Genomic DNA, 95,988 nt, shown 5'->3' with positions numbered 1-95,988 from the left:
GTGCAATCAATCTATACAACCAAATTAGATTACATGTATCTTTAGACTATAAAACACCAAATATGGTATATTTAAAAACAGCGTAAATCAATTTTTAACCTGTAGCCATATTTCAGGACTAGACAGCTATGAAACCAGCCGCACAAACAGCACATTTGGTTTTTACCGACACAAAAGCCAACGCTTAAAAAACCAAAAGGGCTGTTTTTTGCCAACGCTCGAAAAAACAGAAATGAAAGAATGCTAAATAAGATTATAATTATAAATTCTGAACTATACGCAAAAGCAAGTATTTATATTGGAGAAAGTGCAAGTATTCAAATTACGGCTGAAAACAATGTCGGAAAAAGCTCTTTCATCAATGCTTTAAATTTTCTTTACATAACAGACAAAGACCAAATGAGATTTGAGGACGATAGAAAACTTTCTGACTCAATGAAACATTACTTTGACGGGACAAGTTTACACAGCTTTATAATTTTTGAAATTATTAAAAATGGCTACTATTCTATTCTTGTAAAGGCAACGCCAGAAAATACAATTGAATATTATAAAATCACAGGAGAATATGACGAATTGTGTTTTGTAGAAACACAAAACAATAAATTTAAAGCAAGAAAATGGAGTGATGTTCTTCAAAATCTAACATTAAAAAATCCTACTGATGTTCCTATAAAACTAACAAATGAGGAATTATACAATTTAGTTTATAATTCAGACAAAAATAAAAACCCAGTAGTTTGGCTTAAAAAATCCGTGAAAAGAAACGGAAGAAAATCCTTCTCAAACAGTTTTACTGACATATATAGACATTTGATTAGGACAAGTGACATTAACGAAAAATCTTTTAAAAATGCTCTTTTGGTTGCGGATGGACAACAACACTTTCCATTGAATGTGCTTTCAAGTACAAGTTTCGAGAAAATTGACGAGTTTGAAAAAAAGAAAACACATCTTCAACGTCTTATTTCAATAAAACCAGATTTTGAAAAGCTAAAACTACTTAATGACGAATTTATCAGTCACGAATCAATTTTAGGGAAATTAAAAAATACTTTCCTCAAGAAATTTGACAAAGTTGAACAGGAATTATCTAATAAAATAGATGAAAATAGTGAGCTTTCTGTTTTGGTTAAAAATCTACAAACTAAAATCAATACAACTCTAAAGGATGAAAGGGATGAATTAATTGCTCTAAAAACAACTAATGAAAATAAGTCAACAGCAATTCAAACAGAAAACAAAAATCTATCTAAAGAATTAGATGAATTAAAGGAATATGAGCCCAGTGCCGAGAACTTACTCTATCAAGGATTAAAAAATAATCTTATAGAAGAACAGGGAAATCTAACGGAATTAATATCGCAATTAAGCCAATTAGAACGTAGTCGGTTTACAGAAAAAGAGATTTTAAGTACAATCAAAAACCTTAAAAACGATATTGAAAAAAAGAAAAATGCAATAACTCGTTTTGACAATTTACTATATCAAAATATTTCAAAAGATGAAAACACAATAAAAAAGGTTTATTCCTTTCTAAATTGCGATGTAGCGGAACTTGATAAATCAAAGATTAAAAAACCGATAACAAAATCTGATTCCCCATTACAGTTTTTTGATGGACTAATTGATATTTCAGATATTACAATTGAAACAGAATTACCGACTATCAATCAACTTAAAGACGAGCTTATTTCTAAAGAGAAAGAATTAAACGAAAAAAACTCTCAATTAAAGATTGTTCAAAACAGAAAAGGAGTTGAGAAAGAAATCGAAAATTTAAAAACGTCCATCAAAACCAAAACTGAATTCATTGAACGAATTGATAAAAAACCCGAATTACTTTCTAAAATCGAGAGTAACCTAACAGAAATAGGTTTAATCGAAAAGAGTCTAAAGGATGTAATCGATAAAATTACAAATAAGGATTTGGAAATTGACAAAACCAAAACCGTTTTATCCTTAAAAATTGAAGAACGTAAAAAATATCAAAATGACCTTAAAGTATTCAAAAATCAATATCAAATAATATCAGAAACAACTGATATTTATGAAATTGAAGAAATTTTGGAAATAGATTTTGAAAATATTTATGATGACTTTCAATCAAAATACAGAAAATTTATACGCATAAAAGAAAATCGGAATTCTCTAAAAAATGAATTGAATGACATTCTAAAAATGGATGTCAAAGACATTAAAAAATTTATTCGTGATGTTGATGAAGAAATCATTAACATACCTCAATCTCAAAAAATTATTGATGGGCTTTTAGATACACTTTCACACGAAATTGGCAGTCCGACAGATTCTTTTCTAACACAATTTAGAGATTTTAAAACTTTTGTGTCAAGAAGCTATAACCAAAAGTTAGCAGAATATCCAATTTCTAATATTCAGGGTGTTAAAGTTAAAATTGAAGAGAATGAAGATTTAATCAATGATTTAGACAAAATTTCTAAACTTAAATTATCAGAAAGATTAGACTTTGGAAAGACATACTCATATGAGGAATCTAAAGATGCTTTGGAAAGACAACTTTCTAACAATAATGGAAAAGCCATCAATATTGTTGATTTGTTTAAAATAAACGTAGAAATAACAAAGGTTACAGGAAAAACAGAAACTATTGACCTTTCAAAGCAAGTTCAATCGAGAGGAACTAATATTGTACTTAAACTATATCTATTTCTAAATATTCTTAAAGAATTGGTTCACAACAATTCTGAAAATCGAGTTATCATATACGTGGACGAACTTGACGCAATAGGTCAAAAAAATGTAAAGCACTTAATTCAATTCTGTAAAGCAAATCACTTCGTACCAATTTTCGCAGCACCAAGAAAAGTTGAGGGAATCGAAAAATATTATTTAATCAAAGAGCCTCAAAAAGATTCCAAAAACCAAAGAAGAAAAATTTCATTTGGAGAACTACAATCATTCCCAGTAATTTATAGAGATGCAGAATAAAACTTTTTTTAACTTTCTAATTAAAATGCTTGAAGAGGAAAAAATAAATTCCTCTTCAATAAGTGCATCAGTTAAAAAAAGTGGAGACTTTAAAACATTACTTAATGGTAAGTTCATTAAGTATTCACAAGCTATATCAGGTGGTGGAAGTTACCTCTTGAACGATAGAGAAAATTTAGAACGTTATTTCAAAAGCAAGTTTCCTAAAGAACTTCGAGATAGTTACTCTGCAATTGGCAATATTGGAACTTTCAGAAATACTAAAGCAAGTAAAAGGACTAGCCAAAATGTAATATTAGCAAGAGGATTTAAAAATATACTCATAAATTCAAAAGTTGTAGAATTAGAGAAATTTACAAATCAGTTCGGAACTTTTTCAGCACAAGTTAATGAGTTAGAAACTGAAAGAATTTGCATTGTTGAGAATCTCGATTCATTTTTATTGGCAGAAAAAGTAATCGGAAAAGATTTTGTTTTTATTCATACTTATGGAGGTTTAGGAAAATCAGTTTTAAATAAATTCAAAACAAAAAACGTATTAATTTTTCCTGATTATGATTTTAAAGGTTTACAAAATTACTTAATGGTTAAAAAAGTGTTTCCTGATGCAAAACTGTTCGTTCCATCAAACTATAAAGAGCTATTTAAAATGTACTCTAGAACTATTAGAACCAAACAAGGAAGAGAACAAAACCCAACTAAAGAAGTAAAAGAATCCGTTGATGAAAATGTTATAAAAATTAGAACAGATATTTATAAAACTAAACGCTTTTTAGAGCAACAAGCACTATTCGTAAAATTTCAGAATGATTAAATTATCAGGAAAATACATACTTAAGTTTTTGCAAAATCATTACGAATTTGTACAAGATGCATTTAATTATAGTAAACCTGACTTTATTATCGATATTGATATTTTAGAAAAGTTAATTGAAGAATACAACATTAGTAATGAGCCCAAAATATCTTTATCTAAACTAATAGATGTCAAATTTTGCAGACAGTTACCAACTAAAGATTTTAAAATAAACAGAAGTTATGCAGATTTCTTACAGTTTCTCTTTGATGACTTTACGCTTGATTTACCACAAACCTTAAAAGAAAGGTATAAAACCATTTTTGAATTATTTTCGGCTTTAAAAACAGAGACTAAAACAAGCAAGACAATTATTTTAATTCAAAACATTATAAAAGTAATAGATGTTTTCTTAAACGATATTCATAGACAAACTCAAAGACTTTTAAGTGATACAGAATCTTTAAAAGTCAATGCAGATGAATATTCAGATTTATCAAAAAGGTTAGAAAAAGCAGTTTTTTGGATTGATGAATATATTGAGCCATTAAATAAAATTCTAGAAAAAGGGCATCCAGAGTCCTTCTATTCTGCTTTAGTTGAAATTCAAAAATACACGAATGAAAAACAGTATATAGCAAACAGTTTTAAACTTAAAAGAGAATATAAAAAACTATATGGTGCAGTTGTTTATGCTCGTGCTGAATTAGACCAAAACTTACAAAAACTAACAAGAGAGTTAAGACCATTGTTAGATAGAATCAAAAGTGATTCAATTATTTTAAGTGGATTTTATCATTTTGTAGAAAATGTAGATTACCCTGAAAACTATGTTGTTGCTATTCCTAGTCCAATTAAAAAGACTAAAGGAAGCGCCCTTTTCAAAGAATTTCATAGCGAAGCTGAATTTTTTGTTGACCAATTTAATTACAAAACTTCTGATGTATATTATGAAGAACAAATTGAAGAGTTAGAATGGCTTCCTGATTCTACATATTTTAAAGAACAGCTGCTAAATGAAGATAAAGTTGATGATTTTTATTTATGGTGCTTTAATGCTTTAAAAAAGCATACTGATGAAATCACATTATCAAAATTTTTCTCTCTAACTAATCTTTTGTTAGAAGATGATTTAATAGCAGAATACAAAACTGACGAGAGAAAAATAATTGATTTAAAAGATGCTTCAATTAAAATACCTAAAGTGAAAGTATATGAGAGAATACCCAAATGAGCATAATAAAATAGTAAGTGAATTATTAGATGGTAAGTTCATTATTTCACCAAGTCCTTTGTTTTACAAAATTCAAGAACTAGAAGACGACTATTCTGATTTTTTTATGAAATCGTTTAACTATATCCTAAACATCGAAGCGGAATTTGCCTACTTATCTTCCGATGAAGTGAACGAAAAAAGAACTAGAGATTTTACATTGTTTTTAGCAATTCTGTCAAGAGAGCTAGATTATTCAGGGAAAAACTTTAGAGATAAAATTGAATTAGGTTCCTTTGACATAAACGAAACAGAAGAACTATTAAGACAATCAAGTAAATGGGAAATATTAGAAAAAACTACTGTTTCCGAATTTGAAAAGTTTTTAAAAACTTGGCGTGGCAAAAATTTAATTGTTTTGGATGGCAACAAATTTAAGTTTACTAAAGCCGTAAAACTATTTTTCACTTTTGCTATGGAAATCGCAGAAGAGAAATTAAAAGAAAAAACAAATGAAGAAAATGCCAACGCTTAAATGTCGACTTCCCCTAAATAGAACTGTTAGTTTTTCCAAAATTATTCATTTTTTCGTTTTAAAAGTAGTTTGATTTTTGGGGAAGCTTACATGGGATAGGCTACATTTTTAGGGAAGGCTACAGTTTCAATTTGAATTTAAGAACAGATTTGAAACGCCTGAGTAGAAAAACCATTTGGTTTAGCAAATCAATAAGACTGTTAGAGGCCTGTTTAAAATTATATTTTTGGGGAGATAAAATGAGTTTTCAATATTGAAAAATAATCTCTAAATTGGCTAAAATTTAATGATAACCCGAAGGCTAAAATCTGCATACGATTTTGCATACGATTTGATAAAAAAATAGCTTGTGAGCCCTGTAAAAGCGTTGTAAAAAAACGCTCCTTTGAATTCATAACCCGGAGGTCTCGAGTTCAAATCTCGATCTCGCTACGAAACACAAATCACTCATAATCAACGGTTTAGTCTTCACTAAACCGTTTTTTTATGCTTAGTTCAAAACAAATACATAGATTTGCCTGAAACACCCAAATTTTCCATTTTTTGTTGCAAGTCCATCTTTGGAGAGATAGAAGTCTGGTACAATAATAAAAGAAGGCATTCCTTTTTAGGGAATAGAACCATAACAGAATTTGAATTAGATATGTATAACCAGAAACTAGCTGCATAGTAATTCAATTTATAGTACATTTTTTTGTTGTAAGTCCACATATTAACATCAATCTATACCGCTCCAATAAGTTCGTTAATTATTTTTTGTGCTTTTTTTAATTCGCCTAGTATGACATCTAAATTTATAGAGTCCTCTAAGTTTGAAGAAAAAAGAGAAACAGCCAAAACAGCTTTTAAATCGGTTCCCCTTAAACCAATAGGCACCGCAATATCAGTCACACCTCCTGTAAGCTTACTTTTTGCAGAACGATAACCTAACTTTCCTATTTCGTTTATGGTTTCTATTAGCGTATTTTGCCTTTCTTGATCCCAATTTTTATAATACTCGTCTTTTGATAAAATAGATATAGCCTCTTCTTCTGGAAACATAGACAAAATAACCCTACCAGATGTAGTCATTGATAACGGAAAATGAGTTCCTTCTTCTATGGAAAGCGATACCGCACTAGGACTTCTTGTTTGATAAATAACAAGCAATTTATTATCATTCATAATACTCAAATGACAGGATTGTCGTGTAATTTCTGAAAGTGCCTGCATAGGGTATTGAGCTACACGTTTCAATTCATCAAAAGGCGTATGCCTATGTGATAAGCTGTACATTTTTAAGGACAGTCTATATTTTCCCGCGTTTGACTCCCTAATTACATAACCACGCTCTTCTAAACACACCAACATTCTATATATTTCACTTGGTGTCCTATTAATACCTTGAGCTATTTCTGCTTGAGACAAAGGTACACCTTCTTCTGATAGGTATTCTAAAATATCTAAACCTTTATCTAAGGCCGGTGCATTGTATTTTGGACTTTCTGAATTCATGTGTATAAGTTGAGAATCAAAAGTAATAAAAACTAAATTCCTTTTGAAATTTCATATATAAAATTTATTTTTGTATATAAAATACATTAAACTTATAAACTAAATATAGCATGGCTAATCCAATTTTAGGAACTTTGATTCACGCCGTAGGCGGTATTGCTGCATCAACTTGTTACGTCCCCTACCAAAAAGTAAAAAAATGGTCATGGGATTCCTATTGGATTGTTCAAGCTTCTTTTGCTTGGTTTATATTTCCTTTCCTTATTGGTTTTTTAACCGTACCCAATCTCTTAGATGTTTTCTCAAAAGCATCAAGTGAGGTATTGATTAATGCCACACTACTTGGTGCTATTTATGGGTTTGGAGGTATGTGTTTTGGCTTTGCTATAAAACACATTGGGTATTCACTAACATATACAATCTCTATTGGTATTTCAGCTATCCTAGGTACCATAGTGCCATTAATTATGCACGGTGAATTTTCAAATAAGCTATATGGCCCAGGAGGATATACCATATTCTTTGGTATGTTCATGGCATTAATAGGTATTATTATTTGTGGGGTTGCTGGATACCGAAAAGAAAAAGACCTAAAAAACAACAGTGCCAATAATGAGAAACCTTTAACTTTCAATATGAAAAAAGGACTTACACTAACGGTTATAGCTGGTATACTTTCTGCAGTGTTTGGTATTTCATTAGAAGTAGGAGCTCCTGTTGCCAAAATAGCTGGAGAATATGGTGCAGGTAATTTTGAAGGTAATGCCAATTTAATACTCTCAACTGGCGGTGCCTTTATTACTAACTTCATTTGGTTTACAGTAGCTGGTTTAAAAAATGGTACATTAAAAGAACTTGTTGATGTTAAAGGTGTAGGGCAAAAAAACTTCATACTAAACCTGACCATGTCTATTTTAAGTGGGGCTTTATGGTATGGCCAATTCTTCTTCTACGGTATAGGTCATGTACAAATGGGTGCCTATAAATTTGCCAGTTGGGTACTTCATATGTCAATGCTTATATTTTTTAGTTACGTTGTAGGCATTGTGATGAAAGAATGGAAAGCAGTAACAAAACGCACTTACTTAACCTTAGTATTTGCACTTATAGTATTAGTGACCTCCTTTGTTATTATGGCATATGGTAGTCAATTAGGTTCAGAAATAGTTACAAATCATTAAAAAAGAAATAGATTTAAATAATATGAGTACAAAACGCATACACTTAAAAGGTATCACATGGAATCACAGTAGAGGATTTACATCTGTTGTTGCCACTGCACAACGCTTTTCAGAATTAAACCCCAATGTAGATATTACGTGGGAAAAACGTTCGTTACAAGCCTTTGCCGATGAACCAATTAACGAATTAGCCAAGCGCTATGATTTATTAATTATTGACCATCCTTGGGCTGGTTTTGCTGGAAAAAACAATGTTATTCTTGCTTTAGATGAATATCTTCCAAAATCATTTATGAAAGATTTAGATGAAAATAGTGTAGGGAGATCACATGAAAGTTACTCATCAAATGGTCATCAGTGGGCTCTAGCAGTTGATGCTGCTACTCCTGTGGCTTCAAGCCGACCTGATTTATTTGAAGCTAAAGGCTTAACTCTTCCTGAAACCTATGACGATTTACTAAATTTAGCGAAACAAGGTTTAGTCATTATGCCAGGAATTCCCCAAGATACATTGATGAATTTCTATATGATGTGTTGTACCATGGGTGAAGATGTGTGTACGTCAAAAGAGCATGTTGTAAGTGAGGACATGGGTATTCAAGCCTTAAAAATGTTGAGAGAGCTAGCCGTAGAAATGGATGATCAAATTTTTAATTGGAATCCCATTCAAGTCTATGAAGCCATGACCTTAACGGATAAGTATGCGTATTGTCCTTGGGCTTATGGGTATACAAACTACAGCCGAAATGGGTATGCTAGAAAAGCATTGCACTTCCACGATATGGTTGATATTAAGGGGTACGGAAGAGCCATTTCAACCTTAGGTGGCACAGGTTTAGCTGTTTCTGTAAATACCAAAGAAATTGAAACTGTAATGAAGTATGTAGAATATACGGCTTCTGAGGCTTGCCAAAAAACCATATTCTTTGATAATGGTGGGCAGCCTGGTCATAGAAAATCCTGGACCGATGAGCATACCAATAGTTTAACGGCCAACTTCTTCAAAAATACACTACCTAGTTTAGATAGAGCATTTTTACGCCCACGTTATAACGGACACATGTATTTTCAAGATAGAGCCGGTGCGCCTATTAGAGAATATATGATGAACGGTGGAAATGAAAAGGCATTGCTTGAAAAGCTAAATACCTTATATAGAAAATCACTAGACATTTAAAATTATGAAACCATTAGAAGGTGTTTTAGTTCTTGAATTTGCACAATTTATGGCTGGTCCATCGGCTGGTTTAAAATTAGCTGATTTAGGAGCTAGAGTTATCAAAATAGAACGCCCAAATAGCGGGGAAGCAGGAAGACAAATTGCACTTAAAAACTTGTTTTTAGATGGAAGCAGTTTGGTATTTCATACCGTAAACAGAAATAAAGATTCGTATGCAGCAAACTTAAAAGATCCTGAAGATTTAGAGCGCGTAAAAAAACTCATTGCACAGGCCGACGTTATGACTCATAATTTCAGACCAGGTGTTATGGATAAAATTGGTTTAGATTACAATACGGTTCAAGAAATAAATCCAAGACTTGTTTATGCTACGGTTACGGGCTATGGAACGATTGGCCCTTGGGCAAAAAAGCCTGGACAAGATCTACTTATTCAAGCTATGTCTGGTTTTGCAAACCTAACTGGAAACGCTGATGATGACCCCGTGCCTGTTGGTGCTGCGGTTTCCGATTTAATTACAGGTACGCACCTAGCTCATGGTATTTTGGCTAGTCTTGTAAAACGTTCAAAAACCAATAAAGGAGCTTTAGTGGAAGTTAGTCTACTTGAATCTACATTAGATTTACAATTTGAAGTCATTACTACTTATTTAAATGACGGAAACAAACCCGTAAAACGAGCTAAAAAAGGTGCTGCCAACCCGTATTTAGGAGCCCCCTATGGCATCTATAAAACTAAAGACAACTACATAGCTTTGGCTATGGGATCACTACTTAAGTTAGGACAAGTGATTCAGTGCAATGAAATTGAAGCCTATTCAGACACAGAGTCGTGGTTTAGAAAACGAGATGAAATCATGGATATTCTAAGAGCTAAATTCATTACTGAAAATTCTAACCATTGGTTAAACCTTCTTGAAACTGAAGGTATCTGGTGTTCAGACGTTCTTGATTACAAAACACTTGTAAATCACGAAGCTTACAAGGTCCTTAAAATGGATCAAAAACTACCTTTACTGTCTGGAGAAGAAGTACATACTTTAAGATCTCCTATACGCGTCAATGACCAACGTATTTTTGCCAGTAAACCTGCACCTAGAGTAGGTCAGCACACGCAAGATATCATTAAAGAATTTAATCTATAAATAAAAACATGAAACCATTACAAGATATATTAGTTATAGATTTAAGTCAGTTTTTATCTGCCCCTTCGGCAACTTTACGGTTAGCCGATTTAGGCGCCAGAGTCATTAAAGTAGAACGTCCAGAAACTGGTGATATTTGTCGGCAACTATATGTTTCAAATGTAAACTTAAACGGAGAATCTTCTATTTTCCGTGCCATTAATAGAAACAAAGAAAGTTTTCAGGCCGATTTAAAAATTGACATTGATAAAAATCGGGTTTTAAAACTTATTGAGAAAGCCGATGTTTTTGTTCATAATTTCAGACCAGGAGTTATTGAGCGCTTAGGGTTTGAATATGAAACTATAAAGAAATTAAATCCTAATATCGTATATGCCAGTATTTCAGGATATGGCAATGAAGGGCCTTGGAAAACAAAGCCTGGTCAAGATTTACTAGCCCAGTCTCTATCAGGTGTTACGTGGCTAAATGGTATTGAAGGCAATGGCCCCACTCCTATTGGTTTGGCGCTTGTGGACATCCTTTCTGGAGCTCACCTGGTTCAAGGTATTTTAGCGGCTTTAGTAAAACGTTCTAAGACTAATGAAGGCAGTAAAATATCCGTTAATATGTTAGAATCTATTTTAGATTTTCAATTTGAATCTATTACCACATTTTATCATGATGGAGGAGCACCAACCATACGCCCAAAAAACAATAGTGCTCATGCGTATTTAGGAGCGCCTTATGGTATCTACAAAACCCAAAACGGCTATATGGTTTTAGCTATGGGGTCTATCCCTGTGTTAGGAGAATTATTGGGATGCGAACCTTTAAAATCTTACACCGAGGTAGCCTCCTGGTTTACAGAAAGAGATGCTATTAAAAAGGAACTTGCAAACCATTTAAGTACAGGCACCACTGAGAAATGGCTTTCTATATTAGAGCCAGCAGATATTTGGTGTGCAAAAGTTATGGATTGGGAGACTTTATTTTCAGAAGAAGGATTTAAAGTACTCAACATGATTCAAACTGTAACCATGAGTGACGGCTTTGAATATAAAACCACCCGCTGCCCAATAAAAATTGATGGCAAAAATTTAACCTCAACGTTAGGCTCTCCTCATCTAGGAGAACATACAGAAGCCATAGTTAAGGAATTAATTTCTTAATGATGGGTAAGAATACATTTAAAATAGCGGTTAGAAAATTTGATGCTTTTGAAAGTGCCATAGACAAAATCTGGGAGGCATTCTGTAAAAAAACAGGATGCCCTCTACAGCTTGAAGCTATTCCATTTGACCTTCACCCCTTATATGACACCATATTAAAAAACAACGGTTTAAAAAATGGTGATTGGGATGTTTCTTTAATCAACACTGATTGGATTACGGAGGCCTACACCTCAAACGCTATTGAAGATTTAACACCTTACATTAAATATGACCCTCCAGAAGATTTCCCTCATGGCTGGTCGCGTTCCTTACTATACAAACAAGAATTTGATAATAAAACCGTAGGGCTTCCTTTTCATGATGGACCTGAATGCTTAATTTATAGAAAAGACTTATTTGAATCTATGGAAGAAGGCATTAGGTTTTATAGAGATTATGGTAAGCAGCTGGTAGTTCCAAAAACTTGGGATGACCTCATTGAAGTTGCTGAATTTTTCAACAGACCTGAAGATAATTTGTATGGCACTACATTTGCCGCTTACCCTGATGGTCATAATACCGTATTTGATTTTTGTTTACAATTATGGACTAGAAACGGTGACCTTTTTGACGAACATAACAGGGTTAAGTTAAATTCACAAGCAGCTATTGAAGGTATGACGTTTTATAGAAACGCATTAAAGAACATCAATGCCATGCACCCAAATTCACGTGATTTTGATTCTGTAAAATCTGGAATGGCCTTTGCTAATGGTGAATTAGCTATGATGGTTAATTGGTTTGGTTTTGCCTCTATGTGTGAGTTTTTAGAAGATTCAAAAGTAAAAGGAAAAGTTGATATTACCGATGTACCTGCTGGACCAAATGGTCGAGACACCTCACTAAACGCCTATTGGATGTATGTTATTGGTAGTGGCAGCCAGCATAAAGATTTAGCCTATCAATTCATAAAATTTGCTGTAAACAAAGCGAACGATAAATTAGTTACCCTTGAAGGCGCCATTGGTTGTAGAAAATCTACTTGGATAGATAAAGAAGTAAATAAAACGGTTCCCTACTATCATAAATTAGACGCTTTACACGAAAACACACGTTCCTTACCTAGAAAAAGTAATTGGTCTGATATAGCAGATGTTATAGATGACTTAGTTTTAAAAGTTATTAATACAACTCAGGAGATAAAAGATATTCTTGATGAGGCACAAATAAAAATTAATCACATAGAAAATTCATAACGATGGAATTAATCTATAAACCAGAATTACCCAAAGAAAATAGACCTATATACATTATTGGTGCTGGAGGCATAGTTAGAGACGCACATTTACCAGCTTATAAAAATGCTGGATTTAATGTAGCTGGCATCACCAACAGAACAAAGCAACGTGCCATTGATTTAGCCAATACATTTAATATTCCCAATGTATTTGATGATGTTGAAGCTATGGTTGAAGCAGCACCTGAAAACGCGGTCTATGATTTAACCTTGATGCCAAATCAATTTGTACCAACCCTTGACCTGTTGCCAGATAACGCCGCGGTACTCATACAAAAACCTATGGGCGATAACTATGAGCAAACTTTAGATATTTTAGAAGTTTGTAGAAGAAAAAAACTCAAGGCGGCCATTAATTGTCAAATGCGTTATGCGCCCTATGTGATGGCCGCAAAATATATGATAGACCAAGGACATATTGGTGAGTTATATGATTTTGAGGTTAGATTAACCACCTATACGCCATGGGAATATTTCCCAAATGTAGTCAATCATCCCAGACTAGAAATACAGCAACATAGTATCCATTATATTGATTTAATCAGATCGTTTTTAGGCAACCCAAAGAAGGTGTATGCCAAAACTTTGAAAAATCCAGGTAAACCCATGTCATCCACAAGAACAACTACTATTATGGATTACAATGATTCTATGCGAGCTATCATAAACACAAATCATGATCATAATTTTGGAGAAAAAAATCAAGAAAGCTTTGTAAAGTGGGAAGGCACAAAAGGAGCCATAAAAGCTAGAATTGGCTTGCTACTGGATTACCCTAATGGTAAACCCGATTTATTTCAATATTGTATTGTTAAAGAAGGAGAAACTCCAAAATGGATTGAAGTAGATTTAGAAGGCTCCTGGTTTCCTGATGCATTTGTGGGTACCATGGCTTCCTTAATGCGCTATATTGAAGGCTCAACAGACGTATTACCAACAAGTGTTGAAGATGTAGTACATTCTATGGCTATTGTTGAAGCTGCGTACGATTCTAATGATGATGGCGGTGTTACGCCACTATACAATGCTTAAACATATAACTAATATGGTCACCTTTAGATTGACAAACTATATAAAATTTAGATTTATCATAAAATGAAATCATCCTGCTTCGCTTTACTTTGCTTCTTAACATTATGCTGCAATGCTCAGAAAAAAGAGGAGTTCCCTTCTCAAAAAAATGTAAATACTTTTGAACCATCTTGGGAATCTTTAAAACAACATCAAACCCCAGAATGGTTTTTAGATGCTAAGTTTGGCATTTATTTCCATTGGGGCGTTTACTCATATATGGGAAAAGGTGAATGGTATTCACATCATATGTATGAAGACAAAGATAAAGGCTGGAATCATGATTTAAGGGAACATCATTTAGAAACTTATGGCGACAGTGTTCAGTATTATGACTTCTTTCCGAAGTTTACAGCACAGCATTTTGATGCCGCTGAATGGGCAGAACTGTTTAAAAAATCAGGCGCTAAATTTGTAGGTCCAGTTGCTGAGCACTGTGATTATTTCTCAAACTGGAATAGCAAGGTTAACCCATACAACTCTGTAAATTATGGGCCTAAACTTGATATTGTTGGTGAGCTTGAAAAAGCCATAAAAGCTAAAGATTTAAAATTTGTCGCTACATTTCATCACAGTTGGGAATGGGGTTGGTACAATTTATGGAATGGTCTTGCCGATACTACAAATATTGAATTTAGATCGCTTTTTGGTGAAGTGACGCCTAAAGAAACTTTTTACCGTTTAGGGAAAAATGCCAGTGGTCAATATGACGGCATTGTATTAGATGAAGATAAACCTAGTCAAAAATTTATCGATTTGTGGAAAGCAAAAATTCATGAAGTTATTGACCAATATAAACCTGATTTATTGTGGTTTGACAGCCGGGTATTCTTACTACCAGAAAAAGACAGAAAAGAAATGGTAGCTTATTACTACAATAAGGCTTTAAAGTGGGACAAAGAGGTGGTTCTTACTTATAAGAATGAAGATCTAGAAAAGGGTGTTGGAGTTATTGATTTAGAGAAAGGTCGTTTTGATGAAAAAACAGATTTTCCGTGGTTAACAGATGACTCTTATGCTTGGAATGGTTGGAGCTGGCGATCTAATCTTAAACTCAAAACTCCACAAATTATCATTCAAGAACTAGTAGATATTTCAAGCAAAAACGGTTGTTTATTGCTTAATATAACCCCTACTCATGACGGTAAGATTCCTGAAAAACAAAGAGAAGGTTTGTTACAAATAGGCAAATGGTTAACTAATAATGGTGAGGCTATTTATAAAACTCGTCCTTATAAAACCTATGGAGAAGGTGATACCAAATTAAAAAAGAATCATTTTGGAGGTGTACAAGGAAATGGTGTTACCTACAAACCAACAGATTTTAGATTTACCCAAAACAAATCAAAAGATGTTCTATATGTTATTCAGTTAGATATTCCTGAACCGAATCAAGAATTCACGTTAACCACCTTTTCAAAAGAAAATGTTGGAGCCAATGAAAAAATAAAATCAATAGAGTTACTTGGAAGTAATGAAACCATTTCGTGGCGTAAAACCCAAGAAGGTTTAAAGTTAAAAGCACCTAAAAAAATAACGGGGCAACATGCCTTGGTATATAAGGTAAACCTATAAACTTTTACTCAAAATTAAAAAATTGAAATGCTTAAATTAAAACTATATATCATATTATTAACAATAATACCATGCATGGGGTGTGCTCAAAAAAAAGAGACATTCCCTGAGAAACCAAATATTATTTATATTATGACAGACGACCATGCTACTAATGCTATTGGCACTTATGGTAGCAGATTAGCGTCTTTAAACCCTACCCCTAATCTTGATAAATTAGCTTCAGAAGGCATGGTGTTTGAAAACTGTTTTGTTTCCAATTCCATTTGTACACCAAGTCGAGCTACTATAATAACAGGACAATATAGTCAAACTAATGGGGTTTTAGATTTTAGCAATGGTATTGACGGTGATAGACAGTATTTACCCATTGAAATGAAAAAACGCGGTTATGAAACAGCCATAATAGGTAAATGGCACTTGCATGAAGAGCCTTCCGCATTTGACTTTTATAGTGTTTTAGAAGGTCAGGGGAAATATTTCAATCCGTCTTTTAGAGAAAAAAACAAAGGCGAATGGCCTAAAAATGTGGTACAAACAACAGGACATTCAACCGATGTGATTACCAATAAAGCTATTGAATGGTTGTCAAACAGAAAAGATTCTCAAAAACCTTTTATGCTAATGTATCAAATGAAAGCACCGCATGATTGGTTTGAATACGCCCCTAGATATGAAGACTATCTGGCTGACTCAAAAATTCCTGAGCCAGAAAGTTTATACCATCAACCAAATTGGGGCTCGGAAGGAACTAGAGGCAAAAATGATAGTCTCATAGATGTTATAGGTAGTTCGGTTTCAAACAGACATAAATTTTTCAATTATGTAGACAAATTGAAAATAGATCCTAATTTATCAGGTGACGAAGCTACCTCTGCTTCTTATCAAAAGTATTTAAAAAAATATTTGAGATGTGTTAAAGGTATTGATGATAATATTGGTAAATTCATTCAATATTTAAAGGATAATAATCTCTATGACAATACTATTATCATCTACTCTTCCGATCAAGGTATGATGCTTGGAGAACATGATATGGTTGACAAACGTTGGATGTATGAAGAGTCTATGAAAATGCCTTTCATTATAAAATATAATAAACTGATTAAAGCGGGCTCGCGTAATGAAACAATAATTAACAATACAGATTACGCACCAACCATCATTGATCTTGCAGGAGGGCATGTGCCAGATTACATGCAAGGTAAAAGCATCAAACCCTTGTTGGAGAATGAGCAACCTGATAATTGGAGAACCGCCTCCTATTATAGATATTGGCTACATTTAGAACATCATGATATTCCTGCTCATTTTGGAATAAGAACTAAAAACTATAAGTTGATTTTCTTTTATGGCAGGCATTGGAACTTAGAAAAAGTTGGCCAAAGATCAAGATGGTGGTTACCCGATGATCAAAGTATAAAAATTGGTCCAACCCCGCCAGCATGGGAATTGTATGATTTACAAAATGACCCGTATGAAGTCATTAACGTTTACAACAATCCTGAGTATAAAGATCTTGTAATATCCTTAAAAGAAGAAATGAAAAGTCAACGAGAACTATATCATGAAACTGATGCAAATTACCCACACATTCAAAAAATTATAGATGAATACTGGGAGAAATAAAACTAAAAACAAATCAAATAAGTTTTACACCAAACATGAATCTAATGATTCTTAAAACATGAAACTTATTTATAACTAAACCTTTAAACTAAAATCTATGTCGTCAAAAAACGTATTTATCATTCGTATTGCAGCCATTGTAGCCTTGGGTGGCTTCCTACTCGGTTTTGATGCATCAGTCATCTCTGGTGTTGTTAAGTTCATTGAACCTGAGTTCAATCTTACCAAAATTCAACTGGGCTGGGCAGTTAGTTCTATTACCCTAACAGCCGCCTTTGGGATGATTATTGCTGGGCCAATGAGTGATAAACACGGAAGACGATTAATTCTAAAATATGCCGCCATTCTATTCACTATTTCAGCCATAGGATCTGCCTTAGCAGGTTCCTTTTTTTGGCTCATTATTTTTAGAATGATTGGCGGACTTGCGGTAGGTGCTGCTTTAATTATTGCACCCATGTATATTGCCGAAGTTGCCCCTCCTGAAAAAAGAGGACTTCTGGTTTCTTTTAATCAATTAAATATTGTGATAGGGATTTCCATTGCATTCTTCACGAACTATTTCATCTTAAAATGGGGAAATTCTGAAGCCGAATGGGCAAAAGCATTGGGTCTAGGAAAATGGAATTGGCGGTGGATGCTTGGGCTTGAAGCTATTCCCGCTATATTTTACTACCTCGGTCTTTTTATTGTTCCTAGAAGCCCCAGATGGCTTATGACCAAAAACAAAAGAACTGAAGCCCTTGAAACCATGAAAAAAGTGCTTTCTGAAGAAAAAGCAAAATCTCAAATACAAGAAGTTGAGCGAAGCATCTCAGAAGACTTAAAAAAAGAAAAATCAAAACTTACCGATTTATTTAAAAAGTCCATGCGAAAAGTGCTTATTATTGGCTTAGTGGTTGGTATTTTTCAACAAATAGTAGGTATAAATGCAGTGTTGTTCTACGCTCCCATGATTTTTGAACAAACGGGTATTGGTACAGATGCTTCATTTATTCAAGCCGCCCTAGTTGGTTTAACTAACTTAGGATTTACAATTGTTGCCATGTTAGCCATTGATAAATTTGGAAGAAAACCGCTTTTAATTATTGGTATGGTGGGTATAGCCCTTTGTTTATTTTTACTAAGTTATGGTTTTAGTCAAGCCAAGTATGTACTCAGTGAAGACGCTATTTCAAACCTTCCGGAAGCCATTGACAAAGAACAAATATTACCACTAAAAGATCAAGTATTTGAAAACGATTTAGAATTTAAAACTGCTTTAAAAGCAGCTTTAGGAGAAGATGCAGCAAACACACATGAGTCTACACTAGTTACTGCTTCAGCAAAAATGAATACCATGCTTATCCTAATAGGTATCATTGGATTTGTAGGCGCATTTGCTATGTCAATAGGTCCAGTCATGTGGGTGTTATTTTCAGAATTATTTCCAACAGTTATAAGAGGCATAGCTATTTCATTTGTAGGATTGGTAAATCTTGGTATTGCATTTTTAGTACAACTACTATTCCCTTGGGAATTAGCAACATTAGGAAATACAATAACATTCTTAATTTTTGGAGTTTTTGCGGTAATAGGATTTATTTTTATATGGTTTAAAGTTCCTGAAACCAAAGGAAAATCATTAGAAGAATTAGAAAAAGAATTAATACAATAAGTAGTACATAGATGAAAAATATTAGTCAAGAAGAAAAAGATTTCTTAACCAGCAGAAGCCAAACCTCTAATGAAAAAGTTGTTTTTGATTTATGCGGAAACAATTGGCAATTTGAAGGTATTCATCCTGGAGAAGGGCAAAAAACAGGATTTCATGAACTAAACTTTGATATCACTGGTGATTCATTTAACTGGAGTTTTGCTAAAGTACCTGGCGATGTATACACCGATTTGTGGCGTGCTGGGCGTATTGAAGATCCGCATTTTGGTCGTAATAGCGTAAAAGCCAAATGGGTTCCAGAACATGAATGGTGGTACAAACGTCAGTTTGATGTGCCTAAAGAAATGTTTCAAAAACACATTCAACTTGTTTTTGATGGTGTTGATTTTGGATGTGATGTTTGGTTAAATGGTGAATTTTTAGGATCACATGAAGGTATGTTTTCTAAATTTAAGTTTGATGTGTCAAATATCATTCGTTTTGAAAAATTACGATTTGGTACTAACGTACTTATGATTCGTTTGCATCCAGCACCACGAAGATATAGCCAGGTAGCTGGTAGAAAACCTGCATGGCATGGTGACTATTGGGTGAGTTTACCACCTACTGGTATCTGGAAACCTGTTTATCTTGAAGCTACAGGTAAAATTACCATTGAAGACACCTATGTAAAACCTCAGTTAACATCTGAAAACTCAGCCTCTCTTGATATTGAAATAGAACTTAAAAACCATGATCATTCAGAAAAAACCGTTAACATACAAATAGATGTTGAAGGTGAAAATTTCAATTCTAAAACATATAGCGTAAATAAAACGGTTGCTGTTTCAAAAGGTATAAATTCATACGAATTAAACCTTGGCATCAAAGATGCTAAATTATGGTGGCCATGGGATTTAGGTGATCAAAACCTTTATACAGCCAAAGTAACTGTAACCGAAGGGGAAGACATTTTATTAGATACAACAAACACCTCATTCGGAATTCGTGAAGTCAAAATGGTGCACAATCCTGGTTTTACGCTAGATGAAGTTGAAAACCCTTGGACGGTCATGATTAATGGAAAAAGACATTTTATGCGCTCAGGGACTTGGGGCGGACCACCAGATATTTTCATGGGGCGTGCGCATCCAAGTAAATACAAAGAGCTTATTCGTTTAGCCAAAGAAGCCAACTTTAATAACCTAAGAATTTTTGGCTGGCACCCCGAAGAGATTCCGCTATTTTACCAATTATGTAATGAGGCAGGAATAACCGTTTGGCAAGATGTATTACCTCTTGCCAGTTTATCATTACCAAAAGATGAAGCATTTAAACAGGCCGTTTTTGCTGAAGCCATTGCATCGGTAAAAGAGCAACGTAATCATCCTTGTTTGGTATTACTTGAAGGTTCGGAAGAATTATTTATGACAGCTTCTGATCCTGAGCATAATTTAAAATTTGTTACCGAGTTAGGTGAAGCTATAAAACCTTTTACGCCATTGCATTTTATTCCATCGTCACCTTTAAGTGATGAAGTAGGGTTAAATCTAGGCTTTAAACCTAACGAGAGTTTTCATGCCAATGATTTGTTTTATGGAGAAGGTGAATTTGTTATGGAAGACTACTTCCCTAGCTTAGATTATGCTGTAATACCGGAATTAGCGATTTCCTCTTGCCCGAATACCGAAAACATTAAGAAGTTTATTCCTGAGGAAGAAATTTGGCCACCAGGCCCAAGTTGGGGACATCATTGGACCGATTTTGATGCCTTAAGAACTCTTAATTTTGAAGTTTTAGGGAATCAAAGTAAAGATGGTTTTGAAACATTTGTGGAGGCTACTCAAGTAGCCCAAGGCGTAATTTTTCAATATGCATTAGAGCATTTCAGAACAAGAAAACCAAAAACCAGTGCCATTTGTATTTGCCACTACATCACTTTTGCACCAGATATGAAATGGGGTATTGTAGATTATTACCAAGATAAAAAATTATCTTTTGACCACGTAAGAAAAGCATACCAGCCACTTTTAATTACCATGAAACACTATAATAGAAGATGGCTTCCTGGTCAAGAATTTAAAGGTGAATTATGGATAGTAAATGATTATTATCAAGATTACACAAATTGTAAAATAGCTATAAAGTTTTTAAATAATCAGAAAGAGTTAATACAAGAAGAAAGTTTTGATATTGCAGAAATCAAAGGAGACAGCGCTTCAAAATACGTGGATGTTTCCTGCAAGGTACCAGGAACTATAGGCGATAAATTCTATGCAGAAATGTCATTATTGGATGCAGATGGTAACGTTTTATCTGAAAATGATTATTTTTTACTCGTTGCTGATAAAGACAAAGACAAAAAAGAGCTAAGAGCTATTGGTCTCGAAGCCTTTGAAATAAAACAAAAATATGGTTGGGCCAATTATTTTAGATATTACCCTGGCTTAGGCGCCGAGGAAGGCCATAAAGAAGCTGATGAAAAAATGCCTATAGCAAGAGGATTTCAAAATTAAATACTATGTTTGAATACAGTAAAAATGAGCGATTAGGAATTATTTCCTTAAATAAAGCACCAGCAAACAGCTATGATATTCATTTCTTTAAAGAATTTAGTAAATTACTAAAAGGCATTGAAAAGGATAAAACGATAGCCGTTGTACTTATTAAAAGTGCTATTCCTAAGTTTTTCTGTGCTGGTGCAGATATTAAAGTATTTAGTAAAAACACACCTGCTCAGAACCAAGACATGGTGGTTATGGCCAATAAAGTAGCACGAAAAATTGCCTCCAGTTCTAAAATAATTATTGCTTTTTTAAACGGACACACTTTAGGTGGTGGCTTAGAGTTAGCCATGGCTTGTGATATTAGAATAGCATCAAATAAACCTTTTTTATTGGGGCTTCCTGAAGTAAATTTAGGATTAATGCCAGGTAATGGCGGGATTCCTAAGCTTGTTCAACTAGTTGGTAGTTCAAGAGCCCTAGAGCTATTGGTGTCTGGTGGTACATTCTCTTCAACAGATGCTTTTAATTATGGATTAGTTACCCATTTATTTGAGGAGGAAGATGCTGAAGAAAAAGCTTTAGCTTATGCCAAAAAGATTTCTTTAGGCCCTAAAAAAGCAATGGCAGCTATCAAAAAAACAATACGAAAAGGTTCAGGAATGCGGTTAAAACAATTCTTAAACCTTGAAAAAAGAAACGTGGACAAGTTATATGATACGTTTGATGCCAAAGAAGGTTTTCAAGCCTTTGTAGAAAAACGCGAACCTAATTTTGAATAATTTTTAATTAAAACATATGGGACACACACAGGTAAAGCACTATTCATGTTACATTAATGGTGAATGGTTAGACAGTAATACTCGAGACACTATTGAAGTTGAAAACCCAGTAAATAATGAAGTATTTGCTACGGTAACAGCATGTACCAAAGAAGATGTACAGTATGCCTTAGAGTCTTCTGAAAAAGCACAAAAACAATGGGCATTGATACCTGCCAATACAAGGGCAAAATACATCTATGAAATAACGAGTAAACTTAAGACCGAACGTGAACATTTTGCAAAACTTTTGGTTATGGAACAAGGCAAAACATATCCTGAAGCACTTGGTGAAGTTGATGATACTATTACATATATGAATTATGCAGCCGAAGGCGCCAGACGCATTCAAGGGGCTATCTTCCCTGCTGAAGACGCCAATAAAAGGTTATCTATTTATAAAGTTCCTTATGGGGTTACTGTAGGTTTGTGTGCCTTCAACTACCCGTTAGCCCTCATTGGAAGAAAAGTGGGACCTGCTCTAGCCACAGGGAATACCATGATTATAAAACCTCATGAATTAACACCAATTACAGCTTCTGAGTTTTGCCGGTTAGTCGATGAAACTAGCATACCTAAAGGCGTTATTAATATGGTTTCTACAAAAACAGCAGATGCTGCCTCGTTATTAGTAGAAAGTCCTATTACAAAATTAATATCCTTAACAGGAAGTACACGAGCTGGTAGAGCCATGTATCGTGCCGCTTCAGAAAATATAACAGGCCTCATTTTGGAATTAGGAGGTAAAGCGCCTTTTATAGTTTGTGATGATGCCGATATTGATAAAGCCGTTGATGCTGCCGTTATTTCAAGATATGCTAATTGCGGACAGGTTTGTATTTGTAATGAAATGGTTTTTGTTGATGAAAAGATTGCCGACGAGTTTACTGAAAAAGTTATAAAACGAGCACAGCAAATAAAAGTGGGTGATCCGTTTGATGCTTCCGTTAACATGGGACCTAATGTAAGTAAACTGGGATTAGATCGCGTAGACCAATTAGTAAAACAAAATTTAAATGAAGGCGCAGAACTTCTTTTAGGTGGCGGACGCCCCGATGGTGCTTATTTTGAAAAAGGCAACTGGTATACGCCTACTATTCTAGGGAATGTTAAAGGAGACCATGCTACAATTAGTCAAGAATTATTTGCTCCCGTAATGCCTATTGTTAAGGTAAATGGTTTTGAAGAAGCTGTATCATTGGCTAATGATAGAGAAGAAGGTTTATCTGCATACTTATATTCAAACGACTATAGAATTCATCAAAAAGCGATAGACACAATGGAGGTTGGAACCATTTTCATAAATCAACAGATTATTGGGAATATTCAAGGGTATCACTCCGGGCATAAAACATCGGGGGCAGCTGGTGAAGATGGTGTTTATGGTTTAGATCATTATTTGCAAAAAAGAACCATTTATTTAAACTACGAATAATTATTTATTATGGTTATAGGAGTTATTTGGGTGCTTTTAGCCGCAACACTACTCGGTTTTTATGCCTTACCGAGCAAATACACAGAGAACTATGCTATTGAAAACACTTGGGCTGGTTTTTGGTTTTTAGCCATGTTTCTGGTGCCAATACTTGCCACTTTAGGCTTAGTTGACGGACTGTTTGACACCTATAGGCAAGTACCTAATAACTTGTTTATTATTATATTTTTGTTTAGTCTGCTTTGGGGTGTTGGTAATCTATTATGGGGTATAAGCATTTCTAAAATAGGAATGGCACTAGGGTTTTCTCTATTAATTGGGGTTTCAACCTTAGTGGGGTCCATCCTTCCCTTTTTTATGGGAGGCATTGAAAAACTAAGCTCCAAAGGAGGGTTAGTTATTCTGTTAGGCATTTTTATTATTATGTTAGGTATTATGGCCAATGGTAAGGCAGGTTTACTACGAGAAAAGAATGAATCGAAAAATCAAGAATTTACCAATGAAACATCTAATAACAAAATGCGAAATGGTATTATCTTATGCATAGTTGGTGGATTCTCAGCAGCTGGATTCAATTTAGCGTATCATGTAGCAGATAATTTGGCTCATATTGGTTCTATATCGCAGGATCAGTTTAATAATGCATCATGGATTGCAAGATTGGCGGTTATGTTACCTGCATTTATTGGCAGTGGTATTTGTATTCTTATATATTTTAGTATACAACTTACCAAAAACAAAACGTGGACTCACTTTAGTAATAAAGGAAGTGTTAAAAATATATTCCTTCTTTTAATCATGTCTATTGTTTATTGTGCTTCATTAATTATTTATGGTTTAGGAGCTTATGAGTTAGGTCCTTTAGGTACAACAGTAGGGTTTGCTATTTTTCAAACAGGCTGTATCATGGTTGCAAATATTTTAGGATATTTTACTGGCGAATGGAAAAATGCTGGAAAACAAAGTAAAAACTGGTTAATTCGTGGTTTAGCCATAATGACTGTAGGTATAGTGGTAATAGCCTACGGCAATGCATTAATTTAAACGAACATAAATGACTACAACTTAAACCCCAAGACACGCTTTATCGTGTTTTAATATTTTTTCAATACTAATACAGATATATTAAACTTATTATAAACTATTCTTCATTTTTAAGTAATAATTATTAAATTTAAAAAGCATTCCTTATTAAATTCATAAAAAAAAAAAAAAAAAAATTAAACACTCACCACGCTATTTTATAATATGAAAAAATATGATGCTCAAATAGGATATTTTAAAATAATAATGAATATGCTATTAAAACATCAGTGTTATACATGCCTCTTCCCCATGTTTATTAAATTATTGACACTATTGGCATCTCATAAAATCCCATTTAAATATACTCTAAATATGCATTTGAATAAGCCTCTATTTAACCTTAGCTTTATTCATATGCCTTTCATAAATAATAATATGGGCACATCAATAGATATTATAATTTAATCAACTGAATAAACTAAACTACCATGGGAAAATTTCAAAACCTTAAAAATTCATGCATTTTAATTTGTTTCTGCATTTTTTGTAACTCCAATTTGATATCTCAAGTCAAAATTTACGAACAAGAAGAAGTCATTCCTACCTATAAAGTTGGAGCCAATGAGGTGAGTCCCATTTTTTATACGGGCAGAAGTGTTCAAGGTGCTCAAGGCAAAATTTACCCCTATCCGTTGCAAACAAGACTAAGTGATTCTCTGGTTGATGTAACTTACAACATGATTGTGCTAGAAAACGAATATCTCATTGTAAAGGTATTACCTACTTTTGGAGGTAGACTATTCTCTGCTATTGATAAAACAAACGGTCATGAACTTTTTCATACCAATAGTGTAATTAAACCAGACCTAATTGGTACACTTGGCGCATGGGTTTCTGGTGGTATTGAATGGTGCTTCCCTCATCATCACAGAACAACAACCATGTTGCCTGTTGATTACAGAATGATAAAAAATCAAGATGGTAGTGCGACCATTTGGATTGGCGAAACTGAAAAAACCATGCGTATGAGAGGTGTGGTTGGTATTACCCTAAAACCTGGACGATCCTATATTGAAACAGAATATAGAATTAACAACACAAATGAACTAACAAAAACCTTTTTATTCTGGGCAAATGTAGCCGTTACTGCTAATAACGATTTTAGAACGTTTTGGCCTCCAAGTCAAGAAATAGGAGTCTACCATAACAATACCAGTTTTATAAGCTGGCCTATTTCAAATGATACTGAGCACTATGCTAGAACAAGTTATAAAGCAGGAGTAGACTTAACCTGGTGGAAAAATCACCCCAATCCTGTTTCATTTTTTATGTGGGATATTAAGGAAGGTTTTATTGGAGGATATGATTATGGTCAAAATGCAGGCATGATACACGTTGGTGATCCCTATAAAAATAATGCTTCAAAACTATGGCAATTTGGTCCTGGTTTGGCAGGTCAAAATGCAAGAAGAAAGCTTACCGATGACGGAAAAGCTTATGTTGAACTTATGACTGGAACATTTTCAAATAACCAACCTGATTATAGCTGGATTATTCCCCATTCCGTAAAAGAAGCAAAAAATTATTGGTATCCTATTAGAGACATTGAAGTTGTAAAAAATGCAACTATTGACGCTTCGGTTACGCTTCAAATGCGAAACAAAAAGACCGTTTTTTATGGATTCAATACCACAAAACCGTTTAAAAATGCACAATATACATTGCAATATAACGGTGCTATCATTGCTCAAGGTCAAATCAATATTGACCCAACAAGTCCTTTTACAACAACCTATAAGAGTAAAACCGATTTAGATGAATATAAGCTTCATATTGAGTTAAAAGATGACAACAATAACAGTATTATATCCTACAAACCTTACCAACCCAAACGGCCTGAGTTACCTAGCCCTCAAGAAAAGATATTAGATGCTGATGAAATTGAATCTGTTGAAGATTTATATTTAACAGGGCGTTTTGTTGAGCAATTTAATCGTCCTGGGATGAACCCTGATGATTATTATCTAGCAGCTTTACAGAAAGCTCCAAACGACCATCGGGTAAACATAGCCTTAGGAAAACGTAGACTCAATCAAATGCGCTATGCTGAAGGTTTACAATATTTAGAAACTGCTGCTCATAAACTGCATATTAAATATTATCAACCCAAGGAAGGTGAAATTTTTTACTATTTGGGAATAGCTCACAAAGCCTTGGGAAATAACTATGAAGCTTATAAATATTTTGCTCGGGCAACCTGGTATTATGAATGGGCTTCCGCAGGGAATTTTCAATTAGCACAACTAGAATCTAAACAATCTAATATCCAAAAAGCATTGGAATATATTGAGAAAGCCTATTCAACAAATAATTTAGATGGTAAAATTATAGTACTGTATAGCATACTATTAAGAAAAACGGATCAGCCAAACAAAGCGCAATCCATTTTAAAAAACTTAATTGCTTTTGATCCCTTAAATTATACCGCACTAAATGAACTTTCTAAATTAAATAGTTCTAATGATTGGTCTGACTTAAAGAACGGTATGCAAAACGTTGATAATAACTTTTTAGAAATAGCTTTGCCCTATTTGAATGCTGGTTTTAACGAAGAAGCTATTCAGGTTTTAGAATCAATAACAGCTCCTAAAAATCCCCTCATCTATTATTATTTATCCTATTTATATGCGCAGTCAAATAACACAAAAATCGCAAAATCTCTTATTGCAGATGCCAAACAACTGTCTTTAGATTACTGCTTTCCCTATCGTGCAGAAACGGAAACCATTTTAAAACATGCTTTAAAATTAGATAACAACAATGCAGATGCTTATTATTTATTAGGTAATTTGTTATTTGACCACCGCCCTAGTGAAGCCATTTTGGCTTGGGAAAAGGCCTTGAATATACAACCTGATTTTCCTATGACTTTAAGGAATTTGGCTTTTGGTAGTTTTTATCACAAACAGAATTATGATGAAGCTGTTAATTATATTTTGAAAGCCATAAACTTAGATAATTCGCATGCTATTTGGTATACAGAGTTAGCGAAGTATTTTGACTATACAAACAAAGGTTACGAAGAATGCCTTAGTATTTTAGAATCAAACTTAAACGTTATTAAACAAGATATTACCGCTCCAAAAATGTATGTTGAATTGCTCAATTTAAATGGCAATTATGATCAAGCTATAAATTTTTTAAACACGCATCATTTTAGAACTTGGGAGGGTGGCCGAGAAATTTATTGGCATTACGTAGATACCTATGTTTTAAAAGCAAAACATTTAATTTCACAAAACAATGCACAAGGCGCTATAGAATATTTGAATAAAGCTTTTGAATATCCAGTAAACTTAGAAGTTGGTAAATCATCAACCGATGAAAAAAATGCATTGATTCACTATTATCTTGGGGAGGCTTATACTGCCCTTAACAAATCTAAAAAAGCTAAAACCCATTATACATTAAGCGCCAATGCCAACAACGGATATGGCATGTACGATTTAAAGTATTTTCAGGGACTATCACTTTTAAAACTAGGAAAGACTGAAGAAGCCCAAAATCTATTTAGAAATCTCATCAAAACAGGTGATAAAATTATTAATAAAGGCAGTAACATGACATTAATTGCTGTTGAGGAATCATCATCAAACTTAAATAAAACGAAATCCAATGGGCTTTGTCTTCAAGCATTAGGTCATAGAGGATTAGGTGATACCGAAAAGGCTAACGCTCTTTTTAAAGAAGCCCTAAAAACCTATAGAAATAACTTGTGGGCCAACATTTTAGTTAATGATTAAAAAATTCTGATAAGAAAATTAAGTTTAGTAAGAACGCTAATAAAATAAAAAAACATGCATATTAAATCACAATTTTACGAAGACTACACATTAGGTCATAAAAGAGAAACCTTGGGAAGAACCATTACAGAATCAGATTTTGTTACTCATGCTGGTCATACAGGAGATTTTTTTCCACATCATATGGACGCTGAGTGGTGTAAAACACAACCTTTTAAACAACGCATTGCACATGGCACCTTAACCTTTTCTGTGGGTATTGGTATGACTGCTACAGAAATAAACCCCGAAGCCTTCTCAAAAGGGTATGATAGGTTACGCTTTATAAAGCCCGTTTACATTGGAGATACTATTAGGGTTGCTGTAACCATTAGCGAAAAAAAAGAATCAAAACGTCCTGAATTAGGACAAATTAATGAACATGTTGAGATATTTAATCAAAATGATGAATTGGTCTTGGTTTGTGACCATATCCTTTTAGCTAAGAAAAAAGAATACGAACGTTAAACACATAAAAAAATAAGCATGAGTAAGTAAAGAATGGATATCCACTCTTTACTTACTTCTGATATTTAGGAACTCTAAAGAGTAAAATTATTCCAATAAGAAAAAAAACAAATAAAAATAGCACCGCATTTCTCATACTACTAAAATGGTCTACCAGAGCAAAAATGGTCATCCCTATAACAATACCAATTTTTTCAGCAACATCATAAAAACTGAAATAAGACGTAGAATCTTCTGTTTCTGGCAAAAATTTTGAATAAGTTGACCGGGCTAAAGATTGTATACCGCCCATGACCAAGCCTACCAAGGTTGCCGTAGCATAAAATTGTACTGGAGTATGTAAAAAATAGGCCATCACGCACAAAAACAACCAAATTACGTTTATAGCTATTAATGTTTTTATATTTCCAAATTTAGCAGATGATTTTGAGGTTAAAACAGCGCCTACTATGGCCACCAATTGAATAACTAAAATACTAACAATAAGTCCCATTGTTTTTTCTCCAGCACTGCCCCAAGCTATTTCCTTCTCTCCAAAATAAACAGCCATAAGCATAATAGTTTGAACCGCCATGCTGAAAACAAAAAAAGCATACAAATACCGTTTTAATCTTAAATTCTGTTTTAATTGTGCCCAAACTTGATTCAACTCTTGGAATCCTTTTAAAACCACATCTTTGGTTACCTTATGTCCAGCAGAAACCCCTTTAGGCAATACATAAAAGGTATATTGGCTAAACAGAATCCACCATACCCCAACGGTAACAAAAGAGATTTTCATGGCTTTAATAGAAGCGAGATCTTTTTCTGCTTCGGTTGTTCCTATATCAAATCCAAACCAATCGGGTTTCATAACCATGGCTAAGTTTAATATCAACAGCAGAACGCTTCCTATATACCCCAATGAAAACCCTTTGGCGCTTATAGCATCTTGTTGGTCTTCAAAAGCTATATCGGGCAAATACGAATTATAAAAAACCAAACTCCCCCAATACCCTATTAAGCCCATGAAGTAAAATAGCACACTTAGGTGAATAAAATCTAAATTAAACCAATATAAACCAATACAACCAAAACCTCCAACATAACAGAAAAACTTCATAAACCCTTTTTTGTTACCTATGTAATCTGCAATACCAGATAAAATTGGTGATAAAAAAGCAACCACCAAAAACGTAAAAGCTGTAATTATTTCAATTAAAACCGTTTGCTTCATGTTAAAGCCAAAGGCAGAAACCAACTCGTCTTTAGAATTAAATAACGTAGCATAAAAGATTGGGAATATTGAGGAGGCAATAGTAAGGGTATATACCGAATTAGCCCAATCATAAAATGCCCATGCATTTAGAAGCTTTTTACTTCCTTTTTCAAGTTTTTCCATAAAAAAACGACCCTTTTTTGAGTCGCTCTAAAATAGTCAAATATTTTTTCTATTTAAAATAAGTTTCTAATCTCTGAATTCAGTCACCCCAAATTTTTTCGCTTCTGCAATTGCTGTTGGTGCTAAAGCCGTTAAATTGGCTATGCGAGAATCGTTAGATGGGTGTGTACTTAATATCTCTGGTGGTGCTTGTCCGCTTCCTGCATTGGCTTTCATACGCTTCCATAACTCAGCCGCTTCATTCGGGTTATATCCAGCAATAGCCATAAGATACAATCCTATTTTATCTGCTTCAGTCTCATGGTTTCTACTAAAAGGCAACATAACACCTACTTGAGACCCTACACCATAATACTGATTGAATGCGTTCCTAGCACTTTCATCTTGTAGAGCAATATTTCCGGCAACGGCCCCTAATTGCTGTAACATACCAGCACTCATACGTTGCTGACCATGATTTGCTAAGGCGTGAGCCACTTCATGTCCCATAATGGCGGCAACCCCTGCCTCACTTTTTGCTATGGGTAAAATACCAGTATAGAATACAATTTTTCCGCCGGGCATGCACCAAGCATTTACGGTTTCATCGTCCACTAAATTGTACTCCCATTTGTAATCCTTTAAATAGCCGTGATATCCATTAGCACTGAGCCACTTTTCTGATGCCGATGCAATACGCTCACCTACTCGTTTAATCATTTTAGCATCAGACGTTCCTGTTATCACTTTATTTTCTGTTAGAAACTGATTATATTGAGTAAAAGAAGTAGGGAATAACTGTGAATTAGGCACAAGAGCCATTGTTTTTTTTCCCGTAAAGGGATTTGTTGAACATGAAAAAACAAAGGCCGCAATTCCTAAACCTATAAACAAATGTTTGATTTTCATCTTTTTTATTTTTCTTTTTTTAGTTATCAATCTAAAGTTACAAAAATTGTTCCTTTTCTTAAATAGGACTATTACATCCAATTTTTATCACTATACTCAAAATTAAAAAATATTTTAAGCCTAGTTGAAATAAAACCAAATTATTTAGAATTACTGATTGTTAAATACCCTTCAACTGAATACCAATACGCTGCCCTGCAAGTATTATATTCACTTTAATCATAGCATATAATATGCCGAACCATAACACTACTTTAATGAAAGGTATTTAAATTTATTTTTACTATAAAAAAAAAGGAAGCTGAAATCAGCTTCCTTATAATGTATTTTAGTGTATGTGGGCACTATTTTTTTATGATTCTTTTGGTAACGCTAGCATGATTAGTAAATATTTTTAAAAAATAAACACCATTTTCTAAAGTACTTAAATCAGTTGATGTACCAACTTGAGAGCCAAGAACGTTATAAACTTCTATATGATCAATATTGAATTGCGTTTTTTCAATATGCACCAAACCAGTTGTTGGATTGGGAAAAACGCGAGCTTGCTTTAAAGCCATTAACTCTGGCGTACTTAGCGTATTTGCTGTATAAGTAATTGTTTGACTAATGTCCGCCGCACCTGAAGCTTGGGTATACCAAATAACATCACCTCCATCAGGCTTAACTGGAGAAGGCGGCCAATACGCCCAATTAACATTTCCTGTACCATTACCATCTCCATCAGTCATAATAGTTACTACGGCACCTGCAACTTGATTCGAACTTTCATCTGGGTTACTTGCATCTCTAAGTTGATTATATACTTTTATTTCCGTATTAGGAGCTAGCCCAGTTAAGGTAACTGTTAAAGGTGAAGGATTGGATGTTTCCCCTGTTGGCTTATTGTTCTCGTCAAGCCCAGTAAACTCTAATGCTGTAACCATTGATTGTGTCACTGTCTGGCCGTAAAAAAAGGTTGTAAATAAAACGGCCAATAGGCCAAAAGTAATTTTTTTCATAATGTGCTAATTTAAATTGATTGCTTTCTGTGATCAAAATTCGTTTTTATTTGACATTTTTGAGATAACAAATGTCTTAAATAAGGATAAAATTGTGTTTTAGGATAATTCTAAGCGGCAATCTAATAAGCTTCATGCTTAATTATGTGTTTTTTAAATGTAAATAACATTAAACGAAAAAAAAGATTTACTACCATTTAAAGTTCTAAAGTTCTCAGTATTTACAAATTACTTTTTAGCCTATGTTATTTTAATGATATTTGTTCGACTTATAATTAGATGAATAATTATTATGTTGTACAAATCAATTCTTGTTTTTATCGTTGCACTTTTAACAAGTTATAATTCATGCGCTCAAAAAGTTTCTAAAACCGAACCTCAAACCTTGAAAGTTTTAAAAACAGAAGATGAATGGCGGAAACAATTATCAGACAAGGCGTTTTATGTTTTAAGACAAGGTGGCACGGAACGCGCTTTTAGTAGTTCTTTAAATAAAAATTACGCAGCTGGTATTTATGTATGTAAAGGTTGTAAAACACCATTATTTAAAAGTGAACACAAATTTAATTCTGGCACAGGTTGGCCCAGTTTTGACCGTGCTATTGAAGGTAACATTGCATACGCAAAAAATGGCAGTGCTCATTATGGTTATGAAGAACATTGTGCCGTTTGTGGTGGTCATTTAGGTCATATTTTTAATGACGGGCCACATGAAACCACGGGTAAAAGACATTGTATTAATGGTGTAGCCTTAGAATTTATTCCAAAAAATTAAGATTTTCGTTTAAATGGTCTAATAATGAGTCGTGCTTCCCTGTCAAAACGAATATAATTATATACCCAATTTACAAAAACCACCATGCGATTTCTAAAACCAATTAAGAAAAAAAGATGTACAAACATCCACACATACCAAGCAAATATCCCTTGAAACTTAAACCGCTTTAAATCTACTACAGCTTTATTTCTTCCTATGGTTGCCATAGCCCCCTTATCTTTATAGGTAAACGGTTTCATGGGCTTTCCTTCAATAATACGTAATAGATTATTCCCTAATTGTTCTCCCTGTTGAATAGCGGGCTGTGCCATCATAGGAAATCCATTAGGTCTATCGGCCGTAACCATAGCAGCCACATCTCCAATAGCAAACACATGATTAAAACCTTTTACTTGATTAAATTCATTAACCAACAACCTATTCCCTCTGGTAACAAGGGCTTCTCCATCCACCCCCTTTATGATGCTACCCTTTACACCTGCCGCCCAAATCAAGGTAGCCGTTTCAAAGGTTAAATCTGAATTTGTTGTTACCATGTTACCATCATAATTAGTAACTCTAATATTTTTCCAAATATTAACTCCCAATTTTTCTAAAAATTCTTCAGCCTTTTCTGACGCCTTACTACTCATTCCTTTAAGTATGCAATCTCCAGCTTGAATAATATGAATTTGCGCCATTCGGGTGTCTAAATCAGGATAATCTTTAGGTAAAATTCCTTTCTTAATTTCAGCCAAGGCACCTGCCAATTCCACTCCAGTTGGTCCTCCACCAACAATGACAAAATTCATTAAAGCATTTCGTTCATTTAAATCTGAAGTTAACAGGGCCTCCTCAAAGTTTTCTAATATCAAACTTCTTAAATTTAAAGATTGAGGTATGGTTTTCATAGCCATACTATACTTTTCAATTTCAGAATGCCCAAAGTAATTGGTTTGAGACCCCGAAGCTACCACTAGATAATCAAACTTTAAGTTTCCTATATCCGTTTTTAGTTTGTTCTTTTGTGTATTTATTTCTTGTACATGCGCCAGCCTGAAATAAAAATTAGGAAAATCCTTTAGTATCTTTCTAATGGGATAGGCAATAGAATCTGGCTCTAAACCACCAGTAGAAACCTGATATAAAAGGGGCTGAAATGTATGATAATTATGTTTATCTAAAAGGACAACCTGTACTTCCTGTTTTGATAATTTTTTTGCTAGTGCTATTCCAGCAAACCCCCCACCAATTATTACAACTCTGGGATAACTTGTACGTGGTATGTTCATAAAATATAACTTACCTTACAAAGGTAAGATTTAAGTTATAAATTTAAGGGCTTCTAAATTCTTTATTAAAAATCGATTTTGTAAATTCGTAGCCTAAAATTTAACAGATGAGTAAATACGATATTATAGTTCTTGGAAGTGGTCCTGGTGGTTATGTAACTGCCATTAGAGCATCACAATTAGGTTTTAAAACAGCGATTGTTGAAAAAGAAAACTTAGGAGGTGTATGTTTAAACTGGGGCTGTATTCCTACCAAAGCCTTATTAAAATCTGCTCAAGTTTTTGAATACCTTAAACATGCCGAAGATTATGGCCTAAGTGTAAAAGATGCTGAACATGATTTTGAGGCTGTTGTAAAAAGAAGTCGTGGTGTAGCTGATGGAATGAGTAAAGGCGTTCAATTTTTAATGAAAAAAAATAAAATTGATGTTATTAATGGTTATGGAAAATTAAAACCAGGAAAGAAAGTTGATGTTGATGGCACTGAATATAGTGCAGATAATATCATTATTGCCACTGGAGCCAGATCTCGTGAATTACCAAGCTTACCTCAAGATGGAAAAAAAGTTATTGGTTATAGAGAAGCTATGAGCTTGCCTAAACAACCTAAAAAAATGATTGTTGTAGGCTCTGGGGCTATTGGTGTTGAATTTGCCTATTTCTACAATTCAATGGGTACAGAAGTAACCGTTGTTGAATATTTACCAAATATTGTACCTGTTGAAGATGAAGATGTATCTAAACAGTTAGAGCGTTCATTTAAAAAAAATGGCGTAAAGATTATGACTTCAGCTGAAGTTACTTCGGTTGACACTTCAGGAGAAGGGGTTAAAGCAACAGTGAAAACTAAAAAAGGGGAAGAAATTTTGGAGGCTGACGTCATTTTAAGTGCTGTTGGTATAAAAACCAACATTGAAAATATTGGTCTTGAGGAAGTTGGTATTGTGGTTGACCGAGATAAAATACTAGTTAATGATTTTTATCAAACAAATATACCTGGATATTTTGCCATTGGTGATGTAACTCCAGGACAAGCTTTAGCGCACGTAGCTTCTGCAGAAGGTATTTTATGTGTGGAAAAATTAGCAGGACATCATGTTGAGGCATTAGATTATGGAAATATTCCTGGGTGTACCTACTGTTCTCCAGAAATTGCTTCGGTAGGTTTAACCGAAAAACAAGCCAAAGAAAAAGGTTTAGATATTAAAATTGGAAAATTCCCATTTTCGGCTTCAGGAAAAGCGAGTGCTGGCGGAAATAAGGAAGGGTTTGTAAAAGTGATTTTTGATGCCAAATATGGCGAATGGTTAGGATGTCATATGATTGGAGCTGGTGTAACTGATATGGTTGCTGAAGCTGTGGTGGCAAGAAAATTAGAAACTACAGGTCATGAAATTTTAAAGGCCGTTCATCCACACCCTACCATGAGTGAAGCAGTTATGGAAGCAGTTGCAGATGCTTATGATGAGTGTATTCATATTTAAAATTAGATAGAGTTATATTATTTATAAAAAAAGTTCCAGTTAGCGCTGGAACTTTTTTTATAATTATATATGATGTTTTTTAAAATAGTTGACACCCTCCTTTTACAAAAAGCTTTGAATAGCAAGCTCATAACTCTGTAAACCAAAACCTAAAATTACACCTTTAGCATTTGGCGAAATATAAGATTGATGTCTAAATTCTTCTCTACCAAATGTATTAGAAATATGTACTTCAACTACTGGAGTTTCAATACCTTTTATTGCATCACCAATCCCAATACTGGTGTGCGTATAAGCACCTGCATTTAAAATCACCCCGTCATAGCTAAAACCAACCGCATGTAACTTATTTATTATCTCACCTTCAATATTTGATTGATAATAGTCCATTTGAATGCTGGAATACTTCTCTTTAATTTCTTCAAAAAATTCGGTAAAAGTCAAACTACCATAAATATTAGGCTCACGTTTACCTAAAAGGTTTAAATTTGGTCCGTTTATTATCATTAACTTTTTCATCCTGTAAATATATTTAAATTTTAGGCATAAAGAAACCGAAGTTAAAACTTCGGTTGCTTTCTACATACGGTTTTCTTATTTTAAGGTTGAAAAATAACACCTACGTTAAAGGCTGATGTGGTATTAAAAACATTAAAATCAGTATCTAGCAACGAAATAAATCCGCTATAACCTTGATACTGTATATACATTTGCGTGCTATCTGCAACGTCAAATTTATAACCTATTCCTAATCCTAAACCAGCATCAAAGGAACTCTTTATTTGATCTTTAATATCAATTTCTCCTCCCGGTAAATCGGCTTTTGCACTTAACAGTACACCAAAAGTTGGTCCGAAGTTTAAAAACCAATTTCTATTCGATCCAAAATGCCAATTCATATGCAGAGGAATAGCCAAGTAATTCAGTTTATCTATATAATCCTCTCCAGAAAAAGTCACCTTAGTTCCCTTTGAATCATAGAGTAAACCAAAACGTAAGCTCCAACGATCATTAAAATAATATTCTCCTATAGCTCCAATATTAAATGCAGTTCTTATCTTATTATTAAGGTTCTCTGAACTTGTATAGTTTGATAAATTTAAACCAATTTGCGGAGCCAATGTAAAGTCTCCAGAATCTGATTGTGCATGCAAAGTACATCCGCCGAGTACTAAAATTGCAATAAAAATTACTTTTTTCATAAATTGTTTAGTTAGTTTGTTATATTACATAAACATAGTGTTAAATTAATACATAACCTACAAAATATTTTAAAAGTTTATACTACTAAAATATACGCTTATCTACAATCCAAAATAGAAATTATTATTCGCAAACTTAGAATGCAAAATAATTAATTCAATTCATCTTTGTTTTGAATTTGATATTCCTCAATATGGACTTAGTTATAATTAATTTTAATTATCATGCGTTTTTATGTGTATTTTTATCAGCATGAAATGGAATCAAGCACTGAACGATTATAAACTTTATTTAAAAATTGAACGTGGACTATCTCAAAATTCTATAGACAATTACGCGCTTGATGTGCAAAAGCTCATGTCGTTTCTTGAAGAAAATAATATTAGTGTATCACCAGTATCAATTTCATCAGAAACCGTTAAGCATTTTATTTATGAAAGTGCAAAAACTATAAACCCAAGATCACAATCTAGATTAATATCGGGCTTAAAAAGCTTTTTCAATTATCTCATTTTTGAAAATTATATGGAGTATAACCCTTTAGAGTTGGTAGAATCTCCAAAAATAGGCAGAAAGTTACCTGATACGCTTTCCGAAGACGAAATAGATCTTCTTATAAATGCTATAGATTTAGGCGCGCCAGAAGGTGAAAGAAATCGGGCCATGTTAGAAACACTTTATGGTTGTGGATTAAGAGTTAGTGAACTGATTAACTTAAGGATTTCAGATTTATTCTTTGAGGAAGGATTTATTAAAGTAACAGGAAAAGGAGACAAACAACGCTTTGTTCCCATAGTTGGAATTACCCAAAAATATATCAATATTTATAGAACCCAAGTTAGAAACCATATTATAATTAAACCTGGTTTTGAAGATACTTTATTTTTGAATCGTAGAGGTAAACAACTTACCCGAGCCATGATTTTTACTATTATAAAACGTTTAACAGAGCAAGTAGGACTCAAAAAGAAGGTGTCGCCCCACACGTTTAGGCATTCATTTGCAACACATTTACTTCAAAACAATGCAGATTTAAGATCTATTCAGCTCATGCTAGGTCATGAAAGTATCACTACAACGGAAATTTATGTGCATTTAGATAAAAGCCACCTCACTAAAGTGATGGAAAAGTTCCATCCTAGAAAATAATTCAGTAAATTGCACTACGTTATTTGTACGAAATAAACTATTAAATCCTACTTGTGTAAGTTATGATTTCATTGTCTGCATTATTTAGAGGCTATCATTCTAAGAAACCTACCCCAAATAATTTGAAATGGCGCTTTGCTGTAAAAAATTCTAAGATTGGTGTTTGGGATTTGGACACGAAAACAAACAAAGTTTTTTATTCAACTGAATCAAAAAAAATTTTAGGATTTAAAGATCATGAGATGAAAAACACCATTGAAGAATGGAATAAAAGAGTTCATCCTGACGATAGAGAAAAATATTTTGCTGATTTTAATGAACACCTATCTGGAAAGGTTCCTGTTTATAATAATGAGCATAGAATTTTATGCAAAAATGGAGAATACAAATGGATTCTAGATAGCGGTAAAATAATTAGTAAAGATAAAAATGGTAAACCTACCAGAATTATCGGTACTCATATTGATATTACACAACGTAAAAAAAATGAAGACTTATTAAAGGAAAATAATGAAACTATAATCAGTCAAAATAAAAGACTTTATAATTTTACACATATTGTTTCACACAACCTCAAAACCCATATAGGAAATTTAAAAAACGTTTTAGAATTCTACGAAGAAACTGAAAACAAAGAGGAGAAAGAGCAATTTTTTCAATATTTGAAGACAATATCTAACTCCCTAACCACAACCATTACAGATTTAAATGAAATTATTTCTGTAAAGTCTGAACCCGTAAATGTTAACGAAAAAATTCATCTTCACACAGTCGTATCTACCGTTTTACATAATCTAGAAATCGACATTACAAATAAGAATGCCTCTATTATTAACAGTGTAGATTTCAATATTTACATTAATGGTAGTGAATCTTATTTAGAAAGTATTTTTCATAACCTCATTTCAAATGCATTAAAATACAGTCACCCGAAACGAAGCCCAGAAATCAATATAAAAACGAATAAAACAGATAATGGCTATGAAATTCGCGTTTCTGATAATGGTATAGGTATTAATATTGAAAAATATAAAGGACGTATTTTTGAAATGTATCAAACCTTTCATGAAAGCAAACGTGACGATTCAAAAGGGATTGGTCTTTATTTAACAAAAATGCAGGTTGAAGATTTAGGTGGTAAAATATCTATAGATAGTATTCTAAACGAAGCAACCACTTTTAAAATACATTTTCCAAAAGAAAAAACGTTCCTTTCAAAGGACTAAAATCATCTTTCTTTTTAAGAGTTTAAATTAATTTTAAAACTAGTCAAAAAAAATATCGAGCGTATTACCCCTCGATATTTAAACTTTGCATACTTCTTTCTTAATTAGAAAGAATCTATTTAGCTATATTAACGGCTCTGGTTTCTCTAATTACCGTAACTTTTACCTGCCCAGGATAAGTCATATCTGTTTGTACTTTTTGAGAAATGTTAAATGATAAATCAGCTGCTTTTTGATCATCAACTTTTTCACTTTCAACAATAACCCTCAACTCTCTTCCTGCCTGAATAGCATAAGCTTTCTTTACACCAGTAAAACCAAATGCAATATCTTCTAAGTCTTTTAATCTTTGAATATAGCTATCTAGCACCTGTCTACGCGCTCCTGGTCTTGCTCCTGAAATAGCATCGCAAACCTGAATAATTGGAGCTAATAATGACTTCATCTCTATTTCATCATGATGCGCTCCAATAGCATTACACACTTCTTCTTTTTCGTTATACTTTTCTGCCCATTGCATCCCTAAAATAGCGTGCGGTGTTTCCATATCGGCCTCAGCATCTGGCACCTTTCCTATATCATGTAAAAGTCCTGCGCGTTTTGCTAGCTTCGGATTTAAACCTAATTCGGCAGCCATCACACCACATAGTTTTGCTACTTCTCGTGAATGCTGTAATAAATTTTGTCCGTATGACGAGCGATACTTCATTCGTCCTACCATTTTTATTAACTCTGGGTGCAAATTGTGTATACCTAGATCTATAACCGTACGCTTTCCTACCTCAATAATTTCTTGCTCAATTTGCTTCTTTGTTTTCTTCACCACTTCTTCAATACGAGCTGGATGAATTCTACCATCAGTTACCAATTTATGTAATGATAGTCGAGCAATCTCTCTTCTTACCGCATCAAAACAAGACAGTATAATAGCCTCAGGGGTATCATCAACTATAATCTCTACGCCAGTAGCCGACTCTATTGCCCTGATATTTCTACCTTCTCTACCAATAATTCTACCTTTTACGTCATCAGATTCAATATTAAACACAGAAACACAGTTATCAACAGCCTCTTCCGTACCAATGCGTTGAATGGTATTTATTATGATTTTCTTAGCATCTTGTTCAGCTGTTAATTTGGCTTCCTCAAGTGCATTTTGAATATAAGCCATCGCATCATTTTTAGCTTCACCCTTTAAAGATTCTACTAATTGCTCTTTGGCTTCTTCTGCAGATAAACTAGATATCACTTCAAGTTGCTGAACTTGACTCTTATGCAACTTATCTAATTCCTCCTGTTTCTTGTCTAAAACGTCAAGTCTATGATTATAATCTTTAATTTTAGACTCTAAATTATCATTAAGCTTTTTGCCTTTAGAAAGCTCATTTGAAACCTGTGATTCCTTGTCACGAGTTCGTTTTTCAGCTTCAGCCATTTTCTTGTCTCTTGACAAAATGACTTTTTCATGTTCAGCTTTCAGTTCAATAAACTTTTCCTTAGCTTGAAGAATCTTATCTTTCTTAATACTTTCACCTTCGCTTTTAGCTTCTTTAAGTATTAAAGCTGCATTCTTTTTTGCTTCTTTTATTAGTTTTGAAGCATTCTTTTTTTCTAGTGTTTTTGCTATTATAAAACCCATTACAAGTCCTAATATAACACCCCCTACTGCAAATATAATTGAGTTATCCATCTATCTTAGTTAAATTTCATATATAAAAAAAGCCTACACCAGTATAAAGTTTTGTATAAACTCCTTAAAAACAAGTTTAGGGCTAACAAGCTGATCAAGGATCTGCAAATAAAACAGCATGCTTTTACAACTTAAACTCACCCTTTTTAAAGAATTAACGTTGAGTTTATCAAAAAAAATAACCAATGTAGGCAGTAACTTTTATTTATTTTTAAGAACGTTGAGAAACTAAAAATGAATCTAACAGCTCATTTAAGTTTTTAAGCTTTTCTTCAATATGACTATTCACATTTGTTTTATCTATTGACTGTTGCTCAACTTGAGACGCAAATTGTAAAGCACACATAGCCAAAACATCTTGTTTATCTCTTACTGAGTAACTTTGCTCAAATTGCTTAATCATCAATTCAATATTCTTGGCAGCTTTTCGCAGTCCTTCTTCTTGATGTGCATCAATAGTTAACGGATATACGCGATTAGCTATTGAGAGCTTTATTTTTAGCTTCTCTGCCATGAATATTAGTCCTTAATCAGAAAGTTGAGCAATGCAATGATCAATATCTCTAATTAATGCGTTTATTTTAAGCCTCGTTTCTCTTTTATTATCGTCACTACCAAGCATTGAATTTGCCATTTTTAAAGCTTTGTATTTTTCTTCCCAATCAGAAATTTCTTGTTTTTGAGTTGAAATTTTTGCCTTTGAAATCTCTAATTCCTTATTCAATTTTAAATTAGCTTGTTTTAAAAGCTCTAACTTGTGTAATACTTTGCTAATCTTGTTTTCTAAAGAATCTACAATATCTTCAATATTACCCATTTACAAAATTCAATACTTATCACACAAAGTTAACATACCTAACCTTATTTTACAATTGTTTTTTCATAAATTTTAAAACCGTGCGTTACTATATGAAATTATGAAATAAGGCAAGACCTTAGTTTGATTTTTGCTTTATACTTTGCTTTTTCTTATCTAATTGATATTTTAGCCTAATATATTTTTATATGCGTTTTATACTGTCCCTATTTCTAGTTCTACCTTTTTTAGGTAAGGCTCAAAACCTATATCCTCAAGATTATTTTCGTAGTCCGCTTGACATCCCATTGATTCTTGCTGGAACCTTCGCCGAGTTACGATCTAATCATTTTCATTCAGGTATAGACATTAAAACACAACAACGTAGCGGACTTAACGTATTGGCTTCTGCAGATGGATACGTGAGTAGAATAAAAATTTCGCATTTTGGTTATGGCAAAGCGTTATACCTTACGCACCCTAATGGATACACCACAGTGTATGCGCACTTACAAAAATTTTCACCAGAGATAGAACAGTATATTAAACAGATTCAATACCAAAAAGAATCGTATGAAGTTGAAGTTTTTCCAAGTGCTGAAAAACTACCCGTTACAAAAGGGCAACTTATAGCCTATAGTGGAAATACTGGTGGATCTGGTGGTCCACATCTTCATTATGAAATTAGAGACAAACAGGAGCGCCCCATGAACCCAATGCTTTTTGGGATTAATATAAAAGATACCACCACCCCACTTGTAAAATCGGTTTACGCCTACCCTATTGGCGACCATTCCTTTGTTAATAAATCCAATAAAAAATATCGATTACAACTAAAACCTGTTGCTAGCGGTGACTACTACGCTGAAACCATTGACGCCATTGGCACTTTAGGTTTTGGTATTGAAACTATTGACAGACAAGACTTAGCAGCTAACTCAAACGGTGTTTACAATATTCAAACATTTATTAATGGTAGCAAAAATTTTGAATTAGATTTTAAGAAATTTGGATTTGATGAAACCAAACACATCAATCAGCTCATTGACTATGAGCACTATACAAAAGAAAAAAAGCGTATACAAAAATTATATAAACAAAATATCCCTCTTAGTATTATAAAAGAGCCACTAAATGATGGCTATATCCATATAGAAGATAGCACCAATGCCGTTTACAAAATAAAAGTGGCCGATTTTAACAATAATGCATCCTGGGTTACGGTACATATCAATGGAAAGTATGATAGCGCGGCTGTAGCGGGTTCTAAGAAAACAACGCCTTATTTTGTAAAAGCCAATCAACACACCCATTTAAAAACTGGTCGTATTTCGGTTGATTTTTATAAAGATACGTTTTATGAAGATTTCTATATTGATTTTCAAGTCAACCAAGATACAGTGATATTGCATGAAGATGTTATGGCGGCTAAGAAAAACTTTTCAATTCATTTTGACGTAAGCCATTATAACAATGATGATATTAACAAACTCTACATTGCCAGACTGGTAGGTTATAAAAAAACACCTTATTACACGTATACAAAACGTAAAAATAATACACTGACTGCCAGGACAAAAACACTAGGAACATATACCATTACTTCAGATTACAACAAACCTATCATTACACCTATAAACTTTAAAAATGGGCAATGGTTAAGTAAGTATCGCTATTTAAAAATAACTATTGATGACAAAGAATCGGGGATTTCAAATTACAGAGCCACGCTTAATGGTAAATGGATTTTAATGGAGTACGATTATAAAACCAAAACACTAACGCACGATTTCAACGATAATGTACTTACTGAAACTAAGAATAATTTAAAAGTAATTGTTACTGATAATGTTGGAAATAGTTCTACTTTTGAATCTGTATTTTACAGAAAATAAATAACCACAAGTTGAAAGCTAAGATTGCATTAACCATACTAACCGTTTTTACTTTTATTCACTTAGGTATTTCTCAAACAGCAACCTTAAGGGGTGTTATACTAAATGAGAACAATGAACCTGTTGAAAAGGTTAATGTAAAATCAAATTCAGGAGGCACTCAAAGTGATACTAATGGCTTTTACAGTTTATCAATCCCAGCCAATCAAGACATTAATATTACGTTTTCTCATATCAACTATGAAAAAATAACAGGTACTTTTAATCTCAAAAATGGAGAGATTTTAGAATTTAACCCTGTGATGAATTCTTCCGTTGAGCAAATTGCAACAGTCATTATAATGGGAGACCGAAAAAAAGAAGTTGAAGGCATTATTACCCTAAAACCTGAAACCATTAGAAAAATACCTGGAGCTAATGCGGGTGTAGAAAACTTACTACTCACATTACCAGGCGTAAGTAATAATAATGAATTAAGCACTCAATATTCTGTTAGAGGCGGAAACTATGATGAAAATTTAGTCTATGTTAATGATGTAGAAGTGTATCGTCCTTTTTTAATTCGCTCTGGTCAACAAGAAGGCTTAAGTTTTGTGAACACCAACTTGGTACAAAATGTTGATTTTTCGGCTGGTGGATTTCAGGCCAAATATGGCGATAAATTATCCTCTGTTTTAGATATTACCTATAAAGACCCGTATCAATTTGAAGTTAATGCCGATGTAAGCTTATTAGGCGCCAGCCTTTCTATTGAAAACATTAGTAAGGATTCCAAATTCACTTCTATTGTTGGAGGTCGTTATCGAGACAATAGTCTTTTAGTTAATGCTAAGGAAACAGAGACTAACTTTAAACCTGTGTTTGGTGATATTCAAGGGTATTTCACCTATCGTTTTACAAATAAATTCCATTTGAGTTTCCTTGGAAACGCCTCTATAAACAAATACAGTTACGCCCCTAAAACCCGTCAAACAAACTTTGGAACTTTATCAGATCCCGTGGCCTTACTGGTATTTTATGAGGGGCAAGAAAAGGATCAATATCAAACCCTATTTGGTGCATTAAAGGGCTCTTATTTTGTTCATGATAATTTAGCGCTTCATGTAATCACATCTACCTATAACACCCAAGAGGAGGAGTATTTTGATATCTTGGCACAATACCGACTTGGCGAAGTAAACGGCAATATTGGTGATGAAAATTTGGGGGAAGTAGAATTTAGCGAAGGCATTGGTAGTCAATTAACACATGGCAGAAACGATTTAGATGCGTTAATTACCAACATAGAACACAAAGGCGATTTAAAAATTGATAACAACAGAATCGAGTGGTCTGTAAAGTATACCCATGAAGATATTCGTGATCGGTTAGTAGAATGGGAAGTCATTGATTCTGCTGGGTTTTCCATAAGACCTCCGCATATACCAGCCAACGAACAACCTTACGAGCCCTACACGGCTCCTCTCGAACCTTTTCAAAATGTAAGAGCAACAAACCATACTCAAATTAATAGAATTCAAGCTTATGGGCAATGGAGCAAACGCAGTTATATAGGCTCTAGTAAAGTTTGGTATAATGCGGGACTTAGAATGCATAACTGGTCTGTTAAGGGTCAAAACATAAACACTAGTAATCAAACCGTGATTAGCCCAAGAGCGCAGTTTTCTATTAAACCCGAATGGAAAAAGGATATGCTTTTTAGAGCCGCTGTAGGACTCTATTATCAACCGCCATTTTACAGAGAACTTCGTGATGCTAATGGTGTAGTACAACCCAACGTTAAAGCTCAAAAATCTGTTCACTTTGTATTGGGCAATGATTATAGCTTTAAAATGTGGAACAGACCTTTTAAGTTAACTTCTGAGATTTACTACAAACACCTTAGTGATGTAAACACATATACGCTTGAAAATGTAAGAATTAGATATCGCGCTAATAATGATGCAAAAGCGTATGCCTATGGATTAGATATGAGACTGAATGGGGAGTTTGTACCTGGTACCGAGTCTTGGTTCAGTTTTGGTTATTTAAAAACCGAAGAGAACTTAAACGATAGAGGCTTTATAGCGAGGCCAACCGACCAACGTTTAAAATTTGCAGCACTATTTCAAGATTACGTGCCAAGTACCCCAAATTTAAAAATGTATATTAATCTAGTATATAACACAGGATTACCAGGTGGTTCTCCTAGCTATGCAGATCCCTATCAATATCAAGTTAGATTACCTGATTACAAAAGAGCCGATCTAGGCTTGCAATATGTTTTTGTTGATACTGAAAAGCAGTTTGAAAAAGGGTGGAAAAAACCTTTTAAAGCCCTTTCTATTGGGCTTGAGATATTCAATATTTTTGATGTTCAAAACTCCATCACCAATACTTGGGTAAGAGATGTTAATAGTAAAAGGCAAATTGCCATACCTAACTATCTAACTCCTCGTGTTTTTAATGTTAGGGCTACTATGAAACTATAAACTTAGGTAATTCAAAATTCAATAATTTAACCTTTAGCACGGTTGAAATCTGAACAAAATTTCACAATAATATTATCTTGCCTTATGTGTTCTTGTAATAACGTATCTTATGTCATAGATTTCTGCGGCATAATCTGAAACAATTTTAACCGTTCCTCCGTTTGCTTCCCAAGTATCTAACGTATAAGCATTAAAAGAACTCACATAATAATGCTCAACATTTAATCCTTTTGACGTTATAAAATCCCTTTTATACAATTCACCAATACTTCCTCCAATGTCTATGGCTACTGTTATTTTAGTGGTTTGATTAACAATTGGTTTTATTTTAAACTCAATCATTACGTTTATACCATCTCCATTTCTACCTGTAATTGTAGAAGTCATTATATCATAAAAAGAGGTTACATCAATTGGTTTTTGAGTATCTCTTATTGTCACAGCATTATTAGGCAAAGTTACCTTATTACCAGCGGTTAATGAAAAAGGACTTGCAGATGTATAAGTTCCATCAGTATAATCTGCCCATCCCGTATAATCATTTATAGAGTTTTCTGAAATGAGTTTTACCCAATTTGTTCCATCAAAAAAATAAAAGGCATCTTCATCTGTATCAAATACCAATAATCCTTGGGCAGGTGAAACAATTGCCACACGTTGAACCGAGGTCATTCTTGGCGTTAACAGACCTTGAGTTGTAGATTCTATTTCAAGAATTGATGAAACATCAGGTGATGTGGTTCCTATTCCTACTTGGGCGTGAATATCTACACAAATGCTGTACAATAGCACAGCTATTACATAATAGTAGTTTTTGAGAGTCATAGCAATTAATTAGTTTTTTGGGAAAACTTATGATGCGAAAATATAAAATATATGATACAATTTTAATTATAACGCAAAAAAATCGACCAATAACTATCAATTCGCCAATTTTAAGCTGAATATCACTCCTTTAATGCTTTAAGCATTGAAATCACGTAATCAATTTCTTCCTTAGTATTATAGATGCTAAACGAAAACCGAATGGAAGGTTTTAACAAGTCGGCTTCATTTAAAATCTCTGTAAGTACATGTGAGTTTTGGCTACTACCACTTTGGCAAGCACTGCCTTTTGAACAGGCTATACCTTTTAAATCAAGCTGAAACAATAGCATGCCAGACTTTTCAGCAGAAAAAGGCAAACAAACATTTACCAAAGTATAGGTGCTTTGCTCGATACTCTGAGATTGCCCGTTAAATTGTACACCAGGAATTTCTTTTGTAATGGTATTAATGAAATACGTTTTTAGCGACTTCACATAATTTGATTCGGCATCTAAATTGTCATACGCTAGCTTTATAGCTTCCTCTAAACCAACAATATTATGAATGCTTTCGGTTCCTGCTCGCATACCTCTTTCTTGCTCTCCGCCTATGATTAAAGGCGATAGGCCTGAGTCTTTCTTTATAAAAGCAAACCCGACACCTTTTGGGCCATGAAATTTATGCGCTGATGCTGCTAAAAAATCAACGTGTAATGCTTTTAAATCCATTTTATAATGCCCAACAGACTGTACGGCATCTGTGTGAAACAAGGCATTATTCGCATTACAAAGCACTCCAACACGTTTTAAATCTAAAATATTTCCTATTTCATTATTAACGTGCATTAAACTTACCAAAGCCTTCCCGTCTTTTTCTAATAAACGTTCTAGCTGATTAAAATCTATATCACCCTGTTCATTTAAGGTTACATAACTTACTTCAATTTTAAATTCCTTTTGAAGCGCTTCAACCGTATGTAAAACCGCATGGTGCTCAATTTTAGACGTGATAATATGAGATACTCCCAAATCTTTAACCGTACTTCTTAAAATCATATTGTCGGCCTCAGTACCTCCTGATGTAAAAATAATTTCACTTGCCGAAACATTAAAATAATGCGCTATGGTCTTTCTTGCTTTTTCTACCAAGACTTTTGCCTTTCTTCCAAACGCATGTGAAGATGACGGGTTTCCATAGCCTTCTTTCATCACATGTGCCATGGCATGAATAACTTCGTCACGCATTGGTGTGGTAGCCGAATTATCAAAATAGACTTGTTTCATTTAGGCTTTTATTCTAATATTTTAAGAAAATACACTATCAAATGGCAAAAATACTTGAAATAAAATTATTTTCATTATGCATCGTTATAATTTACAATTGCATTATTTTTGCCAAAAACCATGTACAATGCGTAAGCTATTTTTTGTTATAATTTGTTTTTGTTTTACCCCATTTCAATCCTGCGATGATGGCGATATTATCACCATTGAATTAGATTTTGGAAACACGTTTAAGCATTGCGGTGATAAAAACCTAGTCTTATACAAAACAAAAGATGATCCTTCTGAATCGTTATCTTTAAAACTAACAGGCGTAACCATTAATGATTTATTGCAGGTTGATGAAAATGGTACATTTGAAAAAACCTATAATATTAGTACAACCAATCCTTTTAACTATAGAACCTATAGTAATACCAAATTACCAAGCGGCTTGTTTTGTCAAGATGTTCCTGATTCTGATGTTGTCATAACCAATGATAGAATGAGTACTAGCGGAAAAGCAGATATTACGACCTTATTTGTTGAAGATGATGACGATGGTGTTCCTGCCGAATTAGAAGACCGTAATAATAATGGAAATTTAGAGGATGATGACACCGATGGTGATGGTTTACCAGACTATATTGATGCTGATGACGATGGTGATAATGTATTAACCAAGTTAGAATTAGGTCTTGAAGAAGGAGATCCTTTTAGCGAGGCACAAGATACAGACAGTGATGGTATACCAGACTACTTGGATGATGATGATGATGGTGATGGTGTAAAAACACGCGATGAAGAAAATCAAACACAAGACCGCAACCCTACCAATGATCGTACCCAGAATGACGTAGGACCAGATTATTTAAACCCTGAAGTATTAACCACGGTACCCGCTACGGCCTACAGAGGACATTTAATAAAGAAGTTTTATGATATTAGAATGGTTTTAAGAGATATTGATATTGAAATTCTCGCTGCTGATGAATATGATTTTGGGAAACTAGACACAAGCGGATTTCCTGATGATTTAAAAGGACGGGTTGTTACCCCTAATTTTCCATAATCAATCTCTCGCTGCGTTTTGAAAAATATAAACCTCTGTGGCTCCTAAACCATATTTTTTATAATCGGCATCGTAAAATTTAATGTTATTATATCTACCAAATAAATATTCAAGTTCTAGTTTTAATACGCCTTCGCCCACACCGTGTATAAACACTATTTTTTGAATGCGTTTTGAAATAGCAAAATCAAGTTTTCTTCTGGCTGTATCTAATTGCAACGTAAGTATATCATGATTGGCCATACCTCGATATGAGCTTACAAGTTGATGAATATGCAAATCCACTTCCATGGTTGGCTCATAGCGATCTTTAGTCCGCTTTTTTACATTTGATCGTCTTTTTTTTGACTGCTCTTTTTCAGAAATAACATCTTTCAAATTGGTTTTTTGAAACATATTAGCTTTTATGGTGTGGTCACTTTTCACCAATTCATTTTCATTAAAGTCAATACAAAAACCATCCTCTGTTTCAATACTTACTGTAGTGCCTTCAATTTCTTTTACTACTCCTGAAAAGTCCTCATCTAGCACCAAAACCCGATCACCAATTTTTAATTTCATCTTTAATTCTCATTATTAAATGTAGTATCGTCATCATCTTTTCTGCTTGGTATGGTTTTAGAAATCCTATATACACCAATCATTAACAGTACAATACCAATAATTAAAACCACTTGGTTTTGATTTCCATCTACCTTAGCATACATAGCCACAAAGGCTCCAATAATTATGAGTATATAGTTTACGTATTTCATATAAATCTTTTATTAGGTTTGCAAAATACATAAAATATCAAATCTAAATGATTAGTATATTCCTTTTAAACTATCAAAAAATAAAACCGATTAAAAGCTGATTTTAACGATATAACGCTGTTTCTTCATAAAAAAAAGTATATTTGTTTTTATAAATCTCTCTAGAGCCATGATTAATAGAATTATTTTATTCATGATTTTGACCTCCAGTTTGATAGGTCAGGCACAACTAGCCATTAGAAATGACGCCTTTGTTTTTGTTAATGATGAAATTGTTTTTGTTGAAGATGATATCAATTTAAATGAGGCTACTAGTTCTATATATTTAAGAAATGAGGCCCAAGTGATTCAAGGCACAGGAACCACTGGAAACTCAGGTGTTGGAAAATTAAGTATTCAACAAAATGGAACTACCAATGCGTATGCTTATAACTATTGGTGTTCTCCTGTAGGTAACACAGATGCTTCATCTAATGCAAACAGACCTTACAGGTTCAATACTAATATGTATGATGAAACAAGTGCTCCCATTGGTGCCAATTTGGCTGGGTATACTGGTGGCTTTAACGGCAGCTCAGCCCCACTGGTTATATCAACAAGGTGGCTGTACAGTTATAAAACAGGCTCTTCGTATGCGGACTGGAATTACATAGGGTCAAATTACGATTTGCCGTCAGGTTATGGTTTTACCATGAAAGGCACTAATGGTTCGAGGAGCAGTCAACTCTATGATTTTAGAGGAAAGCCCAATAACGGGGATATTTCTGTTGATGTTGAAGCGGGAAAATCAACCCTAGTTGGCAACCCTTACCCTTCAGCCTTAGACGCTTTAGGTTTTATTCATGCCCCAATAAACACTGGAAATATGACTGGTACCCTATACTTTTGGGAGCAGGATGCTACCGTAAATTCGCATTACCTATCAGCGTATCGGGGTGGTTATGCCTCATACACTATTAGTGCTGATGGGAGTTTAGAATCTTATGTTCCTGCCACCTTTAACTCTTACAATGGAGATGGCACAATTAACACCATAGGATCACCAAGTTCTGCAGGAAAAACAGTTAAGCGATATATTCCCGTGGGGCAAGGTTTTATGATTGAAGGGCATATAGGAATTTCTGGAACACAGCAAGTGTATTTTAGAAATTCACAACGTGTTTACGAAAAAGAATCGGATGGAAATAGCGAGTTTTTCAAAGTCAACAATTCAAAAGCGAAAACATCACAAAAAACAAAGTTAACAGAAGAAGGATTCCCTTTAATTCCAACAGACTATAAGCGGTTTCGATTAAATGTTGATTTTAACAATACCTACACCAGACAACTCTTACATAATTTTCATCATTCTGCAACTCCAGGTTTTGATTATGGTTTAGAAAGTAAGTTTTCTGATGTTTTAAATTCTGATGCCAGTTGGGTATTAAATGAGGAAAACTACATAACCCAAGCTCATGCTTTTACGAAAGATTTAACAATACCTTTAAGAATCAATTTAGACAAAAAACAACCTATTAAAATTAGAGTAGCTGACATTCAGCATTTTAACACTAATCAACCCATATTTTTATATGATGCCGAATTAAACAAGTATTTTGATTTAACCACACAAGACTACAGTACTATTTTAGAAGCTGGACACTACAATGACCGATTTGCCATTACATTTACACAAAATACTCTAAGTAAGGATAACTTTATTGCTAATAGTTTTAACGTCTTTCAAGACAACAACTTATCTGAACTAAAAATTATTAACACAAAAAGATTACCTATAAAATCCATTAGTTTATATGATATTACAGGAAAAGAAGTTCTTTACTTAGTATTAAATTCAGCAGAAACGGATTACACATACACTACTAAATCTTTAAGTGATGGTGTTTATGTTGTTACCATTCAAAGTGAATCACAAAAAAACTTCACTAAAAAAGTACTCATTTCAAACTCAAAATAAATCTAAAAAGTGTTACTTTAGTTGCTACTACTAGTAAGTATTCATTAACACCTAATGTTATTTATGGAAGAATATATGCTTCCCTGTTTAAACAAAAAATTATTTGGTTGGGACTGCTTTGGTTGTGGCATTCAGCGTTCTTTAGCACTTATTATAAAAGGAGAATTCGCTGAAGCCTTTGTGATGTACCCCGCCATTTACACCTTAATACTTTTATTGGGCCTTATTGTATTCAATGCTTTTATGAACCTAAAATTTGGTCATAAACTCATTAGTATTTTAGCCATTCTAAATGCCATAATCATTGTAACAAATTTTATTTATAAAACGTTTATTATTCATTAAAAAACCAAATATGGAACAACAAAAACTACCAAACGCCACTTTAATTCTTGTTTTCGGAATACTATCAATACCAACCTGCTGCTGTTATGGTATTGTAGGTTTAATTCTAGGTATTATAACCATTGTTATGGCTAATAAGGCTCTTAAATTATATGCGGAAAATCCAGAAATTTATACTACGGGACTTCAAAATGTAAAAACAGGAAAAATATTAGCCATAATAGGTATTGTACTTTCTATCCTTTATTTTGTTTTAACTATTGCCATGATTGCTATGTTTGGCTGGGAGGCATTACAGGACCAAGAGCTTATGCAAGAACGTATTCAAGACATGTTGGGGCAATAGAACAGTGTCTGACAAGTCCTAAATAACCGTTACAGTTTTTAACTAGTTCGTTAACTAGATAGCATAAAAAAAGCGACTTAAAAGTCGCTTTTTTTATGGCTCAAATTGCTTTAACGTTTTTGTTATAATAGATACACAATCTAAAAGTTGCTCCTCCGTCATAACTAAAGGCGGTGCAAACCTAATAATATTACCATGTGTAGGTTTGGCCAGTAAGCCATTATCTCTTAACGCTAAACAAATGTTCCAAGCTGTATCACTATCTTCATCGTCATCAATAACAATAGCGTTAAGAAGCCCCTTACCACGAATCAATGTTACAATTTGACTCGAAGCAATATACGTTTGCATTTCTTTTCGAAACAAGACACCTAGGCGCTCGGCATTTTCAGCCAAATTTTCATCTCGTATAACTTCTAAGGCGGCTGTAGCCACAGCGGCAGCAATTGGATTCCCTCCAAAAGTACTTCCGTGATTACCAGGCTTTATAACCTGCATAATTTCATTATTAGCCAATACCGCTGAAACTGGATAAACACCACCACTTATAGCTTTTCCTAAAATAAGAATATCTGGTTTTACATCTTCGTGATTTACGGCTAAAAGCTTCCCTGTTCGAGCAATGCCTGTTTGCACTTCATCGGCTATAAAAAGTACATTATAAGCTTCGCATAGCGCCTTAGCCTTAGCTAAATATCCTTCATCTGGCACATAAACCCCAGCTTCCCCTTGAATAGGTTCCACTAAAAACCCAGCCACATTTTTATTTTGCTTTAAAACTTCTTCAAGAGCTTCTAAGTTATTATATGCAATTTTAATAAACCCCTTTGTATACGGCCCAAAGTTTTTACGCGCTACGGGATCATTAGAAAATGAAATTATGGTAGTGGTTCTGCCATGAAAATTATTTTCACATACAATTATTTCAGCTTCATTTTCATCAATACCTTTAACTTCATAGGCCCATTTTCTACATAACTTTAAGGCCGTTTCAACGGCTTCAGCTCCTGTATTCATAGGCAACAGTTTGTCAAAATTAAAATAGTCGCAGGCAAATTTTTCAAACTTTCCTAGCATATCATTATAAAATGCTCTAGAGGTCAATGTTAAGCTTTGCGCTTGCTGCACCATAGCATTAACAATTTTAGGGTGACAGTGTCCCTGATTCACCGCTGAGTATGCCGATAAAAAATCATAATATTTTTTGCCTTCAACATCCCAAACATACACACCTTCTCCCCTGTTAAGCACTACAGGTAGCGGGTGGTAATTGTGTGCACCATACTTGTTTTCTAAATCTATCGCTTGTTGCGAAGTCAATTGGTCTAAAACAGCCATTTTAAAAAAAATTTAAATATTTGTATCTGAATCAATCAGATACTTAAAATAACCATTCCTTCTGTACCTTTATCCTTTCGAAGAACTCGAAAATTCAGCGTAGGAGAGAAATCATCCTTAGAGCGTGCAAATTACTAATTAAAATTTGCTTCAAAAAATCTTTATGAGTTGATCTTGCTTGATAATGAAGATACCTGTAGCTCTAAACGCTTAATTTCTCTAATAACCGCATTTTTATGAATTTGCATCCAAATGTATAATTTAATCATACTCATGGTTAAAAAACAGATGATTACAGCACCAACCCATAGAATTAAATCATTAGTGTTTTCAACATCCATGGTTTGAATAACACAGTATATAAGCAACCCAAAGATGATTATATTCACAATATTCATGAGAAATACTATCCAAGAATTTTTCCCTTTAAATACCCCCAAAATCATCTGAAAAAAGGTTTGTTCATCTAATTCATCATAAAATTTAGCTTCCTCCTTGGTTAGCGTCTCTTTAATAAGTTTGTCAATATCTTCCATTTTAGTTTTCATAATTCTTGTTTTTTATTAATACCTCCTTTAATTTTTCTCTTGCGGTAAACAACCTAGATTTTACGGTTCCTACAGATACATTTAAAATATCACCTATCTCTTTAATTGAATACTCTTGAACGTAAAACAATTTTATAACAGCTTGCTGTGTTTCTGGTAACTCATTTATTACATGTATAAGCCTTTGTTTTAGTATTAAATCAACTTCTTGATCTTCTAATAATTTTGTTTTTTCTGAAACCTTAAAAACTTCCTTATTCTTATTAATTCTTTGCGTTTCATTTATAAAATCTAACGACTTTGTGTAAACGATTCGCAAGGCCCAGCTACCAAAACTTTCTGCCTTTTTTAAATGGGGCAATTTTGTAATAATAGTGGTCCAACTTTCTTGAGCAATATCTTTTGCTACATCAGCATCTTTTGTAATCCAATACGCTTTTTCGCAGAATGTTTTATGCCAGCGCTTTACCAAAACAGGTAATGCTTTTACATGTCCCGACTGATACTCTATAATTAATTGTTTATCAACTAACTGCTGTTTTTTCCGCATTGATGTTACCACTCTTTATACTATAGACGCTAAGTCTTTAAAAAGGTTCATTATATTTTGATTAAAATTAAAATCTATTAAAGTTAACAGAAATAAAAGTACTTTTATTAGTGGCTATTATTATTTTTGCAGCATGTCTAGAAAAAAATCAAGAAAGCAAATTTTTGAGCATATAGAAGTCATTGATGCAGGTGCCAAGGGCAAAACTGTGGCTAAGGCTCCTGACGGAAAAGTGATCTTTTTACCAAATGCTGTTCCCGGCGATATTGTTGATGTACAAACGTTTAAAAAGCGTAAAGCGTATTATGAAGGTAAAGCCACCCTATTTCACAAACGTTCTGAAAAACGCACGGAACCTGTTTGTTCGCATTTCGGAACTTGTGGCGGATGTAAATGGCAAAATATGGCCTATGAGCATCAACTTTTCTATAAACAAAAAGAAGTTACCAATAACTTAACTCGTATTGGCCATATTGAACTGCCTGAAGTAACCCCTATTCTTGGTTCTAAAAATCAGTACTTTTATAGAAACAAAATGGAATTTTCATTTAGTGATAGCCGTTGGTTAACGCTTGATGAAATTCAATCAGACCAAGATTTGAGTGATAAAAATGCTTTAGGGTTTCATATTCCGGGAATGTGGGACAAGATACTAGATGTAAAAACATGTTATCTGCAGGCAGACCCATCTAACACCATAAGAAACGGTGTTAAAGCCTTTGCTATTGATCACGGTTTAGATTTTTTCAATACCAGAAACCAAACTGGTTTATTGCGTACCATGATGATTAGAACATCAACTACGGGTGATGTTATGGTTATGATCCAGTTTTTTAAGGACAATAAAGAAAAGCGTGAACTTTTATTGAATTATATTGATGATACCTTCCCTGAAGTAACCTCTTTACAATACGTTATTAATGGAAAAGCAAATGATACCATTTATGATCAAGACGTTATTTGCTACAAAGGCAATGACCATATTTTTGAAGAAATGGAAGGTTTAAAGTTTAAGATAAATGCCAAATCTTTCTATCAAACTAATTCAGAACAGGCCTATGAGCTTTATAAAATAACCCGAAATTTTGCTAATTTAACAGGTAAAGAATTGGTTTACGATTTATACACAGGAACAGGAACTATTGCACAGTTTGTAGCAAAACAAGCCAGTAAAGTGATAGGAGTGGAATCTGTGCCTGATGCTATTACTGCAGCTAAAGAAAATGCACAATTAAATGCGATTCATAACGTTGAATTTTTTGTTGGTGACATGAAAAATGTATTCAATGATGCTTTTATAAAAACCCATGGTGTTCCTGATGTCATTATCACAGATCCGCCAAGAGATGGAATGCATAAAGATGTGGTACAACAAATTCTAAACATTGCGCCTAAAAAAGTAGTTTATGTAAGCTGCAACAGTGCTACACAAGCTAGAGATTTAGCTTTGATGGACAGCCATTATAAAGTTACAAAAACACAGGCTGTTGATATGTTTCCACAAACATTTCATGTAGAAAATGTTGTACTTTTAGAGCGTCGATAAATAAATTTAGTCTGGATAACGTATTATTGCAAACAACGTATGAAGTATTATAAATTAGTATTTATTCCTTTATTGCTTCTGGCCGCCGTGGCTATCTCATTAGCTTGTGAACCTGATGACATCTGCCCTGCAGGCACCCCCACAACACCAAGGCTGGTTATAGACTTATATGATGCACAAAACGGTGACAATAAAAAAAATGTGTTTAAGTTGGTGGCTATTGGCTCCGATTTTTACACGAATCCGATGCCAGCAGATACCGATAAGATACTCGAGGACTACAATTTTTTAAGTCAGACCGATGAGATACGCTTACCGCTTAAAACAACCGAGAATGCTACAAAGTTCGTTCTTATTAAAGATGCTTTTATAAATGACAACGGCACACCTAATGATCCTTCTGATGATTTTATTGATGGCAATGCCGATACAATATCAATGGGATTTAGCCGTGAAGAAGTTTACGTATCAAGAGCTTGTGGCTATAAAACTATATATAAAAACGTAACCCTAACTATTGAACCTGATGAAGATAACTGGATGTTGTCTAGTATTCCTTTATCAGACAACCAATCTGTAGAAGATGATTTTCAAACACACTTCAATATTACGCATTAGTATACTGGTAATCACACTTGTTTTGAGCTTTAACTCCCTAGCTCAAAACGATAGTATACCAACTGTAAATGATGAAGCGATCCCTTCTAAAAGCAATGACGCTTCAGAAGTTAAGCTAAAATACGGACTTCGGTTAGGGGTTGATATCGGTAAAATTATAAGATCATCAATTGATGATGATTATACAGGTTTTGAAATTCTTGGTGATTTTAGGTTAAAAAAAGACTTGTATATAGCTGCTGAATTAGGTACTGAAGAACGCAATACCATCACAGATTATCTTGATATTACAACGTCTGGAAGCTACTTAAAAGCGGGAATCGACTACAATATGTATGAAAACTGGCTCGACATGGATAATATGATTTTTGCGGGATTTAGAGTTGGCGCCAGCACCTTTAGTCATGATTTAAATAGTGCCTCTATTTATACAACCAATCAATATTGGTCACCGCAGCTTACCCTAACCGAAAAAATAGAGTTTAAAGACTTAACAGCGTTCTGGGCAGAATTAATGTTAGGTATAAAGGCCGAGTTATTTACCAATTTCTTTATGGGCTTAAATGTGCAACTTAAGTTTTTGGTTAACGAAAAAGACCCGGGTAATTTTGCTAATTTATATATTCCTGGTTTCAATAAAAATTATGATGGCAGTTCTATTGGGGTTGGATATAGCTATACCTTATCATACAGAATTCCACTATATCAAAAAACGGATAAAAAGCAATAATACCCTTCATAACCGTACCGTATCTTTTATTTCGCTTTTCTTTTTCAATAAACGAAATGGATAGACAGCACAATTTTAGTAACTTCAGAACATAGAAATTAAGTGTGAGTAGTTGTGAAAAAACTAAAAAAACGTGAATTGGACGTAATAACCATTCAGATGCTAGTGCATTTGAGCGGTGTCAGGACTTCTCATAAAGCATTGACTATCTTACAGTAAGCACATGATAGGTCATTCTTTATTTCATATACTTTCCTTTCTTACTACCTTCATACATAACGTATTTTACAAAACGTGATTCCAGCTTGGCATTGTATAGTTGAATTTTTCTAGAAGGACGCAAACCAACATATTTTAAAGCATCAAGGTTTGATGTGATAAACCAAGCTTCTGTTCCTGGATAATTTTGTTTTAATGTATCACCTATATTTTTATAAAAAGCCTGCATATCAATATTTAAGCGCTCTCCGTAGGGTGGATTAAACACCATATGCAATTTACCTTCACCACCTTTTTGGGTTTTAAAGAAATCTTCATGCTTTACCTCAACAAAATCTTCTAATTGAGCATTTTTTACATTGTCTTTAGCTTTAAACACCGCACTAGGCGCTTTATCATAGCCCACAATTTTATAATGAAAATCTCGCGTCTTTTTTAATAAACTTTCTTCTATTTTTTCAAATAAATCAACATCCCAATCTTGCCAGCGCTCAAAGGCAAATTCTTTTCGCATTAGATTTGGAGGAATATTGCAAGCAATCATAGCGGCTTCAATAAGCATGGTACCAGAACCACACATAGGATCCATAAAATCACATTGCCCGTCCCACCCAGAAAGCATAATTAAGCCTGCTGCCAATACTTCATTTATAGGAGCAATATTAGTCGCCGTTTTATAGCCCCTTTTGTGTAAGGAATCACCTGATGAATCTAAGGAAATGGTGCATTTTCTTCTATCAACATGTACATTGATTTTCAAATCAGGAAACTTTAAATCTACATTTGGGCGCTGCCCAACTGTATCTCTAAACTTATCTACAATGGCATCCTTGGTTTTTTGAGCGATAAAAAGGGAATGAGAAAACAAATCAGAGTGTATAGTAGCATCAATAGCTAAAGACCCTGTTGGCTTTAAATACTCAGACCAATTCATGTCATAAATTTTATCATACAAATCCTTTTCATTTCTTACATTAAAACTACGAATAGGTTTTAAGATTTTTATGGCTGTGCGCAACCCTAAATTGGCTTTATACATAAACCCCTTATCACCCACAAAAGAGACATTACGCACGCCTTTCTGTACATTTTGAGCACCTAATTGAACCAATTCTTTTTCCAATAAATCTTCAAAGCCAAATAAGGTTTTGGCTACCATGTTGAAATTTTCTGCCATTTTTTTCGTCTGATAGACTTTTACATCCTGATAGGTTGCAAAAATAATGTAATTTTGCGGCAAACGTAAAGATTATTGATAATTCGGGTTAAGGATTGAAACGGCATCCTTTTTTGTGTATTTCAGGTGTTTTTATTAAAATAGACACTTTCCTTATTTTATTAAGGTAAAACGAATTCTTATGCTAGTACACAAAAAAGATATAGTGAAAAGCCAGACCTAGTGTTACTTAAAAACACTAGGTAACCCTATAAATAACATATGACAAACAATACAACAAATTGGTTTACTTCTTGGTTTGACACGCCATTTTATCACATTTTATATAAAGACAGAGATGACACCGAAGCCCGGGCGTTTATGGATACGCTTACCGATTATTTGAATATTCCAGAACATGGAACCATTTTAGATTTGGCTTGTGGTAAAGGACGTCATGCCCGCTATTTAAACAAAATAGGGTATGATGTAACAGGCGTTGATTTGAGTGAAAACAGTATTCGTTATGCCAAACAGTTTGAAAATCACAGATTACATTTTGATGTGCATAATATGTGTAAACCTTATCATAAACCCTTTGATGCCGTATTTAATTTGTTTACCAGTTTTGGGTATTTTGAAGATGACGCCAATAACTTGAAAACCATAAAAGCCATAAAGGCTAATTTAAATGCCAACGGATTTGGTGTAATTGATTTTATGAATAGTCCGTTTGTAATTAATCATTTAGTGCCTGAAGAAACAAAAACAGTTAATGATATTACGTTTAATCTAAAGAGATATGTTGAAGATGGCTATATTATAAAAGATATTACCTTTACAACAAATGAAAAACTATATCATTTTCAAGAACGTGTAAGAGCCTTTTCTCTACAAGATTTTGAAGCCCTTTTTGAGGCTGCTGGTGTGTATTTATTGGATGTTTTTGGAGATTATAAATTGCGAAAATATAGCCCGAAAACCTCTGAACGATTAGTGATGATTTTTAAATAACCCCAAAAAAAGCCGAATATTGTTTTATACATTTAGAGCATAGATTAGTATTGATGAATAAATATTTGTTTCCTATTTACGCGGTTATTATAGGCGTTATTATTGCTAAATTATCCAAAAATAAAAAAAGTTGGAATACTAAACTGCTCCTCTCTTTTAGCGGTGCTTTTTTATTAGCACTTACCCTTTTTGAATTGCTGCCAGAAGTCTATGAACATTTAGACACGAAGCTTACAGGCTTGTTTATTATGAGTGGCATTTTACTGCAAATAGTCCTTGAATTGTTTTCAAAAGGTGCCGAGCACGGGCATGTGCATATCCATAAGCATGAAACCGCTTTCCCTTGGTTATTATTTATTAGTTTATGTATTCATAGCTTTTTAGAAGGATTCCCCATTCATCAGCATAATGACATGGTATATGGTGTTTTAGTGCATAAAGTACCTATTGCTACTTTAATTACTATGTTTTTGTTTCAGTCAAATTTTAGTAAAACGCAAATCGCTGCCTTTTTAATTGTCTTTGCAGGTATGACACCGTTAGGCACGTACATATCAAATACGGCTAATTTCGATATTCATTTTGCTCATAGCATTAATGCCTTAGTTATTGGTATTTTTCTGCATATTTCAACAACCATTTTATTTGAAAGTGGTGAAGGCCACAAGTTTAACCTTTCAAAATTTATAGCCATTATTTTAGGTGTTGGTATTGCCTATTTGATTTAATTTTATGTTTAGCAAAGAAGAATCGCGATTATTACGACAAGAGTTTTGGACTAGCTTTGGCAAATCTTTTCCGAGAAAATGGATTTTATATGATACCAAACTAAAAGGACTTAGTTTTAAATTTCATTTTGATACCAAAAAAGCTTTAGTAGCGCTAGACCTTGAAGACGATTTAGAATACCGTATAAAACACTGGGAGAAATTAGTAGCGTTACAATCTATTCTTCAAGAGCACTATTTACCCGAAGCGCATTATGAAGAGGCATATATTTTAGAAAATCACAAAGAAATTTCAAGAATTTATGTGCCTTTAGAACAAAAAGTATCTGTTCATAATAAAAACACTTGGCGCGATGTTATGGAATTCTTCAATCACACTATGAGTCGGTTTGAATCTTTTTTTGAAGAATACAAAGACATTATTGAAGGATGAGTTTAGTCTTTTAAAGAGGTATAAACGATAAGGTATAAGGTTTACTGTGCTTTTTATTCACCATCCCTTTTGCAACCATCAAATCAAAATTTGAAATCACTAATTTATCTTCATAAACAATTAAATCTGCTGGCTGATCAATACCGCCATCTGCTCCATCATTATCTGGATACTGCGCCAACAAAGAAATGTTCTTTTGAGCATCTATCTTAAAAATTTGATTCTGAGCAAACCCTGCTACATACACATTCCCTTTTTTATCTTTATTAATACCATCGGGTGCCGTATTAAGTGGTAATTGTGCAAATAATTTTTTTTCAACAACAGTTCCTTGCGCATTTAAAACCAATTTTGTCAATCTAGCATCTCCCAGATTACCAACTATTAAATGTCCCGCATCATCAAACACCAAACCATCTAAACCAGCTTGCCTATTGGGGTTTTCTGTTTGCTCGGTATATATTAAGTTAGCATCGGTACTATCATTATGTATCTTAATATGTCTATCTGTGGTTTTAAAACGATACACACCGCTAGTCATATGTTTTGTTTTAAACTTAGGCAATTTGGTTTGGGTAACATAAAGTGCTCCATTGTAATATCTAATTCCGTTTATAGACGTAAAATTATAAGCCACAACATCTGTTTTTTGAAGTGTATCACCATCAAATTCCATACGTAACAAACGCCCTTTACTTTGGTTATCACATACGTACAATACACCTTCTTCGTCAAACGCAATACCCATAGGTTGCGCCTTACCGCTTTCCTTTAATACGGGAACATCTGCTAATTTTAAAATGACACCAGACTTTGTAATTTTAATTAAAACACCATTTTGATGTTTATCTGAAAAATTAGGACAGGAGACTATCAAACTACCATCGGGTGCTATATCAAAAGCATCGGGCGTTGGACAAAAATCGGGTAAATTAGCAAATAACTTAGCGGGGTGTGGTAACTCTTGTGCTTTTACAAATAAAGTAAAGAAACAAACTAAAATGGAAAGAAACTTTGATTTCATGGTGACTTGTATTGCTGTTTCAAAAGTATACGAATACAATCGCTAACACACATGAGAAGTTATCTTTGAATAATAAAATTTTACCTTATAAGCGTTTCTTCATCTCATAATCGTCCATAATAAATCCGTTCCCAATATCGGTAACACAGGATGCTGTATTTTTAAATCCTAGTTTCTCATAAGCCGCTATAGCATTTTTGTTATGTATATTTACTGTTAATCTGATACTATTCAGCTTGTAAGCCCTTGCTTTCACTTCAACGAAATGTATGGCAGCTTTTCCTATATTCATTCCTTGAAAATCCTTTAAAACATAGATTTTACTTAAAAATAAGGTGTGCTTTTCTGGTTTAATAGCCATATAACCAACAAGATTGTTTTCATACTTTAGCATGAAGTATTCCATCTGGTTTTCTATCTGATGCATAATAGCTTCAGAAGACTGAAACTTATGGAGCATATATTCTACTTGTAGTTTTCCTATAATGGGAATGTAATGCGCTTTCCAAATAGTACTGGCTAATTGCGCTATTTGATTGCAATCTGATTGTGTTTTTGCCTGAACAATAGCAACCTTAAGATAACACATAACAATAAATCATAAAAAAATGAAATACAGCTCCTGCAAGTACAAAAACGTGCCAAATCACATGATTATATGGTATGCGCTGAATGGCATAGAAAATAATACCTACTGTATATGCCAAACCTCCAGCGAACAATAATAAAATCCCTTGACTCCCTATAACACCCGATAAATTTGAAAAATCAAAAACTATAAGCCATCCCATGAATAAATATAACAGGGTAGAAAACAACTCAAACTTACCAGTAAAAAACAATTTTAATACCACACCAAAAGCGGCAATTCCCCACACTACCCAAAATAATAACCAGCCTTTTGAATCAATCAAACTAACAAGTAAAACGGGCGTATACGTTCCAGCTATTAAAAAATAGATACTTATATGATCGACTATTCTAAAATAATGCTTGAGTCGCAGATTATGTACCGCATGATAAAGGGTTGAAGCCGTAAATAAAACCACGATAGAAATACCATAAACAACAACACTAAACAGGCTTAAATCTGTTTTAAGAGAAGCTTTAAGCATGAGTAATATTAAGGCTATAATACCGAAAAAAACACCAAAGACATGAGTCCACGTATTTAGCTTTTCCTCATAAGGTGTTTGCACACGCATGTTTATGATTTTTTATTGTAAATCCACTTATCAGTTAAATCGTAAAAATCGAACTCAATAGCTGGTTTTTGTCGCTCTAACAATCCGCTTTGAAAACTACGTTGCAAAATATCTTCAATGAGGTAATCTTCTTTTACATTAACAGGGTCAAATTCACGCTTTAGTGAAATTTTAAACATATTTGCTGTGGTATTGTACCAAAAGGCGCGCCATCCGCTACGTAATTCTTTCACCAAATCAAAAGCGGTTGTACCTGTTTGTCTGTGAATTAATTTCACCAGTATTTGCCCCTCTGTGCGTGTTAGTTTTTTCAGTTCATCAGAAAACTCTCCTTCTATATACTTTTGAATTTTCCTAGTATACCGTTTTTTTTGTCGGTTCTTTTTAAGTGTAGCTAAATGGGAGTTCATAGAGTCTAACCGTTCCGCAGCCATTTTAGCATAAGGATACACCTTTAGGGTTTTTCTTCGTAAAATTAAGTATCGTATACGCTCTTCCCTATTTCCAAATTCTAACTTGTGCAATAACATAACCTCATCTAGATCAATAGCACGTCTTGGAATAGAATCACCTTCAATAATCAAATATTCAATAGATGTACTATCTTGCACCGTTTCTTTAACCTGTGAGAGGAGAAAACAAGGAAATAAAAGTGCTATATATTGTAAATAGTTCATCTATAAAACCATAGGACATTAAACATGCCAAAATTAAGAATTTACAAAGTTTAAAACATTCTTTTTCTATTTATATTATTATTTTAGTACAAAACTTTTATACATGGCAAACAAGAGCATTCTTAATGATAAGTCGCTGAACTTTTTAGAGAAATATTTAAATAATGCAGCTCCAACAGGATATGAATGGACAGGGCAAAAACTATGGATGGACTACCTTAAACCTTATGTTGATGAGTTTATTACAGACACATACGGGACTGCTGTAGGAGTAATAAATCCTGAAGCTAAATACAAAGTAGTTATTGAAGGACATGCTGATGAAATTTCTTGGTATGTAAATTACATTTCAGATAGCGGCCATATTTATGTGATTAGAAACGGCGGTAGTGATCACCAAATAGCACCAAGCAAAATTGTAAATATTCATACTAAAAATGGTATTATAAAAGGGGTGTTTGGCTGGCCTGCCATTCATACCAGAAATAAGTCTAATGAAGAAGCGCCTAAACCAGACAATATTTTTATTGACTGCGGATGTACTTCAAAGGAAGAAGTAGAAGCTTTAGGGGTTCATGTTGGCTGTGTTATTACCTACCCTGATGAATTTCACATTCTGAATAAAGATAAATTTGTTTGTAGAGCTTTAGACAATAGAATGGGCGGATTTATGGTAGCCGAAGTAGCCAGATTATTAAAAGAAAATAACAAAACGTTACCTTTTGGTTTATATATTACCAATGCTGTGCAAGAAGAAATAGGTTTGCGAGGCGCCGAAATGATTGCGCACCGCATTAAGCCAAATGCGGCCATTATTACTGATGTTACGCATGATACCACCACCCCGATGATTGAACAAAAGAAAGAAGGGCATTTAGAAATAGGTAAAGGCCCCGTGGTAGCTTATGCACCAGCAGTACAACAAAAGTTGCGCGACTTAATTACAGAAACAGCCGAAGAAAAAAATATTCCTTTTCAACGCTCTGCCCTATCTCGTGCAACGGGTACAGATACCGATGCCTTTGCATACAGCAATGGCGGTGTAGCTTCTGCCCTTATTTCACTACCATTACGTTATATGCATACAACGGTAGAAATGGTACATAGAGATGATGTAGAAAACGTCATTAAATTAATATATGAAACAATTCTTAAAATAAAGGATGGTGAAACCTTCAGTTATTTTGATTAAATACAAGGATTAACACAGAAAAAGCCTCTTTGCTGAGGCTTTTTTATTTCAATGGTTTTTATGGAGGAATATATTGACATAGCGAATAAAGAAGGTACACTAATTGGTGCGTCTGAATTGAAGTCTATTATCCATCAAAAAGGTTTGTATCATCACACCACACATATTTGGTTATATACCAAAGCAGGTAACATTTTGTTGGCGCAACGTTCAGCAAAAAAGACAATTTGTCCTTTAATGTGGGATGTATCTGTGGCTGGGCATATAGACGCTGGTGAAACGGCCGAACAGGCAGGCCTGAGAGAAACTTCTGAAGAAATTGGTTTGACGCTCACGGAATCTGACCTAAAAAAGATAGGGGTTTTTGAATGTTTTCAGTCTTATGATTCGGGTATTGTAGACAACGAGTTTCATAATACGTTTATAGCTGAATTAAACCTCCCGCTATCATACCTAACACCTCAAGAAGCAGAAGTGGAAGCTTTAAAGTTAGTATCTATTTCAGAGGTTGAACACCTTATTGAAACGATTGGTAATAATGGGAATCATTTTGTCCCATCTAATAAAGAGTACTATAAACTCGTTGTAAATAAGATTAAAGAGCAATTAGAATCAACATAATAACAAAGAACCTCTTTGTAACAAACTGTAATTTGTATACAAAAAGGTTCTCTAGTTACTCATTCGTTTTAGCTATATGTAGTTAGCCTCAGTTACAAAACTTGTTTCAAACCTCAGCACAATATCATCTTTAGCTTTAATAGCCCCCATCATAACTTGTGGAGGAGTTAAGTTAAATTCTGTCATTTTTAGTTGTGTTTTACCTGTTAGCTTTACCTTATCATTAATAATTGTGACATCAAAATTTAAAGGCACCGTTTTTTTAGTTCCAGCAATCATTAAATCACCAACCGTCTGCAATTCAAAAACACCATTCCCTTTATTAGTAATGTTCTTAACTTCAACTAGTGTAAATAAAATAATTTTGTGCTTGTCTGCCTTTAGCGTTTCCGTAGCTGTTTTGGTCATAGCTGCTTTGGGCCCCTTTAAGCTTTTAGTAAGCACTGCAAAAGATAAATGTTCAATTTGACAGGTTTCTATATCGTTGAACTTGATTGATCCGTTTTTAGTTTCTGCTTGAACTTTCCAACCATGCACATTGGACGAGCCGAAAACAGTTAATGAAGATTCTGTATTTTCTAATTTCAGAATCTGAGCCTGCAAAACATTACTTGTAAAACCTAAAATAGTGAAGCAAACAATAAGTCTTTTTAAAATATTTCTTTGTGTATTCATGACGTTATATGGTTAAATTTATATCACAAATTTAAAGACATTAATATTATTGATTTATGATTAAAATCATGTATTTTATAATAATATGATAATTTATGACGTTTTTTTTACTGTATTTTATCATATCATCAAACCGTACTCATATTCACAAATAAGTTTCATAAATTTTCGGGTATCTTATACGTGTTTATTTAAATACAATAAGGCGCATAATTTTAATTAAAATTATGCGCCTTATTAATAGCATTATTTCAGATGAATACGTTTTATAAGCTAACGCAATCATTTATAAACAGTCTTTACATAAATAAAATAGAGGAAATTAAAATGATAAACTCTAAAATGAAAACAAACTAACAAACATGATACTGAAGCAACACAAGTTAAGAGCCGCATTCATTTTGGCTGCCAGAATACAATGTAATAAAAAACTAAATGTTTTGAAGCGATGAACTTATCTGACTTCTTTAAGGTATAATTTAAAGCCAATTTCTACAATGTCATCAACATGAACAAGGCCTAAGAATTTTGTTGGAGGAATAATACCAAAATCATTAAGTCCCAAATCTAAATCTCCACTAATTAATAATTCACCGTCATTTTTTATAGACACAGGTATTACATAAGCATTTGTTTTTCCTGCCATTTCAATATCTACTAAAACATTAACTCCGTTTTTATTTTGGATTTCATGAATTTCTTTAAGGGTTAATTTAATTTGTGGGTAGTCATCTGTTTTGAGTAATTGAACAAAGTCTTTATTTATTGCTTTGCCTCCACAATCAAAACTCACATTATTTAATACCAAAGAGGTATTATTTAATTTAATTTTACCATTTTTATGGTAGTACTGAATGTCTATTGGGCTTTTTAATTGATCTATTTTGTACTCACATTTAAAACCTTTAACATTAGTCATTCCGTGTACAAACAAAACACTTTCAGGGGCTATTTCAACAGTCATTCGCTTTACATTAACAGGCTTTTTAGTAAAACCAAAACTGATTAATAAAACAACTAAAACCAATACCCGTTTCATACCTTTTAAAATTTACTAAATTATAAACTAAAAAAAGCCTCCGTTATAAGAATCTACTATTATCCTTATAAAAGAGGCCCTTTTATATGTATTGAGGCTATTAGAAACTAATGGCAGCCTCTACCATTAATCCATCAAATTTACCTTCTTCTAATGCATTCCCTACTGGAAAATCATTATAGTTTTGAATAACATATTCTGCTTTCATCAAAATATTTTTAGTCATAAACCAACCAGCACCAAACTGTGTTCTATCTATACTAATATCACCATAAGTTTCTTCTGAATTTACTTTGTTATATCGCGCTCCGATATAAAAATTTTCACTGCTTCCAAATCGGTATAACAATTCACCTGCGTATTGGGTGGTAACCGCGTCTCTTGAACCTTTTGCATTTTCATATGTTCCAAAAAACTCTAACCCTTTAAATTTCACAAACGGATTAAACATGATTGCAGTAACACTGTTGCCTAAGTTAGGAGCAAAACGTCCTGACCTGAAATTATCTTTTCCATCGGCACTTACTGGTTCCATCACATGATAGTATCTAGAACCTGTTCTATCAGCACTGTATAAATACAACCTTGGAACATACCCTGTATTGTAAATAGAACCTGTTATTCTTAATCTAAGATCATCATTTAATTGATTATCATATCCTAATTTTGCTAAGAATGATGCGCCTCCAGATTTGCCATTAGCACCTTCTACTACAGATTGATTTAATTTACCATTAGAAAAACCAACCATACCTATAAAGCCACTTCTTTGATAATATACCTCAGCACCAACTTCTGTGGTAAACGCATCCATAATTAAATTCCCAACAAACGGATTGTAAATAGTTTGCGCATTATCTGAACGTCTAAAGTGTGCATCTCCATAGTTATTTTCCATATGCCCTACTTTAATAGTAGTATATTTCATTAAATCTGACAAAAGTCCTTCACTTATAAAATCTAATTTATCAATTTGAAAATACCCACCTTTTACATAAGGTTCTGGGTGGTGACGAGATGACAAATAAGTTCTTAAATGCATTCTAACACCATCAGCAAGTGCCACATCAAGATCCAGATTAGCCGTAGCCAAATTAAAGTTAGATCCCAACCCAATTAAAGGTTCAGCTCCTGAGTTTTTATGGCTTAATGCTTGAAATTGTAACGTAGATGCACCTCCAATTCTTACTTTTACTTTTTCGAATGTAGACACAGAATCTTTTGGCGCTTCAAATACATTTACACCATTTTTGTCTGGCTGCCTGTAATTATCTAAATTTCTATTCTGTGCAAAAGTATTGAATCCTACTAGCACAGCTACTAGCAACATTACTATTTTTAACTTGTTTTTCATAATATTAATTGTTTTAAGTGGTTTTTATTTATTTAATTTTTAATGTTTTAATTAAAATTGGTAACAAACTTAATAGTTACATCATCTCCCGTTGTTATTGTTCCTAATAGGGCTTTTGGAGGGTCTATTTTAAATTCTGTCATTTTAAATTTCGTTTCTCCTTCAAGTTTCACTTTATTACCAACAACTGACATTGTAAAATTTAAAGGAATTTGTTTTTTTGCTCCAGCAATGGTTAAATCACCTACAGTTTGAACGGAAAAAACACCATTTCCCTTTGAAACAACATTCTTAACCTCAACCAAATTAAAATATATTGATTTAAACTCTTTAGTTTTTAAAGCCTTATAGGTGTTTTTGTCCATTGAAGATTTTCCGCTTTTTAAACTCTCTGCAACCACTTCAATAGCTAAGCTTCCTATTTCACCTGCTTCAGCATTTGCTAACGTGATGGTTCCTTTTTGTTCTTCCGCCTCTACTTCCCAATCATGTAAACTTGAGGTACCTAAAACTTTTAAAGAAGAGCTTTCATCAACTAATTTTAATGCTTGTGCTTGAATTAAATTAACTGATAAAACAGCCGTAACAATATAAACAAAAACGTATTTACTTAATTTCCTTTGTAATTCCATTATAACTATTCTTAATAATTTATAATGCAAATTTCAAATGTTTTACAATAACATTTTATGATTTAAATCATATAAATATTACATAAACCATAATTAAATCAACTTATAATGCGAATTTCACAAAAACACTAAAATAATTACAACATATAAATTGATTACCACTGTCCTATAAATTCTATCATAAAACAACATCAATAGAGCATTAGTACGATTATAAATTATGCCTGTACATTTTTGATTTGCCTCATTAAATATGTATATTTAATGAACAATTTTCACATGCTATGAATCACCTATTTAAGGTAAAAGTTAATGACGTTTTTGAGTATGAACTCTCAAAAAATAACTTAAAAACTTTAGACCCACTTAAAGTATCTAAAAACCAATATCACATTTTGCATGAGTACAAATCCTTTCAAACTGAAATTTTAAAATCTGATTTCGACAAGAAATGCTATCATGTAAAAGTTGATAACAATGTGTATGAAGTGCGTATTAAAAACAAACTCGATGAGTTGATTGATAATATGGGATTCTCGTCTAGTCATAATAAACAAATTAACACTATAAAAGCGCCCATGCCAGGATTAATACTTGATATTAAGGTCTCGGTAGGTCAAGTGGTTAATGAAAATGATTCGCTTCTCATACTGGAAGCCATGAAGATGGAGAATGTAATTGCCTCCCCGAGAAGTGGTGTGATTAAATCAGTCACTGTTGAAATTGGAAATGCTGTTGAAAAAAATCAATTGTTGATTGAATTTGAATAAATTATGAAAAAAATTCTAGTTGCCAACCGAGGAGAAATAGCTTTACGGATTATGAAAACGGCAAAGAAAATGGGAATTAGAACAGTGGGCGTCTTTTCAAAAGCAGACAGAAATGCGCCTCACGTAAAATTTGCAGATGAAGCTATTTGCATTGGTGAACCACCTTCTAGTCAATCTTATTTGAAAAGCGACAAAATTATTGAAGTGGCTCAAAAATTACAAGTTGATGCCATTCATCCTGGTTATGGATTTTTAAGTGAGAATGCTGCTTTTGCAGAACTTTGTGAAGCGCATAACATCACTTTCATTGGTCCGCAGTCAGAAGCCATAAAAATTATGGGCAGTAAACTGGCTGCTAAAGAAGCTGTAAAAACCTATAACATTCCTATGGTTCCTGGAATAGACGAAGCTATTTCCGATGTAAAAAAAGCTAAAATCATAGCTCAAAATATTGGATTTCCTATTCTTATAAAAGCTTCAGCGGGTGGTGGTGGTAAAGGCATGCGCATTGTTGAAAAAGAAGCAGACTTAGAATCGCAAATGCAGCGTGCTATTAGCGAAGCGACTTCTGCTTTTGGTGACGGCTCTGTGTTTATTGAAAAATACGTGAGTTCTCCAAGGCATATTGAAATTCAAATCATGGCTGATGGTCATGGCAATACGTTGCATTTTTTTGAACGCGAATGCAGTATACAACGCAGACACCAAAAGGTTATTGAAGAGGCTCCTTCATCAGTGTTGAGTCCCGAATTAAGACAAAAAATGGGAGATGCCGCCATAAAAGTAGCGCAGTCATGCCATTATATAGGTGCAGGAACGGTAGAGTTTTTATTGGATGCCGACCATAATTTCTACTTCCTAGAAATGAACACCCGTTTACAGGTAGAACACCCGGTAACAGAACTTATTACCGGTTTAGACTTAGTAGAATTACAAATAAAAGTTGCTCGTGGTGAAGCCTTGCAAATAAAACAAGACGACTTAAAAATAAAGGGACACGCTTTAGAATTACGCGTTTATGCCGAAGATCCTTTGAATGATTTTTTACCGAGTGTTGGCCATCTAGAAACCTATAAAATTCCTACTGGTAGTGGTATAAGAGTAGATGATGGTTTTGAAGAAGGCATGGATGTACCCATCTATTATGACCCGATGTTATCTAAACTGATAACTTATGGAGCCTCGCGAGAAGAAGCCATTCAACTGATGATAAAAGCCATTAATAATTATCATGTAAAGGGTGTTGAAACGACACTCCCATTTGGGAAATTTGTATGTGAGCACGATGCTTTTCGTTCTGGTAATTTTGACACGCATTTTGTAAAACAGTATTACACACCTGAGGCCTTAAAAGTGCATACAGAACACGAAGCTAAAATTGCGGCAATGATAGCCTTGAAGCAGTATTTAACAGATCAAAAACAATTAAGACTACCTCATTAAGTATGGATTCAAAAATTGAAAAGCTAAATGAAAAGCTCGCCCTTGCGCAATTGGGTGGTGGCCAAAAACGTATTGATAAACAACACGAAAAGAAAAAATTAACCGCTAGAGAACGTGTTGATTATTTGCTGGATGAAGGATCTTTTGAAGAAATTGGCGCCTTAGTTACCCACAGAACCACAGATTTTGGCATGAAAGACCAAATTATTTATGGAGATGGTGTCGTTACTGGCTATGGTACCATTGATGGTAGACTAGTCTATATCTATGCGCAAGATTTCACGGTATTTGGTGGCGCTTTATCTGAAACGCATGCCGAAAAAATTTGTAAAATAATGGATATGGCTGTTAAAGTGGGGGCGCCAATCATTGGACTTAATGATTCCGGTGGTGCTCGTATTCAAGAAGGCGTGCGTTCTCTTGGAGGGTATGCCGATATTTTTTACCGAAACGTTCAAGCTTCAGGGGTTGTTCCTCAAATTTCAGCCATCATGGGACCTTGTGCTGGTGGCGCTGTTTATTCACCTGCAATGACCGATTTTACTATCATGGTTGAAAACACTAGTTATATGTTTGTAACTGGTCCTAACGTTGTAAAAACAGTAACCAATGAAGAAGTTTCTAGTGAAGAATTAGGTGGTGCTCAAACACATGCCTCAAAATCTGGGGTAGCACATAAAACGTCTTTAAATGATGTAGCTTGTTTAGAAGATATTAAAACCTTATTAAGTTACCTGCCTCAAAACAACACCCAAACCCCACAATCACTTAATTATGATTTACAAGATGAAATAAGAGACGAGTTATCAACCATAGTTCCAGATAATCCAAACAAACCTTATGACATGCATGAGGTGATTTCGGGTATTATAGACAAAGATTCGTTTTATGAAATTCATAAAGATTACGCAGAGAGTATCATTGTTGGCTTTGCGCGTCTTGGTGGAAGAAGTATTGGTATTGTAGCCAACCAGCCTATGTCTTTTGCAGGGGTTTTAGGCGTTAAAAGTTCCAGAAAGGCCGCAAGATTTACTAGATTTTGTGATTGTTTTAATATTCCGCTTTTGGTTTTAGTTGATGTACCTGGTTTTTTACCTGGAACAGATCAAGAATGGAACGGCATTATTGTGCATGGCGCCAAACTTTTATATGCACTCAGTGAAGCTACCGTACCAAGAGTAACGGTTATTACGAGAAAGGCTTATGGAGGGGCTTATGATGTTATGAATTCCAAACATATTGGTGCTGATATGAATTTTGCTTGGCCTGGTGCCGAAATTGCGGTTATGGGAGCTAAAGGTGCTAGTGAAATTATTTTTAAACGCGAGATTGCTGAAGCGGATAATCCTGCCGAAACACTAGAAAAAAAAGAACAGGAATATGCCAATTTATTTGCTAACCCATACGCCGCTGCCAAACGCGGATTTATAGATGAAGTTATTTTACCCAAAAACACCCGGCGTAAATTATTAAAGGCATTCGCCATGTTAGAGCACAAAAAAATAGATAGACCAAAACGTAAACATGGTAATATTCCGTTGTGATGTAAACTAAAAAAGACACTCATTTTGAGCGCCTTTCTTAACTATTAAACAATTCTAATTAAAACTCTAAATCTGCAATAATATCAAATTCATCGTAAATTGCTTTGTCTTTCAAATTATCAAAGAAGCTGGTTGAACCATAGCGTACATCAAATTTAGATCTATCAATTTTCAGGTTTGCCGTTGCTTTACTTCCGTAAATTGAAATTGTAAAATCTACAGGATTTGTTTTTCCTTTAATTGTTAAATCTCCTGTAACCGCATAAGCATTTTTTCCTGAAGGTTTCACGTTGGTAAACACTAATTTAGCTGTTGGAAATTTCTCTACACCGAAAAAGTCATCAGACTTTAAATGCCCTTCTAATTTACCTTGGTATTCACCTTCTAAATCGGTTACACTGATAGATGTCATATCAATAACAAACTCTCCGCCTGTTAATTTATCATCATCCAATATAAGTTTTGCGTCTTTTAAAGTAATGGTTCCCTCATGAGATCCTGTTACTTTATATCCTTTCCAAACCACTTTACTTTCATCAACTTTTACTGGCTTTTCAATACGCTCTATAGCTGAAAAAGACATAGCAAACACCGTTACTAATGTTAAAATGGCAATTGTTTTAATTCCTCTTTTCATAATGTTTCTTGTTTTAAATATTTAATTTATGATCCGTAATAAAATTTTTCTTTGATTATTTTTCCATCCTTCCATTCTTGAACAGCCACTTGATTATATTTCTTTACACCCCAATCTTTGTGGGTATAATCATAATACCACTCTACCATAGTGATATTTTCTCCTACAGTTACTTTGAGTGGTCTGGCTTCTCTAAATTCAGTTATAGCTGCAAAAAATGCTTCTTCTCGTTTTCTGTTTAATGCTTTTCCTACAAACTCAGGATTATCATTTTCTTGCATGACTACCTCTTCATCATAATAAGTTTCAAAAGCTTCAAGAGCTTTTCCTTGAAGAATTAAGTCATTTATATCACTAATTTTTTCTATTAAAGTATTCATAACTATAACTTATAACTATGATACAAAGTTCAGAAAGAAGTGGAAAGTATAAAATAATATAGTTTATCAAATCATGTTAAACTAGTTTAACATTACTGTTCAATGATGAGCTGACTTTTTATTTTACTGAGAAACTCTTTAGTAATACCAAGGTATGAGGCAATCATATACTGTGGGATACGCTGCTCTATTTTCGGGTATTGATTCCTGAAATACAAGAAGCGTTCTTTTGCCGACAGGCTAAAACTTCTTATAATTCTTTTTTGTGATGCCACAAAAGCCCGTTCTATAATTTGCCTGAAAAACCGTTCTAATTTTGGAATTTGACGATATAATTCCTCTATCGTATCGTAAGAGAACATAATAAGTTCTGTGTTTTCTAAACATTGTACATTAAAATCAGCTGGTGTTTGGGTAATAAAACTTCCCATATCTGACGTCCACCAATCTTCAATAGAAAACATAATAATGTGCTCTAACCCTTGTTCGTCTACATGAAACGTTTTTGTACACCCTGAAACCACAAAACAAGCATACTTACATACATCACCTTGTTGTAAAATAAATTGACCTTTCAAATATTTTCGGTAAACAAGCTTAGATTTTAAAAGGGTCACTTCATGGTCAGTTAATGAAATGTATTTCGACATATAGTCTAACAACGGTTGTATTTTCATGTATATGTATTAAGAGGTATCAAATTTAATGATAATAAAATTTTGTTAATCAATAGAAAGATAGTTTATATACCTGCATATTCAATTATTTTTGCGCCATGGAACAAAAACCACATTTTAGATTTGAATTTGTAGCTCTCATGGCATCCCTTATGTCTATTGTAGCCTTATCAATAGATGCTCTATTACCTGCTATTCCTGAAATTAGTCAACATCTGAATATCACCAACAACGCCGATAATCAACAACTCATTACCATGATTTTTCTTGGTTTAGGCCTTGGGCAACTTGTTCTTGGACCGTTATCAGACAGTTTTGGCAGAAAACCCATGGTTTATGTAGGATTTATTATTTTCATTATTGGAAGTATACTATGTGTAACCACTAAAAATTTCGACATGATGATTTTAGGGCGCTTACTGCAAGGGATAGGTTTATCATCTCCTAGAAGTATTGCCCTTTCCATAATCCGCGATTCATTCAGCGGTGATTATATGGCTAAAATTGTTTCTATTGTAGTTATGTTTTTCATTCTGGTTCCTGTAATTGCCCCAACACTGGGAAAACTTTTAATGACTTTATTTAATTGGCAATCTATTTTCTATGTCAACCTTATTTTTGGTATCATCGTCATGCTTTGGTTTTGGCTTAGACAACCTGAAACTCTTCCTAAAAAGAGACGTATTCCATTCTCATCACACCTTTTTATTGATGGCGTTAAAGAGTTTTTTAAATACAAAGAAGCTGTTGCTTTTACTATAATATCAGGTTTTATTACGGGTTCGTTTATGGTGTACCTAAGTACGGCACAGCAGATATTTCAAGACCAATATGATTTGGCCGATATGTTCCCGTATATATTTGCCAGTTTAGCCATTTCTATAGGCTTAGCTACTTTTATGAATAGTCAATTGGTAGAAAAATTTGGTATGTGGCGTATTGCGTTTGCGTCTACCATCGCTTATGCTGTAATATCGCTATTGTATCTTATCTTATTTTGGTCTGGAACTAACCCTAGTATTTATATTCTTGTAGGATTTTTTGCTTTACAATTCTTTGCCGTTGGTTTTCTCTTTGGAAATTTAAGAGCTCTAGCCCTAGAACCACTGGGTCATATTGCTGGTATAGGAGCTGCAATTAACGGGTTTGTATCTACCGTAATGGCCGTGCCTATTGCTAATTTTATTGGCAAATATATTGTTGATTCTGTGTTACCTATGTTTATAGGGTTCTCCATGTTTGGTGTATTATCTCTACTCGTTTTTACAATCTTAAAACAAAAACCAAAATTGATTTACAACTAATGCCAATCTATTTGGTATTTTGATTTTAATACATTTAGATGATGCGCTTCGTGCCCCAAAATAATAAAAGCAGCGGCTCTAGCCGACATAATAGCACCACTAGCATACCCAACAAATTTTAAATCTGTCTCATTAATACTCTGTAAGCATACTATTGAATTTTTTCTAACCGCTTCATATTCTTCAAGTAATTGTTCCATAGACTTTTCATTGGCTTTTGATGGTGCTATATAATCATCTTGATTAAAACCAGCTAGGGGTGTATTATCATGCCGAGCTATCCTAAAACAACGGTAAATAAATACCCGCTCAGTATCAATAATATGCTGAAACACTTCTTTTACACTCCATTTATCTACATGGTATTTAAAATTCCATTTGCTTTCTGGAATACGTTTAAAAAAATACAGAACACCTTCACCAGAGACCTTAAAATTATCTATTAGCGAACGTTCTGCAGATACACTTTCTATATACCCTTGATAATATGAATTATATTCTGAACTATTTAAGTCTGATACTTTCATAATTTAAATTTTAGCTTGGTAGGTATATAAATCGAAATACCTTCCTTTTTGATTTATAAGGTCATCGTGTGTGCCACGTTCTACAATTCTTCCCGATTCAATGACAAGAATCTGGTCTGCTTTTCTAATGGTACTTAATCTATGAGCTATAACAATAGTGGTTCTATTTTTCACCAATTCATTTAAACTCTTTTGAATTAAAGCTTCACTCTCTGTATCTAAATTTGAAGTAGCCTCATCTAAGATAATAATTTTTGGGTTAGCCAAAATGGCTCGAGCAATGGCCAAACGTTGTCGTTGACCTCCAGATAGCTTCACGCCCCGCTCCCCTATTAACGTTTCAAGTCCCTCTTCAAACCTACTTGTAAATTCATCAACATAAGCCGCTTTTACTGCATTTTGTAATTCTTCTTCAGAAGCTTCTGGTCTTGGAAACATGATATTCTCTCTAATAGTTCCTTCAAACAAAAATTCGTCCTGCAATACCACACCAAGATATTGCCTATAACTACTTAATTTTACTTTTGAAAGATCTTTATCATCTATAGTAATTTTACCAGATTTAGGATTTAAAAATGTAGCAGACAAGCCAGCAATGGTAGATTTTCCTGACCCCGAACTCCCCACCAATGCCGTTACAGAACCTGCCGGCGCTTTAAAATTGATGCTATGCAAGACCTCCTTATTTTCTTCATAGGCAAAGGACACATCGTTAAAAACAATATCGCCTTTTAAATTATCTAGCTGAATAGTTCGTTCTTCATTATCTTCTTCTGCTGTCATGTTCATTAGTTCCTCTGTTCTATCTAAACCAGCCAGTGCTTCGGTTAATTGACTACCAATATTACTCATTTGTACGATAGGTGCTATCATAAAACCAAGTACTAAAGTAAAGAAGAGAAAATCTCCTGTTGTCATTTCACTTTGTATCATATAATACCCGCCAATTCCCATAATACCAGTAGTGGCCACTCCAATAAGGAACGTAGATGAGCTTGTCATTAATGCTGTAGCCGTTAAACTCTTTTTTACATTTTTAAAGAGCTTATCTACACCAATCTCAAACGTTTTATTTTCTTGCTCTTCTGCATTAAACGCCTTAATTACACGAACTCCAGCTAAGGTTTCTGTCAATCGACCCTTAACTTCGGCATTTATCTTTCCGCGTCTCCTAAAAACAGGTCTGATGTATTTAAAGGCTTTTAAAGCGATATAACCAAAAATAGACAACGGAATAAAAACAAACAGGGTCATCCACGCATTTAGTTTTATAAGAATAATTAGTGAAACAATGGCGGTAAAAGAACCACCTACCAATTGCACCAAACCCGTTCCTATTAAATTCCGTACCCCTTCCACATCACTCATAATTCTTGAAACCAACGCGCCTGACTTTGTGTTGTCGAAAAAACTGATTGGTAACGACAGTACTTTTCGTTGTACCTGTGCTCTGAGTTCACTAATGAGGTATTGTGCTTGTACACTAAGAATTCTTGTTAACGCAAAAGAAGTTACTGCCTGAACGAATATTGCTGTTATTACAATAGCAATTAAACCATATAGCTTTGACGTATCCTGACTAGGCACTACATCATCTAAAAGCACTTTGCTTTGCCAAGGCAATATTAAACCCGACAAACTGCGTATTACAATTAAAATTAGCCCTATAAACACCAAATTTCGCCGAGGCCAAATAATGGTTTGAAAAGCCTGCGCTATAGTAACTTTTGATTTTGATTTATTCTTGGAAGGTTCTGCTAGATGTTTCATACGCTTAATCGTCGAGCTAACAAAAGTAAACTTTCATAATTCATTTCTTAAAATTTAGGACATAAAAAAACCACTCATTTTGAGTGGTTTTTTTAGTGTTAACAAATAAATTTATGCTTTTAAAACAATTCTAAATCTAGCCTTGCCTTCCTCAAGATGTTTCATTGCGGTATTAACGTCGCTCATATCAAACGTTTCCACAGTTGGGTAAATATCATGTCTTACACAAAACTCGAGCATTTTTCTGGTTAGAGCTATCCCTCCAAGAGGACTTCCTCCTAACGCTTTTTCTCCAACCAATAAGCTAAATGCTGGAATTTCCATAGGTTCTAATACTGCCCCAACGGTATGTAATTTTCCTTTTGGTGCCAAAGTAGTTAGGTAAGAGTTCCAATCTAAACTCACGTTTGCTGTATTTAAAATAAAATCAAGGGTACCCGCAATACTTTCTAAATCTTCAGGATTTCTTGAATTGACTACGAGATGCGCCCCCATTTTTATAATATCATCTTTCTTATTAGGATTAGAACTAAATGCTGTAACTTCACAACCCCAAGCTTTTAAGAATTTAATTGCCATATGGCCTAAGCCACCAATGCCTATTACACCAACCTTATCGGTTGGTTGAACTCCAGATAAAACAATAGGGTTAAAGACAGTAATTCCGCCACAAAAAAGCGGTCCTGCTTTTGCCATATCTAAACCTTCGGGTAAAGGTATTGCCCAAGACCAATGTCCTCTAACTACATCAGAAAACCCGCCGTGACGCCCTACAATAGTGGCTTCTGCTGAACCACACAGATGCTGATTTCCTCCAATACATTGATTGCAATGCATACAAGATTCTGAAAACCATCCAAGACCAACTTTATCTCCAACGTTAACATTCTTAACCTCGCTCCCAACGGCGATAACCTCACCTACTATTTCGTGTCCAGGTACAATTGGATATTGGGTCATCCCCCATTCATTGTTAATCATACTTAAATCTGAATGGCATATTCCACAATATTCTACTTTAATATCAACATATTCTCCTGAAACATCTGGTAACTCATATTGATGTTTTTCTAATTTTCCTCCTGCTTCATGAGCAGCATAAGCGTTTACAGTGATCATTTCAATAGTTTTTTGCTTGATTAATATCTTCTCCTATAAGATACAATTATATCCTGTAATCGCACTGGTTTAAAAGTTAAATAATTTTAAAAAAATTATTTGTTATTCGCTATTTTTACTTCTTAAAAAATAAATTTTTACACCCATGAAAATAATAGGAATTGGAAAGAATTACGTTAATGACAAAAGTGAAATAAATGCTTTAAAAACAGGAGAGCAACTCATCTTTATAAAAGCCGAAAGTACTTTGGTTACAGACAATAAGGATATTGTTTTTCCATCAATTACTAATGAATTGGTTTATGAAGTTGAACTTGTTGCCAAAATTGGAAAAACAGGAAAAGACATTTTAGAAGCCGACGCTGCATCATATATTGGTGAAATTGGTATTGGTATTGACTATACGGCCAAGGATGTTTTAACAGCAAGTAGAACTAACAAAGGGCCTTGGGCTTTAGCAAAAGGTTTTGACGGAGCTTCTCCTGCTAACGGTTTTAAACCAATATCACATTTTAAAGATATTAACGATATCAATTTTAGCCTAAACATTAACGGTAAAGAAATACAAGCCGGTAATACCAGTAACATGATTTACAATTTTAGTGAAATCATTGCTTATGTATCTAAATATATGACTTTACAACCTGGTGATTTAATTTTTACAGGAACTCCAGCATCGGGTGCTGGCTTAAATTACAAAGGAGATCATCTACAGGCCTTTATTGAAGGTGAATTGCTATTAGATTTTAAATTAATCTAATAACAGCCTCTGGAATATCATTCTTATGAAAAACTCCATTGCCGAAAGAGTGGGCGATTTCTTAAAACGCTATCCGCCTTTTAATTTAATAAAGCCCACACTTCTTTTTGACATTGCTTCGCAAGTAACTATTACCTATCTCGAAAAAGGAAACACAATATTTCAAAAAGGGGATACTTCACATGAATTTATTTATGTTGTAAGAGATGGTGGCATTGGTATTCACTATGACAATGGAGGTATTCATGATATATTAAATATTCATGACAAAGGTGATATTTTTGGGCTACAACCCTTAATTTCAAAAGACCCTTACCAAGTTACGGCTACGGCCAATGAGGAATCTATTGTTTATTCTATTCCTGTTGATATTTTTCAACGTGTTACCGACAATAATGCTAAAATTCAAAAATACCTCATTACGGTTTTTGCATCCAATATTGACGCGCCTTATAGTGCTGAGATAGCTGGAAAAATATTTGTTGATTATTTACCTAATCAAGCACAAGATTTAGTAAACTTTCAAACCGCAAATTACACTAAAAACCCCATTACATGCGACGAAGATTCTACAGTGCAAAGAGCCGCCATAAAAATGAGTCTTCATAAAATTGGGTGTATTATAGTAGTAGATAAAAGCAAAAATCCTGTTGGTATCATCACAAACAGTGATATAAAAAATAAAATTGCTACAGGGTTATTTCCTATAAATACTGCAGTGAATAAGATTATGAGCTCCCCGGTAATTACCGGTAAAAAAGGGTTAACAGTGGCCGAAGGACAGTTGCTCATGATTAAAAACACCATTGGTCATTTGTGTATCACTAAAGATGGTACGGTAAACACGAAACTAGTAGGCGTGCTCACGCATCATGATGTATTGACCTCTTTAGGAAACAGCCCCACTGTTATTCTAAAAGAAATAAAACGAGCTAAACGCACTAGAAGACTACGTTCTGCCCGACTAAAAGCAAATGTACTGTTAAAGCGTTATTTAGAACAAAATATTCCAATATCGCATAGCATTAAGATTATTTCACAAGTAAATGATGCCATTACAACTAGAGCCATTGAACTTGCTATAAAAAAAATGGACGCCCCACCCCCAGTGCTCTTTTCATGGCTTTCATTAGGTAGCCAAGGCCGTCATGAACAATTATTATTTACAGACCAAGACAATGCCATCGTTTTTGAAAACGTAAATGAATCTACCTATCAAGATACCAAATCTTATTTTTTAAAATTAGGACAATTGGTAACCTCCGCATTAAACAAAGTAGGATTTGAGTATTGTGAAGCAGATATGATGGCTAGCAATCCAGCGTGGTGCAAATCACTATCTGAATGGCAAACACAATTTAAACACTGGATATTAAAACCAGATGAAAAAGCCATTTTATTATCATCTATTTTCTTTGATTACAATTGTGTTTATGGAGATAAAATGCTTATTAGCAGTTTAACAAACACCATTTATGACACTCTAGCTGAAACCTCCTTATTTTTTAAATTTCTAGGTAGAGATGCAGTAAAAAGTCCGTCCCCCCTTGGTTTCTTTAGGCAATTTTTAATTGAAAAAACGGGTGAGCAAAAAGAGCTTTTTAATATTAAAAGTAGGGCTGTTATGCCTTTAGTTGATGCTGGCAGATTACTCGTTCTAAGTAAGCAGGTAAGAGATGTAAATAATACAGCAGAACGTTTTGAAAAATTAGCTGAACTTGAACCCGAAAACAAAGAGCTTTACAACTCTTGTTCTTATGCGTTTAAAGCACTTTTAAAATTTAAAACCAAGCAAGGCCTTCAAAATGGTGATTCAGGAAAACTTATAGATTTAGAAACCCTAAACAAAGAAGAAAAATTAAAATTGCGTCGGTGTTTTAAGCCTATTCAGGAAGTTCAGGAAGTGCTAAAAATTAGGTTTGATCTAAAAAACTTTATTTAAATGGTATTCAATTGGTTTCAGAAAAAAAAGAAAAGCTACCCTGATTTCTGGGAAACTTATCTTTCCTCTTTTAAAGATCATGAAAAACAAGCCATTCCTGAAACACGCTTTGTGGCTTTTGATACAGAAACTACAGGATTCGATTCAAAAAAAGATCGTATATTATCAATAGGTGCAGTAGCCTTTAAAGGAAAGTCTATCCCTGTAAATAACACCTTAGAATTGTATTTAAAACAGGATGTTTTCAATCCTAAAACGGTAGAAATACATGAAATTATTAAAAACAATAAACTAGAAAAGGTTACAGAATTAGAAGCTATTAAAATATTTCTGGATTATATAAAAGATGCTGTATTAATTGCACACCATGCTAAATTTGATCAAAGAATGATGAATGCTATGCTAGCCAGACATGGGTTGGGTGAATTAAAAAATGAATGTATTGATACTGGAACGTTGTTTAACAAATCAAAACACATCATTTACAAGGAAAACCTAAAAGACCATTATAGTTTGGATGACCTATGTACCGAGTTAAATGTAGCTGTTACAGATAGACATACAGCGAGTGGTGATGCCTTAATTACAGCATTTGTTTTTTTAAAAACCCTCGCCAGATTAGATAAAAGAAAGCATTTACAATGGGAGTATTTGTTATCTAGATAACAAAAAAAGTCCTGTAAACACAATTACAGGACTCTTACTTACACTTACAATGCATTATCTATAATATCTTGCACCACTTCTGGATTAAGTAAGGTGCTTGTATCTCCTAAATTACTAGTATCTTTTCCAGCAATTTTTCTTAAAATACGACGCATAATTTTACCACTTCGGGTTTTTGGCAATCCACTAGTAAACTGTATTTTGTCTAACTTAGCTATAGGACCTATTTGCTCTGTAATAATTTGATTAATCTCTTTACGCAAATTATCATGCATCCGTCCTTCTCCAGTTTCCTTCAACGTTACATAACCATATAACGCATTACCTTTAATATCATGCGGAAATCCTACAATGGCACTTTCTGCTACCGCTGGATGTTCATTAATAGCATCTTCAATAGGAGCAGTTCCTAAATTATGACCTGATACAATGATAACATCATCAACACGCCCCGTAATTCTATAATAACCAACCTCATCTCTCAAGGCGCCATCTCCTGTAAAATATTTGTTTTCATAAGCTGAGAAATAGGTGTCTTTATACCGCTGATGATCTCCCCAAATAGTACGTGCCATACTAGGCCACGGAAACTTAATACATAAACGACCATCTACCTGATTACCTTTAATTTCTTGTCCGCTTTCATCCATCAATGCAGGTTGAATGCCAATGAAAGGTAAGGTGGCATAGGTAGGTTTTGTTGGTGTTGCAAAGGCTATAGGCGATATCATAATACCTCCTGTTTCTGTTTGCCACCAAGTATCAACAATTGGCGATTTTTTCTTTCCAACATTATCATCATACCAGTGCCATGCTTCTTCATTTATAGGTTCTCCCACGGTACCTAATACTTTTAAAGAGGATAAATCATACTTCTCTAAATGGTGAACACCTTCCTTGGCTAAGGCTCTAATGGCGGTTGGTGCTGTATAAAATTGGTTGACTTTATGCTTTTCAACAATAGCCCAGAATCTCGAAAAATCGGGATAGCTTGGTACACCTTCAAACATAATTGTTGTTGCTCCGTTACATAACGGGCCATAAACGATGTAACTATGCCCTGTTATCCAACCTATATCTGCCGTACACCAATACACATCCTGTTCCCTATATTGAAATATATTTTTAAAGGTATAGGCCGTGTAAACCATATAACCACCTGTAGTATGCACCATACCCTTAGGCTTACCCGTAGAACCTGAGGTATATAATATAAATAACGGATCTTCTGAATTCATTGTTTCAGCAGGACAATCTAAATCAGCTTCATCCAGCAATGGTTGCAACCAGTAATCACGTCCTTCTTTCATACTAATTTCAGAATGAATACGCTGCGCAACTAATACGGTTTTTACGCCTGAACAAGACTCTAGCGCTTCATCAACAATCCCTTTTAAATCTATAGTCTTTGCTCCACGATATGAACCATCACTTGTTATTACCATTTTACAATCGGCATCATTAATTCGAGTGGCTAAAGCGGTTGATGAAAAGCCCGCAAAAACCACAGAGTGAATAGCTCCAATCCGTGCACAGGCTAAAACAGAAATAGCCAATTCAGGAATCATGGGCAAGTATATGCACACACGATCGCCCTTTTCAATACCTTTACTTTTTAAAACATTGGCAAACTGACATACTTTTTCATGTAGTTGTCTGTAAGTGATATGCTGTGCTTCTTCCTCGGGATTATTAGGCTCAAAAATAATGGCTGTTTTATCTGCTCTTGTTGCCAAGTGCCTGTCAATACAGTTTTCTGTAATGTTTAATTGGGCACCTTCAAACCATTTTATTTCTGGTTTAGAAAAATCCCAGCTTAATACATTATGCCATCGTTTACGCCACATGAAATGTTCTTCGGCCATTTCTTCCCAGAAAACTTCGGGATTTCTGACCGATTTACGATAAACTTGGTAGTACTCTTCTAAATGCTTAATATGGTAATTACTCATAAATTTTGATTAAGGTCTTTATATTGTCCAGTTTATTAGGTCTTCTAAATTAATAAAATATTAAGCATAGAATAAACTTTTTTCTACGAACAACATAAAACATTCTACGGACTTAGACTAAACCTAGATTAATGCGTGGCTTTACCAGCTCCATTTGGAATTCTAATAGTTTCTACAATATCTTGAACTTCTTCTGGAGGTGCAGGTGTAAATGCCATAATAACCATAGAAACAATAAAATTTAATAACATAGCCACAGAGCCAAAGCCCTCAGGAGAAATTCCAAACCACCAATCACTTTTATCTGGAAGTACCTCATCAAACCAACCTAGTTTATATTTAATCATGTACAACATCATGGCTGTAATCCCTACTACCATACCTGCAATGGCACCTTCTTTATTCATACGTTTATAAAAAATACCTAAAATTATAGCAGGAAAAAAAGAGGCTGCAGCCAAACCAAAGGCTAAAGCCACAACCGCGGCAACAAAACCTGGTGGATTAATACCAAAATACCCAGCCACACATACAGCTCCAACAGCCGATAACCGAGCAGCAACCAACTCTCCTTTTTCTGAAATTTTAGGGTTAATCATTTTTTTTATTAAATCATGCGACACTGACGAAGATATCACTAAAAGTAATCCTGCTGCTGTTGATAATGCCGCAGCTAAACCACCTGCAGCCACCAAGGCAACAACCCAATTGGGTAAATTTGAAATCTCAGGATTTGCTAGAACCATAATATCTCTGTCTACCACAAGTTCATTTTCATCTTTGTTAGCCAAATACTGAATTTTTCCATCCTTGTTTTTATCTGTAAACTCAATTAACCCTGTGCTTTCCCATTTTTTAAACCATTGAGGCACGGATGCATACGGTTGGTTTGAAACCGTTTCAATCATATTGGTGCGTGCAAAAACAGCCACAGCTGGTGCCGTAGAATATAATAACACAATAAGTAACAAGGCAATGCCAGCCGATTTTCTAGCGTCTTTAACACGTTTTACGGTAAAAAAACGAACAATAACGTGTGGTAAACCCGCAGTACCAACCATTAAGGCGCACGTAATTGCAAAAACATCAATCATAGATTTTGTACCTTCAGTATATTCAGAAAAACCCAATTGAAGACTCAAACCATCTAATTTATCAAGTAAATAAGTCCCAGAATCTTCAGCCAACGTGCCCCCAAATCCTAACTGAGGAATGGGGTTTCCCGTCATTTGAATAGAAATAAATATAGCTGGTACCATAAATGCAAAAATCAAAATACAGTACTGTGCCACCTGAGTATAGGTTATCCCTTTCATACCTCCTAAAACAGCATAAAACAAAACAATTAACATACCTATAATAACACCGGTATTAATATCAACCTCTAAGAATCTGGAAAATACAATACCCACACCACGCATTTGACCAGCCACATACGTGAACGACACCAATAAGGCACAAAGTACCGCTACTACACGTGCCGTTTTTGAATAATACCTATCACCAATAAAGTCTGGAACGGTAAATTTTCCAAACTTTCTTAAATAAGGAGCTAAAAGTAACGCCAGCAATACATAACCTCCTGTCCATCCCATTAAATAAACAGCACCATCATATCCTGCAAATGAAATAATACCTGCCATGGAAATAAAAGATGCGGCACTCATCCAATCTGCCGCCGTTGCCATACCATTTGCTAAAGGAGATACTCCACTGCCAGCTACATAAAACTCTTTGGTTGATCCTGCCCTTGACCATATAGCAATACCAATATAAATGGCAAATGTAACACCCACTAAAATATAGGTCCAGTTTTGAACGCCTATGCCTTCTACTAACAAACTATGCATCATAACCATATTTTTTATCCAATTTGTTCATCAGCCGAACATAAACAAAAATTAATACGACAAACACATATAGTGAACCCTGCTGAGCGAACCAAAACCCTAGTTTAAACCCTCCCAATCGTATAGAATTAAGGGTGTCTTTAAATAAAATTCCAGCACCAAACGATACTAGAAACCATATAGTTAGTAAAATAAGAAGATAGCCTATATTCTCTTTCCAATACGCCGTAGCATTTTTGTTGTTAGACATGGTTATTTGGTTTAGTTAGTTAATTAAATCTCCAAAATAGCATTATTTTTTAAAACTTTACCTTTTTAAAAACCTCAAAACATTTCGAATATCGAAAACATAGTAATCCAAACATTTAATATTTAAAGGTATCTTTATACATAAAAACAATAACATTATGGCTTACGATGAATTTTTGGCCGATAGAATACGTCAGCACCTAAAAGATCAACACATAGTATTTTCTGAATTAAAAATGATGGGGGGCTTATGTTTTAAAGTAGATAATAAAATGCTTTGTGGCATTCATCTAGATAAAACATATGGTGATCATTTACTTATGGCAAGAATAGGTGAAACAGCCTATACAAATGAAATAGAAAAACCAGAATGTTTGCCAATGGACTTTACGGGGCGCCCTATGAAAGGTTATGTGTTTGTGACACCTGACGGATTTGATTCCGACGCTGATTTATCTTACTGGATAGATTTATGTTTAGCCTTTAATCCACTCGCAAAAGCGAGTAAACCTAGAAAGAAAAGTTAGTTTAAAGACCGTTTGTTCTAAATGAAAAGTATTTGGTTTATTGTTCTTCTTTTATTTTCACTTTTTAGTGTTTCGGCCCAGAGGTCTTCTATAAAAATAACAGGCAAAGTTGTTGAAAGCCAGAACCAACACCCTATTGCATTTGCCACCATTTCAGTAAATGACAAAAATTCAAAGAAACCTATTACTGGTACCATTAGTTCAGAAAATGGTTCATTTCAATTAAAAACAGAAGCTAGACACTTTTATATTGAAATCAGTTTTATGGGATTTAAATCACAAACCTTAACCAATTTTAATATCAAAAAAGGCAACATTAATTTAAAAACTATTATTCTTGAAGAAGACCAACAAACTTTAGATGAAGTTGTTGTACGTGCCGAACGCTCGCAACTGGAGTTTAAACTAGATAAACGCGTATTCAATGTAGGAAGTGATTTAAGTTCTACGGGAGCTAGTGCCTTAGAGGTTTTAAATAATATTCCATCTGTAACCGTAAATATTGAAGGCGAAATAAGTTTAAGGGGCAGTCAAGGTGTTCAAATATTAATTAATGGAAAACCCTCTGTTTTGGCTAGCGCCGAAGGGAATGCCTTGGGAAGCATTACTGCCGATATGATTGAAAAGGTTGAAGTTATTACCAACCCTTCTGCTAAATTTGATGCCGAAGGTACCTCTGGGATTTTAAATATCATCATTAAGAAATCAGAAAAAAGAGGTTTAAATGGTTCGGCCACATTAAATGTTGGTAATCCTAGAAGTAATTCCTTCGGGTTAAGCCTAAACAAACGTACCGAAAAGTTTAATCTCTTTAGTCAGTTAGGATTTGGTATTAGAACGTATCCTAGTGATTATGAAACTATAAATCGTGATTTAACCACTCAAAGCACTGTGAGCAGTTATGGATCCAGTGCCTTTGATGAAAAGTTTGGCAATATTTTAATTGGATCTGACTATTATTTTAATGAAAAAAATGTGGTAACACTTTCGGCTTCCTATGCTTATGAGGTTGAAGATCAAGAGGCCTATGCACGTTTTATGGAGACTGACGGTAGCAATACGCTTTTAAATGAATGGATAAGAAGCGAACTTACAGAGGCAACAAATCCTAAATTAAGATATGAGCTGCAATTTAAAAGAGATTTTGAGCGTCATAAAGATCAGAGCCTACTTTTTAGCGCTTTAGGTAGTTCTTTTAGAAAAGATCAATTTTCAGATTTCAACAATATTACCATTATTGGGAATCGAGACGATGCGTTGCAAAAAACACGAACAGACTATAAACTTGAAGATTATACCTTTAAACTAGACTACACACATCCTTTTCTAGAACAATACACCCTTGAAATAGGCTCTCAATATGTTATAAATGGTGTTACCAATGATTTTACTGTTGAAGATTTTATAGATGGCAAATGGATAAGCAACCCTGATTTAACAAACATCTTCAACTTTAACCAGAACGTTTTGGGCCTTTATACCACTGCCGCTTATGAAGGCAAAAAATGGGGTATTAAACTCGGGGCAAGATTAGAAAACACGGCACTTAAAACGGTACTTGAAACTACCAATGAACACAACCGAAAGAACTACAATAATGTGTTTCCTAGTGGTCATACCTCTTATAAAATCTCCGATAACTTTTCATTACAAGCAGGATTTTCAAAACGTATAAGACGACCAAGATTACGAGAATTAAACCCCTTTTCAAACATTAGAAACAATTTTAATATTTCAACAGGAAACCCTGATCTTAATCCGGAGTATACCGACTCGTATGAAATAACAAGTATCAATAAAATAGGAAAAGTGTCTCTTAATTTTACGGTTTACAACAGATATACCACCGATGTTGTAGAACGCATTACCCGTTTTGAAAATAATGTAAGTATTTCAAGACCTGAAAATGTAGGCTCTAATACAGTAACAGGTTTTGAAGCAAACGGTAAACTAATACCAACAAAATGGTGGACTATAAACGGTGATTTCAATTTTAATTATTTTAATAGGAAGGGAGATTTTGAAAGTCAAGTTTTTGATTTTAAAGGCAATCAATGGTCTGCTAGTCTGAGCACAAAATTTAAACTTCCTGCTGAATTTGAATTAGAAATCACTGGTAATTACAGATCAAAGTACCAAACCATTCAGAGTGAAATATCGGATAATATTTTTGCCGATTTAGGGGTTAGAAAAAAAATATTTAAAGGAAAAACCATTCTAAATTTAAGCATCAGAGACGTATTTGCCTCAAGAATAGACCAAACAACAACGACGCAACCCAACTTCTTTCTATATAATAAAAGACAACGCGGCCGCTTTATTTCTTTTGGTATTAGCTATGGTTTTGGTAAAGGAGAAGCCATGGAATTTTCGGGTAGACGAAGATAAGTACAAGACGTACAATAAAAAGCCTGGCAACCTGTATTATATGGTATATGTTATAGTATAAAACATAAGGACACAAAGCCCGAAAACGAAATAGTTAATAACTTTAACCTAAATATGGTAAAAAACTGATTTTTGTAAGTTTATTGGATAGACGGTATCTTTAATTTTGTTGCTTTCAAATTAAATGAAATAACTATATCATGAGAACAAAAATCACTTTACTATTTAGTATTGTTTTTCTAGCATTATTTTCTTGCATACAAGCACCTAAAAAAACTAAAGTAGATACACACAGTACAGATGAACATCAAGCACATGAAAAACACTGGAGTTATTCAGGCGAGACTTCACCTGAGCATTGGACTGAAATTGAAAAAGATTCAGACTGTGATGGGTCATTACAGTCTCCAATAAACATTATTCACCGCAGTGTAGACTCTGTAAAAGGTGCCAATAATTTGAAAATTCAATATACACCAAGTACACTTATTAGCGATGTACATAACAATGGGCACACTATAGTGTTTGGTTTTGAACCAGGCGACTCTATTAATTATAAAAATGAAACCTACTATTTAAAACAGATTCATTTTCATGAACCTTCTGAACATAAAATTAATGGGGTTATCTATCCTATTGAAATACACCTAGTGCATATAAGTAAATCTGGAAAATTGACCGTTTTAGGTGTTTTAGGTGAAGAGGGTGCTGAAAGTCAGTTATTTGAGTTTTTTGAAAGTTTTTTACCCTTGGCTAACGGAGATAAAAAAGAGATTCATAAAGAAGTTGACCTATCTAATTTATTTCTTGATGATAAAAGCTACTATTCTTATAGTGGCTCTTTAACTACCCCACCTTGTTCAGAAATAGTGAACTGGATAGTGTTTAAAAAGCCTGTAATACTTTCAGTTGAAGAGGTTCTTAAGTTAAAAAGCAACATGCCAATTAACAATTATAGGAATGAGCAACCTCTTAACGGCCGTATTGTAAGCTATCATTATTAACCATTTACTACCTTTTTTAATACAATTTTATAAGGAAAGCCTATAGAGACACTTTAGTCCCAATAGGCTTTCCATCTATAATATCTATTATGGTATTATCTAATTTTCCGTTGGCTATATAGGTAGGAATATTTTTAGAAGCTGTTTCTTGAGCATACTCTAATTTTGATCCCATACCACCACGCCCTTCTCCTTCACTTTTCTTAGAATCTTCTATATATTTATTTAAGTCTTCATCTGGCCCCACTTTTTTTACTAAATTGGTGCTTTCATCAGCTGGATCTCCCGTATACAACCCATTAATATCGGTTAAAATAATCAGCCTGTCCGCATTAATAAGTTGTGCAATTAAACTAGCTAATTCATCATTATCTGAAAACATTGACATTGTTACCGATACTGCATCATCTTCATTAGCAATAGGTACTACCCCTTCGGCAAGTAAACCTTCACAACAACTAATCATATGTTCTCGGTGCTGGCCTGGGCTAAAATCACGCTTTGTTGGTAACACTTGCGCACACTTCATACCGTATTCATGAAAAATATTATAATATAAACGCATCATTCGTGGTTGTCCAATAGCCGAATAAACCTGTCTGCGTTGGGTTCTATTTTGAATGTTTGATTTTCCTAGGACCTCTTTACCTGCAATGACCGATCCTGATGACACCAATATGGTCATAATATCTCTTTCATAAAGTGCCGCAATCTGCTTCACCAAATTTCTCAGAACAGGTCTTACAATTCTATTATCTTTATTGGTCATTACATTTGTACCAACCTTAATTACTATACGTTCTTTGTACATTTTAGTATGTTTTTCCTAACTCTATCGCACGATTAAATGCTGCTTGAGCGGCCTCCTTTATAAGTTCGTTTATATTATTATCATCCATAGAATCTAAAGCTGCTTGGGTGGTGCCTCCTTTTGATGCCACACGGTCCATCCAGGTAGTAGGCGATAAATTATTCTGATTGAATAGTTCAACAGCTCCTGAAAAGGTTTGACTTACCAGTAGCGTGGAATCATTTTGAGAGAAGCCCATTTCAAGGGCTGCTTCCATCATACTTTGCATAAAATAAAACACATAGGCGGGCCCGCTTCCTGAAATTCCTGTTGAAGCATCAATAAACTTTTCATTAGAAACTTTTATGGATTTGCCTGTGGTATTTAAAAGACTTTCTATAGCCAGCAATTCAATTCTTGATACCGATTTTGTAGCTACATAAGAGGTTAGCCCCTTACCTATTTGGGCTGGTAAATTGGGCATAGCTCTAACAATTTTAGGCAATCCTGCAATATCCTGCATGGCCTTAATAGTTACCCCAGCCATAATAGATATGATGATTTGTTCCTCATTTAATAATGGCGAAATGTTTTTTAATAATTCTTCAGCATGATAAGGCTTTACGGCTATAAAAATAATATCTGCCTTGGGTACACAATCTTCAAACGTTTTATGGGCTTCAAAGTTTTCTGAAGACTTGAGTTGCTCTAATTTTTCAGAACAACTATCAATAACCATGATGCTTCTTTTTTTTAATAATTTGGATTTCGACATACCTTCTGCATAGGTCATCCCCATATTTCCAGCGCCAATAACAAGTACTCTCATTTGTTTTTTATTTCAGATTTTTATTTAAATAAATAGCATACAGTCTTTACAGTCTTTCACCTCTCCGTAGTAGGTTTCTCTGTATTTATGCAACGTTTCAAAGGGAATCCCTAAAAAGTATTTTTTTATATACGTGACCTTGGTGGTAAGCTCTCCCATTTTTAAGGAGTAGCGTTTTTCGTAATTTGTTTTTCGTTTTATTTTTATAATTTTCATAAGATTGCTTTAAATTTTAATAGTGTTTTAAGGTTACCGCATAAGACGCATTTCAATGTTTGCTACTTTAAAACCTTCTTTTTTAAATAATGCTATAGCAGGATTTTCGGGGTTGATATGTAGAGCAATGCTTCCTTTACAATACGACTTAAGTTGCCTAATAAGAGTTTTCGCAATTCCTTTTCCTCTGTAACTTGGTTTAATAGCAAGATTCACTAATATATTCTCTGGAATATAGTCTTTCATTCCTGTTTTATTAACCACGGCCGCTCCTACAATGTCGGTTGCATCTTCAATTACCAAAACATACCCGCCTATCCCAGGTATTTCTTTTGCTGCATACATAATAGATTTTCTTATCCCAAACTTACTATCTTTAAAGTCACCAGAATATTTATGTAAAAAATTTGTAATTTGATTAATGTTCATTGTTGATAACCTCGTAAAGGCATCAAAGATTTTTATTTCCATAAACTATTTATAAGGAAGGTTACACCTTGTTACAAAAGGCACATATTTGAATTCATCTCAAAACAACACTACATAATAATTAACTATGTAATGATTTATAATGATTAAATAAAGGCAGTTACACCGAAACAGAAGCAGTGCTATGATTATGTTGTAGGAGGAATAAATTTATCAGACTGATTTCTAAAAACTAGAAAGTTGAAGTTGAAGACTCTGCTATTTCGTTTTTCATGTATTCCTTTTCCCATGGTGCAAATTTACAAAAACACAGTACCAATAACAAGTTTGAGCCGGTTTAATATTATATCACTTTTTATTGAGCGCATAAATCTTGTATTTAATTTAAAGTTTTAATCCGACTAATTTTATAAGCTTATTTAACATACACTACCTTACGCTATAAATCCATAGACGGTTTATACTCTGTTGAAGTCATTTCACCACCACTTCTGACCACTTCACTTTATTAAGAAAAACTTAGCCATACTCCTACCCTATCTTTGTGTCATATTAATAACAGAAAATAATTTTGAGAAGAAGAATTTTTAAGTTTTATACGTTTTATTCTGTTATTAATTGAAAAGAGTAAGTTTTTCATATAGTTAGTTTGGTTAGTTTGAATCCGCTTAGTTTTAGAGAGAGTTAAGCGGATAATTTTTACTTTACACGGCCTTTAAGTTGCTTTACATGAATTTTTAGTTACTTCGCTTTAATAGCGAAGGCTTATCTCAAATAACAACTGTACTTTTAACCCATTGAAAGCTGCTAGTGATAGTAAGTTTTTCATAGAGTAAGTTTGGTTTGTTTAAAACCGCCCGGTGATCTTAAAAACTGGGCGGTTTTTTTATCACAGAAACTAAAAAAATAATATAAGTTTCATACAAATCTAATAACCTTAAAAACCCTTCACGTTATGTTCTTGCTGGTTCAATAACCATTTTAGATACTTCAAATTATTTCCAAACTAAAAAATGATTAGAGGTTATAATTTTGTATTGGATTTATTATGCTTTAATAGGTGTAATAAACCTCCTTAAAAAACAGAAGACAAAAACTAGTAGACTCTAGCCATTTTGGCTAGACCTAAACCGCTTAATTCCCCCAAAGTTAGGCGGTTATTTTTTCTAAATTAATTATTGTTTTCTCTAACTATTTTCAAATCTGCTTGAATTGAATTCAGCATAAAAACGTTAACACCCTTTACCTATTTTACTTGTCACCTGAGTTTTCTGATGGAATTTCAACAAGATCAGATGATAGTCTTTGGCCAGGTTTTATAACTAAAAGAGATTATTTATTAGACAAAATTCATCCCAAATCCTTTATAAAAATGCTTATTTTGACCTTCCTCTAATGCTGCAATCTAAACCCGTGGCCTATGGTATGATAATGCATTTAAGTAATACATGGGAAATTTTACAAATTTATTATGATAAAACAGTTAAGCTTGTAGGAGAAGTAATCTCTTATTAAGAACACAATGGCTATTTATACCTTATTACTGATATATCTGGGTATATTGGAAAGTATAAATTGTTAGTGCGACCAAAACTTAATTTAAATCACTAATTGTCTGTTTTTCTAAACATATTGTTCACTTTATCCGTTATTATAATAAACTCACTTTCGCTATCCGATTGACAATAGTAACTTTTTCATATAGTTAGTTTGGCTAGTTTAAAACCGCTCAGTAATCTCAAAATACTGAGCGGTTTTTTATATGTGAATTTGAAAATCACCAAATAACAAAACCCCTCATAACACCTTAACAAACAAAAAGTTAACATTAAATTAATATTTAAACCCGATTAAAACATTCTTAAATACGTACTTTAGAAAAGATTAGATAAAATTTTATTTAGTTGGTTAGGTTGAAAACCGTTTAGTCTTCTTCTAAAACTAAGCGGTTTTTTTGTTACATGCATTTAAATGCCTTCTATAGTCAGTTCACTTCCTTTTTAGAACACTTCACTTAAAAAGACACCGTTTAGCCTTTGTATCTGGGGTATCTTTGACTCAAAGAAAAAATAGAATAAAAAATTAGGGGTTTTATAACACTTATACCCTATTACAGATATAAGACAATAGTAAGTTTTTCATATAGTTAGTTTGGTTAGTTTGAAACCGCTCAGTAATCTCAAAATACT

86 protein-coding genes, 1 other RNA gene and 1 pseudogene are annotated in these 95,988 nt (G+C 33.9%); 48 read left to right on the top strand and 40 right to left on the bottom strand.

Going from position 1 to position 95,988, the window contains the following annotated elements:
* Positions 1-240 precede the first annotated feature (240 nt).
* The 5 genes and pseudogenes from FGF67_RS14990 to FGF67_RS14970 all read left to right on the top strand — a co-directional run.
* On the top strand, positions 241-2,970 hold the full coding sequence (locus FGF67_RS14990; RefSeq protein ID WP_139698576.1) for a hypothetical protein: 2,730 nt from the start codon (positions 241-243) through the stop codon (positions 2,968-2,970).
* A 25-nt stretch (positions 2,971-2,995) separates the two neighbouring features.
* Positions 2,996-3,784: a Wadjet anti-phage system protein JetD domain-containing protein gene (locus tag FGF67_RS14985; protein ID WP_158293230.1), complete on the top strand. Its 789-nt coding sequence runs from the start codon at positions 2,996-2,998 to the stop codon at positions 3,782-3,784.
* Positions 3,777-5,000: a hypothetical protein gene (locus FGF67_RS14980; RefSeq protein WP_139698574.1), complete on the top strand. Its 1,224-nt coding sequence runs from the start codon at positions 3,777-3,779 to the stop codon at positions 4,998-5,000. The genes FGF67_RS14985 and FGF67_RS14980 overlap by 8 nt, the downstream gene beginning before the upstream one ends.
* The gene (locus tag FGF67_RS14975; protein ID WP_139698573.1) at positions 4,981-5,514 is read left to right on the top strand and encodes a condensin complex protein MksE; all 534 of its coding nucleotides are present in this window, start codon (positions 4,981-4,983) and stop codon (positions 5,512-5,514) included. Before FGF67_RS14980 ends, FGF67_RS14975 begins: the two co-directional genes overlap by 20 nt.
* A gap of 92 nt (positions 5,515-5,606) precedes the next feature.
* Positions 5,607-5,771 (top strand): annotated as a pseudogene (locus tag FGF67_RS14970) (IS1 family transposase); the annotation flags it as partial.
* Between the two features lie 466 nt (positions 5,772-6,237).
* Here the strand turns inward: FGF67_RS14970 and FGF67_RS14965 are convergent.
* Positions 6,238-7,008 (bottom strand): IclR family transcriptional regulator, encoded by a 771-nt coding sequence (locus FGF67_RS14965; protein WP_139698572.1) that lies wholly within the window; start codon positions 7,006-7,008, stop codon positions 6,238-6,240.
* A gap of 110 nt (positions 7,009-7,118) precedes the next feature.
* On the opposite strand from FGF67_RS14965, the gene FGF67_RS14960 reads away from it, so the two are divergent.
* From FGF67_RS14960 to FGF67_RS14890, 15 genes are all read left to right on the top strand, one after another.
* Positions 7,119-8,189 carry an L-rhamnose/proton symporter RhaT gene (locus FGF67_RS14960; RefSeq protein WP_139698571.1) on the top strand — a complete coding sequence of 357 codons (1,071 nt, stop codon included), beginning with the start codon at positions 7,119-7,121 and terminating at the stop codon, positions 8,187-8,189.
* Between the two features lie 22 nt (positions 8,190-8,211).
* The gene (locus tag FGF67_RS14955) at positions 8,212-9,366 is read left to right on the top strand and encodes an ABC transporter substrate-binding protein (RefSeq protein ID WP_139698570.1); all 1,155 of its coding nucleotides are present in this window, start codon (positions 8,212-8,214) and stop codon (positions 9,364-9,366) included.
* Between the two features lie 4 nt (positions 9,367-9,370).
* Positions 9,371-10,513 (top strand): CaiB/BaiF CoA transferase family protein, encoded by a 1,143-nt coding sequence (locus FGF67_RS14950; protein WP_139698569.1) that lies wholly within the window; start codon positions 9,371-9,373, stop codon positions 10,511-10,513.
* Between the two features lie 8 nt (positions 10,514-10,521).
* Complete coding sequence (locus tag FGF67_RS14945) at positions 10,522-11,664, top strand: CaiB/BaiF CoA transferase family protein (RefSeq protein WP_139698568.1); 1,143 nt, start codon at positions 10,522-10,524, stop codon at positions 11,662-11,664.
* A gap of 2 nt (positions 11,665-11,666) precedes the next feature.
* Positions 11,667-12,902 carry an ABC transporter substrate-binding protein gene (locus FGF67_RS14940; protein ID WP_139698567.1) on the top strand — a complete coding sequence of 412 codons (1,236 nt, stop codon included), beginning with the start codon at positions 11,667-11,669 and terminating at the stop codon, positions 12,900-12,902.
* Positions 12,903-12,904: 2 nt separating this feature from the next.
* Positions 12,905-13,975 carry a Gfo/Idh/MocA family protein gene (locus FGF67_RS14935; protein WP_139698566.1) on the top strand — a complete coding sequence of 357 codons (1,071 nt, stop codon included), beginning with the start codon at positions 12,905-12,907 and terminating at the stop codon, positions 13,973-13,975.
* 63 nt (positions 13,976-14,038) lie between these two features.
* Positions 14,039-15,589, top strand: coding sequence for an alpha-L-fucosidase (locus FGF67_RS14930; RefSeq protein ID WP_139698565.1), 1,551 nt, complete (start codon positions 14,039-14,041; stop codon positions 15,587-15,589).
* A 27-nt stretch (positions 15,590-15,616) separates the two neighbouring features.
* A complete protein-coding gene (locus tag FGF67_RS14925; RefSeq protein ID WP_139698564.1) occupies positions 15,617-17,218 on the top strand; it encodes a sulfatase family protein in 1,602 nt (533 codons plus the stop codon).
* A 97-nt stretch (positions 17,219-17,315) separates the two neighbouring features.
* Positions 17,316-18,875 carry a sugar porter family MFS transporter gene (locus FGF67_RS14920; RefSeq protein WP_139698563.1) on the top strand — a complete coding sequence of 520 codons (1,560 nt, stop codon included), beginning with the start codon at positions 17,316-17,318 and terminating at the stop codon, positions 18,873-18,875.
* Positions 18,876-18,886: 11 nt separating this feature from the next.
* Entirely contained in the window at positions 18,887-21,370 is a 2,484-nt protein-coding gene (locus FGF67_RS14915; RefSeq protein WP_139698562.1) for a glycoside hydrolase family 2 protein, read from the top strand.
* 5 nt (positions 21,371-21,375) lie between these two features.
* Entirely contained in the window at positions 21,376-22,140 is a 765-nt protein-coding gene (locus tag FGF67_RS14910) for an enoyl-CoA hydratase/isomerase family protein (protein WP_139698561.1), read from the top strand.
* A gap of 16 nt (positions 22,141-22,156) precedes the next feature.
* Positions 22,157-23,614: an aldehyde dehydrogenase family protein gene (locus FGF67_RS14905; RefSeq protein WP_139698560.1), complete on the top strand. Its 1,458-nt coding sequence runs from the start codon at positions 22,157-22,159 to the stop codon at positions 23,612-23,614.
* 9 nt (positions 23,615-23,623) lie between these two features.
* Entirely contained in the window at positions 23,624-24,658 is a 1,035-nt protein-coding gene (locus tag FGF67_RS14900) for an L-rhamnose/proton symporter RhaT (protein WP_139698559.1), read from the top strand.
* A gap of 539 nt (positions 24,659-25,197) precedes the next feature.
* The gene (locus FGF67_RS14895; protein WP_158293228.1) at positions 25,198-28,443 is read left to right on the top strand and encodes a tetratricopeptide repeat protein; all 3,246 of its coding nucleotides are present in this window, start codon (positions 25,198-25,200) and stop codon (positions 28,441-28,443) included.
* Between the two features lie 54 nt (positions 28,444-28,497).
* A complete protein-coding gene (locus tag FGF67_RS14890; RefSeq protein WP_139698557.1) occupies positions 28,498-28,950 on the top strand; it encodes a MaoC family dehydratase in 453 nt (150 codons plus the stop codon).
* Positions 28,951-29,002: 52 nt separating this feature from the next.
* On the opposite strand, the gene FGF67_RS14885 is transcribed toward FGF67_RS14890, so the two are convergent.
* The 3 genes from FGF67_RS14885 to FGF67_RS14875 all read right to left on the bottom strand — a co-directional run bounded on the left by FGF67_RS14885 (position 29,003) and on the right by FGF67_RS14875 (position 32,220).
* On the bottom strand, positions 29,003-30,331 hold the full coding sequence (locus FGF67_RS14885) for an MFS transporter (RefSeq protein WP_139698556.1): 1,329 nt from the start codon (positions 30,329-30,331) through the stop codon (positions 29,003-29,005).
* Positions 30,332-30,397: 66 nt separating this feature from the next.
* Positions 30,398-31,219, bottom strand: a complete 822-nt coding sequence (locus FGF67_RS14880) for a M48 family metallopeptidase (protein ID WP_139698555.1) — start codon at positions 31,217-31,219, stop codon at positions 30,398-30,400.
* A 344-nt stretch (positions 31,220-31,563) separates the two neighbouring features.
* Positions 31,564-32,220, bottom strand: coding sequence for a T9SS type A sorting domain-containing protein (locus tag FGF67_RS14875; RefSeq protein WP_139698554.1), 657 nt, complete (start codon positions 32,218-32,220; stop codon positions 31,564-31,566).
* Between the two features lie 295 nt (positions 32,221-32,515).
* Here FGF67_RS14875 and msrB point away from each other — a divergent pair, with 295 nt between their 5' ends.
* Complete coding sequence (gene msrB, locus FGF67_RS14870) at positions 32,516-32,995, top strand: peptide-methionine (R)-S-oxide reductase MsrB (protein WP_394344307.1); 480 nt, start codon at positions 32,516-32,518, stop codon at positions 32,993-32,995.
* On the opposite strand, the gene FGF67_RS14865 is transcribed toward msrB, so the two are convergent.
* Entirely contained in the window at positions 32,992-34,269 is a 1,278-nt protein-coding gene (locus tag FGF67_RS14865; protein ID WP_139698552.1) for an NAD(P)/FAD-dependent oxidoreductase, read from the bottom strand. The genes msrB and FGF67_RS14865 overlap by 4 nt on opposite strands.
* A 107-nt stretch (positions 34,270-34,376) precedes the next feature.
* On the opposite strand from FGF67_RS14865, the gene lpdA reads away from it, so the two are divergent.
* Positions 34,377-35,753 carry a dihydrolipoyl dehydrogenase gene (lpdA, locus tag FGF67_RS14860; RefSeq protein ID WP_139698551.1) on the top strand — a complete coding sequence of 459 codons (1,377 nt, stop codon included), beginning with the start codon at positions 34,377-34,379 and terminating at the stop codon, positions 35,751-35,753.
* A 102-nt stretch (positions 35,754-35,855) separates the two neighbouring features.
* Here the strand turns inward: lpdA and aroQ are convergent, their stop codons facing one another.
* On the bottom strand, positions 35,856-36,272 hold the full coding sequence (gene aroQ, locus FGF67_RS14855) for a type II 3-dehydroquinate dehydratase (protein ID WP_139698550.1): 417 nt from the start codon (positions 36,270-36,272) through the stop codon (positions 35,856-35,858).
* 80 nt (positions 36,273-36,352) lie between these two features.
* The gene (locus FGF67_RS14850; protein ID WP_139698549.1) at positions 36,353-36,955 is read right to left on the bottom strand and encodes a porin family protein; all 603 of its coding nucleotides are present in this window, start codon (positions 36,953-36,955) and stop codon (positions 36,353-36,355) included.
* A 253-nt stretch (positions 36,956-37,208) separates the two neighbouring features.
* On the opposite strand from FGF67_RS14850, the gene xerA reads away from it, so the two are divergent.
* The gene (gene xerA / locus FGF67_RS14845; protein ID WP_139698548.1) at positions 37,209-38,105 is read left to right on the top strand and encodes a site-specific tyrosine recombinase/integron integrase; all 897 of its coding nucleotides are present in this window, start codon (positions 37,209-37,211) and stop codon (positions 38,103-38,105) included.
* Between the two features lie 62 nt (positions 38,106-38,167).
* The gene (locus tag FGF67_RS14840) at positions 38,168-39,331 is read left to right on the top strand and encodes a PAS domain-containing sensor histidine kinase (protein WP_139698547.1); all 1,164 of its coding nucleotides are present in this window, start codon (positions 38,168-38,170) and stop codon (positions 39,329-39,331) included.
* A 115-nt stretch (positions 39,332-39,446) separates the two neighbouring features.
* Here FGF67_RS14840 and rny read toward each other — a convergent pair whose 3' ends face one another.
* The 4 genes from rny to FGF67_RS14820 form a co-directional block, all read right to left on the bottom strand.
* The gene (gene rny / locus FGF67_RS14835; RefSeq protein WP_139698546.1) at positions 39,447-41,021 is read right to left on the bottom strand and encodes a ribonuclease Y; all 1,575 of its coding nucleotides are present in this window, start codon (positions 41,019-41,021) and stop codon (positions 39,447-39,449) included.
* Positions 41,022-41,078: 57 nt separating this feature from the next.
* Positions 41,079-41,187: non-coding RNA, 6S RNA (gene ssrS, locus FGF67_RS14830), on the bottom strand.
* A 45-nt stretch (positions 41,188-41,232) separates the two neighbouring features.
* The gene (locus FGF67_RS14825) at positions 41,233-41,535 is read right to left on the bottom strand and encodes a cell division protein ZapA (RefSeq protein WP_139698545.1); all 303 of its coding nucleotides are present in this window, start codon (positions 41,533-41,535) and stop codon (positions 41,233-41,235) included.
* A 12-nt stretch (positions 41,536-41,547) separates the two neighbouring features.
* Positions 41,548-41,838 carry a hypothetical protein gene (locus FGF67_RS14820; RefSeq protein ID WP_139698544.1) on the bottom strand — a complete coding sequence of 97 codons (291 nt, stop codon included), beginning with the start codon at positions 41,836-41,838 and terminating at the stop codon, positions 41,548-41,550.
* A gap of 188 nt (positions 41,839-42,026) precedes the next feature.
* Between FGF67_RS14820 and FGF67_RS14815 the strand changes: the two genes are divergently transcribed.
* Both FGF67_RS14815 and FGF67_RS14810 read left to right on the top strand, forming a co-directional pair.
* A complete protein-coding gene (locus FGF67_RS14815) occupies positions 42,027-43,712 on the top strand; it encodes a M23 family metallopeptidase (RefSeq protein WP_139698543.1) in 1,686 nt (561 codons plus the stop codon).
* An 11-nt stretch (positions 43,713-43,723) separates the two neighbouring features.
* The gene (locus tag FGF67_RS14810) at positions 43,724-46,183 is read left to right on the top strand and encodes a TonB-dependent receptor (protein ID WP_233244097.1); all 2,460 of its coding nucleotides are present in this window, start codon (positions 43,724-43,726) and stop codon (positions 46,181-46,183) included.
* Between the two features lie 72 nt (positions 46,184-46,255).
* On the opposite strand, the gene FGF67_RS14805 is transcribed toward FGF67_RS14810, so the two are convergent.
* Entirely contained in the window at positions 46,256-47,008 is a 753-nt protein-coding gene (locus FGF67_RS14805) for a hypothetical protein (protein WP_139698542.1), read from the bottom strand.
* 122 nt (positions 47,009-47,130) lie between these two features.
* Positions 47,131-48,273: a cysteine desulfurase family protein gene (locus FGF67_RS14800; RefSeq protein WP_139698541.1), complete on the bottom strand. Its 1,143-nt coding sequence runs from the start codon at positions 48,271-48,273 to the stop codon at positions 47,131-47,133.
* Between the two features lie 127 nt (positions 48,274-48,400).
* On the opposite strand from FGF67_RS14800, the gene FGF67_RS14795 reads away from it, so the two are divergent.
* A complete protein-coding gene (locus FGF67_RS14795) occupies positions 48,401-49,324 on the top strand; it encodes a hypothetical protein (protein ID WP_139698540.1) in 924 nt (307 codons plus the stop codon).
* On the opposite strand, the gene FGF67_RS14790 is transcribed toward FGF67_RS14795, so the two are convergent.
* Together FGF67_RS14790 and FGF67_RS14785 are read right to left on the bottom strand one after the other, a co-directional pair.
* Positions 49,325-49,885 (bottom strand): DNA mismatch repair protein MutS, encoded by a 561-nt coding sequence (locus FGF67_RS14790; RefSeq protein WP_139698539.1) that lies wholly within the window; start codon positions 49,883-49,885, stop codon positions 49,325-49,327. It abuts the gene before it with no gap.
* Positions 49,886-49,887: 2 nt separating this feature from the next.
* Positions 49,888-50,079 (bottom strand): hypothetical protein, encoded by a 192-nt coding sequence (locus FGF67_RS14785; RefSeq protein ID WP_139698538.1) that lies wholly within the window; start codon positions 50,077-50,079, stop codon positions 49,888-49,890.
* A gap of 169 nt (positions 50,080-50,248) precedes the next feature.
* Here FGF67_RS14785 and FGF67_RS14780 point away from each other — a divergent pair, with 169 nt between their 5' ends.
* The 3 genes from FGF67_RS14780 (at position 50,249) to FGF67_RS14770 (ending at position 52,727) form a co-directional block, all read left to right on the top strand.
* Positions 50,249-52,036 carry a T9SS type A sorting domain-containing protein gene (locus FGF67_RS14780; RefSeq protein ID WP_139698537.1) on the top strand — a complete coding sequence of 596 codons (1,788 nt, stop codon included), beginning with the start codon at positions 50,249-50,251 and terminating at the stop codon, positions 52,034-52,036.
* 63 nt (positions 52,037-52,099) lie between these two features.
* Entirely contained in the window at positions 52,100-52,381 is a 282-nt protein-coding gene (locus FGF67_RS14775; RefSeq protein WP_139698536.1) for a DUF2752 domain-containing protein, read from the top strand.
* A 10-nt stretch (positions 52,382-52,391) separates the two neighbouring features.
* Positions 52,392-52,727, top strand: a complete 336-nt coding sequence (locus FGF67_RS14770; RefSeq protein ID WP_139698535.1) for a CCC motif membrane protein — start codon at positions 52,392-52,394, stop codon at positions 52,725-52,727.
* 93 nt (positions 52,728-52,820) lie between these two features.
* Here FGF67_RS14770 and rocD read toward each other — a convergent pair whose 3' ends face one another.
* The 3 genes from rocD to FGF67_RS14755 all read right to left on the bottom strand — a co-directional run bounded on the left by rocD (position 52,821) and on the right by FGF67_RS14755 (position 55,163).
* Positions 52,821-54,065, bottom strand: coding sequence for an ornithine--oxo-acid transaminase (rocD, locus tag FGF67_RS14765; RefSeq protein ID WP_139698534.1), 1,245 nt, complete (start codon positions 54,063-54,065; stop codon positions 52,821-52,823).
* Between the two features lie 161 nt (positions 54,066-54,226).
* Positions 54,227-54,613, bottom strand: coding sequence for a DUF6768 family protein (locus tag FGF67_RS14760; RefSeq protein WP_139698533.1), 387 nt, complete (start codon positions 54,611-54,613; stop codon positions 54,227-54,229).
* Positions 54,603-55,163 (bottom strand): RNA polymerase sigma factor, encoded by a 561-nt coding sequence (locus FGF67_RS14755; RefSeq protein ID WP_139698532.1) that lies wholly within the window; start codon positions 55,161-55,163, stop codon positions 54,603-54,605. Before FGF67_RS14755 ends, FGF67_RS14760 begins: the two co-directional genes overlap by 11 nt.
* A gap of 133 nt (positions 55,164-55,296) precedes the next feature.
* Between FGF67_RS14755 and rlmD the strand changes: the two genes are divergently transcribed.
* The 3 genes from rlmD to FGF67_RS14740 are packed head-to-tail and all read left to right on the top strand — an operon-like array spanning position 55,297 to position 58,057.
* Positions 55,297-56,709, top strand: a complete 1,413-nt coding sequence (gene rlmD, locus FGF67_RS14750) for a 23S rRNA (uracil(1939)-C(5))-methyltransferase RlmD (RefSeq protein WP_139698531.1) — start codon at positions 55,297-55,299, stop codon at positions 56,707-56,709.
* 39 nt (positions 56,710-56,748) lie between these two features.
* Positions 56,749-57,327 (top strand): DUF6452 family protein, encoded by a 579-nt coding sequence (locus tag FGF67_RS14745; protein WP_139698530.1) that lies wholly within the window; start codon positions 56,749-56,751, stop codon positions 57,325-57,327.
* The gene (locus tag FGF67_RS14740; protein ID WP_139698529.1) at positions 57,293-58,057 is read left to right on the top strand and encodes a DUF6048 family protein; all 765 of its coding nucleotides are present in this window, start codon (positions 57,293-57,295) and stop codon (positions 58,055-58,057) included. Before FGF67_RS14745 ends, FGF67_RS14740 begins: the two co-directional genes overlap by 35 nt.
* A 238-nt stretch (positions 58,058-58,295) precedes the next feature.
* On the opposite strand, the gene FGF67_RS14735 is transcribed toward FGF67_RS14740, so the two are convergent.
* A complete protein-coding gene (locus FGF67_RS14735) occupies positions 58,296-59,453 on the bottom strand; it encodes a THUMP domain-containing class I SAM-dependent RNA methyltransferase (RefSeq protein ID WP_139698528.1) in 1,158 nt (385 codons plus the stop codon).
* Positions 59,454-59,714: 261 nt separating this feature from the next.
* Between FGF67_RS14735 and FGF67_RS14730 the strand changes: the two genes are divergently transcribed.
* Genes FGF67_RS14730 through FGF67_RS14720 form a run of 3 tightly spaced genes read left to right on the top strand, consistent with a single transcriptional unit; the run spans position 59,715 to position 61,607 of the window.
* Positions 59,715-60,446, top strand: coding sequence for a class I SAM-dependent methyltransferase (locus FGF67_RS14730; RefSeq protein WP_139698527.1), 732 nt, complete (start codon positions 59,715-59,717; stop codon positions 60,444-60,446).
* Between the two features lie 53 nt (positions 60,447-60,499).
* A complete protein-coding gene (locus FGF67_RS14725) occupies positions 60,500-61,174 on the top strand; it encodes a ZIP family metal transporter (RefSeq protein WP_139698526.1) in 675 nt (224 codons plus the stop codon).
* Positions 61,175-61,178: 4 nt separating this feature from the next.
* On the top strand, positions 61,179-61,607 hold the full coding sequence (locus FGF67_RS14720) for a DUF4268 domain-containing protein (protein WP_139698525.1): 429 nt from the start codon (positions 61,179-61,181) through the stop codon (positions 61,605-61,607).
* 10 nt (positions 61,608-61,617) lie between these two features.
* Here the strand turns inward: FGF67_RS14720 and FGF67_RS14715 are convergent, their stop codons facing one another.
* From FGF67_RS14715 to FGF67_RS14700, 4 genes are all read right to left on the bottom strand, one after another.
* Positions 61,618-62,631, bottom strand: a complete 1,014-nt coding sequence (locus FGF67_RS14715) for an SMP-30/gluconolactonase/LRE family protein (RefSeq protein WP_199240698.1) — start codon at positions 62,629-62,631, stop codon at positions 61,618-61,620.
* Positions 62,632-62,716: 85 nt separating this feature from the next.
* Positions 62,717-63,220: a GNAT family N-acetyltransferase gene (locus tag FGF67_RS14710; protein ID WP_139698524.1), complete on the bottom strand. Its 504-nt coding sequence runs from the start codon at positions 63,218-63,220 to the stop codon at positions 62,717-62,719.
* Positions 63,207-63,836, bottom strand: a complete 630-nt coding sequence (gene trhA, locus FGF67_RS14705) for a PAQR family membrane homeostasis protein TrhA (RefSeq protein WP_139698523.1) — start codon at positions 63,834-63,836, stop codon at positions 63,207-63,209. Before trhA ends, FGF67_RS14710 begins: the two co-directional genes overlap by 14 nt.
* 2 nt (positions 63,837-63,838) lie before the next feature.
* Positions 63,839-64,513: a DUF4294 domain-containing protein gene (locus FGF67_RS14700; protein ID WP_139698522.1), complete on the bottom strand. Its 675-nt coding sequence runs from the start codon at positions 64,511-64,513 to the stop codon at positions 63,839-63,841.
* 103 nt (positions 64,514-64,616) lie between these two features.
* On the opposite strand from FGF67_RS14700, the gene FGF67_RS14695 reads away from it, so the two are divergent.
* Together FGF67_RS14695 and FGF67_RS14690 are read left to right on the top strand one after the other, a co-directional pair.
* Positions 64,617-65,705 carry a M42 family metallopeptidase gene (locus tag FGF67_RS14695; protein ID WP_139698521.1) on the top strand — a complete coding sequence of 363 codons (1,089 nt, stop codon included), beginning with the start codon at positions 64,617-64,619 and terminating at the stop codon, positions 65,703-65,705.
* Positions 65,706-65,765: 60 nt separating this feature from the next.
* A complete protein-coding gene (locus tag FGF67_RS14690) occupies positions 65,766-66,326 on the top strand; it encodes an NUDIX hydrolase (protein ID WP_139698520.1) in 561 nt (186 codons plus the stop codon).
* A 72-nt stretch (positions 66,327-66,398) separates the two neighbouring features.
* Here the strand turns inward: FGF67_RS14690 and FGF67_RS14685 are convergent, their stop codons facing one another.
* From FGF67_RS14685 to FGF67_RS14670, 4 genes are all read right to left on the bottom strand, one after another.
* On the bottom strand, positions 66,399-67,001 hold the full coding sequence (locus tag FGF67_RS14685; RefSeq protein ID WP_139698519.1) for a YceI family protein: 603 nt from the start codon (positions 66,999-67,001) through the stop codon (positions 66,399-66,401).
* 454 nt (positions 67,002-67,455) lie between these two features.
* Positions 67,456-68,040, bottom strand: a complete 585-nt coding sequence (locus FGF67_RS14680; RefSeq protein ID WP_139698518.1) for a YceI family protein — start codon at positions 68,038-68,040, stop codon at positions 67,456-67,458.
* 100 nt (positions 68,041-68,140) lie between these two features.
* Complete coding sequence (locus FGF67_RS14675) at positions 68,141-69,394, bottom strand: hypothetical protein (RefSeq protein WP_139698517.1); 1,254 nt, start codon at positions 69,392-69,394, stop codon at positions 68,141-68,143.
* Between the two features lie 47 nt (positions 69,395-69,441).
* Entirely contained in the window at positions 69,442-70,026 is a 585-nt protein-coding gene (locus FGF67_RS14670; protein ID WP_139698516.1) for a YceI family protein, read from the bottom strand.
* A 284-nt stretch (positions 70,027-70,310) separates the two neighbouring features.
* Between FGF67_RS14670 and FGF67_RS14665 the strand changes: the two genes are divergently transcribed.
* The 3 genes from FGF67_RS14665 to FGF67_RS14655 are packed head-to-tail and all read left to right on the top strand — an operon-like array spanning position 70,311 to position 73,783.
* The gene (locus tag FGF67_RS14665; protein ID WP_139698515.1) at positions 70,311-70,796 is read left to right on the top strand and encodes an acetyl-CoA carboxylase biotin carboxyl carrier protein subunit; all 486 of its coding nucleotides are present in this window, start codon (positions 70,311-70,313) and stop codon (positions 70,794-70,796) included.
* 3 nt (positions 70,797-70,799) lie between these two features.
* Complete coding sequence (gene accC, locus FGF67_RS14660; RefSeq protein WP_139698514.1) at positions 70,800-72,239, top strand: acetyl-CoA carboxylase biotin carboxylase subunit; 1,440 nt, start codon at positions 70,800-70,802, stop codon at positions 72,237-72,239.
* 2 nt (positions 72,240-72,241) lie between these two features.
* Positions 72,242-73,783 (top strand): acyl-CoA carboxylase subunit beta, encoded by a 1,542-nt coding sequence (locus FGF67_RS14655; RefSeq protein ID WP_139698513.1) that lies wholly within the window; start codon positions 72,242-72,244, stop codon positions 73,781-73,783.
* A 58-nt stretch (positions 73,784-73,841) separates the two neighbouring features.
* Here the strand turns inward: FGF67_RS14655 and FGF67_RS14650 are convergent, their stop codons facing one another.
* The 3 genes from FGF67_RS14650 to FGF67_RS14640 all read right to left on the bottom strand — a co-directional run bounded on the left by FGF67_RS14650 (position 73,842) and on the right by FGF67_RS14640 (position 75,450).
* Positions 73,842-74,420 (bottom strand): YceI family protein, encoded by a 579-nt coding sequence (locus tag FGF67_RS14650; protein WP_139698512.1) that lies wholly within the window; start codon positions 74,418-74,420, stop codon positions 73,842-73,844.
* Between the two features lie 26 nt (positions 74,421-74,446).
* On the bottom strand, positions 74,447-74,800 hold the full coding sequence (locus tag FGF67_RS14645; RefSeq protein ID WP_139698511.1) for a nuclear transport factor 2 family protein: 354 nt from the start codon (positions 74,798-74,800) through the stop codon (positions 74,447-74,449).
* A 92-nt stretch (positions 74,801-74,892) separates the two neighbouring features.
* On the bottom strand, positions 74,893-75,450 hold the full coding sequence (locus FGF67_RS14640; RefSeq protein WP_233244096.1) for a Crp/Fnr family transcriptional regulator: 558 nt from the start codon (positions 75,448-75,450) through the stop codon (positions 74,893-74,895).
* A 125-nt stretch (positions 75,451-75,575) separates the two neighbouring features.
* Here FGF67_RS14640 and FGF67_RS14635 point away from each other — a divergent pair, with 125 nt between their 5' ends.
* Positions 75,576-76,781 (top strand): multidrug effflux MFS transporter, encoded by a 1,206-nt coding sequence (locus FGF67_RS14635; RefSeq protein WP_139698509.1) that lies wholly within the window; start codon positions 75,576-75,578, stop codon positions 76,779-76,781.
* Here the strand turns inward: FGF67_RS14635 and FGF67_RS14630 are convergent.
* The 3 genes from FGF67_RS14630 to ahr form a co-directional block, all read right to left on the bottom strand.
* Positions 76,778-77,308 (bottom strand): DinB family protein, encoded by a 531-nt coding sequence (locus FGF67_RS14630; RefSeq protein ID WP_139698508.1) that lies wholly within the window; start codon positions 77,306-77,308, stop codon positions 76,778-76,780. The two genes, FGF67_RS14635 and FGF67_RS14630, sit on opposite strands and share 4 nt — an antisense overlap.
* Before the next feature lie 3 nt (positions 77,309-77,311).
* Positions 77,312-79,078, bottom strand: a complete 1,767-nt coding sequence (locus FGF67_RS14625; RefSeq protein WP_139698507.1) for an ABC transporter ATP-binding protein — start codon at positions 79,076-79,078, stop codon at positions 77,312-77,314.
* A gap of 111 nt (positions 79,079-79,189) precedes the next feature.
* Positions 79,190-80,197, bottom strand: a complete 1,008-nt coding sequence (gene ahr, locus FGF67_RS14620) for an NADPH-dependent aldehyde reductase Ahr (RefSeq protein ID WP_139698506.1) — start codon at positions 80,195-80,197, stop codon at positions 79,190-79,192.
* A 145-nt stretch (positions 80,198-80,342) separates the two neighbouring features.
* On the opposite strand from ahr, the gene FGF67_RS14615 reads away from it, so the two are divergent.
* From FGF67_RS14615 to FGF67_RS14605, 3 genes are read left to right on the top strand one after another with little or no spacing between them, the layout of a single operon-like run.
* Complete coding sequence (locus tag FGF67_RS14615) at positions 80,343-80,957, top strand: fumarylacetoacetate hydrolase family protein (RefSeq protein ID WP_139698505.1); 615 nt, start codon at positions 80,343-80,345, stop codon at positions 80,955-80,957.
* A 25-nt stretch (positions 80,958-80,982) separates the two neighbouring features.
* Complete coding sequence (locus tag FGF67_RS14610; protein ID WP_139698504.1) at positions 80,983-82,899, top strand: DUF294 nucleotidyltransferase-like domain-containing protein; 1,917 nt, start codon at positions 80,983-80,985, stop codon at positions 82,897-82,899.
* A complete protein-coding gene (locus FGF67_RS14605) occupies positions 82,900-83,565 on the top strand; it encodes a 3'-5' exonuclease (RefSeq protein WP_139698503.1) in 666 nt (221 codons plus the stop codon). It abuts the gene before it with no gap.
* A gap of 44 nt (positions 83,566-83,609) precedes the next feature.
* Here the strand turns inward: FGF67_RS14605 and acs are convergent, their stop codons facing one another.
* The 3 genes from acs to FGF67_RS14590 form a co-directional block, all read right to left on the bottom strand.
* Positions 83,610-85,517, bottom strand: coding sequence for an acetate--CoA ligase (gene acs, locus FGF67_RS14600; RefSeq protein WP_139698502.1), 1,908 nt, complete (start codon positions 85,515-85,517; stop codon positions 83,610-83,612).
* A gap of 128 nt (positions 85,518-85,645) precedes the next feature.
* Positions 85,646-87,370, bottom strand: coding sequence for a sodium:solute symporter family protein (locus FGF67_RS14595; protein WP_394344306.1), 1,725 nt, complete (start codon positions 87,368-87,370; stop codon positions 85,646-85,648).
* Entirely contained in the window at positions 87,360-87,617 is a 258-nt protein-coding gene (locus FGF67_RS14590; protein WP_139698501.1) for a DUF4212 domain-containing protein, read from the bottom strand. Before FGF67_RS14590 ends, FGF67_RS14595 begins: the two co-directional genes overlap by 11 nt.
* Positions 87,618-87,774: 157 nt before the next feature.
* On the opposite strand from FGF67_RS14590, the gene FGF67_RS14585 reads away from it, so the two are divergent.
* The 3 genes from FGF67_RS14585 to FGF67_RS14575 all read left to right on the top strand — a co-directional run bounded on the left by FGF67_RS14585 (position 87,775) and on the right by FGF67_RS14575 (position 91,535).
* On the top strand, positions 87,775-88,143 hold the full coding sequence (locus FGF67_RS14585; protein WP_139698500.1) for a TfoX/Sxy family protein: 369 nt from the start codon (positions 87,775-87,777) through the stop codon (positions 88,141-88,143).
* A gap of 21 nt (positions 88,144-88,164) precedes the next feature.
* Positions 88,165-90,531: a TonB-dependent receptor domain-containing protein gene (locus FGF67_RS14580; RefSeq protein ID WP_139698499.1), complete on the top strand. Its 2,367-nt coding sequence runs from the start codon at positions 88,165-88,167 to the stop codon at positions 90,529-90,531.
* A 200-nt stretch (positions 90,532-90,731) separates the two neighbouring features.
* Positions 90,732-91,535 carry a carbonic anhydrase gene (locus tag FGF67_RS14575; protein ID WP_139698498.1) on the top strand — a complete coding sequence of 268 codons (804 nt, stop codon included), beginning with the start codon at positions 90,732-90,734 and terminating at the stop codon, positions 91,533-91,535.
* 40 nt (positions 91,536-91,575) lie between these two features.
* Here FGF67_RS14575 and proB read toward each other — a convergent pair whose 3' ends face one another.
* The 4 genes from proB to FGF67_RS14555 are packed head-to-tail and all read right to left on the bottom strand — an operon-like array spanning position 91,576 to position 93,841.
* On the bottom strand, positions 91,576-92,346 hold the full coding sequence (gene proB, locus FGF67_RS14570) for a glutamate 5-kinase (protein ID WP_139698497.1): 771 nt from the start codon (positions 92,344-92,346) through the stop codon (positions 91,576-91,578).
* 1 nt (position 92,347) lies between these two features.
* Complete coding sequence (proC, locus tag FGF67_RS14565) at positions 92,348-93,154, bottom strand: pyrroline-5-carboxylate reductase (protein WP_139698496.1); 807 nt, start codon at positions 93,152-93,154, stop codon at positions 92,348-92,350.
* A gap of 24 nt (positions 93,155-93,178) precedes the next feature.
* Positions 93,179-93,370 (bottom strand): hypothetical protein, encoded by a 192-nt coding sequence (locus tag FGF67_RS14560; protein WP_139698495.1) that lies wholly within the window; start codon positions 93,368-93,370, stop codon positions 93,179-93,181.
* A 33-nt stretch (positions 93,371-93,403) separates the two neighbouring features.
* Positions 93,404-93,841, bottom strand: coding sequence for a GNAT family N-acetyltransferase (locus FGF67_RS14555; RefSeq protein ID WP_139698494.1), 438 nt, complete (start codon positions 93,839-93,841; stop codon positions 93,404-93,406).
* Positions 93,842-95,988: the final 2,147 nt, after the last annotated feature.

The sequence above is a fragment of the Allotamlana fucoidanivorans genome, assembly GCF_006265225.1.
GTDB classification, from domain to species: Bacteria; Bacteroidota; Bacteroidia; order Flavobacteriales; family Flavobacteriaceae; genus Allotamlana; species Allotamlana fucoidanivorans.
The sequence above is the reverse complement of the archived record's forward strand: the minus strand, read 5'-3'. Positions and strand labels throughout refer to the sequence as shown.

Coding starts and splice junctions, on each gene's coding strand:
- acs (WP_139698502.1), bottom strand. CDS start 85,517: ATGAGTAATTACCATATTAAGCATTTAGAAGAGTACTACCAAGTTTAT.
- FGF67_RS14915 (WP_139698562.1), top strand. CDS start 18,887: ATGAAAAATATTAGTCAAGAAGAAAAAGATTTCTTAACCAGCAGAAGC.
- FGF67_RS14880 (WP_139698555.1), bottom strand. CDS start 31,219: ATGAAAATCAAACATTTGTTTATAGGTTTAGGAATTGCGGCCTTTGTT.
- FGF67_RS14590 (WP_139698501.1), bottom strand. CDS start 87,617: ATGTCTAACAACAAAAATGCTACGGCGTATTGGAAAGAGAATATAGGC.
- FGF67_RS14635 (WP_139698509.1), top strand. CDS start 75,576: ATGGAACAAAAACCACATTTTAGATTTGAATTTGTAGCTCTCATGGCA.
- FGF67_RS14920 (WP_139698563.1), top strand. CDS start 17,316: ATGTCGTCAAAAAACGTATTTATCATTCGTATTGCAGCCATTGTAGCC.
- FGF67_RS14685 (WP_139698519.1), bottom strand. CDS start 67,001: ATGAATACACAAAGAAATATTTTAAAAAGACTTATTGTTTGCTTCACT.
- FGF67_RS14795 (WP_139698540.1), top strand. CDS start 48,401: ATGCGTAAGCTATTTTTTGTTATAATTTGTTTTTGTTTTACCCCATTT.
- FGF67_RS14650 (WP_139698512.1), bottom strand. CDS start 74,420: ATGAAAAGAGGAATTAAAACAATTGCCATTTTAACATTAGTAACGGTG.
- FGF67_RS14625 (WP_139698507.1), bottom strand. CDS start 79,078: ATGAAACATCTAGCAGAACCTTCCAAGAATAAATCAAAATCAAAAGTT.
- proB (WP_139698497.1), bottom strand. CDS start 92,346: ATGTACAAAGAACGTATAGTAATTAAGGTTGGTACAAATGTAATGACC.
- FGF67_RS14885 (WP_139698556.1), bottom strand. CDS start 30,331: ATGGAAAAACTTGAAAAAGGAAGTAAAAAGCTTCTAAATGCATGGGCA.
- FGF67_RS14605 (WP_139698503.1), top strand. CDS start 82,900: ATGGTATTCAATTGGTTTCAGAAAAAAAAGAAAAGCTACCCTGATTTC.
- FGF67_RS14785 (WP_139698538.1), bottom strand. CDS start 50,079: ATGAAATACGTAAACTATATACTCATAATTATTGGAGCCTTTGTGGCT.
- FGF67_RS14865 (WP_139698552.1), bottom strand. CDS start 34,269: ATGAACATACCACGTACAAGTTATCCCAGAGTTGTAATAATTGGTGGG.
- FGF67_RS14905 (WP_139698560.1), top strand. CDS start 22,157: ATGGGACACACACAGGTAAAGCACTATTCATGTTACATTAATGGTGAA.
- FGF67_RS14975 (WP_139698573.1), top strand. CDS start 4,981: ATGAGAGAATACCCAAATGAGCATAATAAAATAGTAAGTGAATTATTA.
- FGF67_RS14585 (WP_139698500.1), top strand. CDS start 87,775: ATGGCTTACGATGAATTTTTGGCCGATAGAATACGTCAGCACCTAAAA.
- FGF67_RS14760 (WP_139698533.1), bottom strand. CDS start 54,613: ATGAAAACTAAAATGGAAGATATTGACAAACTTATTAAAGAGACGCTA.
- FGF67_RS14710 (WP_139698524.1), bottom strand. CDS start 63,220: ATGTGTTATCTTAAGGTTGCTATTGTTCAGGCAAAAACACAATCAGAT.
- FGF67_RS14665 (WP_139698515.1), top strand. CDS start 70,311: ATGAATCACCTATTTAAGGTAAAAGTTAATGACGTTTTTGAGTATGAA.
- FGF67_RS14900 (WP_139698559.1), top strand. CDS start 23,624: ATGGTTATAGGAGTTATTTGGGTGCTTTTAGCCGCAACACTACTCGGT.
- FGF67_RS14775 (WP_139698536.1), top strand. CDS start 52,100: ATGGAAGAATATATGCTTCCCTGTTTAAACAAAAAATTATTTGGTTGG.
- FGF67_RS14800 (WP_139698541.1), bottom strand. CDS start 48,273: ATGAAACAAGTCTATTTTGATAATTCGGCTACCACACCAATGCGTGAC.
- FGF67_RS14990 (WP_139698576.1), top strand. CDS start 241: ATGCTAAATAAGATTATAATTATAAATTCTGAACTATACGCAAAAGCA.
- FGF67_RS14935 (WP_139698566.1), top strand. CDS start 12,905: ATGGAATTAATCTATAAACCAGAATTACCCAAAGAAAATAGACCTATA.
- rny (WP_139698546.1), bottom strand. CDS start 41,021: ATGGATAACTCAATTATATTTGCAGTAGGGGGTGTTATATTAGGACTT.
- FGF67_RS14955 (WP_139698570.1), top strand. CDS start 8,212: ATGAGTACAAAACGCATACACTTAAAAGGTATCACATGGAATCACAGT.
- FGF67_RS14680 (WP_139698518.1), bottom strand. CDS start 68,040: ATGAAACGGGTATTGGTTTTAGTTGTTTTATTAATCAGTTTTGGTTTT.
- FGF67_RS14805 (WP_139698542.1), bottom strand. CDS start 47,008: ATGACTCTCAAAAACTACTATTATGTAATAGCTGTGCTATTGTACAGC.
- FGF67_RS14690 (WP_139698520.1), top strand. CDS start 65,766: ATGGAGGAATATATTGACATAGCGAATAAAGAAGGTACACTAATTGGT.
- FGF67_RS14980 (WP_139698574.1), top strand. CDS start 3,777: ATGATTAAATTATCAGGAAAATACATACTTAAGTTTTTGCAAAATCAT.
- FGF67_RS14745 (WP_139698530.1), top strand. CDS start 56,749: ATGAAGTATTATAAATTAGTATTTATTCCTTTATTGCTTCTGGCCGCC.
- FGF67_RS14790 (WP_139698539.1), bottom strand. CDS start 49,885: ATGAAATTAAAAATTGGTGATCGGGTTTTGGTGCTAGATGAGGACTTT.
- FGF67_RS14595 (WP_394344306.1), bottom strand. CDS start 87,370: ATGATGCATAGTTTGTTAGTAGAAGGCATAGGCGTTCAAAACTGGACC.
- FGF67_RS14820 (WP_139698544.1), bottom strand. CDS start 41,838: ATGGGTAATATTGAAGATATTGTAGATTCTTTAGAAAACAAGATTAGC.
- FGF67_RS14950 (WP_139698569.1), top strand. CDS start 9,371: ATGAAACCATTAGAAGGTGTTTTAGTTCTTGAATTTGCACAATTTATG.
- FGF67_RS14560 (WP_139698495.1), bottom strand. CDS start 93,370: ATGAAAATTATAAAAATAAAACGAAAAACAAATTACGAAAAACGCTAC.
- FGF67_RS14615 (WP_139698505.1), top strand. CDS start 80,343: ATGAAAATAATAGGAATTGGAAAGAATTACGTTAATGACAAAAGTGAA.
- FGF67_RS14640 (WP_233244096.1), bottom strand. CDS start 75,450: ATGTCGAAATACATTTCATTAACTGACCATGAAGTGACCCTTTTAAAA.
- rlmD (WP_139698531.1), top strand. CDS start 55,297: ATGTCTAGAAAAAAATCAAGAAAGCAAATTTTTGAGCATATAGAAGTC.
- trhA (WP_139698523.1), bottom strand. CDS start 63,836: ATGCGTGTGCAAACACCTTATGAGGAAAAGCTAAATACGTGGACTCAT.
- accC (WP_139698514.1), top strand. CDS start 70,800: ATGAAAAAAATTCTAGTTGCCAACCGAGGAGAAATAGCTTTACGGATT.
- FGF67_RS14580 (WP_139698499.1), top strand. CDS start 88,165: ATGAAAAGTATTTGGTTTATTGTTCTTCTTTTATTTTCACTTTTTAGT.
- proC (WP_139698496.1), bottom strand. CDS start 93,154: ATGAGAGTACTTGTTATTGGCGCTGGAAATATGGGGATGACCTATGCA.
- FGF67_RS14720 (WP_139698525.1), top strand. CDS start 61,179: ATGTTTAGCAAAGAAGAATCGCGATTATTACGACAAGAGTTTTGGACT.
- lpdA (WP_139698551.1), top strand. CDS start 34,377: ATGAGTAAATACGATATTATAGTTCTTGGAAGTGGTCCTGGTGGTTAT.
- FGF67_RS14825 (WP_139698545.1), bottom strand. CDS start 41,535: ATGGCAGAGAAGCTAAAAATAAAGCTCTCAATAGCTAATCGCGTATAT.
- FGF67_RS14575 (WP_139698498.1), top strand. CDS start 90,732: ATGAGAACAAAAATCACTTTACTATTTAGTATTGTTTTTCTAGCATTA.
- FGF67_RS14925 (WP_139698564.1), top strand. CDS start 15,617: ATGCTTAAATTAAAACTATATATCATATTATTAACAATAATACCATGC.
- FGF67_RS14655 (WP_139698513.1), top strand. CDS start 72,242: ATGGATTCAAAAATTGAAAAGCTAAATGAAAAGCTCGCCCTTGCGCAA.
- FGF67_RS14755 (WP_139698532.1), bottom strand. CDS start 55,163: ATGCGGAAAAAACAGCAGTTAGTTGATAAACAATTAATTATAGAGTAT.
- FGF67_RS14730 (WP_139698527.1), top strand. CDS start 59,715: ATGACAAACAATACAACAAATTGGTTTACTTCTTGGTTTGACACGCCA.
- FGF67_RS14930 (WP_139698565.1), top strand. CDS start 14,039: ATGAAATCATCCTGCTTCGCTTTACTTTGCTTCTTAACATTATGCTGC.
- FGF67_RS14940 (WP_139698567.1), top strand. CDS start 11,667: ATGGGTAAGAATACATTTAAAATAGCGGTTAGAAAATTTGATGCTTTT.
- FGF67_RS14675 (WP_139698517.1), bottom strand. CDS start 69,394: ATGAAAAACAAGTTAAAAATAGTAATGTTGCTAGTAGCTGTGCTAGTA.
- FGF67_RS14965 (WP_139698572.1), bottom strand. CDS start 7,008: ATGAATTCAGAAAGTCCAAAATACAATGCACCGGCCTTAGATAAAGGT.
- FGF67_RS14890 (WP_139698557.1), top strand. CDS start 28,498: ATGCATATTAAATCACAATTTTACGAAGACTACACATTAGGTCATAAA.
- FGF67_RS14875 (WP_139698554.1), bottom strand. CDS start 32,220: ATGAAAAAAATTACTTTTGGCCTATTGGCCGTTTTATTTACAACCTTT.
- FGF67_RS14985 (WP_158293230.1), top strand. CDS start 2,996: ATGCTTGAAGAGGAAAAAATAAATTCCTCTTCAATAAGTGCATCAGTT.
- aroQ (WP_139698550.1), bottom strand. CDS start 36,272: ATGAAAAAGTTAATGATAATAAACGGACCAAATTTAAACCTTTTAGGT.
- FGF67_RS14735 (WP_139698528.1), bottom strand. CDS start 59,453: ATGGCAGAAAATTTCAACATGGTAGCCAAAACCTTATTTGGCTTTGAA.
- FGF67_RS14630 (WP_139698508.1), bottom strand. CDS start 77,308: ATGAAAGTATCAGACTTAAATAGTTCAGAATATAATTCATATTATCAA.
- FGF67_RS14780 (WP_139698537.1), top strand. CDS start 50,249: ATGATTAATAGAATTATTTTATTCATGATTTTGACCTCCAGTTTGATA.
- FGF67_RS14770 (WP_139698535.1), top strand. CDS start 52,392: ATGGAACAACAAAAACTACCAAACGCCACTTTAATTCTTGTTTTCGGA.
- FGF67_RS14840 (WP_139698547.1), top strand. CDS start 38,168: ATGATTTCATTGTCTGCATTATTTAGAGGCTATCATTCTAAGAAACCT.
- ahr (WP_139698506.1), bottom strand. CDS start 80,197: ATGATCACTGTAAACGCTTATGCTGCTCATGAAGCAGGAGGAAAATTA.
- FGF67_RS14850 (WP_139698549.1), bottom strand. CDS start 36,955: ATGAAAAAAGTAATTTTTATTGCAATTTTAGTACTCGGCGGATGTACT.
- FGF67_RS14610 (WP_139698504.1), top strand. CDS start 80,983: ATGAAAAACTCCATTGCCGAAAGAGTGGGCGATTTCTTAAAACGCTAT.
- FGF67_RS14945 (WP_139698568.1), top strand. CDS start 10,522: ATGAAACCATTACAAGATATATTAGTTATAGATTTAAGTCAGTTTTTA.
- FGF67_RS14815 (WP_139698543.1), top strand. CDS start 42,027: ATGCGTTTTATACTGTCCCTATTTCTAGTTCTACCTTTTTTAGGTAAG.
- FGF67_RS14700 (WP_139698522.1), bottom strand. CDS start 64,513: ATGAACTATTTACAATATATAGCACTTTTATTTCCTTGTTTTCTCCTC.
- FGF67_RS14960 (WP_139698571.1), top strand. CDS start 7,119: ATGGCTAATCCAATTTTAGGAACTTTGATTCACGCCGTAGGCGGTATT.
- FGF67_RS14645 (WP_139698511.1), bottom strand. CDS start 74,800: ATGAATACTTTAATAGAAAAAATTAGTGATATAAATGACTTAATTCTT.
- FGF67_RS14715 (WP_199240698.1), bottom strand. CDS start 62,631: ATGAAATCAAAGTTTCTTTCCATTTTAGTTTGTTTCTTTACTTTATTT.
- FGF67_RS14555 (WP_139698494.1), bottom strand. CDS start 93,841: ATGGAAATAAAAATCTTTGATGCCTTTACGAGGTTATCAACAATGAAC.
- FGF67_RS14670 (WP_139698516.1), bottom strand. CDS start 70,026: ATGGAATTACAAAGGAAATTAAGTAAATACGTTTTTGTTTATATTGTT.
- FGF67_RS14740 (WP_139698529.1), top strand. CDS start 57,293: ATGATTTTCAAACACACTTCAATATTACGCATTAGTATACTGGTAATC.
- rocD (WP_139698534.1), bottom strand. CDS start 54,065: ATGGCTGTTTTAGACCAATTGACTTCGCAACAAGCGATAGATTTAGAA.
- FGF67_RS14695 (WP_139698521.1), top strand. CDS start 64,617: ATGGCAAACAAGAGCATTCTTAATGATAAGTCGCTGAACTTTTTAGAG.
- FGF67_RS14910 (WP_139698561.1), top strand. CDS start 21,376: ATGTTTGAATACAGTAAAAATGAGCGATTAGGAATTATTTCCTTAAAT.
- xerA (WP_139698548.1), top strand. CDS start 37,209: ATGAAATGGAATCAAGCACTGAACGATTATAAACTTTATTTAAAAATT.
- FGF67_RS14725 (WP_139698526.1), top strand. CDS start 60,500: ATGAATAAATATTTGTTTCCTATTTACGCGGTTATTATAGGCGTTATT.